General features: G+C 61.1%; 87 protein-coding genes and 3 pseudogenes (1 of these 90 only partly in view). 47 read left to right on the forward strand and 43 right to left on the reverse strand.

Translation table 11 applies throughout. The annotated features are described in order from the left end of the window. On the forward strand, positions 1-101 hold the 3' portion of the coding sequence (gene sstT, locus CKW21_RS04475; RefSeq protein ID WP_095192889.1) for a serine/threonine transporter SstT. 1132 nt of this gene lie to the left of the window's left edge; the window shows 101 of its 1233 coding nt (coding positions 1133-1233); its start codon lies beyond the left edge, outside the window; it ends in the stop codon at positions 99-101. 125 nt (positions 102-226) lie between these two features. Here the strand turns inward: sstT and CKW21_RS04480 are convergent, their stop codons facing one another. After that, a complete protein-coding gene (locus tag CKW21_RS04480; RefSeq protein ID WP_095192800.1) occupies positions 227-736 on the reverse strand; it encodes a DUF1993 family protein in 510 nt (169 codons plus the stop codon). A 139-nt stretch (positions 737-875) separates the two neighbouring features. Here CKW21_RS04480 and CKW21_RS04485 point away from each other — a divergent pair, with 139 nt between their 5' ends. Beyond that, entirely contained in the window at positions 876-1520 is a 645-nt protein-coding gene (locus CKW21_RS04485) for a YceH family protein (RefSeq protein WP_095192801.1), read from the forward strand. 124 nt (positions 1521-1644) lie between these two features. Here the strand turns inward: CKW21_RS04485 and CKW21_RS04490 are convergent, their stop codons facing one another. Both CKW21_RS04490 and CKW21_RS04495 read right to left on the reverse strand, forming a co-directional pair. Further along, positions 1645-2163: a cupin domain-containing protein gene (locus CKW21_RS04490; RefSeq protein WP_095192802.1), complete on the reverse strand. Its 519-nt coding sequence runs from the start codon at positions 2161-2163 to the stop codon at positions 1645-1647. Between the two features lie 201 nt (positions 2164-2364). Next, a complete protein-coding gene (locus CKW21_RS04495) occupies positions 2365-3183 on the reverse strand; it encodes a shikimate 5-dehydrogenase (protein WP_095192803.1) in 819 nt (272 codons plus the stop codon). A gap of 245 nt (positions 3184-3428) precedes the next feature. Here CKW21_RS04495 and CKW21_RS04500 point away from each other — a divergent pair, with 245 nt between their 5' ends. The 3 genes from CKW21_RS04500 (at position 3429) to CKW21_RS04510 (ending at position 4608) form a co-directional block, all read left to right on the forward strand. Beyond that, entirely contained in the window at positions 3429-3791 is a 363-nt protein-coding gene (locus CKW21_RS04500; protein WP_095192804.1) for a hypothetical protein, read from the forward strand. A gap of 315 nt (positions 3792-4106) precedes the next feature. Next, entirely contained in the window at positions 4107-4301 is a 195-nt protein-coding gene (locus CKW21_RS04505; protein WP_034149937.1) for a hypothetical protein, read from the forward strand. A gap of 115 nt (positions 4302-4416) precedes the next feature. After that, entirely contained in the window at positions 4417-4608 is a 192-nt protein-coding gene (locus CKW21_RS04510; protein ID WP_095192890.1) for a hypothetical protein, read from the forward strand. Here the strand turns inward: CKW21_RS04510 and CKW21_RS04515 are convergent. After that, positions 4605-5666: an AI-2E family transporter gene (locus tag CKW21_RS04515; protein WP_095192805.1), complete on the reverse strand. Its 1062-nt coding sequence runs from the start codon at positions 5664-5666 to the stop codon at positions 4605-4607. The two genes, CKW21_RS04510 and CKW21_RS04515, sit on opposite strands and share 4 nt — an antisense overlap. 162 nt (positions 5667-5828) lie before the next feature. On the opposite strand from CKW21_RS04515, the gene yegQ reads away from it, so the two are divergent. Then, positions 5829-7154 carry a tRNA 5-hydroxyuridine modification protein YegQ gene (gene yegQ, locus CKW21_RS04520; RefSeq protein WP_095192806.1) on the forward strand — a complete coding sequence of 442 codons (1326 nt, stop codon included), beginning with the start codon at positions 5829-5831 and terminating at the stop codon, positions 7152-7154. A gap of 105 nt (positions 7155-7259) precedes the next feature. On the opposite strand, the gene CKW21_RS04525 is transcribed toward yegQ, so the two are convergent. After that, on the reverse strand, positions 7260-8123 hold the full coding sequence (locus CKW21_RS04525; RefSeq protein ID WP_095192807.1) for a LysR family transcriptional regulator: 864 nt from the start codon (positions 8121-8123) through the stop codon (positions 7260-7262). 98 nt (positions 8124-8221) lie between these two features. Between CKW21_RS04525 and CKW21_RS04530 the strand changes: the two genes are divergently transcribed. Beyond that, entirely contained in the window at positions 8222-9130 is a 909-nt protein-coding gene (locus CKW21_RS04530) for a DMT family transporter (protein WP_095192808.1), read from the forward strand. Between the two features lie 180 nt (positions 9131-9310). Here CKW21_RS04530 and CKW21_RS04535 read toward each other — a convergent pair whose 3' ends face one another. After that, entirely contained in the window at positions 9311-10018 is a 708-nt protein-coding gene (locus tag CKW21_RS04535; protein ID WP_095192891.1) for a FadR/GntR family transcriptional regulator, read from the reverse strand. Positions 10019-10299: 281 nt separating this feature from the next. Between CKW21_RS04535 and CKW21_RS04540 the strand changes: the two genes are divergently transcribed. Next, on the forward strand, positions 10300-11646 hold the full coding sequence (locus CKW21_RS04540) for an MFS transporter (RefSeq protein WP_095192809.1): 1347 nt from the start codon (positions 10300-10302) through the stop codon (positions 11644-11646). Between the two features lie 39 nt (positions 11647-11685). Continuing rightward, entirely contained in the window at positions 11686-13029 is a 1344-nt protein-coding gene (gene gudD, locus CKW21_RS04545) for a glucarate dehydratase (protein ID WP_095192810.1), read from the forward strand. Positions 13030-13092: 63 nt separating this feature from the next. On the opposite strand, the gene CKW21_RS04550 is transcribed toward gudD, so the two are convergent. Continuing rightward, positions 13093-13971 (reverse strand): LysR family transcriptional regulator, encoded by an 879-nt coding sequence (locus tag CKW21_RS04550; protein WP_095192811.1) that lies wholly within the window; start codon positions 13969-13971, stop codon positions 13093-13095. 221 nt (positions 13972-14192) lie between these two features. Here CKW21_RS04550 and ampC point away from each other — a divergent pair, with 221 nt between their 5' ends. Beyond that, complete coding sequence (gene ampC, locus CKW21_RS04555) at positions 14193-15275, forward strand: class C beta-lactamase (RefSeq protein ID WP_371917503.1); 1083 nt, start codon at positions 14193-14195, stop codon at positions 15273-15275. Between the two features lie 145 nt (positions 15276-15420). On the opposite strand, the gene CKW21_RS04560 is transcribed toward ampC, so the two are convergent. Next, complete coding sequence (locus CKW21_RS04560) at positions 15421-15984, reverse strand: DUF4174 domain-containing protein (protein ID WP_095192813.1); 564 nt, start codon at positions 15982-15984, stop codon at positions 15421-15423. Positions 15985-16164: 180 nt separating this feature from the next. Between CKW21_RS04560 and CKW21_RS04565 the strand changes: the two genes are divergently transcribed. Further along, entirely contained in the window at positions 16165-16533 is a 369-nt protein-coding gene (locus CKW21_RS04565; RefSeq protein WP_095192814.1) for a VOC family protein, read from the forward strand. A 9-nt stretch (positions 16534-16542) separates the two neighbouring features. Here CKW21_RS04565 and CKW21_RS04570 read toward each other — a convergent pair whose 3' ends face one another. Together CKW21_RS04570 and CKW21_RS04575 are read right to left on the reverse strand one after the other, a co-directional pair. Beyond that, positions 16543-17328, reverse strand: coding sequence for a sulfite exporter TauE/SafE family protein (locus CKW21_RS04570; RefSeq protein ID WP_095192815.1), 786 nt, complete (start codon positions 17326-17328; stop codon positions 16543-16545). Between the two features lie 219 nt (positions 17329-17547). Next, the gene (locus CKW21_RS04575) at positions 17548-18285 is read right to left on the reverse strand and encodes a hypothetical protein (protein WP_095192816.1); all 738 of its coding nucleotides are present in this window, start codon (positions 18283-18285) and stop codon (positions 17548-17550) included. 731 nt (positions 18286-19016) lie between these two features. On the opposite strand from CKW21_RS04575, the gene CKW21_RS04580 reads away from it, so the two are divergent. Continuing rightward, complete coding sequence (locus CKW21_RS04580; protein WP_095192817.1) at positions 19017-19838, forward strand: aldo/keto reductase; 822 nt, start codon at positions 19017-19019, stop codon at positions 19836-19838. A gap of 30 nt (positions 19839-19868) precedes the next feature. Beyond that, positions 19869-20339 carry a DUF1810 domain-containing protein gene (locus CKW21_RS04585; protein ID WP_095192818.1) on the forward strand — a complete coding sequence of 157 codons (471 nt, stop codon included), beginning with the start codon at positions 19869-19871 and terminating at the stop codon, positions 20337-20339. On the opposite strand, the gene CKW21_RS04590 is transcribed toward CKW21_RS04585, so the two are convergent. Next, positions 20304-22664: a DNA polymerase II gene (locus tag CKW21_RS04590; protein WP_170948627.1), complete on the reverse strand. Its 2361-nt coding sequence runs from the start codon at positions 22662-22664 to the stop codon at positions 20304-20306. The two genes, CKW21_RS04585 and CKW21_RS04590, sit on opposite strands and share 36 nt — an antisense overlap. A gap of 329 nt (positions 22665-22993) precedes the next feature. Between CKW21_RS04590 and CKW21_RS04595 the strand changes: the two genes are divergently transcribed. Next, the gene (locus tag CKW21_RS04595; protein ID WP_008021710.1) at positions 22994-23434 is read left to right on the forward strand and encodes a CBS domain-containing protein; all 441 of its coding nucleotides are present in this window, start codon (positions 22994-22996) and stop codon (positions 23432-23434) included. 127 nt (positions 23435-23561) lie between these two features. Here CKW21_RS04595 and CKW21_RS04600 read toward each other — a convergent pair whose 3' ends face one another. After that, the gene (locus CKW21_RS04600) at positions 23562-24185 is read right to left on the reverse strand and encodes a glutathione S-transferase family protein (protein ID WP_095192820.1); all 624 of its coding nucleotides are present in this window, start codon (positions 24183-24185) and stop codon (positions 23562-23564) included. A 283-nt stretch (positions 24186-24468) separates the two neighbouring features. On the opposite strand from CKW21_RS04600, the gene CKW21_RS04605 reads away from it, so the two are divergent. Then, positions 24469-24834: a hypothetical protein gene (locus CKW21_RS04605; protein WP_095192821.1), complete on the forward strand. Its 366-nt coding sequence runs from the start codon at positions 24469-24471 to the stop codon at positions 24832-24834. Between the two features lie 75 nt (positions 24835-24909). On the opposite strand, the gene CKW21_RS04610 is transcribed toward CKW21_RS04605, so the two are convergent. Beyond that, a complete protein-coding gene (locus CKW21_RS04610) occupies positions 24910-25995 on the reverse strand; it encodes a DUF1615 domain-containing protein (protein ID WP_095192822.1) in 1086 nt (361 codons plus the stop codon). Between the two features lie 378 nt (positions 25996-26373). Between CKW21_RS04610 and CKW21_RS04615 the strand changes: the two genes are divergently transcribed. Next, complete coding sequence (locus CKW21_RS04615; protein ID WP_095192823.1) at positions 26374-28566, forward strand: TonB-dependent siderophore receptor; 2193 nt, start codon at positions 26374-26376, stop codon at positions 28564-28566. A gap of 85 nt (positions 28567-28651) precedes the next feature. Beyond that, positions 28652-30187: an FAD-dependent monooxygenase gene (locus CKW21_RS04620; protein WP_095192824.1), complete on the forward strand. Its 1536-nt coding sequence runs from the start codon at positions 28652-28654 to the stop codon at positions 30185-30187. 134 nt (positions 30188-30321) lie between these two features. Here the strand turns inward: CKW21_RS04620 and CKW21_RS04625 are convergent, their stop codons facing one another. Further along, the gene (locus tag CKW21_RS04625) at positions 30322-31032 is read right to left on the reverse strand and encodes a glutathione binding-like protein (RefSeq protein WP_095192825.1); all 711 of its coding nucleotides are present in this window, start codon (positions 31030-31032) and stop codon (positions 30322-30324) included. A gap of 366 nt (positions 31033-31398) precedes the next feature. Here CKW21_RS04625 and CKW21_RS04630 point away from each other — a divergent pair, with 366 nt between their 5' ends. Next, complete coding sequence (locus CKW21_RS04630) at positions 31399-32064, forward strand: histidine phosphatase family protein (RefSeq protein ID WP_095192826.1); 666 nt, start codon at positions 31399-31401, stop codon at positions 32062-32064. Positions 32065-32189: 125 nt separating this feature from the next. Here CKW21_RS04630 and mnmH read toward each other — a convergent pair whose 3' ends face one another. The 5 genes from mnmH to CKW21_RS04655 form a co-directional block, all read right to left on the reverse strand. Beyond that, positions 32190-33287, reverse strand: a complete 1098-nt coding sequence (gene mnmH / locus CKW21_RS04635) for a tRNA 2-selenouridine(34) synthase MnmH (protein ID WP_095192827.1) — start codon at positions 33285-33287, stop codon at positions 32190-32192. After that, positions 33287-34321: a selenide, water dikinase SelD gene (gene selD, locus CKW21_RS04640; protein WP_095192828.1), complete on the reverse strand. Its 1035-nt coding sequence runs from the start codon at positions 34319-34321 to the stop codon at positions 33287-33289. Before selD ends, mnmH begins: the two co-directional genes overlap by 1 nt. Positions 34322-34477: 156 nt before the next feature. After that, positions 34478-35434: a zinc-binding alcohol dehydrogenase family protein gene (locus CKW21_RS04645; RefSeq protein ID WP_095192829.1), complete on the reverse strand. Its 957-nt coding sequence runs from the start codon at positions 35432-35434 to the stop codon at positions 34478-34480. Positions 35435-35462: 28 nt separating this feature from the next. Beyond that, complete coding sequence (locus tag CKW21_RS04650; RefSeq protein WP_095192830.1) at positions 35463-35636, reverse strand: DUF1427 family protein; 174 nt, start codon at positions 35634-35636, stop codon at positions 35463-35465. Positions 35637-35788: 152 nt separating this feature from the next. Beyond that, positions 35789-36589, reverse strand: coding sequence for a helix-turn-helix domain-containing protein (locus CKW21_RS04655; protein WP_095192831.1), 801 nt, complete (start codon positions 36587-36589; stop codon positions 35789-35791). A gap of 147 nt (positions 36590-36736) precedes the next feature. Between CKW21_RS04655 and CKW21_RS04660 the strand changes: the two genes are divergently transcribed. Further along, positions 36737-36964 carry a DUF6555 family protein gene (locus tag CKW21_RS04660; protein ID WP_095192832.1) on the forward strand — a complete coding sequence of 76 codons (228 nt, stop codon included), beginning with the start codon at positions 36737-36739 and terminating at the stop codon, positions 36962-36964. Positions 36965-37025: 61 nt separating this feature from the next. Here CKW21_RS04660 and CKW21_RS04665 read toward each other — a convergent pair whose 3' ends face one another. The 3 genes from CKW21_RS04665 to CKW21_RS04675 all read right to left on the reverse strand — a co-directional run bounded on the left by CKW21_RS04665 (position 37026) and on the right by CKW21_RS04675 (position 38201). Next, complete coding sequence (locus CKW21_RS04665) at positions 37026-37187, reverse strand: metallothionein (RefSeq protein WP_095192833.1); 162 nt, start codon at positions 37185-37187, stop codon at positions 37026-37028. A gap of 67 nt (positions 37188-37254) precedes the next feature. Continuing rightward, positions 37255-37707 (reverse strand): DMT family transporter, encoded by a 453-nt coding sequence (locus tag CKW21_RS04670; protein WP_095192834.1) that lies wholly within the window; start codon positions 37705-37707, stop codon positions 37255-37257. After that, the gene (locus CKW21_RS04675; RefSeq protein ID WP_095192835.1) at positions 37707-38201 is read right to left on the reverse strand and encodes a DMT family transporter; all 495 of its coding nucleotides are present in this window, start codon (positions 38199-38201) and stop codon (positions 37707-37709) included. The genes CKW21_RS04670 and CKW21_RS04675 overlap by 1 nt, the downstream gene beginning before the upstream one ends. Before the next feature lie 209 nt (positions 38202-38410). Here CKW21_RS04675 and CKW21_RS04680 point away from each other — a divergent pair, with 209 nt between their 5' ends. After that, complete coding sequence (locus tag CKW21_RS04680; RefSeq protein ID WP_095192836.1) at positions 38411-39346, forward strand: LysR family transcriptional regulator; 936 nt, start codon at positions 38411-38413, stop codon at positions 39344-39346. 121 nt (positions 39347-39467) lie between these two features. Here the strand turns inward: CKW21_RS04680 and CKW21_RS32175 are convergent, their stop codons facing one another. The 3 genes and pseudogenes from CKW21_RS32175 to CKW21_RS04690 all read right to left on the reverse strand — a co-directional run bounded on the left by CKW21_RS32175 (position 39468) and on the right by CKW21_RS04690 (position 42655). Beyond that, positions 39468-40289: a methyl-accepting chemotaxis protein gene (locus CKW21_RS32175; RefSeq protein ID WP_371917504.1), complete on the reverse strand. Its 822-nt coding sequence runs from the start codon at positions 40287-40289 to the stop codon at positions 39468-39470. 84 nt (positions 40290-40373) lie between these two features. Beyond that, positions 40374-41150: pseudogene (locus CKW21_RS32180) on the reverse strand (cache domain-containing protein); the annotation flags it as partial. A 188-nt stretch (positions 41151-41338) separates the two neighbouring features. Then, positions 41339-42655 (reverse strand): Na+/H+ antiporter family protein, encoded by a 1317-nt coding sequence (locus CKW21_RS04690; RefSeq protein ID WP_095192838.1) that lies wholly within the window; start codon positions 42653-42655, stop codon positions 41339-41341. Positions 42656-43198: 543 nt separating this feature from the next. On the opposite strand from CKW21_RS04690, the pseudogene CKW21_RS32185 reads away from it, so the two are divergent. The 3 genes and pseudogenes from CKW21_RS32185 to CKW21_RS04700 form a co-directional block, all read left to right on the forward strand. Beyond that, positions 43199-44344: pseudogene (locus tag CKW21_RS32185) on the forward strand (HAMP domain-containing protein); the annotation flags it as partial. A 264-nt stretch (positions 44345-44608) separates the two neighbouring features. Then, positions 44609-45202: pseudogene (locus CKW21_RS32190) on the forward strand (methyl-accepting chemotaxis protein); the annotation flags it as partial. Positions 45203-45519: 317 nt separating this feature from the next. Beyond that, complete coding sequence (locus CKW21_RS04700) at positions 45520-47196, forward strand: MFS transporter (RefSeq protein WP_095192840.1); 1677 nt, start codon at positions 45520-45522, stop codon at positions 47194-47196. 131 nt (positions 47197-47327) lie between these two features. Here the strand turns inward: CKW21_RS04700 and CKW21_RS04705 are convergent, their stop codons facing one another. The 4 genes from CKW21_RS04705 to CKW21_RS04720 are packed head-to-tail and all read right to left on the reverse strand — an operon-like array spanning position 47328 to position 49944. Then, complete coding sequence (locus tag CKW21_RS04705; protein ID WP_095192841.1) at positions 47328-48644, reverse strand: sensor histidine kinase; 1317 nt, start codon at positions 48642-48644, stop codon at positions 47328-47330. Beyond that, on the reverse strand, positions 48641-49309 hold the full coding sequence (locus CKW21_RS04710; RefSeq protein WP_095192842.1) for a response regulator transcription factor: 669 nt from the start codon (positions 49307-49309) through the stop codon (positions 48641-48643). The genes CKW21_RS04705 and CKW21_RS04710 overlap by 4 nt, the downstream gene beginning before the upstream one ends. A gap of 3 nt (positions 49310-49312) precedes the next feature. Beyond that, positions 49313-49636 (reverse strand): PepSY domain-containing protein, encoded by a 324-nt coding sequence (locus CKW21_RS04715; protein ID WP_095192843.1) that lies wholly within the window; start codon positions 49634-49636, stop codon positions 49313-49315. Next, complete coding sequence (locus CKW21_RS04720; RefSeq protein ID WP_095192844.1) at positions 49636-49944, reverse strand: PepSY domain-containing protein; 309 nt, start codon at positions 49942-49944, stop codon at positions 49636-49638. Before CKW21_RS04720 ends, CKW21_RS04715 begins: the two co-directional genes overlap by 1 nt. 222 nt (positions 49945-50166) lie before the next feature. Here CKW21_RS04720 and CKW21_RS04725 point away from each other — a divergent pair, with 222 nt between their 5' ends. From CKW21_RS04725 to codA, 4 genes are all read left to right on the forward strand, one after another. After that, positions 50167-51246, forward strand: coding sequence for a hypothetical protein (locus tag CKW21_RS04725; RefSeq protein WP_095192845.1), 1080 nt, complete (start codon positions 50167-50169; stop codon positions 51244-51246). An 86-nt stretch (positions 51247-51332) separates the two neighbouring features. Further along, on the forward strand, positions 51333-51689 hold the full coding sequence (queD, locus tag CKW21_RS04730; RefSeq protein ID WP_095192892.1) for a 6-carboxytetrahydropterin synthase QueD: 357 nt from the start codon (positions 51333-51335) through the stop codon (positions 51687-51689). Between the two features lie 205 nt (positions 51690-51894). Then, entirely contained in the window at positions 51895-52719 is an 825-nt protein-coding gene (locus CKW21_RS04735) for an alpha/beta fold hydrolase (protein ID WP_095192846.1), read from the forward strand. Positions 52720-52905: 186 nt separating this feature from the next. After that, positions 52906-54141: a cytosine deaminase gene (gene codA, locus CKW21_RS04740; RefSeq protein WP_095192847.1), complete on the forward strand. Its 1236-nt coding sequence runs from the start codon at positions 52906-52908 to the stop codon at positions 54139-54141. Positions 54142-54251: 110 nt separating this feature from the next. Here the strand turns inward: codA and CKW21_RS04745 are convergent, their stop codons facing one another. Then, positions 54252-55244: a diaminopimelate epimerase gene (locus CKW21_RS04745; protein WP_095192893.1), complete on the reverse strand. Its 993-nt coding sequence runs from the start codon at positions 55242-55244 to the stop codon at positions 54252-54254. 169 nt (positions 55245-55413) lie between these two features. Between CKW21_RS04745 and CKW21_RS04750 the strand changes: the two genes are divergently transcribed. Beyond that, a complete protein-coding gene (locus CKW21_RS04750; protein WP_095192848.1) occupies positions 55414-56565 on the forward strand; it encodes an MFS transporter in 1152 nt (383 codons plus the stop codon). A 112-nt stretch (positions 56566-56677) separates the two neighbouring features. Here CKW21_RS04750 and CKW21_RS04755 read toward each other — a convergent pair whose 3' ends face one another. The 3 genes from CKW21_RS04755 to CKW21_RS04765 all read right to left on the reverse strand — a co-directional run bounded on the left by CKW21_RS04755 (position 56678) and on the right by CKW21_RS04765 (position 60727). Continuing rightward, the gene (locus CKW21_RS04755) at positions 56678-59104 is read right to left on the reverse strand and encodes a TonB-dependent receptor (RefSeq protein ID WP_095192849.1); all 2427 of its coding nucleotides are present in this window, start codon (positions 59102-59104) and stop codon (positions 56678-56680) included. Between the two features lie 98 nt (positions 59105-59202). Then, a complete protein-coding gene (locus tag CKW21_RS04760; RefSeq protein WP_095192850.1) occupies positions 59203-60186 on the reverse strand; it encodes a FecR family protein in 984 nt (327 codons plus the stop codon). Between the two features lie 40 nt (positions 60187-60226). Continuing rightward, the gene (locus tag CKW21_RS04765) at positions 60227-60727 is read right to left on the reverse strand and encodes a sigma-70 family RNA polymerase sigma factor (protein ID WP_095192851.1); all 501 of its coding nucleotides are present in this window, start codon (positions 60725-60727) and stop codon (positions 60227-60229) included. Positions 60728-60974: 247 nt separating this feature from the next. Here CKW21_RS04765 and tynA point away from each other — a divergent pair, with 247 nt between their 5' ends. Further along, entirely contained in the window at positions 60975-63263 is a 2289-nt protein-coding gene (tynA, locus tag CKW21_RS04770) for a primary-amine oxidase (protein ID WP_095192852.1), read from the forward strand. A 159-nt stretch (positions 63264-63422) separates the two neighbouring features. Here the strand turns inward: tynA and feaR are convergent, their stop codons facing one another. From feaR to paaY, 3 genes are all read right to left on the reverse strand, one after another. Then, entirely contained in the window at positions 63423-64337 is a 915-nt protein-coding gene (gene feaR / locus CKW21_RS04775) for a transcriptional regulator FeaR (RefSeq protein WP_095192853.1), read from the reverse strand. Between the two features lie 85 nt (positions 64338-64422). Further along, positions 64423-65346, reverse strand: a complete 924-nt coding sequence (paaX, locus tag CKW21_RS04780; RefSeq protein WP_095192854.1) for a phenylacetic acid degradation operon negative regulatory protein PaaX — start codon at positions 65344-65346, stop codon at positions 64423-64425. A gap of 166 nt (positions 65347-65512) precedes the next feature. Further along, a complete protein-coding gene (gene paaY, locus CKW21_RS04785) occupies positions 65513-66109 on the reverse strand; it encodes a phenylacetic acid degradation protein PaaY (RefSeq protein ID WP_095192855.1) in 597 nt (198 codons plus the stop codon). 350 nt (positions 66110-66459) lie between these two features. Here paaY and paaF point away from each other — a divergent pair, with 350 nt between their 5' ends. The 14 genes from paaF to paaZ all read left to right on the forward strand — a co-directional run bounded on the left by paaF (position 66460) and on the right by paaZ (position 81044). Continuing rightward, a complete protein-coding gene (paaF, locus tag CKW21_RS04790; protein ID WP_095192856.1) occupies positions 66460-67233 on the forward strand; it encodes a 2,3-dehydroadipyl-CoA hydratase PaaF in 774 nt (257 codons plus the stop codon). Between the two features lie 43 nt (positions 67234-67276). Then, entirely contained in the window at positions 67277-68068 is a 792-nt protein-coding gene (gene paaG, locus CKW21_RS04795) for a 2-(1,2-epoxy-1,2-dihydrophenyl)acetyl-CoA isomerase PaaG (RefSeq protein ID WP_095192857.1), read from the forward strand. 3 nt (positions 68069-68071) lie between these two features. Beyond that, complete coding sequence (gene paaH / locus CKW21_RS04800; protein ID WP_095192858.1) at positions 68072-69589, forward strand: 3-hydroxyacyl-CoA dehydrogenase PaaH; 1518 nt, start codon at positions 68072-68074, stop codon at positions 69587-69589. Further along, entirely contained in the window at positions 69582-70031 is a 450-nt protein-coding gene (gene paaI, locus CKW21_RS04805) for a hydroxyphenylacetyl-CoA thioesterase PaaI (RefSeq protein WP_095192859.1), read from the forward strand. Before paaH ends, paaI begins: the two co-directional genes overlap by 8 nt. Further along, positions 70024-71235 (forward strand): 3-oxoadipyl-CoA thiolase, encoded by a 1212-nt coding sequence (gene pcaF / locus CKW21_RS04810; protein ID WP_095192860.1) that lies wholly within the window; start codon positions 70024-70026, stop codon positions 71233-71235. The genes paaI and pcaF overlap by 8 nt, the downstream gene beginning before the upstream one ends. A 99-nt stretch (positions 71236-71334) precedes the next feature. Next, on the forward strand, positions 71335-72660 hold the full coding sequence (gene paaK, locus CKW21_RS04815) for a phenylacetate--CoA ligase PaaK (protein ID WP_095192861.1): 1326 nt from the start codon (positions 71335-71337) through the stop codon (positions 72658-72660). 451 nt (positions 72661-73111) lie between these two features. After that, on the forward strand, positions 73112-74101 hold the full coding sequence (paaA, locus tag CKW21_RS04820) for a 1,2-phenylacetyl-CoA epoxidase subunit PaaA (RefSeq protein WP_095192862.1): 990 nt from the start codon (positions 73112-73114) through the stop codon (positions 74099-74101). A 28-nt stretch (positions 74102-74129) separates the two neighbouring features. Then, entirely contained in the window at positions 74130-74411 is a 282-nt protein-coding gene (gene paaB / locus CKW21_RS04825; RefSeq protein WP_007943393.1) for a 1,2-phenylacetyl-CoA epoxidase subunit PaaB, read from the forward strand. An 8-nt stretch (positions 74412-74419) separates the two neighbouring features. Further along, on the forward strand, positions 74420-75181 hold the full coding sequence (gene paaC / locus CKW21_RS04830; RefSeq protein ID WP_095192863.1) for a 1,2-phenylacetyl-CoA epoxidase subunit PaaC: 762 nt from the start codon (positions 74420-74422) through the stop codon (positions 75179-75181). Next, complete coding sequence (gene paaD / locus CKW21_RS04835; protein ID WP_095192864.1) at positions 75168-75701, forward strand: 1,2-phenylacetyl-CoA epoxidase subunit PaaD; 534 nt, start codon at positions 75168-75170, stop codon at positions 75699-75701. Before paaC ends, paaD begins: the two co-directional genes overlap by 14 nt. A 31-nt stretch (positions 75702-75732) precedes the next feature. Next, on the forward strand, positions 75733-76809 hold the full coding sequence (gene paaE / locus CKW21_RS04840) for a 1,2-phenylacetyl-CoA epoxidase subunit PaaE (protein ID WP_095192865.1): 1077 nt from the start codon (positions 75733-75735) through the stop codon (positions 76807-76809). A 171-nt stretch (positions 76810-76980) separates the two neighbouring features. After that, positions 76981-77289: a DUF485 domain-containing protein gene (locus CKW21_RS04845; RefSeq protein WP_095192866.1), complete on the forward strand. Its 309-nt coding sequence runs from the start codon at positions 76981-76983 to the stop codon at positions 77287-77289. After that, positions 77286-78932, forward strand: a complete 1647-nt coding sequence (locus CKW21_RS04850; RefSeq protein WP_095192867.1) for a cation acetate symporter — start codon at positions 77286-77288, stop codon at positions 78930-78932. The genes CKW21_RS04845 and CKW21_RS04850 overlap by 4 nt, the downstream gene beginning before the upstream one ends. A 57-nt stretch (positions 78933-78989) precedes the next feature. Next, the gene (gene paaZ / locus CKW21_RS04855; protein ID WP_095192868.1) at positions 78990-81044 is read left to right on the forward strand and encodes a phenylacetic acid degradation bifunctional protein PaaZ; all 2055 of its coding nucleotides are present in this window, start codon (positions 78990-78992) and stop codon (positions 81042-81044) included. 217 nt (positions 81045-81261) lie between these two features. Here paaZ and CKW21_RS04860 read toward each other — a convergent pair whose 3' ends face one another. The 3 genes from CKW21_RS04860 to CKW21_RS04870 are packed head-to-tail and all read right to left on the reverse strand — an operon-like array spanning position 81262 to position 84722. Continuing rightward, the gene (locus tag CKW21_RS04860; RefSeq protein ID WP_095192869.1) at positions 81262-82170 is read right to left on the reverse strand and encodes a helix-turn-helix transcriptional regulator; all 909 of its coding nucleotides are present in this window, start codon (positions 82168-82170) and stop codon (positions 81262-81264) included. Next, complete coding sequence (locus tag CKW21_RS04865; RefSeq protein WP_095192870.1) at positions 82167-83585, reverse strand: aminotransferase; 1419 nt, start codon at positions 83583-83585, stop codon at positions 82167-82169. Before CKW21_RS04865 ends, CKW21_RS04860 begins: the two co-directional genes overlap by 4 nt. A 30-nt stretch (positions 83586-83615) precedes the next feature. Further along, a complete protein-coding gene (locus CKW21_RS04870; RefSeq protein WP_095192871.1) occupies positions 83616-84722 on the reverse strand; it encodes a polyamine ABC transporter substrate-binding protein in 1107 nt (368 codons plus the stop codon). A 217-nt stretch (positions 84723-84939) separates the two neighbouring features. Here CKW21_RS04870 and CKW21_RS04875 point away from each other — a divergent pair, with 217 nt between their 5' ends. Continuing rightward, positions 84940-85722: an enoyl-CoA hydratase gene (locus CKW21_RS04875; protein WP_095192872.1), complete on the forward strand. Its 783-nt coding sequence runs from the start codon at positions 84940-84942 to the stop codon at positions 85720-85722. After that, on the forward strand, positions 85719-86900 hold the full coding sequence (locus tag CKW21_RS04880) for an acetyl-CoA C-acyltransferase family protein (RefSeq protein WP_095192873.1): 1182 nt from the start codon (positions 85719-85721) through the stop codon (positions 86898-86900). The genes CKW21_RS04875 and CKW21_RS04880 overlap by 4 nt, the downstream gene beginning before the upstream one ends. Positions 86901-87107: 207 nt before the next feature. Here CKW21_RS04880 and CKW21_RS04885 read toward each other — a convergent pair whose 3' ends face one another. Beyond that, on the reverse strand, positions 87108-88001 hold the full coding sequence (locus CKW21_RS04885) for a LysR substrate-binding domain-containing protein (RefSeq protein ID WP_256590117.1): 894 nt from the start codon (positions 87999-88001) through the stop codon (positions 87108-87110). Positions 88002-88095: 94 nt separating this feature from the next. Here CKW21_RS04885 and CKW21_RS04890 point away from each other — a divergent pair, with 94 nt between their 5' ends. Beyond that, positions 88096-88509 carry an ester cyclase gene (locus CKW21_RS04890; RefSeq protein WP_095192874.1) on the forward strand — a complete coding sequence of 138 codons (414 nt, stop codon included), beginning with the start codon at positions 88096-88098 and terminating at the stop codon, positions 88507-88509. Between the two features lie 49 nt (positions 88510-88558). Continuing rightward, positions 88559-88687 carry a hypothetical protein gene (locus tag CKW21_RS31705; RefSeq protein WP_256590118.1) on the forward strand — a complete coding sequence of 43 codons (129 nt, stop codon included), beginning with the start codon at positions 88559-88561 and terminating at the stop codon, positions 88685-88687. 53 nt (positions 88688-88740) lie between these two features. Here the strand turns inward: CKW21_RS31705 and CKW21_RS04895 are convergent, their stop codons facing one another. The 3 genes from CKW21_RS04895 to CKW21_RS04905 form a co-directional block, all read right to left on the reverse strand. Further along, positions 88741-90291, reverse strand: coding sequence for a sulfite reductase flavoprotein subunit alpha (locus CKW21_RS04895; RefSeq protein ID WP_095192875.1), 1551 nt, complete (start codon positions 90289-90291; stop codon positions 88741-88743). A 6-nt stretch (positions 90292-90297) separates the two neighbouring features. Continuing rightward, positions 90298-90717: a PAS domain S-box protein gene (locus tag CKW21_RS04900; protein WP_095192876.1), complete on the reverse strand. Its 420-nt coding sequence runs from the start codon at positions 90715-90717 to the stop codon at positions 90298-90300. 192 nt (positions 90718-90909) lie between these two features. Continuing rightward, positions 90910-91260 carry a hypothetical protein gene (locus CKW21_RS04905; protein WP_095192877.1) on the reverse strand — a complete coding sequence of 117 codons (351 nt, stop codon included), beginning with the start codon at positions 91258-91260 and terminating at the stop codon, positions 90910-90912. Positions 91261-91600: the final 340 nt, after the last annotated feature.

The raw sequence follows: 91600 nt of genomic DNA on the forward strand, positions 1-91600 counted from the left end.
TGCAGGATTCGGCGGAGACCGCGTTGAATTCTTCGACCGATGTGCTGTTCACGGCGGCGGCTTGCCTGGGTGAAGAACAAAAGACACAGCGATTGGCGTGACAGCCAACCCTGTAGGAGCGAGCTTGCTCGCGATGATCGACCAGACACCGCGGGCAATCAGACAGCTCGCGTTATCGTTGACGACCATCGCGAGCAAGCTCGCTCCTACAGGAACTCCGGGAGGTTTAGAACGCGCCCATGTAATCGCGCTTGCCCACTTCCACGCCGTTATGACGCAGCAGTGCGTAAGCCGTGGTGACGTGGAAGAAGAACTGCGGCAAGCCGTAGGTCAGCAAGTAAGCCTGGCCGGAGAAGCGCTTCTCTTTAGGCGTGCCCGGACGGGTCACGATTTCGATGCCTTCCTTGCCGTTGATCTGCTCCGGTTTGATCTCGCCGATGAACGCCAGCACCTTGGCGATCAGCGCTTGCAGTTCGGCGAAGGTGGTTTCGGTGTCGTCGTATTTCGGCAATTCGATCTCGGCCAGACGCGCGGATACACCTTTGCTGAAATCAACCGCGATCTGCACCTGGCGCACCAACGGGAACATATCCGGGTACAGGCGAGCTTGCAGGAAGGCGTTCGGATCGATGTTCTTGGCGGCGGCATGGGCCTCGGCCTTTTTCAGCACGTCGCTCAGGGCGTTGAGCATTTGCTGGAAAACAGGAACGGAAGCGTCGTACAGGGAAATGGTCATGGCAGTCTCATGTGATGACAGGAGGGAAACGTCGGCCGATTATAGCCATGCCCGCCCCTCCTGCGGCTTGTCTTTTATCCTGCAAGGATTAGGCTAGGCGGCTTCGATGGCATGCTTCGACTGCATAGGGAAAAGCGCGATGAGCACTGAACAACAACAGACCTTCGACGAACCGCGCCTCAACAGCACGGAAATCCGCATTCTGGGTTCGTTGATCGAGAAACAGGCCACCAGCCCGGAAACCTATCCGCTGACCCTCAATGCGCTGGTAATTGCCTGCAATCAGAAAACCAGTCGCGAACCGGTGATGAACCTGACCCAGGGTCAGGTCGGCCAGAGCCTGCGCGCGCTTGAAGGACGCGGCTTCACCAAACTGGTGATGGGCAGCCGCGCCGATCGCTGGGAGCATAAGGTCGACAAGGCCCTGGAGCTGGTGCCAGCGCAGGTGATTCTGATGGGGTTGCTGTACCTGCGCGGCCCGCAAACCGTCAATGAACTGCTGACCCGCAGCGGGCGCATGCATGATTTCGAAGACAGCGAGCAGGTCGTGCATCAGCTTGAACGGTTGATTGCCCGGGGGCTGGCGCTGCTGATTCCACGCCAGGCCGGACAGCGGGAAGACCGCTATATGCATGCCATGGGTGATCCGGCGGATATCGAGGCGATTCTGGCCGCGCGGCAGAACCCGGTTGAGCGCAGTGGCGGCGGTGTTTCGGTCGAGCGGATCGAAGAGCTGGAAGCGCGGATTGCGGCGTTGGAAGAGCGGTTGGCACGGTTGGAATAGCGACACGATCCAACTGTGGGAGCGAGCCTGCTCGCGAACGCGGAGTATCAGACACCATTAATGTGACTGACAGACCGCTTTCGCGAGCAGGCTCGCTCCCACAGTGGCTTGGAAGTCGCTGTTACTATTCCCCCTCCCAATAATCCACCCCATCCCCCTGCCGGGCCACGGCGACGAATCCCGAGGCATTGCCCTCGGCGTCGACCTTGAAGTCATCCATCACCACATACTTTCCGGAATCCGGGTATTCGCAGATGTCCGGTGATTGCTGGGTGCTGACCGCCAGGTAACGCAGTTCGCCGTTACTGGTATTGATGATCTGATGCGCCCTTTCCGGACCACCCGCCGGGCAGGCAATCACGTCACCGGCGCGGATCGCAAAGCGCTCGGAGCCAAGACGCACCTCCCCTTCCCCGGCCACGACGTAGAACATTTCCTCATTGACCCGGTGGCTGTGAAACGGGCTGCCGCGCATGCCGGGCTCCAGCGCATACAAGCGATAACCGAGCTTCTGTGCGCCCAGTTGCTGACCGATGCGCGCAATGCGTTGTTGATAGCGACCGGCGGTTTCTCCGGTCGGGGCAAATTCTTCGGGCAGTGGTTCTAACTCGACCTGATCCAGATTGAGAATCGCGGGGTGCATGGGAACCTCGGTCACGGTGATTGTTGTTGGAGGGCAAGTCTTTGCTTGCTGGCCAGCAGTATAAGCCGAGGAGCACCTGCGAGACCGAGTCGCCGCTTTCGCGAGCAGGCTCGTTCCCACAGGTTATGTGAGCGCCACAAATCCCTGTGGGAGCGAGCCTGCTCGCGAAGCCGTCAGTCAGGTCGGCAAATAACCTGAAGATCACCCCCGCGCAAACGCCACCGCCGCCCGAAACTGCTCCTCCGTCGGCCGCACGCCGGTGTACAACACAAACTGCTCCAGCGCCTGGATCGCAATCACTTCCAGCCCGGTAATCACCTGCTTACCCTCGGCACGTCCCCGCACGATGAGCGGGGTTTCCGAAGGAATCGCCACCACATCGAAGACAATACCCGCAGCTTTGATGACATCTGCCTCGAACGCCAGTTGACCCGCCTCCGGCCCGCCATCCATGCCGACCGGAGTGACATTGACCAGCATTTGCGGACGCCGCGAGCCCAGCTCGGCTTGCCATGGGTAGTCCAGGGATTCGGCCAGGGCACGGCCGGCGCGCTCGTTCCGGGCCACGATCAAGCCGTTCTTGTAGCCACCGTCGCGCAAGGCACTGGCAACGGCCTTGGCCATGCCGCCGCTGCCGCGCAGGGCAAACGTGGTGTCCTTGGGCACCGCGTGGGTGTCCAGCAACCGGGCAATGGCGATGTAATCGGTGTTGTAGGCCTTGAGGTGGCCGTTGGTGTTGACGATGGTGTTGATCGACTGGATGGCGGCGGCCGAGGCGTCCAGCTCATCGACCAGGGCTATGCAGGCTTCCTTGAATGGCATGGACACGCCGCAGCCGCGAATACCCAAGGCGCGAATGCCGCCCACCGCCCCCGGCAAGTCCTGACTGCTGAACGCCTTGTAATAAAAATTCAGCCCCAATTGCTCATACAGATGATTGTGAAATCGCAGGCCAAAGTTCCCGGGGCGCCCGGAGAGGGACATGCACAGCTGGGTGTCTTTGTTCGGGTTCATCTGCATGCGGATCTCCTTGCAATACACTTTCGGATGGACGGAAACAGCCGGCCGACCTGTTCTGTTTGATCATGATTCCATGCCTGCACACGGCCTCGTTCGACCGTCAGCAAGCCGGTACAGACCTTACACAAAATTTACCCAACGGCTGTGCTGATTCTCAAAAAAAAGCTGTCTTAGAAGTATCCCCGCGACAATCCTTGGGCCTATTGCAGACACAAGCGCCGGGGGCGATGAACCGAGGAACTATCATGATCCGTAAAATCCCCACAGTTGCCTTGCTGATTGGTGCTCTGGCTATCACAGGGCAAGCGCAAGCCCATGGTGGTGGCAATGACGCGGCGGTATTCGGGGCGATTGTGGGTACGGCCATCGTCGGCTCCGCCCTGATCAACGCCAACCGGCCGGTGTATGTCGCGCCACAACCGGTCTATGCCCCACCCCCTCCTGTTTACTACGCACCGCCTCCTCCGGTTTATTACCAGCCGGCGCCGGTGTACGTGCAACAACCGATCTACTACCGTCCGGCACCGGTCTACTATGGACCACCCCGTGGTTATTACGGCCCGCCACGCGGCTACTACGGCCCTCCCCGCGGCTATGGCCGCTGGTGACAGACGCATCATGGCCCCGCCTTTGTAGGAGCGAGCTTGCTCGCGATGGTCCCGAGAGCGCCGCGTACACCCGCCATGCACGCGTTATCGTTCACATCCATCGCGAGCAGAGCTCGCTCCTACAGATGTCAGCCGTTCGTCGGCCCGCGTCTGGATAAATCTCGTCAGTGTCGTTATCGGGACAGCATCGGCTGTTCAAGCGGGCAAGATTGACTCGCCCCTGCCATTGGGGAAACAGTCATATTTATGTCATGTCAGCACCGCAAGCTTGAACCTGTCCGCCAACAACAGGTTGATAACAACAAGGACGCCCTCATGCCCACGCAGAACCCGCACCGCATTGTCGGTCTATGCACCTCCAGCAAGGTGTACAACGCCCTGACCGAACTCAAGCACCTGGAAGGTCATCGCAGCGCCAAGTTTCTCTCGCTGCTGACGCAAAACCTGGTGCGCAAAGGTCTGCTCAACGAGCAGGAAGTGGTCCATATGCTCGATCAGGTGGTCGACTGAGCGACAGACGGCCAGTTGGCCTCAACGACATCAATGACCACTATCGAAAACGGTGATTGTCGGAAAAATCGGCCGCCCCGTAAGGTAGCTCCATAGATTGATGGAGGTACTTATGATGTCTCAGGTTCAGATCATGTCCGTAATCGGCAGCGCCGTCCCCGCATCCCTCAGGGAATCGGGCCTGCTTGCCTGCTGGTATCTGGTACTGGACGGCGAACCGATCAGCGGCCCGCTCACTTCACTACCCGCCGCCCAGGCGATGTCGCAGCGCGTCAGCGCGGGCCAGACAGGCAAACTCAACGCCTAAGGCAGCTGAACCCGCGGTCTGGTTTCAAGGAAAATGTCCCAGCTCGACATGAACAACGCGGCAATCAATGGTCCGATGACAAATCCGTTGAGCCCGAAAACCGCCAGGCCGCCGAGGGTCGAGATCAGGATCAGGTAGTCCGGCATCTTCGTATCCTTGCCCACCAGTATCGGGCGCAGCACGTTATCCACCAGCCCGATCACGAACACCCCGAACAGCCCCAGCACCACCCCCTGCCAGATCGCCCCCGTAAACAGGAAAAATGCCGCCACGGGCGCCCAGACAATCCCTGCGCCCACCGCCGGCAACAGCGACAAAAATGCCATCAACACCGCCCAGAGCAATACGCTGGGGATGTCCAGAAACCAGAAAATCAAACCGCCCAATGCGCCCTGCGTGATCGCCACCAGCAGGTTGCCTTTTACCGTGGCCCTGACCACGCGATTGAACTTGAGCTGCAAACGACGCTTCTGCTGTTCTTCCAGCGGCACCGCCGCGCGCACCTGGCGTGCGAGTTCCGCGCCGTCGCGCAGAAAAAAGAACAACAGGTAGAGCATGATGAAAAAACTGATGATGAACTCGAAGGTTCCCTGGCCGAAACTGAAAGCCTGGCTCGCCAACACTTGCCCCCCTGCCACCGCGCTCTTGATGATTTTCTCCCGCATCCCCTCCAACCCACCCAGGCCGAAGCGATCCATCAAATGCTGGAAGTAAGGCGGCAGACTGTGCTTGAACTGCGCCACATAACCGGCGATGTCCAGCTCGCCGCTTTCAATGCTTTTGTAAACCGCTGCGCCCTCCTGAACCAGAAAGAAACTGAGGACAATCACCGGCAGAATCGCAATCACCAGACAGATGCTCAGGGTGAGCAATGACGTGATGTTGCGTTCCCAGGCGAATTTCAATTGCAGTCGACGCTGCAGGGGCGCAAAGAGGATGCCGAGGATCACCGCCCAGAACACCGCGCCGTAAAACGGCAGCAGAATCCAGACAAAAGCGATGCTCACCACACCCAGCAGAACCGTCAGGGATTTGTCTTGCAGTTTTTCTTCGTTCATGTCCGATCCATGCCAGTGCGCCGGGACGCAGAATTGCGTCCTGATGCTTAGGCCGCCACGGCTCGCGCGAGTGCCATCCGTTTGTTCATCAAGCATAGATCCAGATCAATAAACCCTCGGGACAAGGTGTTTACCCTCGACGACTTTTGCGATCGACCCGCCATGAAGCTCATTGCCCCCGAACTGCTCGCCCCTGCCGGCACCCTGAAAAACATGCGCTATGCCTTCGCCTACGGTGCCGATGCCGTGTACGCCGGCCAACCGCGCTACAGCTTGCGAGTGCGCAACAACGAATTCGACCATGCCACCCTGGCTCTTGGCATTGACGAGGCACAGGCTCAGGGCAAGCGCTTTTATGTGGTGGTGAACATCGCGCCGCACAACGCCAAGCTCAAGACCTTCCTCAAAGACCTGGCGCCCGTCATCGCCATGGCGCCCGATGCCCTGATCATGTCCGACCCCGGCCTGATCATGCTGGTGCGTCGACACTACCCGCAGATGCCGATTCACCTCTCGGTGCAAGCCAACACGGTGAACTGGGCGAGCGTCGAGTTCTGGCAGCAGCAGGGTTTGAGCCGGATCATCCTGTCGCGGGAACTGTCCCTGGAAGAAATTGGCGAAATCCGCCAACAAGTCCCGGCGATGGAGCTGGAGGTGTTCGTCCATGGCGCGCTGTGCATGGCCTACTCCGGCCGCTGCCTGTTGTCGGGCTACATCAACAAACGCGATGCCAATCAGGGCAGTTGCACCAATGCCTGCCGCTGGAAGTATTCGGCGCAGGAAGCCACGGAAAATCAGCTCGGCGAAATCGTCCAGCACTGCCAGCCGGAACCGACCCTGGGTCTCGGCGCGCCCACCGAGCAAGTTTTCCTGTTGCAAGAAGCCAATCGTCCGGGCGAACTGATGCCGGCCTTCGAAGACGAGCACGGTACCTACATCATGAACGCCAAGGACCTGCGCGCCGTGCAGCATGTCGAGCGCCTGACCCGGATGGGCGTGCACTCCTTGAAAATCGAGGGGCGGACCAAATCACACTTTTATTGCGCACGAACCACGCAGGTCTATCGCCGTGCGATCGATGACGCAGTGGCCGGCCGCGCGTTTGACCGCAGCCTCATGACCGACCTGGAATCCCTCGCCCAGCGCGGCTACACCGAAGGCTTCCTGCGGCGGCATGTGCATGACGAGTACCAGAACTACCAGAACGGCAGCTCGGTATCGGAACGGCAACAGTTTGTCGGCGAACTGACCGGCGAACGGCGGGAACGGTTGGCCGAGGTGAAGGTGAAAAACCGCTTCGCCCTGGGCGATCACATGGAACTGATGACGCCTAAAGGCAACTTCCACTTCGATCTGCATCAACTGCAAAACGCCAAAGGTGAGCCCATCGACGTGGCGCCGGGGGATGGGCATACGGTGTATCTGCCGATTCCGGATGCGGTGGATCTGCGGTTTGGGTTGTTGATGCGGGATGTGAACGCAACTTAACAATCCCTGTGGGAGCGAGCCTGCTCGCGAAGCCTGACTTCCAGCCAACATCATTGTTGAATGTTAAATCGCTTTCGCGAGCAGGCTCGCTCCCACAGAAAAAAGCTACGCGAACTCCTCACGCAACATCGCCACAAACGCTTCCCGCGCCGGGTGCACCCCGGCGTTTTCATGCCAGTAGAACAGGTTGTCGATAGCGGTCAGCTCAGGGAATTCGTACCCCACGCAACCCGCGCCCCTGGCGTACTGATCGAACACGCCCTTGGGCACCAGCGCCACCCCCGCCCCGGCGCTGACGCAGCCGACAATCGCGCCGTAACTGGCCAGGCTGACAATCGGCAGTGCCTGCCCCTGGCGTAACAGCCAATGCTCCAGCGCCGCCCGATACGGACACCCCTGGGGCCACATGAACACGGTCTTGTCGTGCAAATCCGCCATATCGCGCACCGGCCCGAGTGATGTCGAGGCAATCAGCAGCAGGTCTTCGCGGTACATCGGCGTGCGCTTGAGGTGCGAGCGCTCGACATCCACCGCAACGATGGCGCCGTCGAGGCGATGGCTCAGGGTGTCATCCAGCAACTGGCCCCAGGTACCGGTGGTCAACTCCAGCGCCACCGCCGGGAAACGCTTATGGAATTTCGCCAGCAAGCGCGGCAAGCGACCGGTGGCCGAAGACTCGATGGCGCCGATGCGCAACGGCCCGGACGGTTCGGCTGACGGGTCCACCGCGCGTTTGGCTTCCGCAGTCAGGGCCAGAATTTTCGAGGCATAGGCCAGAAAAGTCTGCCCCGACGGGCTGATGCGCAGCCCGCGACCCTCACGCAGAAACAGCGCGACGCCCAACTCCGCTTCCAGCGCCTTGATGCGCGCCGTGATGTTCGAAGGCACGCAATGCAGCAACTCGGCGGCACGGGCGATGCTGCCCACCTCGGCCACGGTCTTGAACATTCGAATCTGGGCCAGCTCCATATACATCACTCAAAGTGAATGGTTTACGCAGTATAAGTCAGTTGTGGCGAACGATTCGAGTTCTGATACTCAACGCACCTGCCTCTCGGTGCACGACCATGAATCTACTCACGCCCTCCTCCGGTTCTCCCTTGAAAATCATCCTGGCCATGGCCTTCGTGGTGGCCTGCTGGGGTTATTCTCCGACCGGTATCCACATCGGCTTGCAAACCTACGACCCGGTGCACCTGGCGTTGCTGCGCTTTTTGCTGGCATCGCTGTTCATGGCCGTGGTCGCGGTGTTCAGGGGTATTCGTCTGCCGAAACTGCGCGATGTGCCCCTGCTGATGGCGTTGGGTTTCTTTGCGGTAAGCCTGCATCACGTGGCGATCAATTTCGGCCAGCAGGGCGTCAGCGCCGGTGCATCGAGTGTGCTGGCACAGTCGACGCCCCTGTTCAGTACGTTGCTGGCGCGCTTCGTGTTCAAGGATCGGGTGAGCCTGTGGCGCTGGGGCTGCGTGATCCTGGGATTGATCGGTGTGGTGATTGTGGTGGCAGGCGACCGTGGCCTGGGCAGTATCGATGTCCACGGCTTGTTGATCCTGTTGGCGGCGTTGTCCTGGAGTCTTTACTTCGCCCTGCAAAAGCATCACACCGGGCGTTACGACGGGTTGACGCTGGTGTGCTACACGGTCTGGTCCGGCACGGCGCTGCTGTTGATTTTCTTGCCCGGGCTGGCGGATCAAGTGGCCAACGCCCCCCTGCGCGTGCAGTTTGCGGTCGCTGCCCTGGGGATTTTCCCGAGTGCCCTGGCGTACCTGGCCTGGGCTTATGTGCTGGCGCATGTGGACCTGAGCCGGGCGACGATGACGTTGTATCTGGTGCCGCCGACGGCGATGGCGATGGCGTCCGTGGGGCTGGGTGAACGACCGACATTGATGGTGGCGGTGGGTGCGGTGGTGGTGTTGATCAGTGTGCTGGCGTTGAATCTGGAACGCAGGCCAGCGGTGCAGGTGGTTCGTGTCTGATCATTGTTTTGTGTTGAGGCATCTGGCCTCTTCGCGGGCAAGCCACGCTCCCACAGGTTTTGTGTCAGACCAGAATTATGTGTCCGACACAATCCTGTGGGAGCGGGCTTGCCCGCGAAGAGGCCGACACATTCAACATTGGTGCAGCCTGACACACCGCCATCGCGAGCAAGCTCGCTCCTACAGCGAAAACCGGTCCCGGCTGTTGGTCAGATGCAGCCACATCGCCGCCCGCGCCGCGTCCGGGTCCTGGCGCTTGATGGCGTTGAGGATCGCCTCGTGTTCGAGGTTGGCCAGTTGCCCGAGCTTGCTCAAATCCACTGCGCCGCGCTCCGCCGCATTGACCCGGGTGCGCGGAATCATGGCGCTGCCCAGGTGTTGCATGATCTCGGTGAAGCACAGATTGCCGGTGGCTTCGGCAATCAGCAGATGAAAGCGCCGGTCGGCTTCGACGCAACTGTCGTTGTTGGCCAGCAGGCTTTGATAGTCGTCCAGCGCTTGGCGCATCTGCGCCACGTGTTGATCGGTCCGACGGACCGCGGCCAGCGCTGCCGCCTGGGTTTCCAGGCCCATGCGAAGCTCCAGGATGCTGCGTACCCCCAGCGCCGTATCGACATTCAACCGTAGCCCCTGCTCCGGTGCCCGCTCCAGCACAAAGGTGCCGATGCCATGACGGGTCTCCACCAGCCCGGAGGCCTGCAATTTGGAGATCGCCTCGCGCACCACGGTGCGGCTCACCCCGTGTTCCTGAACGATCGAGTTCTCCGACGGCAGCTTGTCGCCAGGCGACATCTGCCCGAGCAAGATGCTCTGGGTCAACTTGTCCACCAGGTCGTGGGCCAGATTGTGACTGCGCTTGCGGGCAGGTGCGTCGAGGTTTTCTTGCATGGCGATCATCCAAAGGCAGAGCTATCGGAATCGTAGCACTGCGCTCGTCCGGAATCTCAAGAAAACAGCGCATACTTGTATGACAACACTCAACAAATTCCGCAAAAACACCTAAATCTTAGGTGATGAAAAACCACAAACAGCATAACAAACCTGCAAATTATGGCGATTGTGTTGGACAAAGACGGTTGCAGATCGAAAAAATCTAGTTGTATGATGTCTATCAACAACGCAACACCTTGTCACACCCCGCATAAAAATAACGAGTGGGAGAAAACGCAGTGAATACATCCATCTCAGGGATAGACAATGGCGCTGATTCGGCGCTGAAGTCCGCTATCTCGAAAGTCAAACGCCACGTCTTGCCGCTGTTCGTCATCATGTTCATCGTCAACTACATCGACCGCGTGAACATCGGCTTCGTCCGCGCCCACATGGAACACGACCTGGGCATCGGCGCTGCCGCCTACGGCCTTGGTGCCGGCCTGTTCTTCATCGGCTACGCGCTGTTCGAAGTGCCCTCCAACATCCTTCTGCAAAAAGTCGGTGCACGCATCTGGCTGACCCGCATCATGCTGACCTGGGGCCTGGTGGCGGCGGGCATGGCGTTCATCCAGAACGAAACCCACTTCTACATCCTGCGATTTCTGCTGGGTGTAGCCGAAGCCGGCTTCTTTCCCGGGGTGATCTACTACTTCACCCGCTGGCTGCCCGGGGTGGAGCGCGGCAAGGCGATTGCGATTTTCCTCAGCGGCTCGGCGATTGCCTCGCTGATCTCCGGCCCCTTGTCCGGCCTGCTTCTGCAAATCAGCGGCCTGGGCATGCACGGCTGGCAATGGATGTACTTCATCGAGGGCATGTTCTCGGTGGGCTTGTGCGCCTTCGTCTGGTTCTGGCTGGACTCCAAACCCCACGACGCCAAATGGCTGACCCGCGACGAGCAGGACGCACTGGTCAAGGCCATCGACGACGAACAGCTTGCTCGCGAAGCGGCGACGCCGATCAAGCCGTCACTGGGCACATTGCTCAAGGACCGGCAGATCATCCTGTTCTGCGTGATCTACTTCTTCATCCAGCTGACCATCTACGCCGCGACCTTCTGGCTGCCGAGCATCATCAAGAAGATGGGCGACCTGAGCGACTTCCAGGTCGGGATGTTCAACTCGATTCCATGGCTGCTGTCGATTGTCGGCATGTATACCTTCGCTTCGCTGTCGGCCAGGTGGAAGCACCAGCAAGCCTGGGTCGCCGTCGCCCTGCTGATCGCCGCTGCCGGGATGTTCATGTCCACCACAGGCGGGCCGATTTTCGCCTTCGTGGCAATCTGCTTTGCCGCGCTGGGTTTCAAATCGGCGTCATCGCTGTTCTGGCCGATTCCCCAGGCTTATCTGGATGCACGCATCGCCGCGGGCGTCATCGCGCTGATCAACTCGGTGGGCAACCTTGGCGGCTTCGTCGCGCCGACCACTTTCGGCCTGCTCGAAGAACGCACCGGCTCCATTCAGGGCGGGCTGTATGGTTTGGCCGCCACCTCGATCATCGCTGCGATCATCGTCTTCGCCGCCCGCAACAAACCCAAGGCCGCCTCCGCCATTGCACCGGGCAAACCAGCGAGCCATCACGCCTGAAGCATCACGCCTGAACACAAGTTCTCAAAGGATAAGAAAATGACCGCACAAGAAGCCGCCAAAGCCCCGATCATCACCAGCATGCAGGTTGTTCCAGTGGCCGGCCACGATGGCATGCTGCTCAACCTGAGCGGCGCCCACGGCCCGTTTTTCACCCGCAACATCGTGATCCTCAAGGACAACGCCGGCCACACCGGCGTCGGCGAAGTACCGGGCGGCGAACGCATTCGCCAGACCCTCGAAGACGCCCGCAGCCTGGTGGTCGGCAGCCCGATCGGCACCTATCAGAAGATACTCAACCAGGTGCGCCAGACCTTCGCCGACCGCGATGCCGGCGGACGCGGTTTGCAGACCTTCGACCTGCGCATCACCATTCACGCCGTCACCGGCCTAGAAGCCGCGCTGCTCGATTTGCTCGGCCAGCATCTGGACGTGCCAGTGGCCGCCCTGCTCGGTGAAGGTCAGCAACGTAATGAAGTGAAGATGCTCGGTTATCTGTTTTATGTCGGTGATCGCAACGAAACGGATCTGGCCTACCGCAGCGAACCGGACGCCGACAACGACTGGTTCCGCGTGCGTCACGAAAAAGCCATGACCACCGACGCCGTGGTGCGCCTCGCCGAAGCCGCCCATGCGCGGTATGGCTTCAAGGACTTCAAGCTCAAGGGTGGTGTGCTCAGTGGCGATGCCGAAATCGAAGCAGTCACCGCCCTGGTGGAACGTTTTCCCGATGCGCGCATCACCCTGGATCCGAATGGTGCATGGTCGCTGAAAGAAGCGATCCGGTTGTGTCGGGACCAGCATCACGTACTGGCCTACGCCGAAGACCCCTGCGGCGCGGAACACGGTTATTCGGGCCGCGAAGTCATGGCTGAGTTCCGCCGTGCCACCGGCCTGAAAACCGCCACCAACATGATCGCCACTGACTGGCGGGAAATGGGCCACGCGATCCAGTTGCAATCGGTGGACATCCCATTGGCCGATCCGCACTTCTGGACGATGCAGGGTTCGGTGCGGGTCGCGCAGATGTGCCACGAGTGGGGCCTGACCTGGGGATCGCATTCCAATAACCACTTCGACATTTCCCTGGCGATGTTCACCCACGTCGCGGCCGCCGCACCGGGTGAAATCACCGCCATCGACACCCACTGGATCTGGCAGGACGGCCAGCGCCTGACCAAGGCTCCGCTGCAAATCGTCGACGGCTGCGTGCAAGTGCCACAAAAGCCGGGATTGGGAGTCGAGTTGGATATGGACCAACTGGCCAAGGCCCATGAGCTGTACAAAGGCATGGGACTGGGTGCACGGGATGACAGCGTGGCCATGCAGTTTCTGATTCCGGGGTGGACGTTCGATAACAAGCGGCCGTGCCTGGTGCGCTAAGGACGGGATCACTGAACATCCCTGTGGGAGCGAACCTGCTCGCTCCCACAGGTGTTGAGTCAGTTAATTCATCTGTACCGTTTGCAGCAGCCATTCGCGAAATACCGTCATCGCCGACGTTTCCGGTCGCGACTGCAAACGGGTCAGCCAGTAGCTACCGGTGGTGATATGAATCGGGAAAGGCTGCTCGATCATATTTGCCGCCAATTGCCGCGAAAACATCAACGGCGGCGCCAGCGCCACACCTGCACCTTGCAAAGCAGCCTCCATCATCGCCAGTGACGAGTCGAAGACAATGCTCCTCGGCGAAGGGCCCAGCGTCGAAAGCCCGGCAGCCTGAAACCACTCGGGCCACTCGTCCGTGCGGTACGAGCGCAACAGCGTCTGCCGCAAAAGATCGTTCGGCGATTTCATTTGCCGGGCAATCCCGGGCACGCACAACACCGACAGCGGCGCCTCGATCACCCGCACCGCTTCAATGCCATGCCACGCTCCCGCGCCAAAACGAATGGCGTAATCCAGCCCCTCGGCGGCGACATCCACCCGATTGTTATGGGTCGACAGGCGCAAATCCATAAACGGATGTTTCGCCTGGAAGTCCGCCAGTCGCGGCAACAACCAACCCACCGCAAAGGTCCCCACCGCCCCGACCGTCAACACCTCGCGAAAATGCCCGCCTTCAAAACATTCCAGCGTTTCGGCGATGCGGTCGAAGCACTCGCGCAACACCGGCAACAGGGTTTCCCCTTCGCGGGTCAGCATCAGCCCGCGGGGCAAGCGTTTGAACAGGGTCACGCCCAATTGAGATTCAAGACCTTTGACCTGATGACTCACTGCCGCCTGCGTGACGCACAACTCCACCGCCGCCCGGGTAAAACTCAAGTGCCGCGCCGAAGCCTCGAAGGCGCGCAGTGCGTTAAGCGGTAATTGCGGCCGGATCATGCCAACTCCCAAATTTTTCTAATGGCTCATGCAAAATATCATCGGTTGTCCAATCTTGGCAGACTGCATAGATTTGCTTCGCTCATCTGCGACCCGAATCGCAAAGCCGTTCGACCAACACCCTGAATACTCATGGAAGTGACTCAGTCATGCCTGATAAATACCTGAACAAATTCACACGCTACGGCGCCCTGGCCCTGCTCCTCGGTGCCAGCCAGTGCATGGCTGACGACCGCATCAAGGTCATCGTCGACGCCGCCATCCAACCGGTAATGCAACAACAGAAGATCCCCGGCGTGGCGATTGCCATCACCCTCAACGGCCAGGCGCATTACTTTAATTACGGTATAGCGTCGAAGGAAAACGACAAGGCTGTCTCCGAAAACACCCTGTTTGAAATCGGCTCGGTGAGCAAAACCTTCACCGCCACCCTCGCCGCCTACGCCGTGGCCAGCGGCAAACTGTCGTTATCCGACAAGGCCAGCAACGTTCTGCCGCAACTGCGGGGCAGCGCGTTCGATGACATCAGCGTGCTGCAACTGGGCACCTACACACCCGGTGGCCTGCCCCTGCAATTTCCGGATTCGGCCGATGCGCCAGACAAGATGCTCGACTATTTCAAACAGTGGAAACCGGCGTATGCCGCCGGCACCCATCGACAATATTCAAACCCGAGCCTGGGGCTGTTCGGCTATTTGGCGGCGAAAAGCATGGGTGCGCCATTTGACGACGTGATGGAAAAAACCCTGCTGCCGAAACTCGGGTTGAAGCACACCTTCCTCAAGGTGCCCCAAGATCAAACGGGACTTTACGCCCAGGGCTATAACAAGGATGACCAACCTGTACGGGTCGGGCCGGGAGCACTGGACTCCGAGGCATACGGGGTGAAGACCAGCGCGGCAGACATGCTTCGCTATGTCGAAGCGAACATGAAACCGGCGACGCTGGAAAAACCATTGCAGCAAGCAATCGCGATCACCCACAGCGGTTACTACACCGTCGGCGACATGACCCAGGGCCTGGGCTGGGAGGCCTACCACTATCCGGTCACCCTCGAAAAGCTGCTCGCCGGCAACTCGACGCCAATGGCCATGGAAGCCCACACCGTCCAGTGGCTGAACCCACCCCAGCCATCAACGGACAATGTGCTGTTCAATAAAACCGGCTCGACAGGCGGGTTCGGTGCTTATGTGGCTTATGTGCCGTCGAAAGACATCGGCATCGTGATATTGGCCAACAAGAACTATCCAAACCCGGAACGGATCAAAATCGCTCATTCGATATTGACAGCGCTGGGCAAGTAATCTGAAACCCCTCACCGGTGGGAGCGATCCTGCTCGCGAAGAGGCCGACATTGATGTTGCCTGACACACCGCTTTCGTCGAAACGCCGCTTGGAGGCGGCTCGTTCCCACAGGTAAATCATACGCCAAAACGTTGATGCGTCGATTCAATCATCCGGCTGCTCAGGCGGCTTGGCGGGCTTCGCCGGTTTTGCGGGTTTTGCATTCTTGGCGCCCTTGGCCGGGGCTGCCTCGGCGGCCACCGGTGGCGGGGCCGGTGGAGCCGCTTCCTGCTCGGCCACCGGCAGGGCGTCAACAGTTTCGAAGATTTTTTTCAGGTCGACCGACTTCGATTCCTCCCCCGAGCTTTCGAGTTTCTTCTCGCCGTCCTTGCCCACCAGAATCACTTTCGGCAACGCCCCGGCACCGAGTTTCAACGCGCGGATCAGCGCCATGGTGTCCTGTTGGCCAAGGTCTTTGCCATCAAGTTGACCGGACATGTTCAACACGCTGTACACCCTGATGTTGCGCTGGGCGACCCCCTGCTTGTTGGCCGGATCTTCCAGGGATTTCTTCAGGTTCACCCAGACAGGATCAACGGTGCTGCGCGTGATCACGATCAACGGCCGGGCCCTGCCCTTGTCTATATCCAGAGGTGAATCGCCATCGGCGGCGAACAAGGGGCTGGCAACAGCCAGCAGGGTAGCCAGGGTCAGTGACCTGATGAGCATGCGCATCTCCTTTTGATATCCACGCTCTAATGATTGCGCATTGCGGCGTTCGTTCCGGTGACGCTTCGCAAATGTGTTCGGCCTTGCCCCAAGCTTAGGTCAGGGCGGTCATTGCGCAACAGGCTGGGCTAATCTGAAAACATCAAAGAGCGCTGGCTGAACCGCCGTGAGGACCCTCATATGAGCGCGCAGTTGAACCACACCATCGTCTGGTGCCGCGACAAACACCGGTCGGCACATTTTCTGGTCGAACTCCTCGGCCTGCCCGCTCCGGAACCGTTCGGGCCGATGCTGATCGTCAGGCTTGATAACCATGTGTCACTGGACTTCTACGACAACGATCCGCCGATCGCCTCGCAGCATTACGCGTTTTTGCTCGCTGACGACGACTTCGACCGCTCGTTCGCGCGACTGCAGGCACGCGGGCAGTCGTGGTGGGCCGATCCGGGCAAGCGGCGGCCGAAGGAGGTCAATGATTATGCGGGTGGGCGGCGGGTGTATTTCGATGACCCGGATGGGCATCTGCTGGAAATCTTCACCCGCGAATGATGCTGGCAATCAGAACGCCAGTTTGTAACCGATCAATACCAACATCGTGGCCAGGCAAGGACGCAACAACTCATCGGAGATGCGCCCGGTCAGGTGGCTGCCCAGGTAAATCCCCGGCAGCGAACCGACCAGCAAGTAACCCAGCACCTGCCAATCCATATTACCCATGCTCGCATGGCCAAGACCGGCGACCAGGGTCAGGGGCACGGCGTGGGCGATTTCCGTGCCCACCAGGCGGCGGGTCGGCAACAGCGGATAAAGAATGAACAACGCCACGGTGCCCAATGCGCCGGCGCCGATGGACGTCAGCGCGACCATGGTGCCCAGGACTAGACCGGTGATCACCGTCAACACATTGAGGCGCTTCCCGCTTGGCGTGTAATTACCGCCAGCACGTTTGTGGGCGAAATCGAGCAGGCGCTTCTTGAACAGGATCGCCAGCGCCGTGGCAAACAGCACGAAGCCCAGAGCCTGTTTGATGATCGCGTTCATCGCATCGGGCGCTTCGTTCAGACTGCTCAGGAACCACAACGTCAACGCCACGGCCGGCACGCTGCCGAGGGTCAGCCAGCCGGTAATCGACCAGTCGATGTTGTTGTTCTTTTTGTGGACCAGCACGCCGCTGGACTTGGTGATGGCCGCGTACAACAGATCGGTGCCGACCGCCGTTGCCGGATTGATGCCAAAACCCAGCAGGATAGGCGTCATCAACGACCCGCCACCCACGCCCGTCATGCCGACGATGAAGCCGACGACCAGCCCGGCGACAACCAACCCGATGTTCACTAAATCCATTGATACGCCCACATAGACCGCAGGGAAATTTCAGGCCCGCAGCATAGCGATTTTTCTTATAACCACTTATATCGATGCGATCTATCTTTATGCATTTCGTCCATTTTGCTCTATGTGGGAGCGAGCCTGCTCGCGAAGAGGGAGTGTCAGGCAATACATGAAGCGCCTGACACAACGCCTTCGCGAGCAGGCTCGCTCCCACAGGGATTTATGGGGGATTCACTGGACTGGAAGGAAATTCAGAAAAAGCAAACTTTGAGCGTAATTGAGGCCGATCCGCCGATAGCGTTCATCCAGCATCTGGGTCAACAGGTCCAGCCGCGCGACGATCTTGCCGAACTCCACGGCAAAACTCAGGTTGCTGCCCTCCTCCGAGATTTCGTTGGAGAACAACATGGGCTGGCCATCCTTGTTCTGCCGCTGACTCAGGATCCAGGTGGCGATTTCGATGTTGCGCGCGGCGTTGCTGACGAACGTCGGGTTGATCGCGTCCGTCATGTAGAACTCCAGGCGATTGCCGTGGGCGGTGACCAGCATGCTGCCGATGGCATAGATGAACGCACCGACCCGGTCGCCGAGAAACTCCGGGCTCATGGCAAAGCGCAACGCCGCCAGATCTTTTTTACCGCCCAGGGTGGGTAGCGGCTGTTGCTGTTCGATGGCCATGCGTACTTGCTTGCCGGCGGTGCGGGCGTCGAGGAAACCCGACTTTTTCAACTCATCGGGGTTGCGCAGGTAGAGCTTGCTCATCAGCAGATAGAGGCTGTCGAGGTTGTCACGCATCGTCAGAGTGGCCATGCGGTCGACGCTGGTCTGCAGAAACTCCTGGGGTTTGCCTTCGCGCAACTGGGTGAACACATCGTTGCCGGGCTGATGGCTGCAACCACCGGCACAGAGCAGCAACAGACCGGCCAACAGGCGAAATCGACAAAGGTTGAAGGGCAACACTCGAACCATAAGGGATTGGGACTGACACATTCCTGTGCGGCGGGATTCGCTGCAACGGCTATGGATAGAGCCGGTCAGTTCGAAAAAGTGCAGTGCCGGGAGGGATCAATCGATCATCGGCAGGGAAAAATCAGTTGAGCGTCGTGTTTGAGGGATTGTTACAGCAGCCAGGAAAGGGTCGGCCGCGAGGTCGCTTTCGCGAGCAGGCTCGCTCCCACAGGGGATCCGGGTATATCTGCAAGAAATTGGTCGGCTGCAAGGCAGCCATCCCGGGCAAGCAAAGCAGAGCAAGAGCAAACCACAAACACCGCTCCGCTCTTCACCACTCATCAGGCCGAGCGTTAGCTCGCCTTAAGCTCTTGATCTTGATCCACCCGCCCCTTCGGAAGGCTGAGTGGAGGTGTTCATCCGGGGATTGGCGCGAAGCGCCGTTCGACGCAGTCGAACCCATTGCATGCAGGTGCAGCGAAGCCAACCGGAGGGCAATGCCCCCGGATGAATGCCGGAGCGAAGGAACCCCGAGCCCCAGCGAGGGGCCGGAGGCTGGGGCAAAGCCTTTTGGTTCCTTTTTGGCGTCTGAAAAAGGGACTCGCCGTAAGGGCGAAACCGCCAGCCGCCGTTACCGCAAAAATGGATATACACACAATCCAACAGCAGCCTGGTCGGCCCAGAGGCCGCCAAGATGGAACCCGAGGGACTATCCTGATGCCAACCGGAGTAATGATCATAAGGAATCAAACATGCGCACAGAACAACTGGCCGGCACCGAAGTGCCAGCCATCGGCCAAGGCACCTGGCAAATGGGCGAAGACAAATCCCGATACAAAGAGGAAGTCGCCGCCCTGCGCCAAGGCATCGAACTGGGCATGACCCTGATCGACACCGCCGAAATGTACGCCGAGGGCGGCGCCGAGCAAGTCGTCGCCCAAGCCATCGCCGGCCAGCGCGACAAGGTCTTCCTGGTCAGCAAGGTCTACCCACACAACGCCAGCCGCCAAGGCATTCCCCAGGCCTGCGAACGCAGCCTGAAGCGGCTAGGCACCGATCACATCGACCTGTACCTGCTGCACTGGCGTGGCCAGTACCCTCTGGAAGAAACCGTCGAAGCCTTCGAACGCCTGCGCGAATCCGGCAAAATCGGCCGCTGGGGCGTGTCGAATTTCGACGTCGATGATCTGCTGGAACTGAACACCCCGACCTGCGCCACCAATCAGGTGCTCTACAACCTGGAGGACCGCGGGATAGAATTTGATTTACTGCCCTGGTGCCAGCAGCGCACGATGCCCGTCATGGCCTACTGTCCGATCGGTCAGGGTGGGCAGATGCTGGCCAATGCCACGCTCAGGCAGGTGGCTGCTCGTCATGGCGTCACGCCTGCGCAAGTGTCGCTGGCCTGGCTGCTGCGCCAGAAAGGGGTAATCGCCATCCCCAAGGCAGTCCACCCCGAGCATGTGCGACTCAACGCCCAGGCTGCCGGGCTGCAACTTGAAGCCGGGGATCTGGAGGCGCTGGACCAAGCGTTTCACGCGCCCAAACGCAAGCAGCGGTTGGCCATGGTCTGAGCCACCCCGAGAGTGTCAGAGGGCTTCGCCATGAGAAGCACCGATCAGAAGGACACCTTCAACCTGCAACGCTTTATCCAGGCGCAAGACCCGGTGTTCGACCGGGTCCAGGCCGAACTGAACGCCGGCCACAAACGCAGCCACTGGATGTGGTTCATCTTTCCGCAGCTTGCCGGGCTGGGTGACAGCGAAATGTCCCGACGCTTCGCGATTCGCTCCCGAGAGGAGGCTCAGGCCTATCTGGACCATCCCTTGCTGGGAACCAGGCTGCGCAGTTGCACCCATGACGTACTGAACATCCAGCAGCGCTCGGTCGCGGCGATTTTCGGCCATCCGGACGACCTGAAGTTTCACTCATCGATGACCCTGTTCGCTCAGGTCGCGCCCAAAGACAGTCCGTTTCATCAAGCCTTGAACCAGTACTTCCACGGCATCCTGGATGACTGGACGTTGTCGCTGCTGGACTCAAAACAGGCCCAGTTGCCCCCCAATCAGGGTTGAGAAATCGTCGTCGACGAACGGCAGGATCGCGTCCGCGACCGGTTGCAGCTGTTTGGTGATGTAGTGGTCGTAATCGATGGGCGCGCTGCGGATCTCCAGCGGCTCGGGGCCGGCGACGGTAATCACGTAGCTGATCCAGCCACCGTTCTGGTATTGCCGCGGGCGGCCCTGGTGGTCGTTGTACTCGTCGGCGATGCGCGCCGCCCGCACATGGGGCGGGACGTTGCGCTGGTAGTCATCGAGCGTACGCCGCAGGCGCTTGCGGTAGATCAGGCGGTCGTCGTACTCGCCGGCGAGGGTCTTGGCTACATATTCGCGCACATAATCTTGATAAGGCTTTCGCTGGAAGATCCGCAGGTACAGCTCCTGCTGGAATTGCCGGGCCAGCGGCGACCAGTCGGTACGCACGGTTTCCAGGCCTTTGTAGACCATCTCGTCAGTGCCGTCGGCGCGCGTGACCAACCCCGCGTAACGCTTCTTGCTGCCCTCCTCCGCACCGCGAATGGTCGGCATCAGGAACCGTTTGTAGTGGGTTTCGTACTGCAACTCCAGGGCGCTCTCCAGGCCATAGGCTTGGCGCACGTGCTCGCGCCACCAGCGGTTGACGTGATCCACCAATGCGCGCCCGATCTGCGCCGCTTCCTGTTGGCCGTGGGCGCGACGCAACCAGACGAAGGTCGAGTCGGTGTCGCCATAGATCACCGTGTGGCCCTGGGCTTCGATCAACTGGCGGGTGCGCAACATGATCTCGTGGCCACGCAAGGTTATGGACGATGCCAGTCGCGTATCGAAGAAGCGGCAACCGCTGGAGCCGAGCACGCCGTAGAACGCGTTCATGATGATCTTCAGCGCCTGGGACAATGGCGCATTGTGCTCGCGCTTGGCGGTTTCCCGGCCCTCGGCGACCCGGGCGACGATGGCGGGCAGGCAATGCCGGGTACGGGAAAACCGTGCCCCACGAAAACCCGGTACCGAGTCGGCGTCATCGGGATGCCTGAGCCCTTCGATCAGGCCCACCGGGTCGATGAGGAAAGTTCGGATGATCGAGGGATAAAGGCTTTTGTAGTCGAACACCAGCACCGATTCATACAACCCCGGTTGCGAGTCCATGACGAACCCGCCGGGGCTGGCTTGCGCAGGTTTGCCGCCGAGGTTCGGCGCCACGAAGCCCTGACGGTGCATCAACGGCATGTACAGGTGAGTGAAGGCCGCCACCGAACCGCCCATGCGATCGGCCGGCAACCCGGTGACACTGGCCCGTTCCAGTAGAAACGTCAGCAGCTCGGTCTTGGCGAAGATCCGCGTGACCAGTTCGCAGTCCTTGAGGTTGTACTTGGCCAGCGCTGGCTTGTCCGCGGCGAACATGCGGTTGATTTCGTCCATGCGCTGGTACGGATTATCAATCGACTTGCCTTCGCCGAGCAGGGTTTGCGCGACGTTTTCCAGGCTGAATGACGGGAAGCTCCAGGTTGCCGAACGCAGGGCTTCGATGCCGTCGATGATCAGCCGGCCGGCGGCGGAGGCGAAGTAGTGATTGCCGTTACCGTGTTCGCGCCACTGCATTTCCTCGCCGCCGCGCCCCAGTTTCAGCGGCACCCCCAGTTGCCGGGCGTGTTTGTGCAGCACCCGCAGGTCGAACTGCACGACGTTCCAGCCGATGATGGCGTCGGGATCATGCCGGGCGAACCAGTCGTTCAGCCTCTTGAGCAACAGGGTACGCGATTCGCAGTATTCGAGCTGGAAATCCACCGCGCTGTCGTCGCCATTGGCCGGGCCGAGCATGTACACCTGACGCTCGCCACAGCCCTCCAGGGCGATGGAATACAAATCGCCTTGGGCGGTGGTTTCGATGTCCAGGGACACCAGCTTGAGACTCGGCCGGTAGTCGGGGTCGGGTTTCATCTGCGCGTCGAGCAGCCGGTCATAGGCCCCCGGCGCACCGCTAAAACGGACGGGTGCGGTGATGAAGCGCTCCATCAGGTAGCGTTCCGGCGGGCGCACATCGGCTTCGTACACTTCGACGCCGGCCCGGCGTAGCGCGGTTTCCAGGCGCATCAACTGACCGTGCTGCCGGCAATACAGACCCAGCACCGGACGGTGTTCGAAATCCTGCAGGGCCAGGGGCTTGAGCTCGACGTTCTTTTCGTCGCGCAACAGCACCTCGGCCTGCTCGCGCTGGCTGGCCGGAATAAACGCCACCGACGGCTGATGAGGCAGGCGGATGCGCCGGGGACCGTTATCGGTCGCCAGCCAGAACTCGACTTCCGTACCCGCCGGGGTATCGCGCCAATGCCGGGTCAGGACGAAGCCCTGGGGTAAATCCACCACTGCAAACCTCGGATTTGATTCAGGGGGTAATTCTACGCGTCATTGAAGACAGATGCGGTCCCTGTGGCGAGGGAGCTTGCTCCCGCTCGGCTGCGCAGCAGTCGTAAAATGGCTTTTCGCAGTGTGCCTGACACACCGTGTCAGCAGGTTTTGGGCCTGCTCCGCAGGCCAGCGGGAGCAAGCGCCCTCGCCACAGATCAGGAGAACTTCGTAAGAAAAAACCGTTGAATGACGTTTTTTGCGTGTTATCTGCCGCTTTCGCCCTTGCCCTGAAGGCCCGGGTCTACGATTCTTCAAGGACAACGACAACACCCCGGGACACCGCCATGAAAACCGTCGCGCAACTGCTCAAGTTGAAAGATCAGAAAAACCAGGAAGTGCACCAGATCAAACCTGATCACATGGTGCTGGAAGCGCTGATGAAGATGGCTGAAAAGAACGTCGGCGCCTTGCTGGTGGTGGACAATGATGAGGTGCTGGGCATCATCAGTGAACGGGACTATGCGCGCAAACTGGTGCTGCATGGGCGTTCTTCGGTGGGTACCCCGGTGCGCGACATCATGGTGTCGCCGGTGATCACCGTGGACACTCACCAAACCGTCGATACCTGCCTTGGCATCATGTCCGACAAGCGCCTGCGCCACCTGCCGGTGGTGGAAAACGGCAAGTTGATCGGCTTGCTGTCGATCGGCGACCTGGTCAAGGAAGCAATCGCCGAACAGGCTGAACTGATTCGCCAGTTGGAGCAGTACATTCGCGGCGAATAGCTCAGCTACGCGAAAATCCCCCTGTGGGAGCGAGCCTGCTCGCGAAAGCGGAGCATCAGTCAATGCATGTGGCGACTGACATTGCGCCTTCGCGAGCAGGCTCGCTCCCACATTTGTTTTGTGGCGATCAGGCGGGCCAGTGCCGGGCGAAGACCGGGGCCAGCGTGGGATGCCGGTCGATTCGCTCCAGCCAGGCGAAAAATCCCGGTCGGGCGCGACGCAGATATTCCCGGCTCCCCGCCCACCGCGTGATCACCGCCGCCAGCACGTCCAGCGCTCCCGGCGTCTCGTCCCCCAGATACAGCTCACCGGAAAACTGGTCGGCAAACACTTCCCAACTCCAGTGCAGGCGCTGACGGGCACCGGTCATGAGGTTGTGCCGCGACGCCTCGTCTGCCTCGGCCAGCCAGCGCTCGGGGTAATCGATGATGCCGATGGCCGCGTAACAATTACTGACGATGAACGCCAGTCCGCGAATGGCCTGGTCGCGGTCGGCGGGGTCGTCCGGCAACAACTTCGATTGAGGAAACGTCAGCCCGAGATGGATCAGGATCGCCGCGCTCTCGGTGAGGATGCTGCCGTCGGGCAATTGCAGCGTCGGGATCTGCTTGAGCGGGTTGAGTTTCTCCAGCGCCTGGGCAGCCTGTGCAGATGACTCGACATCGATGAAGCGGTAGGGGATTTCACACAGTTCCAGTGCCGCCTCTATCGCCGCCGCGCCCGAGTTCTGATGGCCGTAGAGTTGATACATACACACCTCCTGGTTGACGGGATCAGCGCCAATTATCCAGTGTAGAAGCCGCCACCTGTGGGAGCGAGCCGGCTCCGGGCGGTGTTCCGACGAAGAGGAACTGACATTCAACAGTGATGTCGACTGACACGACCTCTTCGCGAGCAGGCTCGCTCCCACAGGGGATCAGCGAACCAACCATTGACTGCGTCAATAGTCACCATTAACTCAATGAAGTTCTCTTAAAAACTGTGCGGCGTAACATCTGCTCCATACCAACCAAATACCCCCGGAGCACACGATCATGAAACGCCAAACCATTCTCAGCATCGCTTTTTCGATCTTCGCAGTGAACGCTTTCGCCGCGACCTCTGCTCAACCTGTAGTCGCTGAAGGCGGCTCGGATCGTCTGATCGAAAGCCGTGTGGCTGAAGGTGGTTCGGATCGTCTGATCCAGAATCGTGTGGCTGAAGGTGGCGCTGATCGCCTGCTCGAAAAACGCGCTGTGGCTGCCGATGGTTCGGATCGTTTGAAAGGCAACACCGTAGCCGCCGATGGTTCTGACCGCCTGAAAGGCAACACCATCGCTGCCGATGGTTCTGACCGCCTGAAAGGCAACACCATCGCCGCTGATGGTTCCGATCGCCTGAAAGGCAACACCGTCGCCTAAACAAATCGCCAGACCGCCTCACCCGAAAAGCCCGGCCTGATCAGCCGGGCTTTTTCGTGTTTTTCAGTTCCGCCCTCAACGCGCCATGCAACGCTGATAACGCTCGTCGACCCGTTTGGCAAACCACGCCGTGGTGAGTTTGCGGGTGATTTTCGGACTTTGCAGCACGATCCCCGGCAACACCGCGCGCGGCAATCGCCGGCCTTCGGCCTTGTCGGCCAACTCGAAAACCCGCTGATAGAGCTTGCTGTTTTCGAACGCCAACGTATTGCCCTCCTCCAACTGGTCCCTGATCGTCGGATTACGCATATCCAATTGCTTGCCGAGGGTGCGCACGGCCTTTTCCGTGGTACCGGGCATGATCGAGTCGTAGCGCACCAGATCGCCATCCAAGGCCAATGGAATACCCGACGCCCTACTCACGGCGTTCTGGAACGCGGCATTGCGACTGGCGTACCAGCCGGCGTTGAAATCGGCGAAGCGATACAGCGGTTGCTTGTAGCTCACCGGATACCCCAGCAAATGCGCGATGCCGAAATACATGCCGCCTCGGCGGGTGAAGACTTCGCGGCGGATCGAGCCCTCCACCGGATAGGGATAGTCCTTCGCCTGCTGCTCGGCAAAGTCGATGCTGACCTGCATCGGCCCGCCGGTATGCACCGGGTTGAAGCCTGCAAACAATGTCTGGCCCATGGGCACCATGCCGATGAAATCATCGAAGATCGCGCTCAGTTCCTTTTCGCTACGGGCCGCGTTCAACCGGTCGCTGTAGCTTTTGCCATTGGGTGAACGCACCTGCAGCGCACCACTGACCAACAGGCCGGGAATGTGCGCCTTGGCTGCCCGGCGGTCGATTTCGTCACGGGCGATCTTGCCCAGGCCGGGCACGGACGGGTCTGACTGGAAGGTCGATTCCTGCTCGGTGACGGCCAGTACCGCACAGAGGTTTTGCGTGGTCGGCGCGATGTTCTGCGCCGCAAACGCGGCATAGATATCCGTGGCCCAGCCCTTGCGGTCGACGGTTTTGGCCGGCAGCAGACGCAGGATTTCCGCCTTGACCTCGGCAGGCGTGCGCGCCGGAGGTTCCTGGGTCCGTTGGCTGCCACAACCGGCCAGCACCAGCAGTGCGGCGATGCTCATGATCAATCGATGGGCTTGCATGTTGCTCCTGATGATTCGATACGCCGGATCAACCATAAGGCCGATGGCAGGGTGCTGGCTATGACTGTGACGACGATGCACCGTTCCCCGGATTGACACGCCCCCTGTGGGAGCGAGCCTGCTCGCGAATACGATTTAACATTCAACGATGATGTTGTCGGTAAGCCCGTCATTCGCGAGCAGGCTCGCTCCCACAGGTAAATCTCAGCCTTCAGCCCGATTTCTCTCCCCCAATCATTACCTGCACATCGTAATGACAAACGGCTCGTGCAATACAACTGGTAACGACTAGCATTTGTGTCTGGAGTCGCATTTGCGCATGGAGTACCCGCGCCGTCACATCTTTCTTATCGGCGGCGCGCCGCCCAGGAACGACACATGACTACTCCAGCTCCCTTGCGCCCGACCTTGCTCGCCCTGCTCTGCTCGCTGACCGTCACTGCCCATGCCGCAGACCCTGCGCCAAACGTCGTCAAACCGCTGGTGCTGGACAACGTCAACGTCAACGCCGATGCCCCGGTCCCCCCTGATCTACCCCCGGTGTATCCCGGTGGCCAGGTCGCGCGTGGCGGGCAACTGGGGGTGCTGGGTAACCAGGACATGATGGACGTGCCGTTCAGCGTGACCGCCTATACCGAAGAACTGATCCGCGACCAGCAAGCCGAGACCGTGGGTGATGTGCTGCTCAACGACGCCTCGGTGCGACAGGCCTCCGGTTTTTCCAACCAGGCCCAGACCTTCATGATTCGCGGCCTGCCGCTCAATGGTGACGACATCTCCTTCAACGGCCTGTATGGCATCTTGCCTCGTCAGATCATTTCCACCGACGCCCTGGAGCGTGTGGAAGTCTTCAAAGGCCCGAACGCCTTCATCAACGGTGTGACCCCGACCGGCTCCGGCATCGGCGGCGGCGTCAATCTGCAACCCAAGCGCGCCGGTGAAACGCCGTTGCGGCGCTTCACCATGGACATCAGCGATGAAGGCCGCATCGGCGAACACCTGGACATTGGCCAGCGCTTCGGTCAGGACAATCGCTTCGGTGCGCGCCTCAACCTGTCCCAGCGCGAAGGCGACACCGCCATCGACGATGAAAACCAGCGCTCCAAACTGTTCGCCCTCGGCCTTGATTACCGCGGCGATGCCCTGCACATTTCCGGCGATTTCGTGTATTCGAAAGAACGCGTCAACGGTGGTCGCAGCTCGGTAAACCTGGGCAACGCCACGCACATCCCGGATGCGCCGTCGGCCGATACCAACTATGCGCAGAAGTGGGGTTTCACCCAGATCGAGGACACCTTCGGCATGCTCCGCGTCGAGTACGACCTCAACGACAGCTGGACCGCCTACGCCGCCGCCGGCGCCAAGCACACCCGAGAAGTCGGCAACTACGACGGCACGACCCTGGTCGGCAACGATGGCAGCTCGGTCACCACCGGCTCGTTCATTCCCCACGACGAGGACAACACCAGCGCCATGGCCGGCCTCAATGGCCGCTTCGCCACCGGCCCGGTCAGCCACCAACTCAACGTCGGCCTGGCCGGCATCTGGACCCAGCAGCGCAACGCCTTCGATTTCGACCTGACCCAATACCCGAACAACATCTATCACCCGGTCGATGTGCCGGCGCCACAGGGTGGTTTCTCCGGTGGCGACCTGCATGATCCGGGCATCACCGGCAAGACCTTCGTACGCAGCGGCGCGGTGTCCGACACCCTGGGCTTCTTCGATGATCGCCTGCTGGTGACCGTCGGTGTTCGTCGGCAACAGCTGGTGGTCCAGGGTTATGCCTACGGCACGGGCACCCGGACTTCCAACTACGACGAATCGATCACCACCCCGGTGTACGGCATCGTGTTCAAGCCCTGGGAGCATGTATCGTTCTACGCCAACCGTATCGAAGGCCTGGCCGAAGGCCCGACCGCTCCGACCACCTCGGGCTCGCGCGTGGTGGTCAACGGCAATGAAGTCTTCGCCCCTACCCGCTCCAAACAGCTCGAAGCCGGGGTGAAAGTCGACATGGGCACCTACGGCGCCACGTTCGGCGTGTATCGCATCGAGCAACCGGCCGATGGCTACACCGAAGTCATCGATGCCACCACCGCCCGTTTCGTGCACAAGGGTGAGCAGGTCAACAAAGGCGTGGAACTCAATGTCTTCGGCGAGCCTATCGAGGGCCTGCGCCTGCTCAGTGGCGTGACGGTAATGGACACCGAGCTGAAGAAAACCCAGGACGGCGCCAACGACGGCAACCACGCCATCGGCGTACCGACCTTTCAGTTCAACGCCAGCGTCGACTGGGACGTGCCCGGCCTGCAAGGCGTGGCGCTCAATGGGCGGATGTTGCGCACCGGAGGACAGTATGCCGACGCGGCGAACAACCTGAGCCTGCCGACCTGGAACCGTTTCGATGCCGGCGCCCGCTACGCCTTCAAGGTCCAGGAAAAAGACGTGACCCTGCGCTTCGGCGTCGAGAACGTGGCCAACAAGAAGTACTGGGAATCGGCCCAGGGCGGTTTCCTGACCCAGGGCGAACCCCGGGTGGCGAAGCTGTCGGGCACCATCGATTTCTGATTGCAAGCCCTATCCGTTGGGCGCATGGCCTGGCTGTCCTGCCTGTTTGAACCATACTTGCTTCACTCGTTAAGGAGGACAAGTCATGCAACGTAGCGACGTGTTGATCACCGGTGCCGGCCCGACCGGACTGGTACTGGCACTGTGGCTGAGCAAACTGGGCATTCGAGTACGAATCATCGATAAAACTTCAGCGCCCGGCACCACGTCCCGGGCGCTGGCCGTTCAGGCGCGAACACTGGAGTTGTATCGCCAGCTCGACCTCGCGGACGCCGTAGTCAAGAAGGGGCATCGCGTGGCGGCGGCCAATTTCTGGGTCAAGGGCGCACCCGTGACACGCTTGCCGTTGAGTCGCGTTGGCGAAGGCCTCACGCCTTATGCGTTCCTCGAAATATTCCCCCAGGACGAACACGAACGGCTGTTGATCGACCGCCTGGAGACCTTCGGTATCACAGTGGAGCGCAACACTGAGTTACTGGGGTTCGAGGAAACCGGCGACGACATCATCGCCACGCTGCGCCTGCCCGACGGCCAGCAGGAAATCTGCCAGGCCTGTTACCTGGCCGGTTGCGACGGTGCCCGGTCGATTGTGCGCAAGACCCTGGACACCGGATTCCCCGGCGGCACTTATCAGCAGGTTTTCTATGTCGCCGATGTACAGGCCAGCGGGCCGACGTTCAACGGTGAACTGCACCTGGATCTCGATGAGGCGGATTTCCTTGCCGTGTTCCCGTTGGCAGGTGAAGGCCGTGCGCGGCTGATCGGCACGGTCCGCGACGAACGCGCCGAACACGCCGAAGGCCTGCGATTCGAAGACGTCAGCAGCCGGGCCATCGAGCACATGAAGGTCAAGATCGAGCAGTTGAACTGGTTCTCGACCTACCGTGTGCACCATCGGGTGGCGGATCACTTCCGCACCGGCCGCGCGTTTTTGCTGGGCGACGCCGCCCATGTGCACAGCCCCGCCGGCGGTCAGGGCATGAACACGGGGATTGGCGATGCGATCAACCTGGCCTGGAAACTCGCCGCGGTGTTGAGCGGCGGTGCCGAGGCCAAATTGCTCGCCACCTACGAAACCGAACGCATCGCGTTTGCCCGCAAACTGGTAGCCACCACGGACCGGGTCTTCACGTTCGTCACCGCCGAAGGACGCATGGCCGACCTGCTGCGCACGCGCCTGGCGCCGTTCCTGCTGCCGAAAATGGCTTCGTTTGAAACGTCTCGCGAATTCCTCTTTCGCACGGTGTCGCAGATCACCCTGAATTACCGTGGGATGCCGTTGAGCAGGGGCGTTGCCGGGCATGTGCATGGCGGCGACCGCCTGCCCTGGGCGCACGATGGCGAGGGGGACAATTTCGAACCGCTGAAATGCCCGACCTGGCAGGTGCATGTGTATGGCGACACCAGCGACGAGATGATCGCCTGGTGCCACGAGCATCATTTGCCATTGCATGTATTCGACTGGCGGCCGGCGTTCGAAACGGCGGGCCTTGGGCGCAACGGGTTTTATCTGTTGCGGCCGGATACCTATGTGGCGATAGCCGAAACCTGCTCGGATCCGAAGGTGATTGCGCGGTATTTCCGGGATCACGGGATCCGGCCGTTTTTTGGCAGATCCTGAATACACCAAAATCCCCTGTGGGAGCGAGCCAGCTCGCGAAAGCGGTGGATCAGTCAATACATGTGTCGACTGATACGCCGCCTTCGTCGGAGCGCCGCCCGGAGCAGGCTCGCTCCCACAGGTTTTTCAGTGTGTCAGTTGGAGAGGGGTTTCGGAATTTCCAGCCCGCGCTTCACCGCCGGCCGCGACAGGAAGCGATCCAGCACCCGCGTGACGTTCTGGAAATTCTCGATACCCACCAGATCGCCGGCTTCATAGAAGCCGATCAGGTTGCGCACCCACGGAAAAATGGCGATATCGGCAATGGTGTAGCGCTCGCCCATGATCCAGTCCCGCCCTTCCAGGCGCTTGTCGAGTACAGCGAGCAGACGCCTGCTTTCCTCGACGTAGCGATCACGGGGACGCTTGTCTTCATAGTCCTTGCCGGCGAATTTGTTGAAGAAACCGAGCTGGCCGAACATCGGGCCGATCCCGCCCATCTGGAACATCAGCCACTGGATGGTTTCGTAGCGCGCCGCCGACTCCTGGGCCAGCAGTTGCCCGCTCTTGTCGGCCAGGTAAATCAGAATCGCCCCGGACTCGAACAACGGCAACGGCTGGCCATCCGGACCGTGGGGATCGAGGATCGCCGGGATTTTGTTGTTCGGGTTGAGTGACAGGAATTCGGGGGACATCTGATCGTTGGTGTCGAAACCAACGCGATGTGGCTCGTAGGGCAGGCCGATCTCTTCAAGCATGATCGAAACCTTGACGCCGTTGGGGGTGGGCAAGGAGTACAGCTGAATCCACTCCGGGTACTGGGCCGGCCATTTTTCGGTGATGGGGAACGCAGACAAATCGGTCATGGGCAGGATCCACGGGAAAATTGAGAATGCCGATGATAATGGAGATAACCCGCCGTGCGACGCCCGGAGCCATCATTACCACTGATGGTGAAGATCAAAGGAGATGACAACACCCTGTGTGGTGGCTGGTGTACGGTGTCCATAAATCCGCAACATCCTGTCGATAACCTTCGCTGCAACCCATTCGAGGTTACCGGTACATTGCGGCGCACTCGGCCGGAATCGAACCAAATGGGCTTCAGGGGACTCTGAGCACTGCCCTTTGAAACGGACCGGCTTCACGACATGGAAAACACCCGATGCAGGAAATTCGCGGTGTAAAGGTTTGTCAGCCTTAACCCAATGCGCTGAAGAACCCTTAATTCCATGACGAACCTTATGAAATTCGCCAAACGCTTCAAACATCGCGCTTATCTGGCCCTGCCCGTCCTGCTGGCGGCCAGCGCGGTGTTTTTTGCCCTGGAGTCCCGCGCGCAGCCGGCGGACGGCACCCAAACGCTGGTGTTCCTGCGCCACGCGGAAAAACCCGCCGGAGGCCTGGGCCAGCTCAACTGCCAGGGCCTGAACCGAGCGATCGATCTGGCTACCCTGCTGCCGGAAAAATTCGGCAAGGCCGACTATGTGTTTGCCGCCAACCCGACACGCAATGTCGAGGAAGGCGAACTCGACAACTCCTACAGCTACATCCGTCCATTGATGACCATCAGCCCCAGCGCGATCAAGCTCGGCTTGCCGGTGAACATCAACTTCTCGGCCAACGACACCAGTGATCTGGCCCGTGAACTGATCGACGACAAGTACCACAACGCAACCATCTACACCGCCTGGTCCCATGGTTACCTGCCGGAACTGATCAACAAGGTCGCCGGTAAAGCCGTGGGCAAGAAGCAGAACATCACCGACGATTGGGAATCCGGCGACTACGATTCGCTGTATGTGCTGACCCTGACCTGGCACAACGGCAAGGCCAGCCTGCAAAGCCAAAGCTACAAGCAAGGGCTGGATAATGGGCAGGAGACTTGCCCGACCTGATTTTTTTGCAGTGTCTGTTCGGTCCCCTTCGCGAGCAGGCTCGCTCCCACAGGGGATGCGGTGCACGCAGATCCTATGTGGGAGCGAGCCTGCTCGCGAAGAGGCCGGCAAACTCAGCATCAAACTTACTGCCTGCCCCGCTCCCGCAAATACTCCAACACCGCCCCCCGCTCCCCGGCAAACTCGATCCGCGCGCCCTTTTTCTCCCGCTGAAACGCATACATCGGGTCGTAATACTCCACCAGCAACCCCTCGATCCAGCCCCGGTGCAAATCCACCGCACCGCTGCTTCCCTGCTCCGCCAGCGCCTCTTCCATCAACAGCAGCATCCGTCGATGACGCTCGCCGCCCAGGCGTTTGTGCACATTGTTCAGGCTCTCCAGCAAGCGTTCGGAAAACAACGCAAAGCCTTCGTCGCCATGCACACGGATGAACTCGGCACACAGGTCCACCACGTAATCGCGCAGGATCCGCTCGATCCGCCCTTGCAGGCTGTCTTCGAGCCAGACCATCGGGTACTGCTGCATACCCTGATACAGCGGCAATGGCAGCGCGCAGCTGCCGATGGCTCGGCTTTCGTCTTCCAGCACGAATTGCTCGAGGCCCTGGGCGCGCTTTTTCAACAGGTCTACCGCCAGGCGGTTTTCAAAGTCGATATTGGTCGGTTGGCCCGTGGCGCGCTTGCCGAAACTGGAACCGCGGTGATTGGCGTGACCTTCAAGGTCCAGCCCGTTACGCAATTGCGTCAGCACTTCGGTTTTGCCGGTGCCGGTCATGCCGCCCAGCAACACGAAATCGCACTGGGCAACGGCCTGATCGACCGTGTTCAGCAGGAAGTTACGCATGGCCTTGTAGCCGCCAGCGACGCGCGGATAGTCGATGCCCGCCTCGTCCTTGAGCCATTGCTGGACGATCTGTGAGCGCAGCCCGCCGCGAAAACAATACAAATACCCGTCGGGATGCGCCCGGGCGAAATCCGCCCAGGCCTGGATGCGCTCGGCCTTGATCGCGCCGGACACCAATTGATGGCCCATGACGATAGCGGCTTGCTGCCCGTGTTGCTTGTAGCAGGTGCCGACCCGTTGCCGCTCGTGATCGTTCATCAGCGGCAGGCTGACTGCACCGGGGAACGCGCCCTTGGCAAACTCGATCGGCGCGCGGGCATCCATCATTGGCCGGTCGTTGAGGAAGATGTCGCGGTATTCAGTACAGTCGACAGACATCAAGACACCTCGACCGCATTGTTCTGTCGCTCGACCAGTTCACCGATGGGTTCAAGGTTCAAACCCATGTCGGCGGCGGTTTCGAGAAACTGTCGATTGCCTTCGGGGGTTACCGCGATCAGCAGGCCACCACTGGTTTGCGGATCGCACAGCACACGTTTATGCAGTTCCTGAAGACGGCCCAGTTTGCTGGCGTAACTGTCGAAGTTACGCAACGTGCCACCCGGGATGCAGCCCTGTTCAAGGTAATACTCGACACCCGGCAAGCGCGGCACCCGGTCGTATCGGATTCGCGCGGTCAGGCGGCTGCCATCCGCCATTTCCACCAGGTGACCCAGCAGGCCAAAACCCGTGACGTCGGTCATCGCCGTCACACCGTCGAGTTTGCCAAAGCGGCTTCCGGGTTTGTTCAGGGTGCACATCCAGTCCCGGGCCAGGCCGATGTCGGCGGGGCGCAATTTTCCCTTTTTCTCGGCGGTGGTGAGGATGCCGATGCCCAGGGGTTTGGTCAGGTAAAGCAGGCAGCCGGCGGTGGCCGTGTCATTGCGCTTCATGTGACGCTTTTCCACCAGGCCGGTAACGGCCAGGCCGAAGATCGGTTCCGGCGCATCGATGGAGTGCCCGCCCGCCAAGGGGATCCCCGCCTCGTCGCACACCGAACGGCCGCCGCGAATCACTTCCCGGGCAATCTCCGGCGCCAGTACGTTGACCGGCCAGCCAAGGATCGCAATCGCCATGAGCGGATCGCCGCCCATGGCGTAAATGTCACTGATGGCATTGGTCGCGGCGATGCGACCGAAATCGAAGGGATCGTCGACGATCGGCATGAAAAAGTCGGTGGTCGACACCACGCCGCGCTCTTCATCGATGGCGTAGACCGCCGCGTCGTCGCGCGAGGCATTGCCGACCCACAGTTTCGGATCAAGGTTCTGCGCGCCGCTGCCGGCCAGAATCACTTCCAGTACCTGGGGGGAAATCTTGCAACCGCATCCAGCGCCATGGCTGTATTGGGTCAGACGGATCGGCTCGCTCATCGGGGTACCTCGTGGGGTTGGTGCGACCGATTCTAGCAGAGCATCCACTTGACCTTGTGGGAGCGAGCCTGCTCGCGAATGCGATCGGACATTCAACATCACTGTTGCCTGTCACACCGCTTTCGCGAGCAGGCTCGCTCCCACAGTGATCGGGGGTTACGGCAATAGAATCACTTTGTCGCCGCTGCCCTGATTCACTTGCGCATAACGCTCCGGGCCTTCGGCCAACGGCGACTCGAACAACCCTTGCGGCAACGGCAACAAGTCCTGATCGAAGAATTGACCGAACTGATCCAGCATGGCCGCGCAGGCTTGCACGCCGTACAGCAACGAGTTGATCCCCACTACCGATCCGCCCTTGCGATACAGCGCCAGTGCCGGCAACTGCACCATGCCGTCCACCGGCGCGGCGATAATGGCAATGCGCCCGAATGTGGCCAACGCTGCGACGGAGGCCGGTAGCCAAAAGCCGGTGGTGTCGAAAATCACGTCAGCGCCGCCGGTGAACACGGCATTGACCTGTGCGTCCAAGTCTTCGGGCTTGTCCAGTTGCAGCGTCTGATAACCCTGGGCCTGCAAGTCCTTGACCTGCTCCGGCCGCCGCGCCGCCGCCAGCACCTGGGCACCGCGCACTTTGGCCAATGCCAACGCGGCACTGCCCACCGCCCCGCCGCCGATCACCAGCAAGCGGGTTTGTGCCGTCACCAGGCTACGTTCCAGCGCGTCCCACGCCGTGGTGTAAGGCACACCGAGACTGGCGGCCTGGGCAAAGCTCAGGTGAGTGGGCTTGAGTGCGACACCCGCAGCCGGCAGTTTGACGAACTGCGCATGGGAGCCATCGGCAAAAAAGCCCAGTTCACGGCCAGTGCCCCACACCGGCTGACCGAGCAGTGCTGGCGGCCCTTCAACGACGATGCCGGCAAAGTCGCGGCCGGGAATCCGCGGCAGGGTGGTGTAGGGAAAGCGGCCCAGCACGTTCTTCACATCGCTGGGGTTGAGCCCGGCGGCCTTGATCTCGACCAGCACTTCATCGGCGCCGGGAACGGGGGTGGGAACCTCGACATAGCGCAGGGCCGAGAGATCGCCGGTTTTGTCGAACTGCAACGCTTTCATGACGTTTCCATCCAGTAAATAAAGGGATTCAGGAGATCCAGCCAGCCACCAGCTGCCGGCCCATCGGCCAGATTTTTTCGCCGGCCAGCATGCCGAGCAGGCCTATCAGCGCGCTGGCCGGTGGCGCGGGAGAACGGAAATCCAGGGCACCGTAGAGCAGGCCGACGCCCAGGCCGATAACAAGTGAAATGAAGTAGCTCATGGCAGACTCCGGGGGCAATTGAGGTATGCCCAAAGTCTAGGGATCGGTGACGGCGAGCATCGGCCAAGTGCTTCTGAATTTCGGCCAAACCTTGCCCCTGTAGGAGCGAGCTTGCTCGCGATGGACTCGAGGGCCCCGCGGGGCATCTGGTTTTACGCGTTATCGTTGACGCCCATCGCGAGCGAGCTCGCTCCTACAAACTGCGAAGGCGCGACACCCAGTTCCCGGCGGAACATGTCGCTGAAACTGCTGGGGGAATAGCCCAACTCCCGGGCAATCGCACTGACCGGCACACCCTGGATCAATTCGGCCGCCGCCGTCGCCAGTTGCACCTGCCGCCGCCATTCGGCAAAGCCCATGCCCAGGCCATCCTTGAACAGCCGAGCCAGGGTGCGCACGCTGGCACCGGCGTTTTGCGCATGTTGTTCGAAAGGAATGTCCAGGGATGGCTGGGCCATGACCGCCTGGCACAGGTTCATCAGGCGCCGGTCCGAATCGTCCGGCAGCGGGATTTTCATCAGCGAGCGCCTGGCCCGCTTGAGCTCCAGCAATGCCAGCCCCACCAAGGCTTCGTAATACTCCGGGGCACCGTCGTCGCCCTGCTCCACCAGGCCGACGATCAACTCGCGCAACAACCCGCCGATTTCGATCACTTGCACGCTGTCATCGAGCGTTGCCGCCAGGGAGGGTCGCAGGTAGATGTTGCGCATCTGCAGGTCTGACACCACCCGGATGGCATGGGGCACGCCCGGCGGCAACCACACCGCTCGCTGCGGCGGCACCACCAGCGCCTCATGGGGCGTCTCGACCCACATCACCCCGCTCATCGCATACAGCAATTGCCCCCAGACATGCTCATGCGGCTCGATGAACAACCCGCGCGGATACGTTCGCGCCAGCGGTTGCACGGGCACATCGGTGTCACTCAGATCCGGCGGGGCGGCAAGGGCCATGGGCAATGATCATTGGGGTTGGCGGAAGGCTTTATGTTAACCAGACGCCAGACAGCCCGCCAGAGAGCGCAACCGTCTGACAATCCGAATGAATTTTCCGTGTGGCCTGCGATCCGTTTATGTACAACAGGGAGGAATACGGGCCATATGAACAGCGCAAAACTTTTCGTCATTGACTACACCCTTCATGGCGTGCCCAAGTCGTTCATTATCCGTCTGGACAAAATGGACAACGCCGAAGCCTGGCATTGGGCCAGTTGCGATGCGGGGGTCGGCCGGATTCCGCGCTTTGGCCGGGAGAAGGTGCAGAAGACCAGCAAGCCGATGGCAGAGAAATTCGGCGTGGAAAACGTCAAGTGGCGGCCGGCGAATTGAGGCCTCTTGAAACTAAAAGCGGAGCCCGATCAGGCTCCACTTTTTCAATGCGCGATCGCCATCAGCCATGGGCGCACTTGCAGCCTTGATGGACACATTCCTCACCGTGCTCATGGTGCTTGGCGCAGGCTTCACAGCAATAGTGTTTGCCGTGACGCACGATCGGATGCTCGCCAAGCTTGCAGTTACATTTCGGACAGTCACACTTGCGGTCGTCGGTCATGGAGCGGACTCCTTTTGTGGTGGTCGTCGGGGGGCTGGACAAACACCCCGTCTACCCAGTGTAGGAGTCAGGCCCGACTGCTGCTGCGATACATGAACACCAGCGCCAGGCCCAACAGCGCCATGGCCACTATCCGACTGCCGGACAATTCGATTGCCGGATTGCCCAGCCAGCCAAAATTGTCGATCAACATCCCCATCCCCAACTGCCCGACAATCACCGCCACTGTCGCCACCGCAGTCCCGATCCGTGGCACCGCGCCCACCATCACCATCATGTAGACGACACCAAACAGTGCGCCACTGAGCTGCCACTTCGGCACGTCCAGCAGGCTCACGGCATGGGCCGGTTCGAAAAATACAATCAGCAACCCGGTGCTCACCGCCCCGACCACGAACGTCAGCAAACTGCTGCGCAGCACGCCAACCGTTTCACCCAGACGCCCGTTGATGGCGGCCTGCACACTCAGCACCGCACCGGCCGCCACGACCACCACCAGCAAAATAATCAGACTCATCATCAACCCCGAGCAATCAGAACAAGTGCCGCGACAATCAGCAGCAAGGCCAGCCAGCGCTGCGCATTGACCTTTTTCCGGGGGGCGCCGAACCAGCCGAAGTGGTCGATCAGCACACTTTTGCCGACCTGCCCCGACAGGATCGCGATCATGGTCATGGCAATGCCGATGTGCGGCGTGGCCAGCGTCAGCACCACCACGTAGATCGGCCCGAGAAAGCCGCCGATCAATTGCCAGCGCGGCAGTTCGCTCAGGGCCGGCCCCCGCTGCGGGCCGCTGAACAGCAACAGCAGAAACAGAATCGCCGAGCCAACGCCGAAGATGCTCAAGGTCGCCCACAAGTGCCCGACCTGAACGCCCAGAGGCCCGAGCAGCCCGGCTTCTACGGAAAGGCCCATGCCGGCCAGGATGACCAGGGGCAACAGCAACAGCCGTAGCCCGGGCTTGGTCGTGGGCGTTGCAGTAACGCCAACGCTGTCGATTGAAGAAGATTGCATAAGGAAACACCTGTCGTTCATCAGATAAAACACGAACCCTGTGGGAGCGAGCCTGCTCGCGAAGAGGTCCGGTCAGTCAACATCTCTGGTGAATGACCCTCCGCATTCTCAATGCATGCCCGCTCCCACAATTATCCGGTGGCGATGCTTTGCGATAAATGGGAGCATCCTGACAACACTTTTGCGCATCTCGCATAGCAGGACGAATCATGCAGGGCTTCAACGAACTGGGATTCAAGGCGCTTCGGCTGTTTGTCGCAGTGCTCGACCACGGCAGCTTTTCCGAAGTCGCCCGCCGCGAAGGCCTGGCGCCCTCTTCCATTTCTCGACAAATCCAGCTGATGGAACAGGCCCTGAGCCAGCAATTGCTCTATCGTCACACCCGTGCCGTCACGCCCACCGAAGCCGGGCGCATGCTCGGTCACCATGCGCGGCTGGTGCTGGTGCAACTGGAGGAAGCCGAACAGGCCCTGCAGGAACAGCAAAGCGAACCCAGCGGCCTGGTGCGGATCAATGCGCCGGTGGTGTTCGGTCAACGGCACCTGACGCCGTGGCTGGGGCAGTTATGCGCGCGTTACCCGAAACTGCAATTGGATATCCAGCAGACCGACAGTTACATCGACCCCCTGCAGGAAGGCGCCGACCTGCTGTTCCGCATCGGGCCGCTGCACGACTCCAGCATGCAGGCGCGGATCCTGGCCCCCCATCGCTTTCAGGTTGCGGCGAGCCCGGCTTATCTTGAGCGGCACGGCACGCCGCAACATCCCGCTGACCTGGCGTCCCACCAGTGCCTGGCCTACAAGGGCGTCACCGGTCAACAGCGCTGGTTCTTCCGCAAGGGCCAGCAGCCTTGGACACCCTGTTCGGTGAAGGGGCCGATCACCGGCAACCACGCCGACACCCTGACCCAGGCCGCTGAACAGGGCCTGGGGCTGGTGATGTTTCCGTCATGGCTGATCGGGGAAGCGGTGCGCAACGGCACGCTGGTGCCGGTGCTGGGGAACTATCAGGTGTCGAACAGCCTTGAGCCGCAGCAGATCGCCGTGCTCTGGCCCGGGAGCCGACGCCTGTCAGTGAAGGTGCGGACGGTGATTGATTTCTTTGTCGAGTGTTTTGGCGAGGTGCCGTACTGGGACAGACCCTAATCACTGCCTGGCCACCTGTGGGAGCGAGCCTGCTCGCGAAAGCGGTCTATCTGTCACATTGATGCTGAATGTGCCGACGTCTTCGCGAGCAGGCTCGCTCCCACAGGTTCTACGGTGTCTGTCAGATACGGAACTGTCCGACCAGATTGCCCAGCCGTTGTCCCAGATCCGCCAGACTGCGCGATGTCTGCGCACCCAGTTGGGTCTCACCGGCCACGTTATCCACCGCCACCGCGATCTGATGCACGCTGCGGTTGATCTCTTCAGCCACGGCAGTCTGTTCTTCGGCGGCACTGGCGATCTGCGCGTTCATCGAATTGATGGTGGCGATCAGCTGCGCCATGGTGTCCAGGGACGCACCGGCTTCGTTGGCCTGGGCCGAAGTGCCGTCACCGGCCTCGCTGGAGCGGCGCATGGCCTCCACCGCCGACTGGGTACCGGCCTGCAAGCGGTCGATCATGCCCTGGATTTCCTGGGTGCTGATTTGCGTGCGACTGGCCAGCGCCCGCACCTCATCGGCCACCACCGCAAAACCACGCCCGGCCTCACCGGCGCGGGCCGCTTCGATGGCCGCGTTGAGCGCCAGCAGGTTGGTCTGTTCGGCAATCGAGCGGATCACCCCGAGCACACTGACAATCGATGACACGTCTTTTTGCAGGCTGTCCAGGGACACGCCGCTGCTGCGGATGTCATCCACCAGCGCATGAATCTTCACGATGCTGCCAGCCACCACACGCTTGGCGGCCTGGCCTTCTTCATCGGTCTGCTGCGCGGCCACCGCGGCGTTTTGCGCGCTCTTGGCCACTTCCTGGGCGGCGGCGGACATTTCATTGATCGCCGTGGCGACCTGATCGGTTTCGTGACGCTGGCGCTCCATGGCCTGGTCCGAACGCTGGGCCTGGTCGGAGACCTGATTCACCAGCCCGGTCAGTTGCGAGGTCATTTCGGTGATCTGGCGCACCAGGCCATGGATCTTGTCGACAAAACGGTTGAACGAACCGGCCAGTTCGCCCAACTCATCCTGGCTGGTGATGGCCAGACGGCGAGTCAGGTCGCCCTCGCCCGCCGCAATGTCGTCGAGGTTGTTTTTCATCAGGTTCAGCGGACGCAGGATGGTGTTGGCCAACAGCATCCCCGCCGCGGCAATCAGCAACAGCACCACCACCGCCACGCCGACAATGCTCAGCACCACGCCTTGCATGCGTTCCTGGACCTTGGCTTGGACCACGGCCACTTGCGCCTCGATGCCGTCGAGGTTGACCGAGGTACCGACCGCCATGTCCCACTTCGGCAGGTATTCGGTGTAGCCGAGCTTGGGCACCAGCACCTGATTGTTGCCCGGCAGCGGCGAGCTGTATTGCAGGTAATGCGTACCGTCCTTGGCGACTTTCACCAGGTCACGGTTGACGTAGACGCCGTTGGGATCGCGGTTGTCCTTGAAGCTTTTGCCCACGCCTTCCGGGTCGTTGGCCTTGAACAGGCGCACAGTCTCGGAGTCGTAGCCAAAGAAGTAGCCGTCTTTTCCGTACTTGATGTTCGACAGCAGCTTGATCGCCTGGGCCCGCGCCGCGTCATCGCCTTGGGCGGCGGCGTCGTACAGCGGCTTGATCGTGGTCATGGCCACGGCAACGTAACTTTGCAATGTGGCCTTGGCATCGCTGAGCAGGCGCTCGCGGGTTTCCTCGACTTCCTGCCGGGCCTGGCCCTGCAGGATGAACAACGTGGTCAGGCTGATGACCAGCGCAAAGAGCAGCACCGGCAGGACGGCAAGGGACAGGACTTTGGCCTTCAGGCTCATGCGCATGACGTTCACTCTTGATTTTATTGGCGTGGGTAAAGGCTTTAACGGCACGCCAGGTCAAAAGTTGAGGTCAAGGTCACACTGCCCCTTGTGGGAGCGAGCCTGCTCGCGAATGCGGTCTATCTGTCACATTGATGCTGAATGTGCCGACGCCTTCGCGAGCAGGCTCGCTCCCACAGGGGTAATCGGGGTTACAGGACCATCGCGGCCAACCAGCCAAACGCCAGCAACGGCAGGTTGTAGTGCAGGAAGGTCGGGACCACGGTGTCCCAGATGTGGTGATGCTGGCCGTCGATGTTCAGGCCGGAGGTCGGGCCGAGGGTCGAATCCGAGGCCGGCGAACCGGCGTCACCCAGGGCGCCGGCGGTGCCGACGATGCACACGATGGCGATCGGACTGAAGCCCAGCTGCACGCACAACGGCACGAAAATCACCGCCAGGATCGGCACCGTGGAAAATGACGAGCCGATGCCCATGGTCACCAGCAGACCGACCAGCAGCATCAGCAAGGCACCCACGGCTTTGCTGTGGCCGATCCACGCAGCGGAGGTTTCGACCAGCGTCTGCACTTGCCCGGTGGCCTTGATCACTTCGCCGAACCCGGAGGCGGCAATCATGATGAAGCCGATCATCGCCATCATCTTCATGCCTTCGGTGAACAGGTCGTCGGTGTCACGCCACTTGACGATGCCTGACACCGAGAAAATCAGGAAGCCGGCCAGCGCGCCGATAATCATCGAGTCCAGCAGCAACTGAATGATGAACGCCGCCGCAATGGCCAGGCCCGCCACCATCAGGCTCAACGGGTTGTATTGCACCGCCACCTGTTCCACTTGCTCGATTTTTTCCAGGTCGTAGACACGCTTCTTGCGGTAGCTGATAAAGGCCACCCCGAGCCCGACCAGCATGCCCAGCGCCGGGATACCCATGGCGTGGGTGACGTTGATGCCGCTGATATCCACGCCGCTGCGGGCGACGTTGGCCAGCAGGATTTCATTGAGGAAGATATTGCCGAAACCTACTGGCAGGAACATGTACGGGGTGATCAGGCCGAAGGTGATGACACAGGCGATCAACCGGCGGTCCAGCTGCAGCTTGGTCAGCACGTATAAAAGCGGCGGCACCAGCAACGGAATGAAAGCGATATGGATCGGCAAGATGTTCTGCGAGGCAATGGCCACCACCCAGAGCAGGCCGATCAGCAACCATTTGACCTGGCGGCCACCGGTGGCGTGCTGGCGATCAACCATCGCCAGTGCCCTGTCGGCCAGGGCATGGGCCAGGCCGGATTTGGCAATGGCCACGGCGAAAGCGCCGAGCAACGCGTAGGACAAGGCTACCGTCGCCCCTCCACCGAGGCCGCTGTTGAACGCCTTGAGCGTCGCGTCGATGCCAAGGCCACCGGTCAGGCCACCCACCAGCGCACCGACGATCAGCGCGATGACCACATGCACGCGGGACAAACTGAGTATCAGCATGATGCCGACCGCGGCAATCACTGCATTCATTTCACTACCTCGAGGCAAACGGAAAGACTCCGTCCGGCAGTCTGCGAGAGCCGCCAGCGGAACAGGGAATGGTTTTATTAGAGGGCGCGCACTGTGCCGCAGACTCGGGCCGGTGTCAAAGCACCTCGGCCCTGCGGATATGTAACTGCGTGTGTTGACCTGCAATGACCTGTGGCGAGGGAGCTTGCTGTGGCGAGGGGATTTATCCCCGTTCGGCTGCGCAGCAGTCGCAATCGCTGTTAAATGCAGTTCGTCTGAACAATCGCAGGGGGCCGCTTCGCGACCCAACGGGGATAAATCCCCTCGCCACAAAAGCACTCGGCGCATGGCATAAAGAAAGCCATATTCAGGCCGTTACAGTGCAAAGTCGCAGATATTTATCGAATTAAGGACGTCTCCATGTCGCTCAGACAACTTTCCATTCAATGGAAAATCACCTTGCTGGCCGGGCTGTGCCTGGCGGGCATCGTGACCCTGCTGGTGGGTCTTTCGCTGTATCGCATGGAGCACAGCTCCGAGCTGGTGAAAGCCTCGAGCATGGAGATGTTGACCGAAGCCGCCCAGGCGCGGATCGAATCCCAGGGTGAAAACCAGGCGCTGGGGATTCGCCAGCAGTTTCTGGACGCCTATCAATATGGCCATGGCTTTTCGCGGCAGGTGCTGTTCCTGCGCGACCAGGCCGAGAAGCGCTTCCTCGATGCCTTCGACCTGCGCGAAGACCTGACCCGCCAGGTCAAGTCGGCACTGCAAGCCAACCCGGAACTGCTCGGCCTGTCCCTGGTGTTCGAACCCAACGGGCTGGACGGCAAGGATGAGCTGTTCGCCGGCCAGAGCGACATCGGCAGCAATGAAAAGGGACGCTTTGCCTTGTACTGGTCGCAACCGACGCCGGGCCAGCTGACCTCCATGCCGCTGCCGGAAAAAGACATGGCCGACACCAGCACCGGTCCCAGCGGCGAACCGGCCAATGCCTGGTTCACCTGCCCGCGCACCACCCTCAAGCCCTGCGTGATCGAACCCTACTTCTATGTGATCGATGGCCAGAACGTGCTGATGACCAGCATCGTTTTCCCGCTGATGGTCAACGGCAAGGTCATCGCCTCGCTGTCGGTGGACATCAACCTCAACAGCCTGCAAGCGATCAGCCAGAGCGCGAGCAAGAAGCTCTATGACGGCCAGACCAGCGTCAGCATTGTCAGCCCCGCCGGTTTGCTCGCCGGCTACAGCCCGGACGCCGGCAAACTCAGCCAGCGCCTGGAAGCCGTGGACCCGCGCACCGGTGCCGAGCTGATGCGCATGCTCGCCACCAGCAGCAAGATTGCCAGCCTGCACAGCGATCAGCAGCTCAAGGTGCTGGCGCCGTTCCAGCCGATTCCGGACGGCAAGGCTTGGGGCGTGTTGCTCGATGTGCCGGAGAAGGTGCTGGTCGGCCCGGCCGAAGCGCTGAAAAAACAACTGGATGAAAGCAACACCGCCGGCACCCTGACCGAGCTCGGCCTGGGTGTGCTGGCCGCGTTGATCGGCCTGCTGCTGGTGTGGCTGATGGCGCGCAGCGTGACCAGGCCGATCCTCGGTGTGGCGCACATGCTCGAAGACATCGCCAGCGGCGAAGGTGACCTGACCCGCCGCCTGGCCTACGACAAACAGGATGAACTGGGCCAGTTGGCCGGCTGGTTCAACCGATTCCTCGACAAGCTGCAACCGATCATCGCCGAGGTCAAACGCTCGGTGCAGGACGCCCGCAGCACCGCAGACCAGTCCTCCGCCATCGCCACCCAGACCAGTGCCGGCATGGAGCAGCAATATCGCCAGGTAGATCAAGTCGCGACCGCCTCTCACGAAATGAGTGCCACCGCCCAGGACGTCGCCCGCAGCGCCGCCCAGGCGGCCCAGGCCGCGCGGGACGCGGATCAGGCGACCCGCCAGGGGTTGACCGTGATCGACCGCACCACCGCCAGCATCGACAACCTCGCCGCCGACATGAGTGCGGCAATGGTCCAGGCCGAAGGCCTGGCCGCCAACAGCGAGAAGATCGGTTCGGTTCTGGAAGTGATCCGCGCCATCGCCGAACAGACCAACCTGCTGGCGCTGAACGCGGCGATCGAAGCAGCCCGTGCCGGTGAGGCCGGGCGCGGTTTTGCCGTGGTGGCCGATGAAGTGCGCAATCTGGCACGGCGTACTCAGGAATCGGTGGAAGAAACCCGCCTGGTGATCGAACAACTGCAAAGCGGCACCCAGGATGTGGTGGGTTCGATGGGCAACAGCCATCGCCAGGCCCAGGGCAGCGTCGAGCAGGTCGGCCAGGCCGTGACGGCGCTGCGGCAGATCGGCGATGCAGTGACCGTCATCAGCGACATGAACCTGCAGATCGCCAGCGCCGCCGAAGAGCAAAGCGCAGTGGCCGAGGAGATCAACAACAACGTGGCGACCATTCGCGACGTGACCGAGTCGCTGTCGGGGCAGGCCAATGAATCGGCGCGGGTGAGTCAGTCGCTCAATAGCCTGGCCAATCAACAACAGAGCCTGATGGATCAGTTCCGCGTGTAACCCTGCCCGCAAAAAACCTGTGGGAGCGAGCCTGCTCGCGAAGGCGGTGGATCAGACACATTTATGTTGAATGTATCGCCGCTTTCGCGAGCAGGCTCGCTCCCACAAGGCCTTGTGTCTGTTCATCCACATGATGGCGAGTGGATATCTGTGCAAAGCCGATTATGCTTCATGAAACCTTGCAGCGATGCGAGGCCGTCTGTTCGTGTCCACGCTTCGCGCAATCCGTAATCCGATGACATCAGCCCCAGGGCCAGGGTGCGGCAACAACACTGAAGGTACTCCGGCCTTACACAAGAACAACGGAGAAAAAAATCATGGCGGCAATCGACAATACAACCACGGGCAGCGCGCCCAACCGGGGGATCACCAGGGAGGAGCGCAAGGTCATATTCGCCTCGTCCCTGGGCACCGTGTTCGAATGGTACGACTTCTATCTGTACGGCTCACTCGCCGCGATCATCGCCAAGCACTTCTTCGCCGGCGTCAACGAGACCACTTCCTTCATCTTCGCCCTGCTCGCGTTTGCCGCGGGCTTCGCGGTCCGCCCCTTCGGGGCCATCGTGTTTGGCCGATTGGGCGATATGATCGGGCGCAAACACACGTTCCTCATCACTATTGTGATCATGGGTGTTTCCACGGCGGTGGTGGGCTTCCTGCCCGGCTATGCGACCATCGGTGTGGCGGCGCCGATCATCCTGATCACCCTGCGGCTGTTGCAAGGCCTGGCGCTGGGGGGTGAGTACGGCGGTGCGGCGACCTACGTGGCCGAGCATGCACCGAAAGGCAAGCGCGGTTATTTCACTTCGTGGATTCAGACCACGGCGACCCTCGGCCTGTTTCTTTCGCTGCTGGTGATCCTCGCCTGCCGCACCGCGCTGGGCAATGAAGCCTTCGAAGCCTGGGGCTGGCGGATTCCGTTCCTGCTGTCGATTCTGCTGCTGGTCATTTCGGTGTACATCCGCCTGCAACTGAGCGAGTCACCGGTGTTCCTGAAAATGAAGGCCGAAGGCAAGGCTTCCAAGGCGCCACTGACCGAATCCTTCGCCCGCTGGGATAACCTCAAGATCGTGATCATGGCCCTGCTCGGCGGCACCGCCGGCCAGGCCGTGGTCTGGTACACCGGGCAGTTCTATGCGCTGTTCTTCCTGTTGCAGACGCTGAAGATCGACGCGCAGACCGCCAACTTGCTGATTGCCGGTTCGCTGCTGATCGGCACGCCGTTCTTCGTCATCTTCGGCAGCCTGTCCGACCGCATCGGCCGCAAGGGCATCATCATGGCCGGTTGCATTCTGGCGGCGTTGACCTACTTCCCGATCTTCACCGCACTGACCCAATACGGTAACCCTGACGTGTTCGCCGCACAGGAGAAGAACCCGGTCACGGTGATCGCCGATCCCGACCAGTGTTCGTTCCAGTTCGACCCGGTGGGCAAGGCCAAATTCACCAGTTCCTGCGACCTGGCCAAGACCATCCTGGCCAAGCGGGCCATCCCCTATGAGAACGTGAAGGCCGAACCGGGCACCGTGGCCCAGGTCCGTGTCGGCGAGAAAGTGATCACGAGTTTCGAAGGCACCGGCATGCCGGCCGCCGACTTCAAGGCGCAGAACGACGCGTTCACCGCCACCCTCGCCACCACTCTCAAGGAGGCTGGCTACCCCGAGAAGGCCGACCCGGCCAAGACCAACTATCCGATGGTGCTGCTGCTCCTGACGATCCTGGTGATCTATGTGACCATGGTCTATGGCCCGATCGCCGCCTGGCTGGTGGAACTGTTCCCGGCGCGCATCCGCTACACCTCGATGTCACTGCCCTACCACATCGGTAACGGCTGGTTCGGCGGGTTCCTGCCGACGGTGGCGTTCGCCATGGTCGCGGCCACGGGGGATATCTACTACGGGCTGTGGTACCCGATTGTCATCGCGGTGATGACGGCGGTCCTGGGGATCTTCTTCATGCCGGAAACCAAGGATCGGGAGATTCATCACACATAGGGCTCAGGGACAAACAAAACCCCTGTGGGAGCGAGCCTGCTCGCGAAAGCGGTGTGCCAGTCAATGAAGAGGGTGTCTGACACACTGCATTCGCGAGCAGGCTCGCTCCCACAGTTTTTTCTCCGGTGGATTCAAATGCGTTTCGGCAACTCGATCAGCACCTTCAACCCGCCCCACTCACTTTCCTGCAAGCGCAACACCCCGCCCCAGGTATCGACGATGTCACGCACAATGCCCAGGCCCAGGCCATGGCCATCAGTCTGCTCATCCAGCCGGGTGCCACGGCTGAACACCTGAGCACGGCGGTCTTCGGGAATGCCCGGTCCGTCGTCCTCCACACACAGCTCAAACCCGTCTACCGTCTCCACCACACTCAATCGCACCTCGGCATCCGCCCATTTGCAGGCGTTGTCCAGCAGGTTGCCGAGCAACTCCAACAGGTCTTCGCGATCCCACGGTAATTGCAGGCCGGCCGGGGACCGATAACTCAGGTTCAGGTGTTCGCCGTGGATCATGTTCAATGTCGCCAGCAACCCCGGCAATTCGGCGTCGCAGTCAAACAGCGCACCGGGCAGCGCGTCGCCGGATAACCGGGCGCGGTTGAGTTCGCGGTTGAGCCGCTGCTGAACCTGCTCCAGTTGAGTCTTGAGGATCTTGCGCAGTTGCGGGTGGGCGTCGAGTTGCTCACTTGACGCCAGGCTCAACAGGACCGCCAGCGGGGTTTTCAAGGCGTGTCCGAGATTGCCCAGGGCATTGCGCGAGCGCTTGAGGCTGTCTTCGGTGTGGGCCAGCAGATGGTTGATCTGTGCCACCAAAGGTTCCAGTTCCACCGGTACCTGGTCATCGAGTTGCGAGCGCTGGCCCTGCTGCAATTGCGCGATTTGTTCCCGTGCCTTTTCCAGAGGGCGCAGGGCGCGACGCACGGTAATCCGTTGCAACAACAGAATCAGCAGCAAACCCGCCAGCCCCAGTCCGAAACCGAGCTGCTGCATGCGCCGGAAGCTCTCGCGTACCGGGGTGTAATCCTGCGCGACGCTGATGGAGATCGACTGGCCCAGGCGACGATAGTCCGAGCGCAATACCAGCAACTGCTGTCCCTCCGGCCCCAATTGCAGGTTGCTGTGCAGACCGGGATGGTCGAGGCGTGGCAGTTCCTGGTCCCACAACGAACGGGAGCGCCAATGGCTGTCGGCAAAGTCGATGCGGAAATAATGCCCGGAAAACGGCCGCTGATAGGCCGGCGACAGGTTTCGCTCATCCAGTTGCAGGCCCTGCGGGCCGCGGACCAGCGCCACCAGCAGGTTCTCGCTGTCGTTGCGCAGCCCGGCCTCGAGATAGCGTTGCAGACCCATTTCGAACAGCCACAGGCTGGTTTGCGCCAATACCAGGCCGACCACCACCATCACGCTGATCAGGCCCAGGCTCAAGCGACGCTGGATCGACCTCACTGCGCTTGCCCGCCGAACAGGTAACCCTGGCCGCGACGGGTTTCGATCACGCTGCGCCCCAGTTTGCGTCGCAGGTGATTGACGTGGACTTCCAGCACATTGGAGTCACGCTCGGTTTCACCGTCGTAGAGGTGTTCGGCAAGGTGGCTTTTGGAAAGAATCTGATCCGGGTGCAGCATGAAGTAACGCAGCAAACGGAATTCGGCGGCGGTGAGCTGAACATCCGCACCGTCGCGGATCACACACTGACGACCTTCATCCAGTTGCAACCCGGCGGCCTTGAGCGTCGGTTGATTGACCTGACCGTGGGAGCGGCGCAGCAGAGCCTGGACCCGCAGGTGCAATTCTTCCGGATGAAAAGGTTTGGTCAGGTAATCGTCGGCACCGGCCTTGAGCCCCTCGATGCGTTCAGCCCAGGAACCGCGGGCGGTAAGGATCAGCACCGGCGTGGCCAACCCGCCCGCGCGCCACTGCGCCAACACGTCAAGCCCCGGCAACCCCGGCAGGCCGAGGTCGAGGATGATCAAGTCATATGGCTCGCTGCTGCCCTGGTACACCGCGTCGCGACCGTCGGCCAGCCAGTCCACGGCGTACCCTTGGCGATTGAGGCCGGCCATCAGTTCGTCGGCCAGGAGCACATGGTCTTCCACCAGGAGCAAACGCATCGGTCAATCTTCCTTGTCTTTCAATAAACGGCCGGTGGCGGCATCGAGGTCGAGCTCGCGGACCACGCCTTCAACGGTCAGCAACTCGACTTCATAAATGTAGACGTCGTGCTTCTCTTCAAGCTCGGCTTCCAGCAGTTTGGCGCCCGGATAGCGGTCCAGTGCTTGCTGCAGCAACTGTTCGAGCGGCAGGATCACCCCTCGCTGGCGCAGGCGCAGGGCTTCGTCCTGATCCAGGTCGCGGGCCATGGCCACCGAGCAAAATGCCAGGAGCACCAGCGCCAGTCGCCTGGCGGTGCGCCAATGTGTAAAAGAAAGCAGCGTCATTACGAATCCTGATGATCCTTGAGAACCTGCCCACTGACAGCGTCTAATTCCAGATCCCACTCGACGCCCTGCGGGTCGCGCAGTTCAATCTGGTAGATGTACTTGCCGTACTCTTCTTCCAGCTCGGTTTCGGTGATGGTGGAACCCGGGTGCTTGGCCAGTGCGGTGGCATTGAGCTTTTCAAAAGACACAATGGTACCAGCGTCGCGCAGCCTCAAAGCTTCATCCGGCCCCAGATCGCGGGCATGGGCGATGCTGGCGGTCAGGCCGATGATGGACGCGGTGAACAGGGCAGTCAGGGTTTTCATGGGTGTCTCCGTATTCTTTATGTATTGCCTACAGGGGGGCACCTTAGCGATATGAACTTAATTGAAACTGAATTGCCATCATTGGCCGCACCGCCAATCCTGTGGGAGCGAGCCTGCTCGCGAATACGGTGTGTCAGCCGCCATCAATGTTGAATGACACACCGCTTTCGCGCGCAGGCTCGCTCCCACATAATTCCAAGCTCGCCAGATACTGAGACTGTAATGACCGCCATCCACATCAAGTTCCCCTCCCTGACAATCAAGGCCGGTCCGCGTGCCTTCGCGCGCATTCGTGAAAACGGCCTCGACGCCGCCGATGTCGGTACGCTGCCGGGCGCTGCGGGTGGCCCCAAGGCGCTGGGGATTCAGGGACTGGACCTGGCGTTGTTCGGCCAATGGCTGCCGTCGGCGCCACGGGAGCGCTCGCTGATCGGGGCATCGGTCGGCTCCTGGCGCTTCGCCAGCGCCTGCCTGCCGGACGCCGCCGAAGGCATCCGCCGTCTCGGCCACCTTTACACCGAGCAAAACTTCGCCAAGGGCGTGACCATGGCGCAGATCAGCCAGAGCTCCCGGCGCATGCTCGATGACTTGCTCGACGGCCGCGACGCCACGCTCCTCGACAACGCCTATTACCGCCTGAACATCATGGTGGTCAAAAGCCACGGCCTGCTCGCCGACGATCATCGCGGCCGCCTGGGCCTGGGCCTGTCCTCGGTGATCGCCGACAACCTGTGCGGTCGCGCGCGGCTGTCGCGGCACTTCGAGCGGCTGATCATCCACGACCCGCGCCTGGCACCACCGGTCGGCGCGCTGAACGATTTCCCGTCGCGGTTCGTCGAACTCAACGCCGGTAATCTGCGCCAGGCCCTGCTCGCCTCGGGGTCGATCCCGATGGTGATGGAAGGCGTGCGCGACCTGCCGGGAGCCGGTGCCGGTACGTTCCGCGATGGTGGCCTGCTGGACTATCACCTCGACCTGCCCTACAGCGGCAACGACATCGTGCTCTACCCGCACTTCACCGACCGGGTAATTCCCGGCTGGTTCGACAAGACCCTGCCATGGCGCCGCGCCTGCCCGACACGCCTGCAAGACGTACTGCTGCTGGCACCGTCGAAGCAATACCTGGCGCGCCTGCCCTACGGCAAACTGCCGGACCGCAATGACTTCAAGCGCTTCATGGGCGACGCTCCGGGCCGGCAGAAATACTGGCGCGCGACCATGGATGAAAGCCGCCGGTTGGGCGATGAATTTCTGGAACTGGTCGCCAACGGTCGCCTTGGCGAGCGCGTGCTGACCCTTTAGTCAGGACAAGCTGTTAAACTCGGCGCCTGTTCAAATTGCCCCAGCGTCGCCGCCGCGATCGCCACTTCAACAGAGCTGAAACCACTGTGGAAATTTTCAAAGAGTTCACCTTCGAATCCGCCCACCGCTTGCCCCACGTCCCGGACGGCCACAAGTGCGGCCGCCTGCACGGCCACTCGTTCAAAGTGGCGATTCACCTGAGCGGTGACCTCGATCCGCATACCGGCTGGATCCGCGACTTCTCGGAGATCAAGGCGATCTTCAAGCCGCTGTATGAGCGACTGGACCACAACTACCTGAACGACATTCCTGGCCTGGAAAACCCGACCAGTGAAGTATTGGCCAAATTCATCTGGTCCGAACTCAAGCCCTTGCTGCCTGAACTCAGCGCGATACGCATTCACGAGACGTGCACCAGCGGCTGCATCTATCGCGGGGAATAACAGGGCAACCCAGCTTCTCTGTGGGAGCGAGCCTGCTCGCGAAAGCGCTATTTCAGGCACTTCAATGTTGAATTTGCCACCGCCTTCGCGAGCAGGCTCGCTCCCACAATGACCGCGTTTCGTCAGTTGATTAACTAAACAGCCTTCATCGGCTGTTTTTTTATGCCTATGCTTTTTGCCTCTCATCCGCCAAGAGGACATGCCCATGGCTGACTGGCCGCTGGCTCAGACCTATCGCTACAACGGTCACTCCGTTCGTTACGCTGTGCGGGGCGACGGCCCGCCGTTGGTGTTCGTGCACGGCACCCCTTTCTCTTCCTATGTCTGGCACCGCATCGCACCGCACTTCATCACCACCCACCGGGTGCATTACTTCGATCTGCTGGGCTATGGGCAGTCCGAGAAAGTCGACGGTGATGTCTCGCTCGGCGTGCAGAATCAACTGCTGGCGCAGCTGCTGGAACACTGGGGGCTGGATTGCCCGGACGTAGTGGCCCACGATTTCGGTGGTGCCACTGTGCTGCGTGCGCACCTGCTCAACGGCAAGAATTACCGCAGCCTGACGCTGATCGACCCGGTAGCGCTGACGCCCTGGGGCTCGCCATTCGTGCAGCATGTGCGCCAGCATGAGGCCGCGTTCAGCGGGCTGCCCGATTACATCCAGCGGGCGATTGTGCCCACCTATATACGCACAGCGATCAAGCGGGACATCCCGGACGAAGAACTCGAACCCTACGTGCAACCCTGGCTGGGCGATCCGGGGCAAGCGGCGTTCTACCGGCAGATCGCGCAGATGGACGAGCGTTACACCCGCGAGGCCGAGGGCTTGTACCCGACAATTCGCTGCCCGGTGCAGATTCTCTGGGGCGAAGACGACCAGTGGATCCCCATCGAACGCGGGCGCGCCTTGCAGGGCATGATCCCCGGGGCGCAGTTCCACGCCATTGCCAACGCCGGGCATCTGGTACAGGAAGATGCGCCCGAGGCCATCGTCGCGGCGCTAATGCGGTTTCTCTCCCTCTCATCCTGACGAAACCGAATCCCTGTGGGAGCGAGCCTGCTCGCGAAGACGGCGGCACATTCAACATCAATGTGACTGCAATACCGCCTTCGCGAGCAGGCTCGCTCCCACATTTGAACTGCCTACTGGCGAGGATTGCCACTGCCGAGCTAACTTAGAGGTATTGATTACCCGATTTCTAAAAGGACCCTCCCGATGCACATCATCAACGCCCGGCTGCGCAACCAGGAAGGCCTGCATGAGTTGTACCTGGAAAACGGTCTGATCAGCAGCATTGCCCGGCAGACCGAAGCCCCGACCCTGGGACCTGAGGACCTGGACGCCGGTGGCAACCTGGTGGTGCCGCCCTTTGTCGAACCGCATATCCACCTCGACGCGACGCTGACCGCCGGCGAGCCGCGCTGGAACATGAGCGGCACGCTGTTCGAAGGCATCGAATGCTGGGGCGAGCGCAAGGTGACTATCACCCTGGAAGACACCAAGACCCGGGCGAAGAAAACCATCCAGACCCTCGCCGCCCATGGCATCCAACACGTGCGTACCCACGTCGACGTCACCGATCCGCAGTTGACTGCCCTCAAGGCAATGCTTGAAGTGCGCGAAGAAAGCCGTCACCTGATCGATATGCAAATCGTCGCCTTTCCCCAGGAAGGCATCGAGTCTTACCGCAACGGTCGGGATTTGATGGAGGAAGCGATCCACATGGGCGCCGACGTGGTCGGTGGCATTCCGCATTTCGAGTACACCCGCGATCAAGGCGTCAGCTCGGTGAAGTTCCTGATGGACCTGGCCGAGCGCACCGGTTGCCTTGTCGATGTGCATTGCGATGAAACCGACGACCCGCACTCACGCTTTCTCGAAGTCCTGGCCGAAGAAGCCCGCAGCCGCGACATGGGCTCGCGGGTCACCGCCAGCCACACCACGGCCATGGGCTCCTACGACAACGCCTACTGTGCCAAGCTGTTCCGCCTGCTCGGGCATTCGGGGATCAGTTTTGTCTCCTGCCCCACCGAGAGCATTCACCTGCAAGGGCGCTTCGACAATTTTCCGAAACGCCGGGGCGTGACCCGGGTCAACGAGTTGCTCGAAGCCGGCATGAACGTGTGTTTCGGCCAGGACTCGATCGTCGACCCGTGGTATCCGCTGGGTAATGGCAACATTTTGCGGGTACTCGAAGCGGGCCTGCATATCTGTCACATGCTGGGTTATCGCAATCTGCAAAGCGCGCTGGACCTGGTTACCGACAACAGCGCCAAGGCCCTGGCGCTGGGTAATCGCTACGGACTGGAACCGGGGCGGCCAGCGAACCTGCTGATCCTGTCGGCGGAAAGCGATTACGAGGTGATCCGCAGTCAGGGGTTGCCGCTGTATTCGGTGCGCGGCGGCAAGGTGTTGATGAAGCGGACGATGCCGGTGGTGGAATGGGCCTGATTATTCTTTGGCCGGGCGGGCCTCTTCGCGAGCAGGCTCGCTCCCACATGGGTTATGTGTTGTTCACAAAACCTGTGGGAGCGAGCCTGCTCGCGAAGGCGATCTAACAATCACCCCACCAAGCGCGCCGTACCAAACAGACTGACCCGCCTCAATTCCCCCTGCTCTTGCTCCAGCAAAATCGGCGCCGTGCCCCCGGGCATCACCACCTTCACTTCCCCGTCGCTCACCCAGCCCACCCTCCACGCCGCACACGCCACCGCCGTGGCGCTGGTGCCCGAAGACGCCGTCGGCCCCTCACCCCGCTCGAACACCCGCGCAATCACCCGCTGCCCGGACTCATGCATCGCCCATTGCAGGTTGATCCCCGCCGGACACGGCTTCCCCGCGCCCACCGGCATGGCATAAGCGATACGCGTCAGCCCTTCGGACAATGGCGACTCACGCATCTGCTCATTGCTCGGCAAGGCATCCGCGTTATCCACCAGCGTCACGCAATGCGGATTGCCAACCCGCGCGAACTGACTGCGCGACCATGCCGCGTTGAGTGACGCCAACGGCTGCACATGACTGAGTTCGCGTGCGTTGAACGCCACGCCCTCAACATCATGCGCACTGACCGCTTGCGGCCCGAACGAAGGCTGGCCCAGGTCCAGCCAGAACCCGTTCACGCCTTCGACCTGCGCCGCTTTCACCGACGTTTCCCCCGGTGAACGCACATCGGCCTTGTCGTGATGAACCCTGAGCACACACGCCTGGTCGCTGGGCAAAAGCCCCTGATCGCTGAGCGCCTGGGAAAAAATCGTCAAGCCGTTGCCGCTGCGCTCGGCCAGCGTACCGTCAGTGTTCACGATCAACAGATCAAAGGGTGGCGACGACTGGAACGGCCCGACCAGCAAACCATCGCTACGATGCTCCTTGCTGCCGGGCGGTTGCGTGCCGGGCGCCCAGGCACAGCAGGCTTCGATGGCTGCGAGCGCCCATGTTTCGCGGACTTGCGCAGCATCGCTGGCTTGATCGGGCAAGGCGATACCGTTGCGGCGCAAGTCTTGCGGCGCCACCACCATGTAGATATTGCCTCGTGCATCGTACATCTGCGCCATGGCGCCCTCCCTGCTGGAATGATCGGTCAGGCCCAACATATCGCGAAACACGGTCCGGCTGTGCAAGGATGTCAGCCTGTCGGAGCGCGAAACCATGCGGACGCTGATCGAACCCACCCCGTTCGATCACTGTCCCTAAGGGACGCGACGTTTTTTGCCAAGGATTGATATGACCAACCTCAACACCCAGACCTCATTCGTTCCGGGACGCCTGGAACAGATGTCCACGCGCATCGCCTTTTTCATCGCAGGTTTCGGCATCGCCGCATGGGCGCCGCTGGTGCCGTACGCCAAGGCCCGGGCCGGACTGGATGAAGGCACCCTGGGTCTGTTGCTGCTGTGCCTGGGGGTAGGATCGATTCTGGCGATGCCCATGGCCGGCCTTCTGGCCACGCGCTTCGGTTGCCGCCGGGTACTGAGCGGCGGCACCTTGATGATTTGTGCGGCACTGCCGTTGCTGGCGACGGTATCGTCGGTACCTGCACTGATCGCGGCCTTGTTCCTGTTCGGTGCGGGCCTGGGCACGGTGGACTCGACGGTTAACCTGCAAGCGGTCATCGTCGAGCGGGCCAGCGGCAAGACCATGATGTCCGGGTTCCATGGCTTGTTCAGCCTGGGCGGGATCGTCGGCGCGGCGGGCGTCAGCGCGCTGCTCGGCCTCGGGCTTTCGCCGCTGGGCGCGACGCTGGTGGTGATCGTCCTGCTGCTGGTCGCACTGCTCAAGGCCGCGCCGCACCTGTTGCCCTATGGCAGCGAAAGTTCGGGGCCGGCATTTGCCGTCCCCCACGGCATCGTGCTGTTCATTGGCGGGATGTGCTTCATCGTATTCCTCGCCGAAGGCGCGGCCCTCGACTGGAGCGCGGTGTTCCTGGCGCAGGAACGCGGGATCGACACGGCCTATGCCGGATTGGGTTACGCAGCGTTCGCGCTGACCATGACGGTGGGTCGCTTGACCGGTGATTCGATCGTGCGGCGCCTGGGTGCGACCCGGGTGATTGTCTTCGGTGGGGTGACGGCTGCGCTCGGTCTGTTTCTGGCGACATTCGCTCCGAGCTGGGAAGCGGCGCTGGTGGGCTACGCCTTGCTGGGCGCCGGCTGCTCGAACATCGTGCCGGTGCTGTACACCGCTGTGGGCAAGCAGACGGTCATGCCGGAAAGCATCGCCGTGCCGGCCATTACCACCCTGGGTTACGCGGGGATCCTTGCCGGACCTGCGGTGATCGGCTTCATCGCCCATGGCAGCAGCTTGAGTTTTGCCTTTGGCTTGATGGCGGTGTTGCTGCTGGCGGTGGCGATTGGCGGGAGAGTGTTGAAGGTCTGAAAAGCATCGCTGGCAAGCCAGCTCCCACAGGATTTATGTCATTCACTGCATGTGAGCACGACACAAAACCCTGTGGGAGCTGGCTTGCCAGCGATGAAGGCGCCTCGGTCGATCAGAACCCGACGCTGGCCTGCACGAAGAATGTGCGCGGTGTGCCGACGTACATGCCCGCGTTGTTGTCGCTGGAGCGGGTGAAGTACTGTTTGTCGAAGATGTTTTTCACCCCAGCGCCGACTTTCAGGTTCGACACCGACGGACCGAAGTCATAGCCACCACGCACGTTCCAGGTGACATAACCTGGAATGTCGCCGTACTGACCATCCGCGGTGCCTTCGGTGATGTAGTTGTTGGTGAAACTGCCATCGGCGTTCACCGCAACACCCGGTGAGCGCTGCTTGGACTGGGCAAAGGCATCGAGGTTGTAGGTCCAGCGGTCGATGTTGTAACGCAGGCCGGCGGTGGCCACCTGACGCGAATAGAACGGCAGGTCGCGGCCCTTGAAGTCCGGAATCTCACCTTCGTACACCGCACGGGTGTAGGTGTAACCGGCGTTGGCGGTCAGGCCTTCGAGGCGTGGGTCCAGTGCCGCCAAGTCATAGTGCACCGATGCCTCGATGCCACGGTGCGTGGTCGCGCCGAGGTTGGTCCAGCCCGCGTCGTTGCTGATGTACTGCAGCTCTTTATCGAAGTCGATGTAGAACAGCGTTACTTCACCGCCCCACACACCATCGTTGTAGCGCGTGCCGATCTCGTAGGTCTTGGCCTTTTCCGGCTCCAGGCCGTTGGCCGTTTCGTCACCCGAGCCACCTTGACCGAGCTGGAAATATTGCAGGGAGCCGAACGAGGTTTCGTAGTTGGCGAACAGCTTCCAGGCATCGGACATGTGGTACATGACGCTCAGGGCCGGCAGCGGTTCGTTGCTCTCGATGCTGCGGCGCTTTTCCTGCACGGGCTTGCCGGCGGTGTCGAGCACCGGGCGGTCATGCCATTCGGTCTGGATATGTTCGAAACGTACACCCGGGGTGATGGTCCAGTTGCCGACATCGATTTTGTTGTCGACATACACCGCGTGGGCTTCAGTGCCACCGGTACGGTCCTGATAGACGTGCCCATCGGAACCCGGACGTACTACCGGTTCGTTGGCGCTGTTCAGCCCCAGACGGCTGGCTTCCTCGTGCATGCCTTCCTTCAGGTAGCGATAACCGACGCTGACTTCCTGGGTGGTCGGGCCGACGTCGAACACATGGGACACCCGCGGTTCGATACCGTAGGTGTAGTAGGTGCGCGGGAACGAGCCGAGGGTCTTCTGGTCGCGGGCGGCGATGTTGCTGCCACGGAAGCTGTCGGAGTAGTAGGTCAGCACTTCGGCCTGGGTACGGTCGTCGATCTGCCGGATCCACTTGAACGACACATCCTTGCGGCGGCCGCTGAAGTTGTCGTTGTTACGGTCGGACTGGAACGGATCGGCGTCGTATTGCGCCTGGGTCAGGCCACCGGGCATGTCGGCGCTGGCGTCGTAGTAGTGAAAATTGAGGCTGAAATCGTCGACGTCAGTGGGCGCCCAGTGGGTCTTGAGGATCACGTCGTCGATGTCGTTGCCGTTGTTGCGTTCACGGTAGCCGTCGCCATTCACGCCGGAGTACAACAGCGCCACACCCATGCCGTTGTCGGCGGTGCCGCCCATGAATGCGGTGTCGATGTGTTTCCAGCCACCGTGCTGGGAGGTTTCCAGGGTGGTGCCGATTTCAGCGGAGGCTTTTTCCGGAATCGCACGGGTCACGAAGTTGATCACGCCGCCCACGTTCTGTGGCCCGTAGCGCACGGAACCGGCACCGCGTACCACGTCGATGCTGTCGAGGTTACCGGAGGAAATCGGCGCCATGGACAGTTGAGGCTGGCCGTAGGGCGCGAACGCCGCAGGCACGCCGTCGATCAGCACGGTGGAGCGTGGCGACAGACGCGAGGTCAGGCCACGCACGCCGACGTTGAGGGAAATGTCACTGCCGCCGGTGCCGTTGGCCTCCTGCACTTGCACACCCGGTACGCGCTTCAACACGTCGCCGACGTTCATCGCGCCCTGCTCGATCATGGCTTCACGGCGGATCACGGTACGCGCACCAGGGTGGTTCTGCACCACGGCGGCATCGGCGTCGCCGAGCCAGTCGCCGACCACCTTGATGTCGGTCGCGCCCAGTTCCAGCGGGCCATTGGACGCCGGGCTCGGTGCCGGCATCAGGGTCACTGAACCTTCATCGATCGAATATTGCAGGCCGCTGCCTTGCAGCAACTGGCGCAGCGCCTCTTCCGGCGAGAGATTGCCGTCCACCGCAGGTGCTTGCTTGCCGGCCACCAGGTCAGGGCTGAAGAAAACCTGCAACGAGGTTTGCTGACCCAGCTGAGTCAAGGCCTGCCCCAAGGGTTGCGCCTGGATATGGATGGCGTCGGCGGCGAATGCCTGGGGCATCGCACCGTTGACCGCCAGCGCGAGCGCCAGCGGCAACCAAGGGAAGGTTTTGTTTTTAGCGGTGGATTTATTCACGTCGAACGTATTCCTGTGGATCGCAAGAGTGTGCGTTTGTTAATGCAAACCAGTTGCAGTTGAACAGGAAGACGATGAACTCGAAAAAAACCTGAATGTTATTTTGAAATTATTTCCTGACTGCCGTCATCGAGGGTGCGCACGGCCACCGGAAGGATGCTCGGCAAGGCCTTGAGCAGCGCATCGGTGTTGTCGGACTTGAACACGCTGGTCAGGCGCAGATTGCCCACCGTCGCGTTGCCGACCTTGAGCGGCTTTTCCCGATAACGCGAGACCTGTTCGGCGACATCGGCCAGGCTGGCGTTGTTGAACACCAGTTTGCCGTTGCGCCAGGCCGTCAGTTCCGCCGGGTTGACCGCATAGGCGACCGCGACCTTGCCCTGGCCATCGACATGGGTGCCCAGGCCCGCAGTGAGGCTGATGAAATCGTGCTCGGCCGCCGAGCGACCTTGCACCTTGACCGTGCCCTGCTCCACCACCACCCGGGTATCGATCGCGCCCCGGCGCACATCGAAGCGGGTGCCGGTGACCGTGACCTTGCCGTTTCCGGCTTCGACGACAAACGGCCGGCGGCTGTCATGCTGGACGCTGAACATCGCCTCGCCTTCGGTCAGCTCGATGGCGCGCCGTTTTTTTTCAAAACGTACCTGAATCCGGCTGCGGCTGTCGAGGTCGACCACCGAACCATCCGGCAACGCCACCTGGCGGCGTTCGCCCAGGGCCGTGGAAAACTCCGCTGTGTAAGGCGACGGCTGATTCAAGCCGCTGAACAGCCCCAACCCGAGCGCCACCGCCAGCACACTGGCGGCCACCGCGTAGCGCACCATCGGCCGACGTTTGCTGCGGGCCGGCGCCTCTTCGCACAACGCTCGCAGACGCGCCGCGGGCACCCGATCGGCGGCCTTCCACAGGCCCTGGAGCAATTCGAATTCGTTTCGGTGTTGGGGGTGTTCGTCCAGCCATGTTTCGAAGCGACGATACACTTCGACATCGACGGCAGGTTCCTGCAAACGCACAAACCACTGCGCCGCTTCATCGCGAACCGTTGTTTGCCCGCACGCACAATCACGAGTATCCATCATGGAAGTTCCTGTTTGGCTGGGGATGAGAAAGCGCGGCCACTCATGGGTAGAGTCCTTCAAGGCGGTCGCGCAAATGCCGCAGCGTGCGGATCATATACTTTTCCACCATGTTCTTGGACAGTCCCAGGCGCTCGGCGATTTCGGCCTGGGTCAGGCCTTCGATTTTCTGCCAGACAAACACCTTGCGGCAGTTGACCGGAAGCTCGGTGAGCGCCCGTTCGATGGAATCGGCCAATTGGATCGCATGCATGTAATGCTCCGGGTCGCCGGATGACGACACACTTTCATCGATCGCCTCTGACTCCATGGCGCCCCGCCGATCCTCACGCCGATAACCATCCACCGCAATATTGCGCGCGGTCTGATGCAGATACGCCCTGGGTTGCTGCACCGCCGCCGAATCGGACTCAAGCACGCGTACAAAGGTATCGTGGGCCAGGTCCTCGGCCTGCTGACGATTTCTCAGGCGACGGGTCCAGGTGCCAACCAACTCTTCGTAATGCTCGAAAAAGCCATGTCTGCGGGGCAGCTTGGGGGTCATTGCGGCATGCTGTGTAAACGGGGCGTGAATAGTAATGCTTCCTATTAACCAGAAGCAATGACTGCCGGCGCCACCGGTCGACCCGGGCAGCAAGGCGCTTTGTCCGCTTGCCAAGCCTCCGTCAGTCGGGAAAGCTGATTGCGGCACAAATCCAAAGGAATCTGGCAGCAATTCCAATGCAGCCATTCACCACCTGTAGCAAAGTGCTGGCATGCCTGACACCGGATTTTTCCGAAGGAACCCAGATATGTTCACCTCCCTTGCATTGCGCAACAGAAAACCGCTGGCCCGGCTTGCGCTGGCCATTACCCTGGGCACCCTCGGCCTGCCTTATTGGGCGGGCGATGCCCTGGCCCACGGCGGTCACGCCGAAATGGTACCGCTGCAAGCGGGCCTCGAGGAGTTTGGCGCCACGGTCAAATGGGACGACTACGCCGACCTGTTCACCATCGCCAAGGACGGGGTCTACCTCAAGGTCAAGCCGAACAGCAAAGTGGCGATGCTCAATGGCAAACGCATCGAGCTGACGGTGCCGGTGGTGTTCAAGGACAAGACGGCATTCATGTCCAAGGACTTCATCAACCAGGTGTTCCAGTCCGGCCTGGACACGACCTTTGTCGTGGAAACCCGCCCCAACCCGCTCAACCCGTTGAGCGCGGCCGAAATCACCGCGGCGGTGGACATCGTCAAGAAGTCCGAGCATTACAAGCCCGGTTTCCGCTTCACCGAAGTCTCGATCAAGGCGCCGCCAAAAGACCAGGTGTGGAACTTCGTCTACACCGGGCAAAACGTCACCCAGCCACGCCAGGCCAATATCGTGGTGCTGGACGGCAAGCATGTGATCGAAGCGCTGGTGGATCTGGACAGCAAGGAGCTCAAGTCCTGGAAACCGATTGAAGGTGCCCACGGCATGGTCCTGCTGGACGACTTCGCCACCGTGCAAACCGCTGTCGAGACCAGCCCGGAATACGCACAAGCCCTGGCCAAGCGCGGCATCAACGATGTGAAGAAAGTGGTGGCCACGCCCTTGACCGTCGGCTACTTCGACGGCAAGGACGGCCTGGCGCAGGACAAGCGCCTGCTGAAAATCGTCAGCTACCTCAATGTCGATGACGGCAACTATTGGGCGCACCCGATCGAAGGCCTGGTGGCGATTGTCGATCTGGAACAGAAAAAGCTGATCAAGATCGAAGACGAAGCGCTGATTCCGGTGCCGATGAAACCGACACCCTATGACGGTCGCGGCCGCAAGGGCGTGGCGGTCAAGCCCCTGGAAATCATCGAGCCCGAGGGCAAGAACTACACCATCACCGGCAACAGCATTCACTGGCAGAACTGGGACTTCCACGTTCGCCTCGATTCGCGGGTCGGTCCGATCCTGTCCACCGTCACCTACGACGACAAGGGCAAGAAACGCAAAATCATGTACGAAGGCTCCCTGGGCGGCATGATCGTGCCTTACGGCGATCCGGACGTGGGCTGGTACTTCAAGGCCTACCTGGATTCCGGCGACTACGGCATGGGCACCCTGACTTCGCCGATCGCCCGTGGCAAAGACGCCCCGGAAAACGCCGTGCTGCTGGACGCCACCATCGCCGACTACACCGGCGCGCCGACCTCGATCCCCCGCGCCATGGCGGTGTTCGAGCGCTATGCCGGCCCGGAATACAAACACCAGGAGATGGGCCAGCCCAACCTCAGCACCGAGCGTCGTGAACTGGTGGTGCGCTGGATCAGCACCGTCGGCAACTATGACTACATTTTCGACTGGGTCTTCCAGCAGAACGGCACCATCGGCATCGACGCCGGCGCCACCGGGATCGAAGCGGTCAAGGGCGTGAAATCCAGGACCATGCACGAAGAAACCGCCAAGGAAGACACGCGCTACGGCACCCTGCTTGACCACAACATCGTCGGCACCACCCACCAGCACATCTACAACTTCCGCCTCGACATGGACGTGGACGGCGAAAGCAATTCGCTGGTGGAAGTGAACCCGGTGGTACTGCCCAACGACCGTGGCGGCCCGCGCACCAGCACCATGCAGACCGAAACCAAAGTGGTCAGCACCGAACAACAGGCCGCGCAGAAATTCGACCCGTCGACCGTGCGCCTGCTGACCAACTTCAGCAAGGAAAACAAGGTCGGCAACCCGGTTTCCTATCAGTTGATTCCCTATGCCGGCGGCACGCACCCGGTGGCCAAGGGCGCCAACTTCGGCAAAGACGAATGGCTCTACCACCGCCTGAGCTTCATGGACAAGCAGCTGTGGGTGACGCAATACAACCCGGAAGAGAAGTACCCGGAAGGCAAATACCCGAACCGCTCGGACAAGGACTCGGGCCTGGGGCAGTTTACCCAGGATAACCACTCCATCGAAAACACCGACGATGTGGTCTGGCTCACCACCGGCACCACCCACGTCGCCCGGGCCGAAGAGTGGCCGATCATGCCGACCGAGTGGGTGCATGTGCTGTTGAAACCGTGGAATTTCTTTGATGAAACGCCGACGTTGAACCTCAATTCCCCGAAATAACCATGTAAGCTTTGCTCAAGGCTCAGAGGCTGCACACAAAAAACTGTGGGAGCGAGCCTGCTCGCGAAGGCGGTGTATCAGATGGCAATGATGTCGACTGACACTCCGCTTTCGCGAGCAGGCTCGCTCCCACAGGAATATTGAGTCTGCAGAAAGATCTCAAGCGTGTTGTTTGCGGTACTCCCCCGGCGCAATGCCGAAGCGCGACTTGAACGCGGTCGAGAAGTAGCTCGAATCGGAAAACCCCCACGAGTACCCCAGCACCGACAGCTTCTGTTCCTTGCCCGATTGGCGCAAGGATTCGGCGCACAGGTCCAGGCGGCGGTTCTTGATGTAACGCGCCACCACCAGGCCTTTTTTGGCAAACATCCGGTACAGGCCACGGGTCGACATGCCGACTTCCCGCGCCAGCCATTCCGGGCACAGTTCTTCGGAGCGGATGTGCTGGTCGATGAAGCTCAGGGTCTTGCGGAAGGTGCGCTCGTGCAGGTCCGTGCAATCGTCTGTCTGGCTGATCGCCGGACGCAGCAGGCTGACAATCGCCTCCAGGGTCGCTTCGCTTTCCTGGCGGCTCAGGTCCGGCTGGCGCGTGGCGTCGAGGATCAGACGGTGCGAGAGCATGGCGATGGGCGATGTCGCGGCGATCCGGTGCCCGCACTTGACCCGGTTGAAGCGCAGGGTTTGCTCCACCAGTTGATAGGGCAGGATCAGCGACAATTGCCGGGAGTTTTCGCTGTAGGTGAAATCACTGGGCCGCGCAGCATCGATCAGGGTGATGTCACCGGCCGACAACAGCACCTTGTCGTCGCCTTGGGCCATGCCGGCCGTGCCCTCGAGCTGGAACACCGCGAAGTATTTACCACCCTCGCCCGCTGCGACTTCCTGCGGCGTGCGGTACAACCGAGCCTGGCAGGCATCGACGAAGCTGAGCTTGAGCGCATCGCTGCGGTATTCGCGGATTTTTCCGGAAAATCCACCACCCAAGGGTTTGGCGTTGAAGGCGCCACAGATCTGGTTGATCTGATGGATCCACTGATCGAACCCATCCTGGCGCTGTGCGTTTGTAGAAATCATGGCAGGCCTCACGCAGGCTTATTTTTATTGTCTACGTCAATCCAAATGCTCTCCTGAACAGTGACTCTCCCTTAACGACGACGAGTTACTTCAACCCGCCAAAACGTCGATAAAAACTTTCGCCCACGTCCGGCAACGGGCCGTCGGCGGTTTCCAGCGCACTGTTCAGCCATTCCTCGGCCTTGGCGTAGATCAACCGGTAAATATTGCGGCACAACTGGCGGGCGGCTCGACCTTCCCAATCGCCGGGCAACAATTCATCCGGCAATTGCGGGTCGCGCAACAGCAGTTTGCGGTATTCGTGAATCAGCAGGATCCGTGCCAGGAAGCAATCGGACGGCTGCAGGTTTTCCTGTTCGCGAAGCGCTTGCCAGAGTGGTCGGAACAGTTGGATGAACTCGCTGTAATGGGTCGCCAGTTCCTCGATGTTCCAGCTCTCGCGCACTTGCAGGCGCAGGGCCTTGGATGCCAGCACGTCCTGGGCGGTGGTTTCGAAAACGATGGTTTCTTCAAGGGCGCCGAGGTCGAGCAGGGTCGCGTTGACATCGGTGCGGTCGCTGCGCGGGCAAGCCAGCACCGCCGGCGAAATCGCACCAAAACCTTGCCACTCCAGCTCTTCGCGCACTTGCTTGCGCTTGTCCTGGGTCAACTGCGAGAGCATCACCAGGCACCAGGAACCATCCCAGGCCGGCATGCTGGTGCTGTAGACCCGCTTGAATGCCTTGTCGAAACGCCGGCGACCGGTGCCGGTGAGGCTGTAGTAACTGCGCCGACCGACTTTCTCGGCTGTCAGCCAGCCTTCCTTGGTCAGGCGGAAAATCGAGGTGCGGATCAGCCGCTCGTTGATGCCGATCGGTTCGAGCAGTTGAATCAGGCTGCCGAGCCAGACCGTCCCGCCATGGGGCTCGATGGCATCACCGTATAGCGTGATGATCAGGGAGCTGGCGCGAATCGGCGTCTGCTCCTGGAAACGTGTGATCAGATGGTTCAGGGGTGTCAGGGACGACATGGGCGTACCGGGTAAAAAAAAGAAAAGGAATATACCGAAAGCCAACTGATTAAGCGCAGTCCCCTTGTGGGAGCGAGCCTGCTCGCGAAAGCGGTGTGTCAGTCAGCATCAATGTTGAATGTCAGACCGCATTCGCGAGCAGGCTCGCTCCCACAACGGACGGTGTTCACAAGGTGCTGCCCTTGGGCCTGAATCCGCTGTCACTGATCCGCGGCCGATCAACCTCCGGCTCGGCCAACGGTTCACAAACCTGCATCTGCGTGAGGCATCGCTTGGTCAGTTCCTGATACTCACGAGTACCCGCCTGTTTCCACGCCACTTCCTGATCGCTGAGGGTGCGCTTGACGCTGGCCGGTGCGCCCATGACCAGCGACTGCTCCGGGCATTCGAAACCGGCCTTGACGAACGCCGCCGCCGACACAATGGACTGCGGGCCGATGCGTGCGTTGTCCATCACTACCGCATTCATGCCCACCAGCGCATCGGCGCCGATCCGGCAACCGTGCAGCACCGCGCCATGACCGATGTGGCCGTTGCGTTCGACCACGGTGTCGCTGTCCGGGAAGCCGTGCATCACGCAGGTGTCCTGCAGGTTGGCGCCCTCTTCCAGCACGATCCGCCCGAAGTCACCGCGCAGGCTCGCCAGCGGCCCGACGTAGCAATGCGGGCCGATGATCACGTCACCGATCAATACCGCTGACGGGTGCACATAAGCACTGGGGTCGACCACCGGGGTGAGGCCATCGAGGCTGTAGCAGGTCATTGGCAGGTTCCTTCACAAAGCGATGCCGATATGGACTCATTTTGTATCACATCGCTTTTAACAGCACAAAGACTAAAAAGCGTATCACTTGATAGACCGGTTCAAATGGGGTGTTTTTCAAGCACCAAGCCTCTCATAAACACCAGTAAAATCAATACTCACAGCATGAACACCCACTTCAAACAGCCTACCTCTAAAAATCCAGAATCCGACAATAGGACACATTAAAACGTTTTTTATGTTGATTTTACGTATCACGTTATAGGTATACTCCGGCAAAACCGGCCCCCGCCGCCGATCCAATAACAAGCCGGCATCACCGCCGAGCGTGCACCGTGAGGGCATCCGCCATGCCTCTAACCCTTGCCGTCGAGATGATCGAGTCTGGCGTGCGCCTGATTACCCTGCAGCGCCCGCAGGCGTTGAATGCCCTGAACACCCAGTTGCTGGGCGAACTGGCCGACGAACTGAGCGCCGCCCAGGTCGATCCCGACACCCGCGCCGTGGTCATCACCGGCAGCCGCAAGGCGTTTGCCGCCGGTGCCGACATCAAGGAAATGGCCGAGCGCGATCTGGTCGGCATCCTCGACGACCCGCGCCAGGCTTCGTGGCAAGCCATCACCCGCTTCAGCAAACCGCTGATCGCCGCCGTCAACGGCTTCGCCCTGGGCGGTGGCTGCGAACTGGCGATGCACGCCGACATCATCATTGCCGGCGAAGATGCCCGCTTCGGCCAGCCGGAAATCAACCTCGGGATCATGCCCGGCGCCGGTGGCACCCAACGCCTGCTGCGCGCCGTCGGCAAATCCATGGCCATGCAAATGGTGCTGACCGGCGAGCCGATCGACGCCCGCCAGGCGCAACGCGCCGGCCTGGTCAGCGAAGTCACGCAACCGGAATTCACCGTCGAACGCGCCCTGCAGGTCGCCCGCACCATCGCCGCCAAGGCACCACTGGCAGTGCGCCTGGCCAAGGAAGCGTTGCTCAAGGCCATGGACACCGACCTGGCCAGCGGCCTGCGTTTCGAGCGCCACGCCTTCACCGTGCTGGCCGGCACCCGCGACCGCGACGAAGGCATTGCCGCCTTCCAGGAAAAACGCACGCCGACTTTCACCGGCCAGTAATCCGGTTAACCCGCCTAACGAATTCCAAGAGAGCGCCAAGACCATGAACTTCGAACACATCCTGTTTTCCATCGAGGCCGGCGTCGCCCTGCTCAGCCTCAATCGCCCGGACCAGCTCAACAGCTTCAACACCCAGATGCATGGCGAAGTGAAGGAAGCGCTCAAGCAAGTGCGGCAGAACCCGGACGTGCGCGTGCTGCTGCTGACCGGTGAAGGCCGTGGTTTCTGCGCCGGGCAAGACCTCAGCGACCGCAATGTGGCGCCGGGCAGTGCCGTGCCTGACCTGGGTGAGTCCATCGAGAAGTTCTACAACCCGCTGATCCGCCAACTGCGTGACTTGCCGATGCCGGTGATCTGCGCGGTCAACGGCGTGGCGGCGGGTGCTGGCGCGAACATTCCATTGGCTTGCGATCTGGTACTGGCGGCGCGTTCGGCCAGTTTCATCCAGGCCTTCTGCAAGATCGGCCTGATCCCCGATTCTGGCGGCACCTGGACCCTGCCCCGCCTGGTCGGCATGGCCCGCGCCAAAGCCCTGGCCTTGCTCGGCAATCGCCTGACCGCCGAACAGGCCGAGCAATGGGGTCTGATCTACCGCTGCGTGGAAGACGCCGAACTGCGCGACGAAGCGCTCAAGCTGGCGCAACACCTGGCCACCCAGCCGACCTACGGCCTGGCCCTGATCAAGCGCAGCCTCAACGCCAGCATGAGCAACAGCTTCGACGAACAGCTGGAACTCGAACGCGACCTGCAACGCCTGGCCGGGCGCAGCGAGGATTACCGCGAAGGCGTCAGCGCCTTCATGGAAAAACGCACCCCAAGCTTCAAGGGACGCTGAGTCATGACGGCACTCAATACCAACGCACGCATTGCCGTGATCGGCGCCGGCGCCATGGGCGCGGGCATTGCCCAGGTCGCAGCGCAGGCCGGGCATCCGGTGCTGCTGCTGGACAATCGTCCCGGCGCTGCGGCCCAGGCCATCGAAGGCATTGACCGGCAACTGGGCAAGCGGGTCGAGAACGGCAAGCTGTCCGCCGAGTCACGCAGCGCGACCATTGCACGCCTGCAAGCGGTGGAAGCCATCGAAGCCCTTGCCGATTGCGATTTGATCATCGAAGCCATCGTCGAGAATCTCGAAGTCAAACGCGCGCTGTTCCGCCAGCTGGAAGGCATCTGCGGCGCGCAGTGCATCCTGGCCAGCAACACCTCGTCGCTGTCGATCACCGGCATCGCCGCGCAACTGGAACACCCGCAACGCCTGCTCGGCCTGCACTTTTTCAATCCGGCGCCGGTCATGGCGCTGGTAGAAATCGTCTCCGGCCTGGCCAGCGATCCGGCCTTGGCCGCTTGCCTGTACGACACCGCCAAAGCCTGGGGCAAGAAACCGGTGCACACCCGCTCCACGCCCGGTTTCATCGTCAACCGCGTGGCCCGACCGTTCTACGCCGAAAGCCTGCGCCAGTTGCAAGAAGGCGCCGCCGATTGCCCGACCCTGGATGCGCTGATGCGCGAGGCCGGCGGTTTTGCCATGGGCGCTTTCGAGCTGACCGACCTGATCGGCCATGACGTCAACTATGCCGTGACCTGTTCAGTGTTCGACGCTTATTACCAGGACACCCGCTTCCAGCCATCGCTGATTCAGAAGGAACTGGTGGACGGCGGGCGTTTCGGACGCAAAAGCGGACAAGGCTTCTATAGCTACACCCAGGGCGCCGAACGCCCGCCAGCGGCAGAAATCAGCAGCAGTGCGAGCGTCGAGGCCTGTGTCGTCGAAGGCGATTTGGGTATTGCCCAAGGCTTGTTGGCACGCCTGAGCGAACAAGGCGTGAACGTCATCCAGCGCGACGGCCGCGGCTTGCTGCGGGTCGGTGACGCCGTGCTGGCCTTGAGCGACGGACGCATGGCCTGTCAGCGCGCCAAGGAAGACGGACTGCGCAACCTGATCCTGCTGGATCTGGCTTTCGACTACGCCAATGCCAAACGCATCGCCATCAGCCATGCAGGCGGTATTGATCCGCAGGCACTTGAACAAGGCGTTGCCCTGCTGCAACGGGCCGGCCTTAAGGTCAGCCTGCTCAGCGACAGCCCGGCGCTCGCGGTATTGCGCACCGTGGCGATGCTCGCCAACGAAGCGGCGGACGCCCTGTTGCAAGGCGTGGCCTCCGCCGCCGACATCGATCTGGCGATGCGCGCCGGGGTCAACTATCCCCAAGGTCCGCTGGCCTGGGCCGATGCCGTTGGCCTGCCACAGATCCTCACCACGCTGGACAACCTGCAAGCCGCTTACGGCGAAGAACGCTACCGGCCATCGCTGTTGTTGCGCCGCCGTGTGGCCGAAGGGAGAAACTTCCATGACTAATCACCAAGCGATGAACCTGGCCAGCGACTGCGCGCAAGCGTTGTTCCAGCGCGACAACGCCAGCCAGGCCATGGGCATGCGCCTGCTGTCCGCCGGCCCCGGCACCGCTCGAGTAGGCATGACCGTGCGCGCCGACATGGTCCAGGGCCACGGCACCTGCCACGGCGGTTACCTGTTCGCCCTTGCCGACTCGGCGTTTGCCTTTGCCTGCAACAGCTACAACGAAGCCACCGTCGCCATCGGTTGCAGCATCGACTACATCGCCCCGGCGCGCCTGGGCGACACGCTCAATGCCGACTGCATCGAGCAAAGCCGTTCCGGCCGCACCGGCAACTACGACGTACGCATTGAAAACCAGCAGGGCCAGTTGATCGCCCTGTTCCATGGCAAATCCTACAAAGTGCGCGGCCCGGTGCTGACGCAGGAGAACCCGAATGAATGACGCCCTGATCATCGACGCGGTACGCACCCCCATCGGCCGCTACGCCGGAGTGCTTAGTAGTGTGCGCGCCGACGACCTCGGCGCGGTGCCGCTGCGCGAATTGCTGCGCCGCCACCCGAACGTGGACTGGAGCCAGGTCGACGATGTGATCTACGGCTGCGCCAACCAGGCCGGTGAAGACAACCGCAACGTCGCGCGCATGTCGGCGCTGCTGGCCGGGTTGCCGGTCAGCGTGCCGGGCACCACCCTCAATCGCCTGTGCGGTTCCGGGCTGGACGCGGTGGGCACTGCGGCCCGGGCGATTCGCAGTGGCGAGGCCGGGTTGATGCTGGTGGGCGGGGTCGAATCGATGTCCCGCGCACCGCTGGTGATGGGCAAGGCCGAGCAGGCGTTTTCCCGTCAGGCCGAGATTTTCGACACCACCATCGGCTGGCGCTTCGTCAATCCGCTGATGAAAAAGGCCTTCGGCATCGACTCCATGCCGGAAACCGCGGAGAACGTCGCCGAACAGTTCAACATCTCCCGGGCTGACCAGGATGCTTTCGCTCTGCGCAGCCAGCAACGCGCCGCGGCCGCCCAGGCCAACGGACGCCTGGCCAAGGAAATCGTTGCGGTGGAAATCCCCCAGCGCAAAGGCCCGGCCAAAGTCGTCGAGCACGATGAACACCCGCGTGGCGACACCACCCTGGAGCAGCTGGCCAAACTCGGCACGCCGTTCCGCGAAGGCGGCAGCATCACCGCCGGCAACGCTTCGGGCGTCAACGACGGCGCCTGTGCCCTGCTGCTGGCCAGCCCCGAAGCCGCGAAACGTCACGGCCTGACCGCCCGTGGCCGCGTCGTGGCGATGGCCACTGCCGGTGTCGAGCCGCGCATCATGGGCATCGGCCCGGTGCCGGCGACCCGCAAGGTGCTGGAGCTGGCCAACCTGAGCCTGGCCGACATGGACGTGATCGAACTCAACGAAGCCTTCGCCGCCCAAGGCCTGGCGGTGTTGCGTGAACTGGGTTTGAGCGACACCGATCCACGGGTCAACCCCAACGGCGGCGCCATCGCCCTCGGCCATCCGTTGGGCATGAGCGGCGCGCGACTGGTGACCACCGCCCTGCACGAGCTTGAGGAACGCAATGGCCGCTACGCCCTGTGCACCATGTGCATCGGCGTCGGCCAGGGGATCGCGCTGATCATCGAGCGTCTATCCCACTAAAGAACCGCGATTCCCGAGGAGCCGAGAGGTATCCTTGGGTCATGCACTCAAAGCCCTTGTGCAAAAGGGCTGGAACACAAAAACAATTCGAGTGAAGTCATGAACATGCCAATTGCCCAATCCGTGCTTGATCCTGTGCTGGACCCGCTGGAAACCGCCAGCGTCGACGAACTCCGTCAGCACCAGCTCGAACGCCTGCGCTGGAGCCTGAACCACGCCTACAACAACGTGCCGCTGTACCGTCAGCGCTTCGACGCGCTGGGCGTGCACCCGGACGACATCAAGTCCCTCGACGACCTGGCGAAATTCCCGTTCACCACCAAATCCGACCTGCGCGACAACTACCCCTATGGCATGTTTGCCGTGCCGATGCACGACATCGTGCGCCTGCATGCCTCCAGCGGCACCACCGGCAAACCGACCGTCGTCGGCTACACCCAGAACGACATCGACACCTGGGCCAACGTTGTGGCCCGTTCGATCCGCGCGGCGGGCGGGCGTCGCGGCGACAAAGTGCACATTTCCTATGGCTACGGCCTGTTCACCGGCGGCCTCGGCGCGCACTACGGTGCCGAGCGCCTGGGTTGCACGGTGATCCCGATGTCCGGCGGCCAGACCGAAAAACAAGTGCAGTTGATCAAGGATTTCCAGCCGGACATCATCATGGTCACGCCGTCCTACATGCTCAACATCGCCGATGAAATCGAGCGCCAGGGCATCGATCCGCACAAACTGGCCCTGCGCCTGGGCATCTTCGGCGCCGAACCATGGACCGCCGAACTGCGCAGTGCCATCGAGCAACGCCTGGGCATCACCGCCCTGGACATCTACGGTCTCTCGGAAATCATGGGCCCGGGCGTCGCCATGGAATGCGCCGAAACCAAGGACGGCCCAACCATCTGGGAAGACCACTTCTACCCGGAAATCATCGACCCGGTCACCGGTGAAGTGCTGCCGGACGGTCAGATGGGCGAACTGGTGTTCACCTCCCTGAGCAAAGAAGCCCTGCCGATGATCCGCTACCGCACCCGCGACCTGACGCGCCTGCTGCCGGGCACCGCACGGCCGATGCGCCGCATCGACAAAATCACCGGACGCAGCGACGACATGCTGATCATCCGCGGGGTCAACGTGTTCCCGACGCAGATCGAGGAGCAGGTGCTGAAAATCAAACAACTTGCCGAGTGCTATGAGATCCATCTGTATCGCAATGGCAACCTGGACAGCGTTGACGTGCACGTCGAACTCAAGGCTGAACATCAGCACCTGAGCGACGAACAGCAGAAGGCCGTCTGTGGCGAGTTGAGCAAGCACATCAAGACGTACATCGGCATCAGTTCGCGGATCGTCCTGCAGCCTTTCCACTCGATCAAGCGCTCCGAGGGCAAGGCCTGCCACGTGGTGGACAAACGCCCGAAAGCATGACTGCTGCACCCCTTTGAGCCCCGCTGATGCGGGGCTTTTTTTTGCCTGCTCACCCCCGTCCCTGTGGGAGCTGGCTCGCCAGCGATGGCGGCCTGACATCCGACCTGATTTTCATGGATATACCAAATCCAGTTGTGGGAGCGAGCCTGCTCGCGAAGGGGCCGTACCAGTCGACATGTGTGCTGAATGACACGCCGCTTTCGCGAGCAGGCTCGCTCCCACAGTGGGTCGCGGTACATCCGAGAAAATCGGGTTGGCTGTGAGGCCGCCATCGCTGGCAAGCCAGCTCCCACAAGGGAATGTGCCGAACATCAACAGAGCCACAAAACGACCACTCCACCCAAAGTGATACAAAAACAAATACGACACGTCATTTTATGTTTGATATTAATTTCTGTATCGCTTATAAAGTTCTCCATGCCCTCGAACAGATTCACGGCGGGAGACCCCCATGTACGCACAGCTAGTAGAAACAGGCGTAAAACGCATAAAAGACCTGTCGGAGATGTCCGAACAGGAGCGCGCTTTCCAGGAAAAAATCGATTCAGAAATCAAGATCGAAGCCAAGAACTGGATGCCAGATGCCTACCGGCAAACCCTGATCCGGCAGATTTCCCAGCACGCTCACTCCGAAATCGTCGGCATGCTGCCCGAAGGCAACTGGGTCACCCGCGCACCATCGCTCAAACGCAAATTGCAGTTGATGGCCAAGATCCAGGACGAAGCCGGCCACGGTCTGTACCTGTACAGCGCCATGGAAACCCTGGGTGCCGACCGCGATGCGGAAATCGACAAGCTGCACAGCGGCAAGGCCAAGTACTCGAGCATCTTCAATTACCCGACGCTGAACTGGGCCGACATGGGCGCGGTGGGCTGGCTGGTGGACGGTGCGGCGATCGTCAATCAGGTGGTGCTGCAACGCACCTCCTACGGCCCGTACTCGCGGGCGATGATCCGCATCTGCAAGGAAGAGAGCTTTCACCAGCGCCAGGGCTACGAAATCCTCCTGACCATGATGCGCCACGGCACTCAAGCGCAAAAAGACATGGTCCAGGACGCAATCAACCGCCTGTGGTGGCCGTCGCTGATGATGTTCGGTCCGAGTGACGAACACTCGCCGAACAGCGCCCAGTCCATGGCCTGGAAGATCAAGCGCCAGAGCAACGATGAACTGCGCCAGCGCTTCATCGACCAGACCATCCCGCAGCTGGAGCTGCTGGGCTGCACCTGCCCCGATCCGGACCTGAAGTGGAACGCCGAACGCGGCCACTACGACTTCGGCGAGATCCAGTGGGACGAATTCTACGAAGTACTAAAAGGCAATGGCCCGTGCAACCAGGAACGCGTCGCCACCCGCCGCAAGGCGATTGAAGACGGCGCCTGGGTTCGCGAAGCCGCCGTCGCCCACGCCCGCAAAAAACAAAACAAGAACGCCGCCTGATTCGGCCACCTGATGTGGAGTAACTGAAATGTCCGAGTGGACCCTTTTTGAAGTCTTCGTACGCAGCAAGCACGGCCTCAACCACAAGCACGTCGGCAGCGTGCACGCCGCCGACACCACCATGGCCATCGAGAACGCGCGCGAGCTGTACACCCGTCGCAGCGAAGGCGTGAGCCTGTGGGTTGTGCCATCGGCGCTGATCACCGCCTCGTCGCCGGATGAAAAAGACCCGCTGTTCGACCCGTCGGACGACAAGGTTTACCGCCATGCCAGCTTCTACGAGCTGCCGGCCGAAGTCGGGCACATGTGAGGTCGACCATGAATAACAAGACCGATCTGATCGAATACTTGCTGCGCCTGGGCGACAGCGCCCTGATCCAGGGCCAGCGCCTGTGCCAGTGGTGCGGCAAGGCTCCGGCGCTGGAAGAAGAGCTGGCGCTGATGAACGTCGGCCTCGACCTCGTCGGCCAGGCCCGCAACTGGCTGGACTACGCCGCCGAATTGCTGGACGACGGCCGCGACGCCGATGACCTGGCGTTCCGTCGCGACGAACGTGCCTATCGCAACCTGCTGCTGGTGGAACAACCCAACGGCGACTACGCGGTGACCATCCTCAAGCAGTTCCTCTATGACGCCTGGCACCTGCCGGTCCTCCAGGGCCTGAGTCAGTCCAGCGATGAACGCATCGCCGGGATCGCCGCCAAAGCGGTGAAGGAAGTCACCTATCACCTGCGCCGCTCCGGCGAGTGGGTCGAGCGCCTGGGCGATGGCACCGAGGAAAGCCACAAACGCATGCTCGCGGCGATTCCCGAGGTCTGGCGTTTCACCGTTGAACTGATCGCTGCCGATGACAGCGAACAGCGCCTGTGCGAAGCCCGCATCACCCCGGACATCGCCAGCGTGGCGGCGCAATGGCAAGCCAAGGTCAACGACATCTTCGCCAGCGCCACCCTGCCCGTGCCGGCTGCGCCCAGCTATTTCTACCTGAATGCGCGCAAGGGCCTGCACACCGAACACCTGGGGATTCTGCTGGCCGAAATGCAGTTCCTGCCCCGAGCGTACCCCGATGCAACCTGGTGAGCTGATCGCCAGCGACCAGGGCGCCCGGCCGGTACAACCGAGCGACTTGACTGCCGCGTGGGCGATCCTGGCCGAGGTCATGGACCCGGAAGTGCCGGTGGTCAGCGTGGTGGACCTGGGGATTGTCCGCGATCTGGACTGGCAGGCCGGGCACTTGCACGTGGTGGTCACCCCGACCTACTCCGGCTGCCCCGCCACCGAAGTGATCGAGGGCGATATCCGTGAGGCGCTGGAGCAGGCCGGTTTTCGCGCGCCGAATCTGGAGCGCCGCTTGACCCCGGCCTGGACCACCGACTGGATCAGCGACAGCGGCCGTGAACGCCTGCGTGCCTATGGCATCGCGCCGCCGGAAGGCAGCACCAGCAAGCGCAGCCTGCTCGGTGAAAGCCCCGTGATCGTCTGCCCGCAGTGCGGCAGCGCCCACACCGAGGTGCTCAGCGAGTTCGGCTCCACCGCGTGCAAGGCGCTGTACCGCTGCGTCGATTGCCGGGAACCGTTCGACTATTTCAAGTGCATCTGAGCGGCGTCGGCCGTCCAGCTGGAGAACAACAATGAGCAAATTTCACAGCCTGACCATCAAGGACGTGCGCGCCGAGACCCGTGACGCGGTGTCCATCGCCTTCGAAATTCCGCAGGACCTGCAAGACAGTTTCCACTTCACCCAGGGTCAGCACCTGGTGATGCGCACCCAGCTGGACGGCGAAGAAGTGCGCCGCTCGTACTCGATCTGCACCGGCGTCAATGACGGCGAACTGCGGGTCGCGGTCAAGCGCGTGGCCGGCGGGCGTTTTTCCGCGTTTGCCAATGAACAACTGAAGGCCGGGCACAGCCTGGAAGTCATGCCGCCCGCCGGGCATTTCAGCGTCGAACTGGACCCGGCTCGCCATGGCCAATACCTGGCCGTCGCGGCGGGTAGCGGCATCACGCCGATCCTGTCGATCATCAAGACCACCCTGGAAACCGAGCCCCACAGCCGCGTCACCCTGCTGTACGGCAACCGTTCCAGCTCCGGCGCGTTGTTTCGCGAGCAGCTGGAAGACCTGAAAAACCGCTACCTGCAACGCCTGAACCTGATTTTCGTGTTCAGCCGCGAGCAGCAGGATGTGGACCTGTACAACGGCCGGATCAACGCCGAGAAATGCGAGCAATTGTTCAGCCGCTGGCTCGATGTGAAAGCCCTCGACGCCGCCTTCATCTGCGGGCCGCAGGAAATGACCGAAACCGTGCGCGACAGCCTCAAGGCCAAGGGCATGGCACCGGAACGCATCCATTTCGAACTGTTCGCCGCCGTCGGCAGCCAGCAAAAACGCGAAGCCCGCGAGGCCGCCCGGCAGGTGGATTCGGCGGTCAGCCAGATCACCGTCATCAGCGACGGCCGCGCCCTGGCCTTCGACCTGCCGCGCAACAGCCAGAGCATCCTCGACGCGGGCAATGCCCAGGGCGCCGAACTGCCCTACTCGTGCAAGGCCGGCGTGTGCTCGACCTGCAAATGCAAGGTCATCGAAGGCGAAGTGGAAATGGACAGCAACCACGCCCTGGAAGACTACGAAGTCGCCGCCGGTTACGTGCTGTCGTGCCAGGCCTTCCCGATCAGCGACAAGGTAGTGCTGGATTTCGATCAGCTCTGAACCCCACAGAGCCAAATCCTGTGGGAGCGAGCCTGCTCGCGAAGACTGAGCATCAAGCAACATCAATGTTGAATTTGATGGCCTCTTCGCGAGCAGGCTCGCTCCCACGGTTAACCGATAACTGCCACCAACTCACTGTTCATCCCACAACAAAAACAAGAGAACACCACCATGAGCCCCCAAGACATAGAACTCATCCGCCAGCACCCCGACTTCATCCAGCTGGTACGCCGCAAGCAGGCGCTGTACTGGTCGCTGTCGCTGATCATGCTGTTGATCTATTTCGGCTTTGTCCTGCTGGTGGCGTTCTCCCCCTCCACCCTCGGCCAGTCCCTGAGCGGCGGCGTGACCACCGTGGGCATGCTGGTGGGCGTGGTGATCGTGGTGCTGGCGTTCGCGCTGACCGGTTTCTATGTCTATCGCGCCAACAACGTGATCGACCCGCTGAATGAAAAACTCAAGCAGGAGTGTGCCCGATGAGCCGTCTTCTCGCGTTGTGCCTGCTGCCACTGGCGGCTGTCGCTGATATCGCTGTGGCAGCCGAGGGGGCCACCCGCCCGCTGAACTGGAACGCCATCGGCATGTTCCTGGTGTTCGTGCTGTTCACTCTTGGTGTGACGCGCTGGGCGGCATTGCGTACCCGCTCGGCCAGCGATTTCTACACCGCTGGCGGCGGCATGACGGGCTTCCAGAACGGCTTGGCGATTGCCGGCGACATGATCTCGGCCGCGTCCTTCCTGGGCATCTCGGCGATGATGTTCCTCAATGGCTACGACGGTCTGCTCTACGCCTTGGGCGTATTGGCCGGCTGGCCGATCATCCTGTTCCTGATCGCCGAACGCCTGCGCAATCTGGGCAAATACACCTTTGCCGACGTGGTCTCTTATCGCCTGGAGCAGACGCCGGTGCGCCTGACCTCGGCCTTCGGCACCCTGACGGTGGCGTTGATGTACCTGGTGGCGCAGATGGTCGGCGCCGGCAAACTGATCGAGTTACTGTTCGGCATCGACTACCTCTACGCCGTGATGCTGGTCGGCGTATTGATGGTGTTCTACGTGACCTTCGGCGGCATGCTCGCCACCACCTGGGTGCAGATCATCAAGGCGGTGATGCTGCTGTTCGGCACCAGCTTCATGGCGTTCATGGTGCTCAAGCATTTCGGGTTCAGCACCGAAGCGATGTTCGCCGGCGCCACTGCCGTGCACGCCAAGGGCAGCGCGATCATGGCCCCGGGTGGCCTGTTGTCCAACCCGATCGACGCGATTTCCCTGGGGCTGGGCATGATGTTCGGCACCGCCGGCCTGCCGCATATCCTGATGCGTTTTTTCACCGTCAGCGATGCCAAGGAAGCGCGTAAAAGCGTGTTCTACGCCACCGGCTTCATCGGCTACTTCTACCTGTTGCTGATCATCGTCGGCTTCGGCGCGATCGTCATGGTCGGCACCGATCCGTCGTACCGCGACGCCACTGGCGCGATCATCGGCGGCGGCAACATGGTCGCCGTGCACCTGGCCCAGGCCGTTGGCGGCAACCTGTTCCTCGGTTTCATTTCGGCGGTGGCCTTCGCCACCATCCTGGCGGTGGTCGCCGGGCTGGCGCTGTCCGGCGCCTCGGCGGTGTCCCACGACCTGTATGCCTGCGTGATGCGCAAGGGGCAGGCCAGTGAACAGCAAGAGATGCGCGTGTCGCGGATCGCCACGCTGTGCATCGGCGTGCTGGCGATCATCCTCGGCCTGTTGTTCGAATCGCAGAACATTGCCTTCCTGTCTGGCCTGGTGCTGGCCATCGCCGCCTCGGTGAATTTCCCCGTGCTGTTCCTTTCGATGTACTGGAAAGGCCTGACCACCCGCGGTGCGGTGCTCGGCAGCCTGATGGGCCTGGTCTCGGCGATTGTCCTGCTGGTGTTGAGCCCGGCGGTGTGGGTCAACGTCATGCACCACGACAAGGCGCTGTTCCCGTATTCCAACCCGGCGCTGTTTTCCATGAGCCTGGCCTTCTTCAGCGCCTGGCTGTTTTCCGTCACCGACCAATCACCCCGTGCTGCCCTTGAACGTGGCCGCTACCTGGCGCAGTTCATCCGTTCCATGACCGGCATCGGCGCCTCGGGCGCCAGCCAGCACTGATCCTTTTGACCGGCGCGGCTGACCCCGCGCCAGACACTGACCAAACCCGGAGTCATCCTGATGTCTGCCCCTACCCTGCAAAGCTTCATCGCCGGCCGCTGGATCGGCCAACAAGGCGCGCAAATCCTGCGCAGCGCCATCGACGGCCATGAAATCGCGCGCACCCATGAGGAGCGCCCGGATTTCGCCGAGGCCATCGAACACGGTCGTCGCCAAGGCGTCAGCGGCCTGATGGCGCTGGACTTCCAACAACGCGCCCAGCGCCTCAAAGCCCTGGCCTTGTACCTGGCCGAACGCAAGGAACAGCTCTACGCGATTTCCCACCACAGTGGCGCGACCCGTGCCGACAGCTGGATCGACATCGAAGGCGGCAACAGCACGCTGTTCACCTACGCCAGCCTCGGCTCCCGCGAGCTGCCGTCGGGCAACGTGGTCCACGAAGGCCCGGCGCTGCAACTGAGCAAAATGGGCACCTTCGCCGGCACCCACATCCTGGTGCCACGCGGCGGCGTCGCGGTGCACATCAACGCCTTCAACTTCCCCATCTGGGGCATGCTGGAAAAATTCGCCCCGAGCTTCCTCGCCGGCATGCCGTGCATCGTCAAACCGGCCAGCGCCACCAGCTACCTGACCGAAGCCGTGGTGCGCCTGATGGACGAATCCGGCCTGCTGCCGGCGGGCAGTCTGCAACTGATCATCGGCGGCACCGGCGACCTGCTCGATCGCCTGCAAGGTCAGGACGTGGTGACCTTCACCGGTTCCGCCGACACCGCCGCCAAGCTGCGGGTCAACCCGAACCTGATTCGCAACTCGGTGCCGTTCACCGCCGAAGCCGACTCACTGAACTGCGCGATCCTCGCCCCGGATGTCACCCCGGATGACGAAGAATTCGAGCTGTTCATCAAGGAAGTCGCCCGGGAGATGACCACCAAGGCCGGGCAGAAATGCACCGCCATCCGCCGCGCCATCGTCCCGGCCAAGCACATCGATGCAGTGGCCACGCGCCTGCGCGATCGTCTGGCCAAGGTCGTGGTCGGCGACCCGTCGGTGGAAGGCGTACGCATGGGTGCGCTGGCGTCCCACGATCAGCAGAAAGACGTGGCCGAGCGCCTGGAAATGCTGTTGCAGAGCAGCGACCTGCTGTTCGGCGCCCGCGATGGTTTCGAGCCGCGCGGCGAGAACGTCGACAAGGGCGCGTTCTTCGCCCCGACCCTGTTGCAGGCCCGCGATCCGCACGCTGAAGGCGGTGCTCACGACATCGAAGCATTCGGTCCGGTCAGCACCTTGATGGCGTACGACGATCTGGACGAAGCCCTGGCGCTGGCCGCTCGCGGCAAGGGCAGCCTGGTCGCCAGTCTGGTGACCAAGGACCCACAGATCGCCGCCAAAGCGATTCCAGTGGCCGCTGCATTGCACGGGCGCTTGCTGGTGCTGGACCGTAACTGCGCCGGTGAATCCACCGGTCACGGCTCACCGCTGCCGCAACTCAAGCACGGCGGTCCGGGTCGTGCCGGCGGCGGTGAAGAGCTTGGCGGCCTGCGCGCAGTAAAGCACTACCTGCAACGCGCGGCGGTACAAGGCTCGCCGACCATGCTCGCGGCAGTTACCGGCGAATACGTACGTGGCGCCAAGGTCATCGAAACCGAAGTGCACCCGTTCCGTCGCTACTTCCAGGACCTGCAGATCGGCGAGTCGCTGCTGACTCACCGCCGCACCGTCACCGAAGCCGACCTGGTGAACTTCGGCTGCCTGTCGGGCGACCACTTCTACATGCACTTCGACGACATCGCGGCCAAGGAATCGCAGTTCGGCAAGCGTATCGCACACGGTTACTTCGTGCTGTCGGCCGCGGCAGGCCTGTTCGTCTCCCCTGGCGTCGGCCCGGTGCTGGCCAACTACGGCCTGGACACCCTGCGCTTCATCAACCCGGTGGGCATCGGCGACACCATCCAGGCCCGCCTGACCTGCAAACGCAAAATCGACCAGGGCAAGAAGAGCCCGCAAGGCATCCCGCAAGGGGTGGTGGCGTGGGACGTGGAAGTCACCAACCAACTCGGTGAACTGGTGGCCAGTTATGACATTTTGACTCTGGTAGTGAAGCGCGAAGACTGATCCTCATCCGGCATTGCTGTCGGATGTTACGGCCTCATCGCGGGCAAGCCCGCTCCCACAGTGACCTCAGTTGTTCACAAATAATGTGCTCAACACACAAATCCTGTGGGAGCGGGCTTGCCCGCGATGGGGCCTTCACATTCAAAGAAGATGTTGAATGTGCCGCCACCATCGCTAGCAGGCTCGCTCCCACAGGGTGATGGGTTGTGTCAGGCCATCAATGCCCGCGCAACCACTCGATAAACAGCGCAAACAACTCCGACTGCGAACCCACTTCCAGCTTCAGGTACAGATTCTTGCGGTGCATGCGCACGGTTTCCGGGGAGATGTTCATCTGGCTGGCGGTGGATTTCACCGAGTGCCCTCGCAGCACCATGTGCGCCACTTCCCGCTCGCGTTCGGTGAGCAGGTCACTGCCGAAATGCTCGAACGCCGATTGCACGCGTAGCTTGAGATCATCACGCAGGCCTTGTTCGTGATTGCACTGGACCTCGCCATTGCGCAGCAGGCCACGCCGGCTGAATTCGCTGACGAACTCACGCACCAGCGGTTCGACGGCGCGCAGCAGGTTCAGTTGATCGACCCGCAGGCATTCACCACCAAAACCTTGATAGAGGCTGACGGAGATCTTGGTGTCGTTGCCCGTATCGACGATGTAGTAGCTGTCTTCCGAACAACCCGCGTTCAGGTAGTAAGCCTTGTAGTAATCACTGTCGAAGAAGTTGTCCGGCGCAATTTCCTCCAGGTGATAGAAGCCTTGCGCCAACCCCTGCTCCACCGCCAGGCAGAACGGGTCGAGCAAGTAGCCGCCGGCAAAATAGCGTTCGAGTATCGAGACCTGATATTCCTGGGCAATCCCGCGCTGATACAGCAGCTGGGGCGCACGGTCTTTGCGTTCCAGGCTGATCATCATCGATTCGATGGACACCAGCTGTGCCAACGCCGACGCCAGGTATTGCAGGGCGTCGGGCTCATCGATATGGGCGAATGCCTCGCGCATGCCCCCATGCCATTTGTGCAATGCCCCGAAGGGCATCGCGACCAGCGTTTCGTCGTTTGGATTGCTCATGACCCGCAGTCTAGCGGGTGAACAGGCCCTTGGTAACAACCTGACCGATGAAGTCATTGGCCGAAATACTGGCCGCTCGCCTCAAGCTCGGCCGCCACGTCCAGAATGCACTGGCGCAGGATGTCGACGATTTCGTCGACCTGTGCATAAGTCAGGATCAGCGGCGGCGACATCACGTTGAGGTGCATGATCGGCCGCACCAGCAAGCCTCTGGCCTGGGCACGCACATGGATTTTCTCACCGATGTTGATCTCATCGGCGAACAACGCCTTGGTGCGTTTGTCGGCGACGAACTCCACGCACGCCATCAGTTTCAGGCAGCGAACATCGCCCACCAGTGGCAGTTCCCGCAGCGTGGCCAGGCGCTGTTCCAGGTAGCCGCCGACGTCGTCGACATGGGCCAGCAGGTGTTCCCGTTCGATGATCTCGATGTTCTTCAACGCCGCCGTGCAGCACACCGGATGACCGCTGTAGGTGAAGCCGTGGGTGAAGCAGCGGCCCTGGCCCGGCTCGGCGATGACCTTCCAGATACGGTCGGAAAAGATGCACGCACCCAGCGGCAAGTACGCAGAGGTCAGGCCCTTGGCGGTGGTGATGATGTCGGGCTGCACGTCGAACACATCTTTTGATGCGAAGAACTTGCCCAGCCGGCCGAACGAAGTGACCACCTCGTCGGCGACGAACAGGATGTCGTAGCGCTGGCAGACTTCCCACATGCGCTTGAGGTAGCCCTTGGGTGGAATGATCACCCCGCCCGAGCCCATCACTGGCTCGGCGAAGAACCCGGCCACATTGTCCGCGCCAATCGACAGGATTTTGTCTTCAAACTCCCTGACCAGGAATTCGAGGAACTGCGCCTCGTCCATGCCATCCGGCGCGCGATACGGATTGGGATTGGACACGTGGTGGATCAGCGGGTTGGCATAATCGAACTCCGGCACACGGTCGGCGGCCTTGTTGCCGATCGACATGGTCAGCGTGGTCGAGCCGTGATAGGCGTTGAAACGGGCGATGACGTGCTTCTTTTCAGGCAGGCCACGGCAGTTCTGGTAGTACTGGATCAGCCTGTACGCGGTGTCCACGGCGGTCGAGCCGCCTGTGGTCAGGAACACATGGTCAAGGTCGCCAGGGGCCAGGCTAGCGAGTTTTTCGCACAAATGGATGGCGACGTTGTTCGACATGTCGGAAAACGGATTCGAATAAGCCAGTTGCCGTACCTGATCGGCGATGGCCAGGGCCATTTCCTCACGACCCAAACCAATGTTGGTGCACCACATGCCGCCGACAGCATCGAGGAAGCGATTGCCCTCAGTGTCATAAATGTACGCGCCGTCACCGGCCACAATGTTCAGCGAACCCTGCTCACTGTGTTCATCGAACACGTGATAACCATGCATGTGATGGGCCTTGTCGGCCTTGACCAGTGCGGACTCTTCGGCTTTCGAGAACACTTTCTTGATTGGGGTAACCATACAAAAACCTCAAACTGAACAATTGAACGATCAAATCCCGCTCTTCACCGTGCTCCAGACCCGCGTGATGGCGCGCATGTCTTTCGCGTCCTGGGTTTTCTGCGGGAACAGCCGTTGACGAATGTCTGCATCGGGATAAATCGCCGGGTTATCGCGCACGCTGGCATTGAGCAGAGGCGTTGCGGCTGCGTTGCTGTTGGCGTAGTTGATGTAATCGCTTACATCGGCCATCACCTGGGGCTGCATCAGGTACTCGAGAAATTTGTGGGCATTGGCCACGTGGGGCGCGTCGGCCGGGATGTACAGGTTGTCGAACCAGATCAGCGAGCCTTCCTTGGGAATGAAATAGGCCAGGTTGATCTGTTTCTTCGCCTCTTCGGCACGGGCCATGGCGGTGGCGTAATCGCCGGACCAGGTCATGGCCAGGCACACATCACCGTTGGGCAGGCTGGTCAGGTAATTGACCGAATCGAATTTGCGAATGTACGGCCGGACTGACAACAGCAATTCCTGGGCAGCCTTGAGGTCCGCCGGCGCGGCACTGCGCGGGTCGCGGCCGAGGTACTTCAGGGCCATGGGAATGACTTCGGTAGGCGCATCGAGCAGGGTGACACCGCAGTCGGCAAACTTCGAAACGATCTTCGGATCGAAAATCATCGCCAGCGAACCGATCGGCGCGTCCGGCATGCGTTCCTTGATCTTGTCGACGTTGTAGGTGACCCCGTTGCTGCCCCAGGTGTAGGGCGCCGAGTACGCAACTCCGGGGTCAAAGCCCTGCAAGTCCTGCAAGACTTTCGGGTCCAGATTGCTCCAGCCCGGCAGCAGCTTTTTATCCAGCGGCTGGAACACCTTGGCCTGGATCAGCGGTGGTGCGAGGGAGGCATTCAACACAATCAGGTCGTAACCGGAGTGGCCGGTCAACAGCTTGGCCTGCACGGTTTCATAGGCATCGAAGGTGTCGTAGATGACTTTGATCCCGGTGTCCCTCTCGAAATTCGCAAGGGTTTTTTCACCGATGTAATCCGCCCAGTTGTACAGCCTGAGCGTTTTGCCGTCGCTCACCTCGGCGGCGTGAGCGTGCAGGGTCAGCGGAACAACAAACAGACTGGAAATCACCTTAAGCAGTGTCTTGCCCATAGCAAATGCACCTTATCAAGCGAGTTCGGCTCTGGATGAGCGGATGAACCTACTATTGGGCGATTCAACCGGCGGCACCATACCCCGAATGGGTGTGTACGCCGGTTTGAGCCACCACATGGCAAAAAACATCAGTCCGGTTGACCCGTTTTGTCATAGCTGAGGGGTTTGCCTGCCGCTTAAAGTGGCCGCCGAATCGACTTAGCAGGCGCCAGCCATGACCGACCTGATCAAGCAAGAACACCACGATGGCGTGCTGACGCTGACCATCGACCGCCCCGACAAGCTCAACGCGCTGACCAACGCCATGTACACACGGCTGGCCGACCTGCTGTTCGCCGCCGACGAGGACGAGGCGGTCCGCGTGGTGATCCTGACCGGTGGCCCGAATTGCTTTACCAGCGGCAACGACCTGGTGGACTTTCTGCAAGAGCCGCCGACTCACCTGGACAGCCCGGCCTTCCGCCTGATGCGCGCCGTGACCCATCTGCAAAAACCGCTGATCGCAGCGGTGTGTGGTGCGGCCATCGGTATCGGCACGACTTTGCTGCTGCATTGCGATCAGGTGCTGGTGACCCGCAACGCCAAGCTGCGCATGCCGTTCGTCAACCTGGGCCTGTGCCCGGAGTTCGGCGCCAGCCTGCTGTTGCCGCGCCTGCTCGGCCAGGCCCGCGCGGCGCGTCTGCTGTTGCTGGGTGAAAGCCTCAATGGCGACGACGCAGTGGCCTGGGGCCTGGCCAACCAAGCATTCGACGACGCAGCCCAATGCCTGGAAGCGGCGAACGAGATCGCCCGGCGCTTGCTGGCATTGCCCCGGGAATCCTTGCGCCAATCCCGGCAACTGATGAAACAGGCCGGCATGGCCGAACTGCAAGCCACCCTGCGCGAAGAAAACTCGCTGTTCATTCAGCGCCTGAACACCGACGAGGCGAAAACAGCCTTGAACGCCCTGCTCAATCGCAGTACAGATAAGAATCCACCGAAAGGAAACCAGCCATGAACACTCCCGAAATCTACGTCGTCAGCGCCGCCCGTACCGCCATCGGCACGTTTGGCGGTTCGCTCAAGGATGTGCCCCTGGCCGACCTGGCAACCACGGCCGTCAAGGCTGCCCTGGAACGTGCCGCCGTGGACCCGGCCCTCGTCGGTCATCTGGTGATGGGCAACGTGATCCCCACTGAATGCCGCGACGCCTACATCTCCCGCGTTGCCGCGATGAACGCCGGCATCCCGAAGGAAACTCCGGCCTACAACGTCAACCGCCTGTGCGGTTCCGGCCTGCAAGCCATCATCAGTGCGGCGCAGACGCTGTTGCTGGGCGATGCCGAGATCGCCATCGGTGCCGGTGCCGAATCCATGAGCCGCGGCCCGTACCTGCTGCCATCCGCCCGCTGGGGCTCGCGTATGGGCAATGTCCAGGCCGTCGACTACATGCTCGGCATCCTGCATGACCCATTCCAGAACTTTCACATGGGCATCACCGCCGAGAACGTTGCCGCGCGCAATGGCATCACCCGCGAAATGCAGGACGCCCTGGCCTTCGAAGACCAGAAACGCGCGGCCCATGCCATCGCCAATGGCTACTTCGCCGAGCAGATCGCCACGGTCGAAATCCAGGATCGCAAAGGCACCAAGCTGTTCAATGTCGATGAGCACCCGCGCGCCACCTCCCTGGAACAGCTGGCGCAAATGAAGCCGGCGTTCAAGAAGGACGGCTCGGTCACTGCCGGCAACGCCTCCGGTCTCAACGACGGAGCGGCGGCCCTGGTCATGGCGACCGGTGCGGCGGTTCAGGTCAACAACCTGCGCCCGTTGGCCCGCCTGGTCAGTTATGCCCATGCCGGTCTCGAACCGGAACTGATGGGCCTGGGGCCGGTTCCGGCCACGCGCATTGCACTCAAGCGTGCCGGCCTGACCGTCGCCGACATGGACGTGATCGAAGCCAACATCGCCTTCGCCGCGCAGGCTTGTGCGGTCAGTCAGGAACTCGACCTCGATCCGGCCAAGGTCAACCCGAACGGCTCGGGCATCGCCCTGGGTCACCCGGTGGGCGCGACCGGCGCGATCATTGCCACCAAGGCTATCCACGAACTGCATCGCACCGGCGGGCGCTATGCGCTGGTGACCATGTGCATTGGTGGTGGCCAGGGGATTGCGGCGATTTTCGAGCGGACTTGATAGCTCAGTAGCCAAGGCAAAAGCGAGGCGGCCTGACAGCCGACCTGGCTTTTGCGGATGCCCCAAAATCCCCTGTGGGAGCGAGCCTGCTCGCGAATGCGGTGTGTCATTCAGCATAAATGTTGACTGACCTGACCCCTTCGCGAGCAGGCTCGCTCCCACAGTTGGATTTTTGCAAACAGAGGGATTGGAGCCAATCCAAGCCCCTCAAGTAAGCCCCGCCCCCTCGATCAGTCCCTCAGTCAACAACGCCACCAACGGCTGCACCAGATGCTGCGTCCGCGGCTCATCACCAATCACCGCCACTTCCGTGGATGGCAACGTCGGCAGCTTCTGCGACGGCTCGATAATCCGCATGCCTTCCTGCAAAAACGACGTGCCAAGGGCCGTCACCCCAAGCCCGGCAGCCACCGCTGCCTGAACCCCGCCAAGGTTGCTCGCCAGGCACGCCGACGACCACTCCCTCTGCACCGAAGCCAGCGCCTCGACCATGATCGCGCGGTAACCGCAGGGTGGTCGCATCAACACCAGGCGCAAGGGGCGCGCCGCATCGATCTGGTAATCCTTGGCCGCCATCCATACCAAGGGCTCCCGCCAGATCACCCGTCCCCGTTGCGCGCTCCCGCTCATCTTGCGCTTGGCGATGACCACATCCAGAAGCCCGGCTTCATGATCGGCCAGCAGGTCATTGCTCAGACCGGTGGTCAGCTCCAGTTCCAGGTCGGGATACAGCTTGTTGAAGCGCGACAGGAGCATGGGCAATTGCGTCGGCACCAGGTTTTCGGAGATACCCAGGCGCAGGGTGTTGACCGTCACCGGTGTCTTGATCCCGCGCATGAATTCATCAAAGTGCAGCAGCATTTTTCGTGCGCCGACCAGCACCCGCTCGCCATCCGCCGTCAATGTCAGGGTGCGACTGGTGCGTTCGAACACCCGCATGCCAAGAATTTCCTCCAGGCGGATGATCTTCTGGCTCACCGCCGATTGTGAACGGGCAATCACCTCGGCTGCAGCGGTGAAACTGCCGGTCTCCGCCACCGCGATAAACGCGCGGAGCAAATCGATTTCAAGATCGCCGGACTGCATGATGTATTCGCTCATCAACTGAATGCCATAAATATTATGCGTTCGACTTCTAGATAGCAAAACTCGAACATCCTCTACACCCGCGTTTTTCAGTGAGAGGAACACCACCATGTCAACCAACCATGCCGTTGAAATCGTCGAGCGCTTCTGGCGCGAAGTCTGGCAAGCCCGCGATCCGCAAGCCGCTGCCAGGTTCGTCGCCGAAGACTTCGTTATTACCTCGGGAGGTGTCGAAATCACAGGCCGTGAACAGTTCATCGAATGGATCGGCGTCTTCCTGTCGAAGATCGAAGACTTCCGGTTCGGCGCCATCGAAACCTTTCAGAACGCCGAAGGTAGCCGCGTCGCTTCACGCTGGAAGCTTTGCGGCAAGAACAAAGGGTTTGTCGGTGGACGCGCCTGCCTCACGCCTTTTGAAATGCTTGGCACGGCCGTCTGGGAAGTGCGACCCGACGGGCTGCTGCAGCACAACTGGGTTGAACGCAATTCCCTGGAAGTGCACCGCGACCTGATCGGCCTGTGAATGCCCCCTCGTGTTTAATAACTCGCCCTTTTACGCGTCAGAATTTTTCATGCACCGGATGGTCGTCATCGTGTTGCTCCTGCATGTCCTGACCCCGGCCCATGGCTCAAGGCCGCCGGAAATCGTCATGGACATCCGCAGCTGCCTGCTGCCATCGACGTTGTTGCGGGCACCCTAAAAAAAGACGGGCAGACGAGTTGCGGCTCGTCCGCCCGCCAAAACGGGAAAGCTTCAATAGAGTTCTTTGTGCACGCGATTGCTGGCAGACAGATCAGCGACGAAGACCTGCGCGTCCTCCTCACCGAGCTGGCCAAAGGTCATGGCAATGTTCAGCAATGCCTGCTCGATGGCTCGTTCCAGATTGCTTTTGTTGCCACACAGGTACAGATGCGCGCCCTGGCCGAGCAATGCCCACAGGTAGGCGCCGTGTTCGAGCATGGCGTCCTGCACGTAGTAGCGCGTGTCGGTGTCCCGGGAGAACGCCGTGATCACCTCGTCCAGCACGCCCTTGTTTTGCCAGTTTTCCAGGCGTGACTGGTAGAGGAAGTCCGATGCCCGGCGGCGGTCGCCGAAGATCAGGCAGGTTTGCACGGGGCTGTTTTGTTGCTCGATCTGCTCCAGCAGGGCAATCAACGGTGCGATGCCGGTTCCGGTGCCTATCAGTACGACCGGATGCTCGACCTGCCGTGGCAGGTGAAAGCGCGGGTTGCTGCGGGCAAATACCCGGACCTCGGGGTGCAGCCCGGCAAGATGCCCGGTCGCGGTGCCGCTGCGCGAGCGGCCGGCCATTTCATAGGCGATTTCGCGAATGCACAGGTCGACGTAACCGGGGTTGTCGTGGGAGGCAATGGAATACGCTCGCGGCAGACAGTCGGGCAACCATTCGATCAAATCTTCCAGGCTCAAGTGCGCAGGCTCGCAAAAATCACCCAGCACGTCGAGTACATCCCTGCCGTACAGATAGGTCTCCAGTTCCTTGCGGTTGCTGACCTTCAACAGGGTTTTCAAGGTGTCGTGCCCGCTGACCCGGGCGATGTCGCGCAACAACGATTTGCCCAGTTGTCGCAGCTCCTTGCTCGCCAACAGCGTGCGAGCATCCTCGCGATCGAACCATTCACCTATCTGCGCCAGCAGTTGCGGATCGTTTTGCGCCAGGACATAGAGGTTGTCGCCAGCACGGTACTTGATGCCGCTGCCTTCGATGTCGAGGCGAATCTGCCAGGCATGAGGCGCCGTGGCGTTAAGCCGGGTGCGCGAGATCACCCGCGCGGACCACGCCGCGTTTTCACCGTAGGCGGTGACTTGCAGGTTCAATGTGCTGCCGGCGCGCCGATCGCCCTTGAGTACCGCTTCCAGGGTGGCGCACCAGGCATCGAAAAAGCCATCGAAGTCGGTGTCCGCGTCCACCCGATTGATCCAGGGTTTCGCCTGTTTTTGCAGCAGTGTGGCGTCCAGGCTTTTGGTAAAGCCGCAGAACGTCGGGTAAGCCGTGTCGCCCAGGCCGAAGATCGCATAGGGCTGGTCGGTCAGCTTTTCATGTGCGATCAGTTGATCCAGGAAGCGATCGGCATTGCCCGGCGGTTCGCCGTCGCCGAAGGAACTGCAAACAATGATCAACAGATCCCGCGGGGTCAGTGTGTCGAGCTTCAGGGAATTGAGATCCTGCACGGCCAATTCATACGGCTGCACACAGGGCAGACGCAACAAGCGCTGCGTCAGCCCGTGAGCATTGCCGGACTCAGAGCCATAACCGATCACGATGCGTTCGATTAACTCTGGCATGGCTGTTTACCTGTCGTAGTGTTCGTCGAATTGCTCCTTGGAAAACTCCAGTGCTTCGAAGTCACTCATCAGGTCATTGATCACACGGCGGATGCTGATGTATTCGACGATATTGCCCTGCTCGTCGAACAGCGGTTGCACGGTGGTGTCGACCACGTACAGGCCGCCGCCCTTGCCGACGTTGGGAATCACGCCGGTCCAGATCTCGCCTTTTTTGATGGTGTCCCACATCTGCTTGTACGTGCTCTTAGGCACGGAAGGATGACGAACCACACTGTGGGGTTGGCCCAGCAATTCCTCCTTGTTGTAACCGGTGAGCTTGCAGAACAGATCGTTGACGTAAGTGATGTTGCCTTGCAGGTCCGTGGTGGAAATCACCATGACGTTTTCCAGTGCGCTCAAGACTTTGGCGTTGATGGCTTGCATTGTGTTGCCCCTCGATTGATTGAAAGTTTTTTCAGCGAATTCAAATCTGGCCAACGCACGGCTCGGGCATTTATTTTTTAATCGTTATAAATCAGTCAATTAACTGATGGCGGTGCTGAGAAAAAAGAGGACCCGACCCATGAGCGGATCCTAAAAAGGAGTTCGTGGTTTACTTCAAAAGCAGCGACAGCTTCAGCTGTCCTGAGGCGCCAGGCGCGGACCTTTGCGAGTCACTTGCTGACCGGGCTCGAAGCGGGCATTGGGCGAACGCACGGTGCTGATTTCGCCCTGGGCGTCCTTCACCTCGTAAGCGGTTTCCGTGAGGCCGGCGGCTTCCTGTACCGAGCTGCCGGCAAAGAACCCGGCGCCAGCGCCGACCAATGCGCCTATCGGCCCGCCGACGGCGCCGAGCATCATGCCGGTCAGGGCACCGTAGCCTTTGCCGGCGGTGGTATCCGGCACTTCGCGGACGACTTGATCGGCCATGCACAGGGGGGAAAACAACAGGCAGAGCGTGAAGCTGAAGGGGATGGAACGGGACATGGCGAATTCCTGCTTCGGTTGCGTTGCCTGAAATACTTCACGAAGCGTGCCAATTTTTTAGTCGTTTATTTTCAGCCACTTATAACAATATGCAGTCTTAATGACCAATACAAAAAATTGTCATAAAGACATCTATAGAGTCATTATGACTGCAACAGTCAAGATCAAAAGATCGCAGCCTTCGGCAGCTCCTACAGGTGTACGCCGCCTGTGTAGATACCGTCTTGTCCCTCATCGGGCAAGCGCAAAATTCGGGTCAAATGGCTGGCCCGATTTAAGAACGGCGTAGACAAAATGTAGGAGCTTGCGCATTGCTGCACAGATGATCTGTTTGGGGGCC

The sequence above is a fragment of the Pseudomonas sp. Irchel 3A7 genome (assembly GCF_900187565.1).
GTDB lineage: Bacteria > Pseudomonadota > Gammaproteobacteria > Pseudomonadales > Pseudomonadaceae > Aquipseudomonas.

Coding starts and splice junctions, on each gene's coding strand:
- CKW21_RS04630 (WP_095192826.1), top strand. CDS start 31,399: ATGACGAACCTTATGAAATTCGCCAAACGCTTCAAACATCGCGCTTAT.
- CKW21_RS04890 (WP_095192874.1), top strand. CDS start 88,096: ATGTCAACCAACCATGCCGTTGAAATCGTCGAGCGCTTCTGGCGCGAA.
- CKW21_RS04845 (WP_095192866.1), top strand. CDS start 76,981: ATGAGCCCCCAAGACATAGAACTCATCCGCCAGCACCCCGACTTCATC.
- CKW21_RS04620 (WP_095192824.1), top strand. CDS start 28,652: ATGCAACGTAGCGACGTGTTGATCACCGGTGCCGGCCCGACCGGACTG.
- CKW21_RS04560 (WP_095192813.1), bottom strand. CDS start 15,984: ATGCTCATCAGGTCACTGACCCTGGCTACCCTGCTGGCTGTTGCCAGC.
- CKW21_RS04680 (WP_095192836.1), top strand. CDS start 38,411: ATGCAGGGCTTCAACGAACTGGGATTCAAGGCGCTTCGGCTGTTTGTC.
- pcaF (WP_095192860.1), top strand. CDS start 70,024: ATGAATGACGCCCTGATCATCGACGCGGTACGCACCCCCATCGGCCGC.
- paaB (WP_007943393.1), top strand. CDS start 74,130: ATGTCCGAGTGGACCCTTTTTGAAGTCTTCGTACGCAGCAAGCACGGC.
- paaA (WP_095192862.1), top strand. CDS start 73,112: ATGTACGCACAGCTAGTAGAAACAGGCGTAAAACGCATAAAAGACCTG.
- CKW21_RS04495 (WP_095192803.1), bottom strand. CDS start 3,183: ATGCAGATGAACCCGAACAAAGACACCCAGCTGTGCATGTCCCTCTCC.
- CKW21_RS04865 (WP_095192870.1), bottom strand. CDS start 83,585: ATGGTTACCCCAATCAAGAAAGTGTTCTCGAAAGCCGAAGAGTCCGCA.
- CKW21_RS04895 (WP_095192875.1), bottom strand. CDS start 90,291: ATGCCAGAGTTAATCGAACGCATCGTGATCGGTTATGGCTCTGAGTCC.
- CKW21_RS04735 (WP_095192846.1), top strand. CDS start 51,895: ATGGCTGACTGGCCGCTGGCTCAGACCTATCGCTACAACGGTCACTCC.
- paaD (WP_095192864.1), top strand. CDS start 75,168: ATGCAACCTGGTGAGCTGATCGCCAGCGACCAGGGCGCCCGGCCGGTA.
- feaR (WP_095192853.1), bottom strand. CDS start 64,337: ATGATTTCTACAAACGCACAGCGCCAGGATGGGTTCGATCAGTGGATC.
- CKW21_RS04490 (WP_095192802.1), bottom strand. CDS start 2,163: ATGCACCCCGCGATTCTCAATCTGGATCAGGTCGAGTTAGAACCACTG.
- selD (WP_095192828.1), bottom strand. CDS start 34,321: ATGAGCGAGCCGATCCGTCTGACCCAATACAGCCATGGCGCTGGATGC.
- CKW21_RS04675 (WP_095192835.1), bottom strand. CDS start 38,201: ATGCAATCTTCTTCAATCGACAGCGTTGGCGTTACTGCAACGCCCACG.
- CKW21_RS04690 (WP_095192838.1), bottom strand. CDS start 42,655: ATGAATGCAGTGATTGCCGCGGTCGGCATCATGCTGATACTCAGTTTG.
- CKW21_RS04525 (WP_095192807.1), bottom strand. CDS start 8,123: ATGGAGCTGGCCCAGATTCGAATGTTCAAGACCGTGGCCGAGGTGGGC.
- CKW21_RS04700 (WP_095192840.1), top strand. CDS start 45,520: ATGGCGGCAATCGACAATACAACCACGGGCAGCGCGCCCAACCGGGGG.
- paaE (WP_095192865.1), top strand. CDS start 75,733: ATGAGCAAATTTCACAGCCTGACCATCAAGGACGTGCGCGCCGAGACC.
- paaC (WP_095192863.1), top strand. CDS start 74,420: ATGAATAACAAGACCGATCTGATCGAATACTTGCTGCGCCTGGGCGAC.
- CKW21_RS04535 (WP_095192891.1), bottom strand. CDS start 10,018: ATGCAAGAAAACCTCGACGCACCTGCCCGCAAGCGCAGTCACAATCTG.
- CKW21_RS04870 (WP_095192871.1), bottom strand. CDS start 84,722: ATGGGCAAGACACTGCTTAAGGTGATTTCCAGTCTGTTTGTTGTTCCG.
- CKW21_RS04510 (WP_095192890.1), top strand. CDS start 4,417: ATGTCTCAGGTTCAGATCATGTCCGTAATCGGCAGCGCCGTCCCCGCA.
- CKW21_RS04885 (WP_256590117.1), bottom strand. CDS start 88,001: ATGAGCGAATACATCATGCAGTCCGGCGATCTTGAAATCGATTTGCTC.
- paaF (WP_095192856.1), top strand. CDS start 66,460: ATGCCTCTAACCCTTGCCGTCGAGATGATCGAGTCTGGCGTGCGCCTG.
- paaH (WP_095192858.1), top strand. CDS start 68,072: ATGACGGCACTCAATACCAACGCACGCATTGCCGTGATCGGCGCCGGC.
- paaK (WP_095192861.1), top strand. CDS start 71,335: ATGAACATGCCAATTGCCCAATCCGTGCTTGATCCTGTGCTGGACCCG.
- yegQ (WP_095192806.1), top strand. CDS start 5,829: ATGAAGCTCATTGCCCCCGAACTGCTCGCCCCTGCCGGCACCCTGAAA.
- CKW21_RS04550 (WP_095192811.1), bottom strand. CDS start 13,971: ATGATCCGGCCGCAATTACCGCTTAACGCACTGCGCGCCTTCGAGGCT.
- CKW21_RS04860 (WP_095192869.1), bottom strand. CDS start 82,170: ATGACTTCATCGGTCAGGTTGTTACCAAGGGCCTGTTCACCCGCTAGA.
- CKW21_RS31705 (WP_256590118.1), top strand. CDS start 88,559: ATGCACCGGATGGTCGTCATCGTGTTGCTCCTGCATGTCCTGACCCCG.
- CKW21_RS04625 (WP_095192825.1), bottom strand. CDS start 31,032: ATGACCGATTTGTCTGCGTTCCCCATCACCGAAAAATGGCCGGCCCAG.
- gudD (WP_095192810.1), top strand. CDS start 11,686: ATGACCGCACAAGAAGCCGCCAAAGCCCCGATCATCACCAGCATGCAG.
- CKW21_RS04530 (WP_095192808.1), top strand. CDS start 8,222: ATGAATCTACTCACGCCCTCCTCCGGTTCTCCCTTGAAAATCATCCTG.
- CKW21_RS04580 (WP_095192817.1), top strand. CDS start 19,017: ATGCGCACAGAACAACTGGCCGGCACCGAAGTGCCAGCCATCGGCCAA.
- CKW21_RS04485 (WP_095192801.1), top strand. CDS start 876: ATGAGCACTGAACAACAACAGACCTTCGACGAACCGCGCCTCAACAGC.
- paaI (WP_095192859.1), top strand. CDS start 69,582: ATGACTAATCACCAAGCGATGAACCTGGCCAGCGACTGCGCGCAAGCG.
- CKW21_RS04750 (WP_095192848.1), top strand. CDS start 55,414: ATGACCAACCTCAACACCCAGACCTCATTCGTTCCGGGACGCCTGGAA.
- CKW21_RS04500 (WP_095192804.1), top strand. CDS start 3,429: ATGATCCGTAAAATCCCCACAGTTGCCTTGCTGATTGGTGCTCTGGCT.
- CKW21_RS04615 (WP_095192823.1), top strand. CDS start 26,374: ATGACTACTCCAGCTCCCTTGCGCCCGACCTTGCTCGCCCTGCTCTGC.
- CKW21_RS04565 (WP_095192814.1), top strand. CDS start 16,165: ATGAGCGCGCAGTTGAACCACACCATCGTCTGGTGCCGCGACAAACAC.
- paaG (WP_095192857.1), top strand. CDS start 67,277: ATGAACTTCGAACACATCCTGTTTTCCATCGAGGCCGGCGTCGCCCTG.
- CKW21_RS04875 (WP_095192872.1), top strand. CDS start 84,940: ATGACCGACCTGATCAAGCAAGAACACCACGATGGCGTGCTGACGCTG.
- CKW21_RS04595 (WP_008021710.1), top strand. CDS start 22,994: ATGAAAACCGTCGCGCAACTGCTCAAGTTGAAAGATCAGAAAAACCAG.
- CKW21_RS04655 (WP_095192831.1), bottom strand. CDS start 36,589: ATGGCCCTTGCCGCCCCGCCGGATCTGAGTGACACCGATGTGCCCGTG.
- CKW21_RS04660 (WP_095192832.1), top strand. CDS start 36,737: ATGAACAGCGCAAAACTTTTCGTCATTGACTACACCCTTCATGGCGTG.
- CKW21_RS04645 (WP_095192829.1), bottom strand. CDS start 35,434: ATGAAAGCGTTGCAGTTCGACAAAACCGGCGATCTCTCGGCCCTGCGC.
- CKW21_RS04905 (WP_095192877.1), bottom strand. CDS start 91,260: ATGTCCCGTTCCATCCCCTTCAGCTTCACGCTCTGCCTGTTGTTTTCC.
- CKW21_RS04505 (WP_034149937.1), top strand. CDS start 4,107: ATGCCCACGCAGAACCCGCACCGCATTGTCGGTCTATGCACCTCCAGC.
- ampC (WP_371917503.1), top strand. CDS start 14,193: ATGGCTGACGACCGCATCAAGGTCATCGTCGACGCCGCCATCCAACCG.
- CKW21_RS04650 (WP_095192830.1), bottom strand. CDS start 35,636: ATGAGCTACTTCATTTCACTTGTTATCGGCCTGGGCGTCGGCCTGCTC.
- codA (WP_095192847.1), top strand. CDS start 52,906: ATGCACATCATCAACGCCCGGCTGCGCAACCAGGAAGGCCTGCATGAG.
- CKW21_RS04760 (WP_095192850.1), bottom strand. CDS start 60,186: ATGATGGATACTCGTGATTGTGCGTGCGGGCAAACAACGGTTCGCGAT.
- CKW21_RS04585 (WP_095192818.1), top strand. CDS start 19,869: ATGAGAAGCACCGATCAGAAGGACACCTTCAACCTGCAACGCTTTATC.
- CKW21_RS04670 (WP_095192834.1), bottom strand. CDS start 37,707: ATGATGAGTCTGATTATTTTGCTGGTGGTGGTCGTGGCGGCCGGTGCG.
- CKW21_RS04850 (WP_095192867.1), top strand. CDS start 77,286: ATGAGCCGTCTTCTCGCGTTGTGCCTGCTGCCACTGGCGGCTGTCGCT.
- CKW21_RS04745 (WP_095192893.1), bottom strand. CDS start 55,244: ATGGCGCAGATGTACGATGCACGAGGCAATATCTACATGGTGGTGGCG.
- paaY (WP_095192855.1), bottom strand. CDS start 66,109: ATGACCTGCTACAGCCTCGATGGCCTCACCCCGGTGGTCGACCCCAGT.
- CKW21_RS04600 (WP_095192820.1), bottom strand. CDS start 24,185: ATGTATCAACTCTACGGCCATCAGAACTCGGGCGCGGCGGCGATAGAG.
- tynA (WP_095192852.1), top strand. CDS start 60,975: ATGTTCACCTCCCTTGCATTGCGCAACAGAAAACCGCTGGCCCGGCTT.
- CKW21_RS04715 (WP_095192843.1), bottom strand. CDS start 49,636: ATGACGCTGCTTTCTTTTACACATTGGCGCACCGCCAGGCGACTGGCG.
- CKW21_RS04610 (WP_095192822.1), bottom strand. CDS start 25,995: ATGCAAGCCCATCGATTGATCATGAGCATCGCCGCACTGCTGGTGCTG.
- CKW21_RS04480 (WP_095192800.1), bottom strand. CDS start 736: ATGACCATTTCCCTGTACGACGCTTCCGTTCCTGTTTTCCAGCAAATG.
- CKW21_RS04575 (WP_095192816.1), bottom strand. CDS start 18,285: ATGGTTCGAGTGTTGCCCTTCAACCTTTGTCGATTTCGCCTGTTGGCC.
- mnmH (WP_095192827.1), bottom strand. CDS start 33,287: ATGTCTGTCGACTGTACTGAATACCGCGACATCTTCCTCAACGACCGG.
- paaX (WP_095192854.1), bottom strand. CDS start 65,346: ATGTCGTCCCTGACACCCCTGAACCATCTGATCACACGTTTCCAGGAG.
- CKW21_RS04710 (WP_095192842.1), bottom strand. CDS start 49,309: ATGCGTTTGCTCCTGGTGGAAGACCATGTGCTCCTGGCCGACGAACTG.
- CKW21_RS04725 (WP_095192845.1), top strand. CDS start 50,167: ATGACCGCCATCCACATCAAGTTCCCCTCCCTGACAATCAAGGCCGGT.
- CKW21_RS04515 (WP_095192805.1), bottom strand. CDS start 5,666: ATGAACGAAGAAAAACTGCAAGACAAATCCCTGACGGTTCTGCTGGGT.
- CKW21_RS32175 (WP_371917504.1), bottom strand. CDS start 40,289: ATGACCTCGCAACTGACCGGGCTGGTGAATCAGGTCTCCGACCAGGCC.
- CKW21_RS04765 (WP_095192851.1), bottom strand. CDS start 60,727: ATGACCCCCAAGCTGCCCCGCAGACATGGCTTTTTCGAGCATTACGAA.
- CKW21_RS04720 (WP_095192844.1), bottom strand. CDS start 49,944: ATGAAAACCCTGACTGCCCTGTTCACCGCGTCCATCATCGGCCTGACC.
- CKW21_RS04900 (WP_095192876.1), bottom strand. CDS start 90,717: ATGCAAGCCATCAACGCCAAAGTCTTGAGCGCACTGGAAAACGTCATG.
- CKW21_RS04665 (WP_095192833.1), bottom strand. CDS start 37,187: ATGACCGACGACCGCAAGTGTGACTGTCCGAAATGTAACTGCAAGCTT.
- CKW21_RS04570 (WP_095192815.1), bottom strand. CDS start 17,328: ATGGATTTAGTGAACATCGGGTTGGTTGTCGCCGGGCTGGTCGTCGGC.
- CKW21_RS04605 (WP_095192821.1), top strand. CDS start 24,469: ATGAAACGCCAAACCATTCTCAGCATCGCTTTTTCGATCTTCGCAGTG.
- CKW21_RS04880 (WP_095192873.1), top strand. CDS start 85,719: ATGAACACTCCCGAAATCTACGTCGTCAGCGCCGCCCGTACCGCCATC.